The organism is Halomonas sp. KM-1, assembly GCF_000246875.1.
In the GTDB taxonomy this organism is placed as follows: Bacteria; Pseudomonadota; Gammaproteobacteria; order Pseudomonadales; family Halomonadaceae; genus Halomonas; species Halomonas aerodenitrificans.
In genome coordinates this window covers 56,713-170,993 of record NZ_BAEU01000124.1, presented here as the reverse complement: position 1 = coordinate 170,993, position 114,281 = coordinate 56,713, and the positions used below count along the sequence as shown (strand labels likewise).

Here is a 114,281-nt window from a genome sequence, read left to right as displayed (position 1 = left end):
GCCGGCAGTAGGCCAGGCAGGTCTCGGCGTAGGGTGTGCCCGGCTGGGTGATGAAGATGCGCACCGCAATGCCCTCGACGTTCTGCTTTGCCAGCAGCTCGGCAAGGTATTCCTGGGCGCTGTCGGTAATCTGGATGATCTCGCTCATGATGTTCTCGCTGGTCGGACGCGGCAACGGGGCCGGCCATAGGTGACATGCCATCATGGTAAGCAAAAGCAGGCTTCGAGACAATCCCGACTGTTTTGCTCGGTTTTTGAGCAACCCTGCCCTCAAGCCGCTGGTTTTGCTACCATAGCCGGCCGACAAGGCCGCCCCTGCCAAAGAGCACCAGGATCCAAGGGCGGTCACATACCTGGACGTGACTTTGCTGGAGACAGACCCGACCCATGGCCGCCCTTCCCTCTGCACTGACCGCCACTCTCACCGAACGGCTCGGCGAGCGCATCCTCATGCTGGATGGCGGCATGGGTACCATGATACAGAATGCCAAGCTCGAGGAAGCCGACTTCCGCGGTGAGCGATTCGGCGACTGGCCCTCGGAACTCAAGGGCAACAACGACCTGCTGGCACTGACCTGCCCCGATCTCGTCACGCGCCTTCATCGCGCTTATCTCGAGGCCGGCGCCGACATCATCGAGACCAACACCTTCAACAGCACCCGCCTCTCCCAGGCCGATTACGGCATGGAGGCGCTGGTGCCGGAGATCAACCGCGAATCGGCGCGTCTGGCCCGCGAGGCATGCGATGCGGTGGCGGCAGAGACCGGTGTGCCGCGCTACGTGGCCGGGGTGCTGGGGCCGACCTCGCGCACCGCCTCGCTCTCGCCCGACGTCAACGACCCGGCCAAGCGCAACGTCACCTTCGACCAGCTGCGTGACAACTACTACGAGGCGGCCGAAGCGCTGATCGAGGGCGGCGCCGACCTGATCCTGATCGAGACGATCTTCGACACCCTCAACGCCAAGGCGGCTATCTTCGCCCTGGAGGCGCTGTTCGACGACCGCGGCGAGCGGCTGCCGGTGATGATATCCGGCACCATCACCGACGCTTCCGGACGCACCCTCTCCGGTCAGACCACCGAGGCGTTCTGGAACTCGGTGCGCCATGCCCAGCCGCTCTCCATCGGCCTGAACTGTGCGCTGGGCGCCGAGGAGCTGCGCCCCTACCTGGAAGAGCTCTCGACCAAGGCCGACACCTTCGTCTCGGCGCACCCCAACGCCGGGCTGCCCAACGAATTCGGCGAGTACGATCAGACCCCCGAAGAGATGGCGGCCATCGTCGCCGAGTTCGCCTCGAGCGGCCTGGTCAACATCATCGGCGGTTGCTGCGGCTCGACGCCCGAGCACATCGCCGCGATTCATGCCGCCATCCAGGGCATGGCGCCGCGCAAGGTGCCCGAGCGTCCGCGTGCCTGCCGCCTGGCGGGGCTGGAGCCCTTCAACATCGAGAAGGGCTCGCTGTTCGTCAACGTCGGCGAGCGTACCAACGTCACCGGCTCGGCGCGCTTCAAGCGCCTGATCGTCGAAGAGGATTACACCACCGCCCTGGAAGTGGCGCTGGACCAGGTCGAGAACGGCGCCCAGATCATCGACATCAACATGGACGAGGGCATGCTGGAGTCGCAGGAGGCGATGGTGCGCTTCCTCAACCTGATCGCCGGCGAGCCCGACATCGCCCGGGTGCCGATCATGATCGACTCCTCCAAGTGGGAGATCATCGAGGCCGGCCTCAAGTGCGTCCAGGGCAAGGCGGTGGTCAACTCCATCTCGCTCAAGGAGGGCGAGGAAGCCTTCCTCGAGCAGGCCACGCTGTGCCGCCGCTACGGGGCCGCCGTGGTGGTCATGGCCTTCGACGAGACCGGACAGGCCGACACCTTCGCGCGCAAGACCGAGATCTGTCAGCGCGCCTATGAGCTGCTGGTCGAACGGGTCGGCTTCCCGCCGGAAGACATCATCTTCGACCCCAACATCTTCGCCATCGCCACCGGTATCGAGGAGCACGACAACTACGCCGTCGACTTCATCGAGGCGACCCGCTGGATCCGCGAGCACCTGCCCCACGCCATGGTCTCGGGCGGGGTCTCCAACGTTTCGTTCTCCTTCCGCGGCAACGATCCGGTGCGCGAGGCGATTCACTCGGTGTTCCTCTACCACGCCATCCGTGCCGGTCTGACCATGGGCATCGTCAACGCCGGCCAGTTGGCGGTCTACGACGACCTGTCGGCGGAGCTGCGCGAGGCGGTCGAGGATGTGGTGCTCAACCGTCGCAGCGATGGTACCGAACGCCTGGTCGATCTGGCCGATAAGTACAAGGGCGACGGCAGCGGCGCGGCGAAGAAAGAGGACCTGGAGTGGCGCTCCTGGCCGGTGGAGAAGCGTATCGAGCATGCCCTGGTCAAGGGCATCACCGCATTCATCGAAGAGGACACTGAGTTGGCCCGGCAGCGCGCCGCGCGCCCCATCGAAGTGATCGAAGGACCGCTGATGGATGGCATGAACGTGGTCGGCGACCTGTTCGGCGCCGGCAAGATGTTCCTGCCCCAGGTGGTCAAGTCGGCGCGGGTCATGAAGCAGGCGGTGGCCTACCTCATCCCCTTCATCGAGGCGGAGAAGAGCGAAGGCACTCAGGCCAAGGGCAAGATCGTCATGGCCACGGTGAAGGGCGACGTGCACGACATCGGCAAGAACATCGTCGGCGTGGTCCTGCAGTGCAACAACTACGATGTGGTCGACCTGGGCGTGATGGTGCCGGCGGAAAAGATTCTGCAGACGGCCCGCGAGGTCAATGCCGACATCATCGGCCTCTCGGGGCTGATCACGCCCTCGCTGGACGAGATGGTCCACGTGGCCAAGGAGATGAAGCGCCAGGGCTTCAAGCTGCCGCTGCTGATCGGTGGTGCCACCACTTCCAAGGCCCACACCGCGGTGAAGGTCGAACCGCAGTACGACGAACCGGTCATCTACGTGACCGACGCCTCGCGGGCGGTGGGCGTTGCCGGCAAGCTGCTCTCCCCCACGCTCAAGCCCGCCTATGTGGCCGAGATCAAGGCGGAGTACGAGCAGGTGCGCGAGCGTAACGCCAAGCGCCGCCCCAAGGCGGCGGACCTGAGCTACGCCGAGGCCCGCCAGCGCAAGCTGCCCATCGACTGGGACAGCTACACGCCGCCCCGGCCCGCCATCACCGGGCTCGAGGTATTCGACGGCTACGACATCGAGGAGCTGGTCGAGCGCATCGACTGGACACCCTTCTTCATGAGCTGGGAGCTGGCGGGCAAGTACCCGAAAATTCTCGACGACGTAGTGGTCGGCGAAGCCGCCCGCAACCTGTTCGCCGATGCCCAGCAGATGCTGCGCAAGCTGATCGACGGCAAGCACGTCGAGGCGCGCGGGGTGATCGGTCTGTGGCCGGCCAACAGCGTCGACGACGACATCATCGAGGTATATGCGGACGAGTCGCGCAGCGAGGTGATCGCCCGCCTGCACCACATCCGCCAGCAGACCACCAAGAACCGTGATGGCGTCTGCTACAGCCTGGCCGATTTCGTCAGCCCTCGTTACGACGCCGACGGCAACGAGCGCGATCAGCTCGATTGGATCGGCGGCTTTGCCGTGACCACCGGCCACGGCGTGGAAGCGCTGGCCGAACGTTACAAGGCCGCCGGTGACGACTACAGCGCGATCATGGTGCAGGCTCTTACCGATCGTCTGGCCGAGGCCTTTGCCGAGCGCATGCACGAGCGGGTGCGCAAGGAGTTCTGGGGCTACGTGCCCGAGGAGACCCTGGACAACGACGCCCTGATTGCCGAGAAGTACCAGGGCATCCGGCCGGCGCCGGGTTACCCCGCCTGCCCCGACCACACCGAGAAGCGCACCCTGTTCCAGCTGCTCGATGCCACCGAGAACGCTGGCATCGAGCTGACCGAGAACTTCGCCATGTGGCCGGCTGCCGCGGTGTCGGGGTGGTACTTCTCGCATCCCCAGGCCAAGTACTTCTCCACCGGCAAGATCACCCGCGACCAGGTCGAGGCCCTGGCCGAGCGCAAGGGTATGAGCCTGGCGGAGCTGGAGCGCTGGCTCTCGCCGGTACTCTCCTACGATCCGGCCTGAGACGACGACCCCTGATGCCCCGTGCCCCGGCGCGGGGCATTCTCGAACCCAACGATAGAGCATGCTGCCAGATTCGATCCGCCGTCGACGTATCCTGCGCCTAGCCACGCCGATCATCGCCGCGATGCTGACCCAGAGCCTGATCAATCTGATCGATGCGGCGCTGGTCGGCTCGCTCGGCGAGGTACCGTTGGCCGGCGTCGGTATCGGCGGCTATGCCATGTTCCTGGTCACGGCCCTGGTCTTCGGGCTCTCTTCCGGCGTGCAGTCGCAGACGGCCAGGCGCCATGGCGAAGAGGCCTGGCAGCTGCGGGCCAGGCCGCTCAATGCCGGGCTGGCCATCGCCCTGCTCGTCTCGCTGCCGTTGACGCTGCTGTGCCTGTGGCAGGCGCCGCGCCTGATGGCCCTCATCAACCCCGATGCCGCGGTCAATGCCGTCGCGGTCGAGTACTTCCGCTGGCGCGTGCTGTCGCTCGTCGCCGTGGCCATGATCTTCTGCTTCCGAGGCTACTGGAACGGCATCGAGCAGAGCGGCTTCTATCTGCGCATCATGCTGGTGATGCACGCGGTCAACGTGGCGGCCAGCGTGTGCCTGATCTTCGGCTTCCTGGGGCTGCCGGCCATGGGCGCCGCCGGCGCCGGTGCGGGCACCACGCTCTCGCTCTACGTCGGCCTCGCGCTCTGGGCGCTGCTGAGCCTGCGCCACGCCGTGCCCAGCGGCTTTCTCGCGGGCGTGCCCCGCCGCCCGGCGCTGCTGACTACCCTGCGCCTGGCAACGCCCCACTCCTTCCAGCAGCTGTGGTTCGCTGCCGGCTATGCGGTGCTGTTCTGGATCCTGGGGCGCATCGACACGGCCAGCGTCGCCGTTGGCCACGTGCTGGTGAACCTCTCGCTGCTGTTGATCCTGCCCGGCGTGGGGCTGGGCATGGCCGCCATGAGCCTGGTCGGCCAGTCGCTCGGTCGTCAGGCTCATGGCGACGCCCATCGCTGGGGCTGGGACGTGGTACGCCTCGCCTGGCTGTGCCTGGCGGCCCTGGCGTTGCCCATGGCGCTGTTTCCGGAACAGATCCTCGGCCTGTTCCTGCGCGACCCCGAGCTCATTGCCCTCGCCCGTCTGCCGCTGCAGCTCACCGCGGTCATGATCGTGCTGGACGGCGCCGCTCTGGTGCTGGCCCAGGCCCTGCTGGGTGCCGGTGCCAGTCGCACCGTGATGACCACCACGCTCTCACTTCAGTGGCTGGTCTTCCTGCCGCTGGCATGGTGGGTCGGTGTGGTCATGGAGCAAGGGCTGCTGGGCATCTGGTGGGTGCAGCTTGGCTATCGCTGTCTCAACTCGCTATGGTTCGTGACGATCTGGCAGCGGCGGCAGTGGCTGCGGCTGGAGATCTGACAGAGAGGTGATAGAGAGGTGACTTGACCTTTATATGTCTTTACGTATAAAAAATATGAATATTTATTCTTTCAAAGAATATGCCAGGGGCGTTAAGGTGCCCCCTGACGCTCCGCCATTTCCCCTGCAGCAGGACCGGCTGAATGTATCGCTACGACACCCATGATCAGACTCTGGTCAATGAACGCGTCGCTCAGTTTCGCGACCAGATGAACCGCTATCTGGCCGGACGGATCAGCGACGAAGAATTCTTGCCGCTGCGCGTGCAGAACGGCCTCTATGTTCAGCGCTACGCGCCCATGCTGCGTATCGCCATCCCCTACGGCATGCTGGCCTCCTATCAGCTGCGCAAGCTGGGCGATCTGGCACGTGACTACGATCGCGGCTACGGTCACTTCACTACCCGTACCAATCTGCAGCTGAACTGGCCGAAGCTGGAAACCGTGCCCGACATGCTGGCCGAACTGGCCAGCGTGCAGATGCACGGCATCCAGACCAGCGGCAACGATATTCGCAACACCTCCACCGATCAGTTCGCCGGCATCTCCGAGGACGAGGAAGTCGATCCGCGGCCCTGGTGCGAGCTGATTCGTCAGTGGTCGACGTTCCACCCCGAGTTCACCTACCTGCCGCGCAAGTTCAAGATCGCCGTGACCGGTGCCGCCGAGGATCGCGCCGCCATCCAGGTGCACGACGTCGGCCTGCGCCTGTGGCGCGACGACAAAGGCGAGGTGCGGGTCAAGGTACTGGCCGGTGGTGGTCTCGGCCGCACGCCGATGATCGGCGAGGTAGTGCGTGACGACCTGCCCTGGCAGCACCTGCTGACCTATCTCGAGGCGCTGGTTCGCGTCTACAACCAGTTCGGCCGCCGCGACAACAAGTTCAAGGCGCGCATCAAGATCCTGGTCAAGGCGCTGGGCGTCGAGGAATTCCGTCGCCGGGTCGACGCCGAGTGGGCGCATCTCAAGGATGGCCCCCAGACGCTGACCCGCGAAGCCGTCGAGGCGATGCAGTCTCACTTCGTCGACCCGGAGCGCCGCGCCATCGGTGAAGAGGCGATTGCCGAGTTCGAGCGCCTGCGCGGCGAGAATCGCGCCTTTGCGCGTTTCGTCACCAACAACGTGCACGGCCACAAGGTGCCGGGCTACAAGGCCGTCACCCTCTCGCTCAAGCGCAAGAACCATTCTCCGGGCGACCTGACCTGGGAGCAGATGCACCAGGTGGCCGATCTGGCCGACGAGTTCAGCTACGGCGAGATCCGTGTCACCCACGAGCAGAACCTGGTGCTGGCCGACGTGGCGGTGGACCGCCTCGAGGAACTCTGGCATCGCCTGGAAGAGCTGGGCCTGGCCAACCCCACCGTGGGCACCCTGGCCGACCTGATCTGCTGCCCCGGCGGCGATTACTGCGCCCTGGCCAATGCCAAGTCGATCCCGGTGGCTCAGGCGATTCAGGAGCGCTTCGAGGACATCGACTACCTCTATGATCTGGGGCCGCTGGATCTCAACATTTCCGGCTGCATGAATGCCTGCGGTCACCACCACGTGGGCCACATCGGCATTCTCGGCGTCGACAAGAAGGGTGAGGAGTGGTACCAGATCTCCCTCGGCGGAGCCCAGGGCAACGACTCCTCGCTGGGCAAGATTCTCGGCCCCTCGTTCGACCGCGAGAGCGTGCCCGACGTCATCGACAAGGTGCTGCAGGTCTACGTCGGCGAGCGTGCCGAAGGCGAGACCTTCATCGAAACGTATCGCCGTATCGGCCTCAAGCCATTCAAGGAGCGGGTCTATGCCTGATCAGAACGCCACCCAGCGCCCTTTCATCCGTGACGGCAAGCCGGCCGACGACCGCTGGGTGCTGATTCGCGACGCCGAAGCGGAGCTTCCGGCTGCCACTCCTGCCATCGTGCCCCTGGCACGCTGGCAGGCGCTGGAAGGCAGCCGTGAGCTGGCGCCGTGGCTTTCCAGCGACACCGAGCTGACGCCGGAGCTGGCCGAACAGCTGGCAGCCGCCCCGCTGATTGCCATCGACTTCCCCAAGTTCACCGATGGCCGCGGGTACAGCCTGGCGCGCCTGCTGCGCGAGCGCTACGGCTTCGATGGCGAGATTCGCGCCATTGGCGACGTGCTGGTCGATCAGGCCTTCTTCCTCACCCGCTGCGGTTTCAACGCGCTGTCGCTGCGTGAAGATCAGTGGCTGGAAGACGCGCTGAACGCGTTGAACACCTTCAGCCGTGCCTATCAGCCGGCCGTCGACGTGAGCGAGCCGCTGTTCCGCCAGCGTATGCGCGAAGTCGTCAAGCGGGCGGAGCCGGCGCTGGCCTAGCCCCGCGCACGGATCCCCCTAACGCAAAGCCCTATCGCGCCATCCAGAACGAAAGCCGGCTGTGAGCCGGCTTTCGTCGTCGTTGGTAAATGAGAAATCGACCTCGCGATCAGCCGCAGCGCTTCTGCTGACGCTCGCGGTTGTCCGCCCTCGCCCGCTCGCTCTTGCGCAGCATCACCCAGGTCGCTCCCAGGCCGCCGTCGGCCTGCTGGGCGGAAGCGAATGCCTGCACCTCGTCGAACTGCACCAGCCACTTGGCCAGGTAGGAACGCAGCACGTTGGCAGGGCTGTCGATCTCCTGCCCACGGCCATGCACGATCAGCAGCGAGCGTAGATCGTGGGCATAGGCTTCGCGAATGAAGGGCGGCAGCATCCGGCGGCACTCCGCCAGCGGGCGGCGCAGCAGATGCAGGCGCGACTGGGCGGCATAGCCGCCGTGTCGCAGGCGGTCGACCACGCCCTGCTGAATGCCGTCGCGGCGAAAGGCCAGGGGATCGAACGGCGGTACAAGCTCGACGAAATCGTCCGAGAGGAAGTTATTCTCCCCGAGTTCCGCCTGGGCGCTTTCGCGGCGAGCCAGCTGTGCCTCGCTGGGCCGGCTACGACGCTGGCCCGGATCGGCTCGATTGGCGCTCCTGCGCAGTGGCTTCACATCTCCCACCAGTGCCCGGAAGTCCTGATCCTCGTGTGCTGAGTGCGTCATGGGCAACCTCCGCTGTGATCGAGCCTCGACTTGCATCCTAACAGAGCCCACTGGCGGCGGAGAACCGGACAACCGCCCTCTCGGCGTGGCAGGATGTGTTTTCACATGTCATAGGGAGACGACATGCGCCTGCGTCATTACGCTCTCGCCATGCTGTTGGGCCTGCTTGCCCTGGCCGGCTGGCTGTGGCTCACCATGTTGAGTCCTTACACCTACGATCGCCCCGCCCATCTGCCTGAGATCGAGGCCGGCGAGCACGCCGTGTTCGTCTACGGCACGCTGCGCTTTGCCCCAGTGCGCTGGGTGGTCATGGGCCGTGCGGGAGAGACCGAGACGGCCGTACTCGAAGGCTTTCGCCGCGAGCGCCTCGATCTGGTCGAAGCGCCAGACGAGCGGGTGCTGGGAGAGTTGGTGGAGGTCGATGAGGACGAGCTGGAACGGCTGGACCGCTACGAGCGACTGGGCATTCGCTATCAGCGCGTTCCCATGCGCCTTGCGGATGGCCGCATGGCATGGGTCTATCGTCGCCTCGACGAGGCGTCACGACCCCCTTCACAAGCCCGCGAGGCCAATGCAACCGACTGATCGGCGCGGAGATTCCCGAGCATCACGGTTGTGGACGACACGACGCCCCTTCTACAATACGGACCAGCTTTCATGGATCGAGGAGTCTCGCATGGCCATTACGCTCTACCACAATCCCCGCTGCTCCAAGTCGCGACAGGCGCTGGCGTTGCTCGAGGAGCGCGGCGCCGAGGTCAGGGTGCGTCGCTACCTCGACGAGCCGCTCAGCGAAGAGGAGCTGCGTGACCTCATGTCGCGCCTGGACGCCGACGGCGAGGCTCTGGTGCGCACCAAGGAAGCGGAGTGGAAGGAAGTCGAAGATACCGACCTGCAGGATCAGGAGCAGGTGATAAGCGCGCTGGTGCGCTTTCCCAGGCTGTTGGAACGGCCGATTGCCGACGACGGCAAGCGTGCCGTCATCGGCCGCCCGCCCGAAGACGTGCTGGCCCTGCTTCACGCCCGCGATTGACCTTTTCCTCTGCTTCTGGAGCCACGATGCGCGACTCCCTGCCCTATGTGCTGATTCTCTATTATTCCCGCCACGGCGCCACGCGCAGCATGGCCGAACAGCTGGCCGCCGGCGTGGAGTCCTGCTCCGGCATCGAGGCCCGGCTGCGCACCGTGCCGCCGGTTTCGCCCACCTGTGAGGCAGTCGACCCGGAGATTCCCGCCGAGGGTGCCATCTATGCCGAACTGGACGACCTGCGTCATTGCGCCGGCCTGGCGCTGGGCAGCCCGACCCGCTTCGGCAACATGGCCGCGCCGCTCAAGCATTTCATCGACTCGACCAGTGCGCTGTGGCTCAACGGTGCCCTGGTGGACAAGCCGGCCACTGCCTTCACCTCTACCTCAAGCCTGCACGGCGGCCAGGAAACCACGCTGGTCTCCATGCTGCTGCCCTTGCTGCACCACGGCATGGTCTATGCCGGCCTGCCCTACAGCGAGACCGACCTGATGACCACCACCGCGGGCGGCACACCCTACGGGGCCAGCCACGTGGCCGGGCAGCGCAGCGATCAGCCTCTGACGGATGCCGAGCGCCGGCTGGTGCGCGCTCAGGGCAAGCGGCTGGCTCGTTTGGCGCTGGCGCTCGACGGCCTGAGGGAAGGCTCATGAGGCGCTGGGTCGAGGGGCTCGAGGCGCGTCATGGGCTGGACTTTCTCACCGAGCGCAGCCGTCAGGCGGTGCTCGTCAGCTATGTCGTTCTCCTGGCGCTGCTGGCCTGGAGCGGCCTGGCCATGGAAGCCGGCGCCAACCCGCTGACGCCCATCCTGATCCGCGGCCTACCGCTGATCCTGTTCCTGCCTTCGATCGTCGCCAAGCGCCCCCGTGGGCATGTCTGGCTCGCCTTCGTCAGCCTGCTCTACTTCGTTCAGGGGGTCATGGTGGCCACGCTTCCCGGTCAGGGGCTGCTGGGTATCGCCGAAGCACTCGCGGCGCTGGGGCTGTTCACCGGCTGCATGTTCTACGCCCGCTTTCGCAGCCGACAGATGAAAGCGCAGCGCGGTGAGTGACCTTCGCCTATGCTGCTCCGCTGCAGTGAATGGAATCCGTGACGACGGTCAAAGCGCAGGTGTTGTGCTGCTCTCGCACAGCGGCCACCATTGAGAAAAAGGACGAGGAGTACGCCATGACACGCAACATTGCCGATATCCGGCGCGATTACGAGGGCGGCAGGCTCGAGGAAAGCATGGTGCCCGCCGAGCCCATGGTGCTGTTCGACGAGTGGCTGACGCTGGCGCTCGATAGCGAAGGCGAGGACGGCAACGTGATGACCCTGGCCACCGTGGACAGCCAGGGCCTGCCCCATGCGCGCATCGTGCTGTTGAAGGGCTCCGATGAGCGCGGCCTGGTGTTCTACACCAACTATCACAGCCACAAGGGTAGCGAGCTGGCCAACGTGCCGCATGCCGCACTGGTGTTCTGGTGGCCCTCGCTGGGCCGGCAAATTCGCGTCGAGGGCCGGGTGGAACTGGTAGCCGAGCATGAGTCGGATGCCTACTTCAACAGCAGGCCGCGCGCCAGTCAGCTGGGTGCCTGGGTCGCCACCCAGAGCGTGGTGATCCCCGACCGGCACTGGATCGAAGAGCGTCAGCACCGTTTCGAGCAGGCCTACGAGGGTCAGGACATTCCGCGCCCGGTGCACTGGGGCGGTTACCGCGTGGTGCCGGATATGATCGAATTCTGGCAGGGGCAGCCGAGCCGGCTGCACGACCGCATCCGCTACGAGTACCGCGACGAGAGCTGGCGCTCCTTCCGTCTCGCCCCGTGAGCTGACCGCCAGGAAGCCCTGATTTCATGTCACGAGCGAAGATAGGCTGGCCGCCGCCGGCGGCCAGGATATCAAGCGCAGTAATGAATCGGGGTTTCCGCTAGGAAACTGCTGAACAAATAGGCGAGCGGAGTGAAGCGGCTAGGTTCGTTCCCTACGAACCAACGCACTTCCCACATCCCTGTGGGTCGCAAGGCGCACGGAGCACAGTACCGAGCGAAGCGACAAACAGCCGTAGGCTGGCCCCGAAGGGGCGAGAAGCCGCAGGCTTCGAGTCAACCGGAGCATATGGGGTATATGTGAGGATTCCGAGCACCGCGCAACGCAGCGATTTGCCCGCGCAGACATTTGTGCAGCGTTTCCCTAGTCGGGGAGGCTTTCCAGACGCAGCCTCTGCCACTCGCTCTCCGGCTCGTTGAGCCGCAGCACCGCATCCACCACCTGTTCCTCCATGTTGTAACGGCAGCGGAAGCCCAGGTACTTCATCAGGGCTCGCATCGGGTGGTTGTCGACCATTATCTTGCCGATCATCTCCAGCGTGCCGACGCTCTTGCAGTAGCCGATCATCTTGCGCATCAGCAGGCTGCCGAGCCCCTGCCCGGCCATGTCGTCGCGCACGATGATCGAGAACTCGGTGCGAATGTTGTCCGGGTCGTTCCACACCCGGACCACCCCCAGCATCTCCTTGCTGCCGTCCTCCTTCTGATGTTCGGCAATGAACGCCATCTGACGGTCGTAGTTGATGTGCGACAGGATCGACAGGTCGCGCTGGCTGAGATCGGACTTGTTGTGAAAGTAGCGAAAGCGAATGCTCTCCTCGGAGAGCTGACTGTGGAAGCTGGTGATCAGGGGTGCATCCTCGGCGCGAATGGGGCGCACCTCGACCCGCATGCCGTTGTTCAGCGTCACCCATTCCCGCAGCTCTTCCGGGTAAGGCATGATCGCGAAGCGTGCCGGTGAGCCGAGATCGAGGGCGAAATCCACCGCCACCACCCCATCGCGGTTGAGCAGCAGCGGGTTGAGCTCGAGCCCACGCAGTTCGAGCAGGTCCGAGGCCATCTGCGATAGCTTGACCAGTAGCTGGCATAGCCGCTGAAGATCGCGTTCGGGTTCGCTGGAGTGCTCGCGGATCAGGCGCGCGGCATGGGTGCGGCCGACCACGTCCGCCGCCAGCGTCATGTTCAGCGGTGGCAGTGCTACCTGCCGGTCGGCCAGGATGTTGACCTTGTAGCCGCCGATGCCGAACACGATGAGCGGACCGAACACCGGGTCGCGGGTGATGCCGGCGCAGATCTGCATCGACTGCTTGCCCCGCTGCATGGACTGCAGGCAGTACTCGCGAATCTTCACCGGGGGGAATTTCTCGTGCACCTTGTGTCCCAGCCGGGTGAGGCCCTCGGCCACCTGCTGCGGGTCGTCGAGATCCTGCAGCAGTCCCGCCGAGATGCGGTGGGGATGCTTGCGATAGCGAAACGGCCGGCAGTTGCCGTCGTGTACTACCTTGAGCGCCCAAGGCCCTTCGAGATCCCGAGCCGCGGCTGCGGCTTCCTCGGGCGTGTGCACGTAGCGGCTCGAGGCCACGGGGATACCGTAGGCCTCCAGTACCTGGGCGGTTTCGGAGTGAGACAGCATCTCGCGCCCCTCTGATCTGGCCTGTTCGATCAGGGTGCGGCAGCGGGCACGAATGTCGGGCGTGGTGCTGAACGGCAGGCTAGGTGGGGTTTCCTGCAGCAGCGCCTGCACACGCTGGTAGTCGACCATGTGCATGAAGGCCTTGACCGCTTTCTCCGGCGAGACGTAGGTCGGTATGCCCGCCAGGCTGCACTCGTGGCGTGCATAGAGGGCGCCTTCGAGTCCCATCCAACTGGTCAGCAGGTTGCGCTTGAAGCGCTTGCGATTGGCGATCAGCGCCTGGGCAGTGACCTTCGACGGCGCCAGGCGCGTGGGGGCATGCACCACCAGCACCGCATCGACCCCTGGGTCGGCGGCGACGATCTCCAGGGCGTCGACGAAACGCTCCGGCGTGGCGTTGCCGCCCAGATCCACTGGATTCTCGCCGGGTTTGCTCATGTCGAAGTCGCCCTTGCGCAGCGCCGTGCGGGTCTCCTGGCTGAAGCTGGCCAGGGTGCCACCGGCGCTGATCAGCTTGTCGATGGCGAGCATGGCGGGCCCCAGGCCGTTGGAGACGATGGCCAGGCGGTCGCCCTTGAGCGGCCGCATCTGCGACAGCGTCATCAGCGCATCGAACAGCTCGTCGGAGTCGTTGACCCGCACCACCCCGGCGCGCGCCAAGGCGGCATCGAATACCACGTCGCGGTTGGCGATGCCCGGCGTGGGCGGCATGCCGGAAAGGTCGGACTGGGGCGTGCGTCCGCTCTTGATCGCCAGCACCAGGCGATTGCGTGAGGCATCGCGCAGGGCGGTCATGAAGTGCTGCGAGTCCTGGATGCGCTCGAGGTGCAGCAGGATGGCCTGGGTCGGGGCGAACTGGTTGATGTAGTCGATCAGGTCGGGAAGCATGACGTCGACGCTGTCGCCCACCGTGATCAGGTGCGAGAAGCCGATGCCACGCCCTGCCGCCCAATCGATCATGGCGTTGCCGAGCATGCCCGACTGCCCGAGATAGGCGACCTTGCCAGCCTTGACCGGCTGACTGGCATAGGAGGCGTTGATACGGCGACCCGGCACGATCAGCCCCATGCACTCAGGGCCGAGCACACGGATACCCGATTCGCGCGCCGCCGTGAGCATGCGCTCGCGAATCGAGCCCTTGTCCCCTTCGGTTTCGTCCAGATGGGCCCCGCCCGACAGCACCAGCGCCGCCTTGACGCCGATCCGGCCCAGCCGCGATATCACCTTGGGCAGGGTGTCGGCCGGGGTACAGACCACCGCCAGATCCGGGGTTTCGGGCAGCTCGGCGATGCGTGAAACGCAGGGCTGGCCGAAGACCGACTCATAGCCCCTGCGGTTGACCGCCCACAGCGTGCCGGGAAAGCCCGCTTCCTGCAGGTTCCGGATCACGATGCCGCCGATCGAATGAGGCTTTTCCGAAGCGCCGATCACCGCAATGGTGCGAGGTTCGAAGAAGTGGCGCAGGAACCGGGTACTCAAGACGTCGCCTCCACCAGAACGGAAAGATGCTTCCCTGTGTACGACTTATTGACACTGTTGTGCAAGGGCTTGGGCGCATTAAGGTGACTTCAGTCACTCTGGAGTTCATATGATCACGTCGTTCATTTCGCATCCCGACTGCGACCTTCACCATATGGGCCCGGAGCACCCCGAAAGCCCCCTGCGTCTCGAGGCCATTCGCGCCCGCCTCGCCCTCAGCGGCCTGTTGCAGCAGACCATGCAGTCGGAAGCGCGCCCGGCCAGCGAAGAGGAGCTGGCCAGGGTCCATCCGCTGCGCCACCTTCGCGCCCTGGACAAGTGCGTTCCCGAAACGGGCATCGTCACGCTGGACAGCGATACTCTGATGAACCCCGACAGCCTGAGCGCCGCCCGGGTGGCCGCTGGCGCGGTGATCCGCGGGGTCGATCAGGTCTATCGCGGCCAGGCCGACAACGTCTTCTGCGCCGTACGACCGCCCGGCCACCATGCCGAGGCCACCGACGCCATGGGCTTCTGCTTCTATAACAACGTCGCGGTCGGTGCTGCTCATGCGCGTGCTCGCCACGGCGTACGCCGTATCGCGATACTCGATTTCGACGTGCACCAGTGCAACGGCACCATCGACATCTTCAAGGATGATCCCGACATCCTGATCTGCACCAGTTTCCAGTACCCCTTCTATCCCTGGCGCTACCTGCGTAGCGAGTGGCAGAACGTGGTCAACACCCCCCTCGAGGCCGGTACCGAAAGTGCTGCCTTCCGCAAGGCGATCGAGGATGATTGGCTGCCGGCGCTGCATGCCTTCAAGCCCGAGCTGGTACTCGTCTCGGCCGGCTTCGACGCGCATCGCGAAGACCCCCTGGCTGAGCTCTGCCTGGAAGACGAGGACTACTACTGGATCACCCGGCTGGCGCTGGACATCGCCGCGCTGTACGCCGACAACCGCCTGGTCTCGGTGCTCGAGGGCGGCTACGACCTGGATTCTCTGGGGCGTAGCGTAGAGGCGCACGTCAAGGCGCTGCTGGGGCTTCCCTTCGAGCAGTGAGGCGTCGGCGCCAGGCAAACCAGGGGCGTGTTGGTGCGAGGCACGCCGTCCCTTCTGTGGTACGCTTTGAGAAACTCTGTTTCCAATAGTGAACCGATCCATGCCCGCCAATACCGATCAGCAGGCTGCACTGCGCATCGCCTCGGGACGCAAGCCGTTCGTCGAGCCCCTGCGCCTGGGTGAACGACTCAAGGAAATTCGCCTGTCCAACCAGTGGACGCTGGAGGATGTCAGTCAGCGCACGGGGCTGGCCCGCTCCACCCTTTCCAAGATCGAGAACAACCAGATCTCGCCGACGTTCACCGCGGTACAGAAACTCATCAACGGTCTGGGCATCGATCTTCCCCAGCTGCTTACCCCACCCAAGGTGCAGACACGCACCATGGGACGCCGCGACCTGACCCGTCAGGGCGAAGGCGAGCGCCACCCGACCCCCACCTACGAGCACGAGCTGCTCAGCTGCGAGCTGGCCCAGAAGCGCATGATCCCCTTCAAGACCATCGTGCGGGCACGCAGCTTCGAAGAGTTCAGCGAGTGGGTGCGTCACGACGGGGAGGAGTTCCTGATGGTGCTGGAGGGCGAGATTCTCCTCTATACCGAATTCTACGAGCCGCTGCAGCTCTCCCGCGGCGACAGCATCTATTTCGACAGCGACATGGGCCACGCCCTGGTCTCGGTGAGTGAAGAGGATGCCGTAGTGCTGTCGGTCTGCACCCGCGGTGATGCCGTTTGAGCCCACCGGCGCAGCAGTTTTGCTATCCTGAGGCGATTTCAACAGGAGCTAACGTATGCAGCATCTCGACGACGCCACCCGCACTCAGCTCGAGGCCGCCGCTTTCCGCCGCCTGCTCCGGCATCTGGACGCCAACAAGGACGTGCAGAACATCGATCTGATGATTCTCGCCGACTTCTGCCGCAACTGCCTGTCGAAGTGGCTGGTGGCCGCCGCCGACGAACAAGGGGCCGAGCTCGACTACGAAACGGCCCGCGACTACGTCTATGGCATGCCCTACGAGGAGTGGAAGGCCAAGTATCAGCTCAAGGCCACGCCGGAACAGCTGGCCGCCTTCGAAGAGCGCCAGGCCCGCAAGCAGGAGTCGCAGGCATGAGTGAGGCGATGATCCCGCTCAACGTAGCGGTACTGACCATTTCCGATACCCGCGACTTCAACAGCGACCGCAGCGGCGCCCTGCTCGCCGAGCGTTTGACCGAAGCCGGGCACCGGCTGGCCGAGCGCCGCATCGTCATCGATGACGTCTACCGCATCCGCGCGGTGGTATCGGAGTGGATCGCCGATCCCGAAGTCCAGGTGATCCTGACCACCGGGGGCACCGGCTTTACCGGCCGCGACTCCACCCCCGAGGCGGTATCGGTGCTGCTGGACAAGCGTATCGAGGGGTTCGGCGAGCAGTTTCGTCAGCTCTCCTGGCAGGAGGTCGGCAGCTCGACCATCCAGAGCCGCTGTCTCGGTGGCCTGGCCAATGCCACGGTGATCTTCTGCCTGCCAGGCTCCAGCGGGGCTTGTCGCACTGCCTGGGACGGGTTGCTCGCCGAGCAGCTCGACAGCCGCCACAAGCCGTGCAATTTCGCCAATCTGGTCATTCCCGAACGAGGCCAGCATGTCTGAACTGCAATCCGTCGAGGCGGCCCTGGCTGCCCTGCTCGAGGGTGTCGTCGCCGTCGATGCGGAAATCGTCGACTGTGCCCAGGCCAGCCGTCGGGTGCTGGCCGACGAGGTCGTCGCCCGGCTCGACGTGCCCCCGTTTCACAACAGCGCCATGGACGGCTATGCCCTGCACCATGCAGATGCCGGTCAGCGCTTGCCGATCGTCCAGCGGATTGCCGCCGGTGTCTCGCCGCAGCCGCTCATGCGGGGCACCTGCGCGCGCATCTTCACCGGGGCCGAGCTGCCGCAAGGCGCCGACTGCGTGGTGATGCAGGAGCAGGTCGAGGTCGTCGGCGACGCCGCCGACATCCCGGCTCAGGTGCCTGCCGACAATAACGTGCGCCACCGCGGCAGCGACGTGGCAGCCGGTGCGGTGCTGCTCGAGGCCGGCCATCGGCTGGATGCCGCCGCGCTTGGGCATCTGGCCAGCCAGGGCGTGGTCGAGGTGGCGGTGCGGCGACGGCCGCGGGTCGCGCTGCTCAACAGTGGCGACGAGATCGTCGAGCCTGGCCAGCCTTTGGCAGCCGGCCAGATCTACAACACCAATCGGCCCATGTTGAAGGAGCTACTGGAGCGCTTCGGCGCCGAGGTCACCTTCATCGCCTCGATGCCCGACGACGCCGAAGGCACCCGGGCCATGCTGGCGCTGGCCGCGGACCAGGCCGAAGTGGTCGTCACCACCGGTGGCGTCAGCGTCGGTGAGGAAGACCACGTCAAGAACGCCATCGAAGACATCGGCCGGCTCGACCTGTGGCGCCTGGCGCTCAAGCCCGGCAAGCCGCTGGCGCTGGGCCGGCTCGACGCCAGTGACGGGCGTGAGGTTCGCTTCGTCGGCCTGCCCGGCAACCCGGTCTCCAGTTTCGTTGCCGCCTGGCTGTTCCTGCGGCCGCTGATGGGCGCCCTGCTCGCCTGCCCCGCCCTGGCCACGCTGCCCACCCTGAGCGCGCGGGCCGACTTCTCCACCCGTACCGGACCGCGGCGGCACTACATGCGGGTGGCGCTGAACATAACGCAGGGCGAGCTCACCGCGCACGCCTTTCCCGATCAGGGCTCCGGCGTGCTCTCCTCCTGCGTGAAGGCCGATGCGCTGGCGGTGGTGCCGGCCGATGCCCAGATCAACCCAGGCGACAGGCTCGACTGTCTATGGTTGCGGGTCGATTGAGTTCAGGCGCTAGCCCAGGCACCAACTCAGGCGCTAACTCAGGTACTAACTTAAGTACTACAGCGAAAAAACTCTACCGGGGTTGAGCAGATTCTTGGGGTCCCAGGCACGCTTGAGGCTTCGCATGAGTTCGACCTCGGTATCGCTCCGGCTGCGGGCAAGCCAGGCCTTCTTCTCCATGCCGATGCCGTGCTCGGCCGAGACCGATCCTCCCACGTCGAGCAAGGGTGCATATACTGCCTCGTCGCTTGCCAGGTGATCGGCATCCTGGCTCTCGGGCTGTATGAAGAGGTGCAGGTTACCGTCGGCGATGTGGCCGAACTGGATGCAGCGCGCGACGATCCGCTGCCTGACGGCTTCCGCGTAGCCTGCCATCGCCCTGATCGGCAGGCTCACGTCGTAAAGAAAGGTGGTTCGCCCCGCGAGCATGGCCTCGAAGTTTTCCCGGATTTCCCATAAGGCGTGCCGCTCGCTCTCGGATTTTGGAATCACGGCATCGACGATCACGCCAGATTCGAGAGACCGTTCGAGCAACTGTTCGAAATGCAGCGAATCTCTTTCGACATCGGCACCTTCTGCCTGCAGCAGAACATAGAACGGATACTCCCGGCCCAGTGGAGACGGATGCCCACCCGGCTCGGTAGCCGCATGGTAGTAGCTGTTCCACATCACCTCATAAGCGCTGAGTGTGCCAGCCAGGTCTCTCTGCATATCCGTCAGCAGCTGCGTTACCGCCTCGAAGGAGGTCAGGGCGGCGAGAGCCGTATTGCAACTCTTCGGCAAGGGATGAAGACGCACTACCACTCGGGTCACGATCCCCAGCGTACCTTCAGTGCCGATCATTAGGTGCTTGAGATCGTAGCCGGCATTGTTCTTGAGCACTTCGTCCATGCTCGACATCACCGTGCCGTCGGCGAGTACCGCTTCCAGGCCGAGGATCTGGCTGCGCATCATGCCGTAGCGCATCACGCTGATGCCGCCGGCATTGGTCGCGACGTTGCCGCCAATGGTGCAGCTGCCGCGTGCCCCCAGGTCCAGTGCGAACAGACAGTCGTGCTCCCGTGCCGCCTCCTGAAGGGCCTGCAAGGTGACGCCCGCCTGGACCGTCGCACTACCACCGACCGGGTCGATGGACTCGATGGCGTTCATGCGCTCCAGCGAGACGATGACCTCTTCGTTCGAGGCAACCGCGCCTTGTACGCACCCCGTCAGTCCGCCCTGGGTCACGACCGGTTGGTCGTGGCGATGGCAAATCTCGAGCGCCTTGCTGACCTCCCCGGTGGTACGCGGCTTGACCACTGCTAGTGCCTGGGTCGGGGATGCGTCCCAGTAGCTCGTGGCACGCTCGGCGACCCGAGCGCCATGCAACACGGCCTGCTCGCCTAGAGCATCGATCAGAGCTTCAATCACGGGTTTCATTGTATTTAGGCTCCCAGAGTCATTCGAGCAATTAACGTCAGCGCTAACGTCGCATGGATGGCAAAAACCTATATGATAGGTTGTGCCTAACATATGCCAGGTGTTGGAGGGATGCAACCAGACGGGAGCCCAGCGGTGTGGCATCATAATCGCAACACGGCCGACCTGCCCGGCATGACGACAGTCAGAGGATGGCGAATGACAGTGAAGCGCGGAAGCGAAGAGGCTCCCGAGACGATGGTCGATAAAGCGATGCGCAGCATTCTCGATCACATTCATCGACAAGGGTTGATGGCAGGCGATCCGCTGCAGAGCGAGGCCTACTTCATCGAGGCCCTTGGCGTCAGCCGTACCGTAGTGCGTGAAGCGTTCAAATCGCTGGCCGCCATGCGAATCCTCGAGATGAGTGCCGGTCGCCGTACACGCGTGGCAGCATTCGACGACACTGCCATTGCCCTCACCTTGTCTCACGCCCTGCGCACCGAGCAGCTCAATCCTCAACAACTGCTGGATGCGCGACGCGCCATTGAGCTGCGCACCGTGGAATTGGCCGCGGGTCGACGCAGCGAGGCCGAGGCGAGAGAACTGCTCTCCCTGGTCGAGCGGATGCGGACGTCGTATAACGAAGTCGAGGCCATGACCGAGGCCGACATTGCCTTTCATGTTGCGGTGGCGCAGGCGACACGCAATCCTCTGTTTCCGGTACTGGTATCGTCCCTGACCACGGCCATGCATGACACCAACACCATCGTTTGGCGCTATCGCACGTCAAGCACCGCGCGCGAAGAGGTCGTGGCTCTGCATGGAGCCATCGCGCAGGCGATAATGGAACGCGATCCCGATGCGGCTCGCGCGGCCCTCGAGAAGCACTTCGAAGTCGCCTCGCAAGGCCTGATCCTCGCTGGCTTCAATTAGTCGTTGGATGAGTGACCCAAGTCGAGAGCACCGAGATGCCGGAAACCAAGCAGGACATCAAGCGCTTCTTCAAACAGACCCTGAAGCTCAGACATCTGCGTACGATTGCGCTGCTGGCCGAGATGGGACAGGTGAGCCGGGTCGCTCAGGAGTTGAACGTCACTCAGCCTGCCGTTTCCAAGCAAATTGGCGAGATCGAGCGAGCGCTGAAGATTCCCATCGTGCAGCGACAGGGCAATCGCATCGTCTTGACGCCTGTCGGCGAGAGGCTGGCGACTCACGCCAGGGAGATCGTGCAGCAGATCGAACGGGCCGAATTCGATGTCGATGCCGTGCATCGCGGGCTCGGTGGCCGTGTCGTCGTCGGTGTCGTCACCTCGATTGCCCCTACCCTGCTGCCGGAGGCGATACGGTTGTTGAAAATCACCGCTCCGCCTGCCGTCGTCTCGGTCGTGGAGGGCCATTTCAATCAGTTGCTGCCGATGCTGGAAAGCGGCGGGCTGGATTTGTTGATCGCCCGGGTATGGGAGCCTGTGTTCCGCGAGGGTATCGAGCAGGCCACCCTGCTACGCGAACCCGTTCTGCTGGTGGCCGGCGTGCAGCATCCATTGGCCGGGCGCCAGGAGATCGAATGGAAGGATGCGGTCGCCTGGCCATGGATCAGTCCGGCCGCGGGATCGCTGGCACGACAGGCCATCGATGCTTTCCTGGCCAAGTCGGGGCTCGCATTTCCATCCGGTCATGTGGAATCCACATCGCTCCCGCTCAATATCGAGCTCATGCGGATCTCCCCCTTCATCAGTCTCATGCCCCAATGGCTGGCACGGCACCATGCGGGAAAGGGCGACCTGACCATTCTGCCACTACAAATGGAAGGCGTGCTCTCCGAGGCCCGCTGCTACTGGAGGAGGGAGTCGTCCAACGCGACCTCCAATCTCTTTCGCGAGTGTCTGGAGCAGGCCAGCCGCCAGGCGCGTTTCGCTCCTCTGTAACGGTGGCGCGCGAGCTATCGTTTCATGGCATTACCATTTGGTAATGCGCTGCCGGCAAGATTTCATTGGTTTGCCCCCGCTCCGCTGCGTACGCTCGAGTCATGACAAAAAAAAGACTCTCGGCTCAGGTGGGGCGTATTGCATGTCTTCAGATAACCTGACGTCCGCGTCAGCCAGCGAACTGATGCGTTTGATGGGACTGGGAGAGGTGTCTCCCATCGAGCTCCTGGCCTCCTGTATCGAGCGGATCGAACGCCTGAATCCGGCCGTCAATGCCGTCACTGCCACCTGCTACGAACGGGCCCGTGCAGAGGCGCGCGAAGCGGAGCATCGGCTGCGTCGTGGCGACAACGTCGGTCCCCTGCACGGCTTGCCTATCGGCATCAAGGATCTCCAGGAAACGCAGGGCCTGCTCACGACCTATGGCTCTCCCCGCTTTCGGGACCATGTTCCTTCCGCCGACCACCCCTTGGTGGCCTCGCTGCGCCGCGCCGGGGCAATCGTGGTCGGCAAGACCAACGTGCCGGAGATGGGCGCCGGTGCCAATACCCGAAACCCGGTATGGGGGGCCACCGGCAATCCCTTCAATCCCATGCTGAATGCCGGAGGCTCGTCAGGCGGTTCGGCGGTAGCGCTCGCGCTTGACATGCTTCCCCTCTGCACCGGGTCGGACACCGGCGGGTCACTGCGTATTCCGGCCGCACTGTGTGGCATCGTGGGCTTTCGCCCCTCTCCGAATTTGGTCCCGCACGCGACTCGCCCCCTGGGCTGGTCCTCGATATCGTTGCTCGGCCCCATGGCCCGCAACGTTGACGATCTCTGCCTTCTGCTTCGCGCCATGATCGGGTACGACTCTCGCGACCCGCTCTCGACGAGCAACGATTCCGCCCCCTTCGGTACATTCGATCCGCCGCAATTGCGTTCGCTGCGTGTCGGCTACACCGAAGACTTCGGCGTCTGTGCCGTCGATAACGATATCCGCAAGGTGTTTCGCGAGCGCATGGCAGCGATTGCTCCTCTGTTTGGCGAGTGTCGTCCGCTCGATTTCGACTTGGGTGAGGCTGATCAATGCTTCGACGTCGTGCGTGCCGAAAGCTTCGTTGCCGCTTTCCATGACGATTACAGGCGAAACCCGGAACTTCTGGCCCCGGCCGTCAAGGCCAACTACGAGCTCGGCGCATCCATGTCCCTGGCGGACCGGGCTTGGGCGCATGCTGAACAGACACGCATCTTTCGCAGCTTCCAACGAACGTTGGCCGATGTGGATGTGGTGCTTGCCCCGGTAACCCCAGTGACTCCCTTCAGCTGGCAGCAGGCCTATGCCGAGCGCATCGACGGCATTCCGCTCGCCACGTACTATCGCTGGCTGGCACTCACCTATGTGGTCACATTGGCCAACAACCCGGCCCTGTCGATGCCGTGCGGGCTCGACCATGCCGGCATGCCATTCGGCATGCAGGTGATCGGCCAGTTCAGGGGAGACGCCCAATTGCTGCAGGCTGCCCGAGCCATCGAGCAAGCCTTCGAATCGCTACAGGCGACACGGCGTCCGAAGCCGGATCTCGCCAGGCTTTCCGAGCCCACACCGGAGTTGAAGTCCATCGTCACGTCGCCTCCCGGTTCGGACGATGGCCACTCCGCGACGTCGGCATCCGTTCCCGTCTAGGAGTCAGTCATGGCCTACGTCATTGCAGCCTTTATGGTATTCCTCACCACCGGGACAGCGTTTGCCTATCTGATGGGGGCAACCGCGATCCTTGCTTTCATTGCGGCGGGCTATCCCCAGTATCTGGCCATCGTTCCCCAACGTATCTTCTCCCAGTTGGATGTATTCGCCTTCATGGCAATGCCGCTGTTCATCCTCACTGGCGAGCTGATGAACCGCACCGGGGTAACGCGAGCCTTGATCGATCTGGCGATGGCCCTGCTGGGACGTCTCAAGGGTGGGCTGGGACACGTCAACATCATGACCAGTCTCTTTTTCTCGGGTATATCGGGCTCCGCCGTGGCCGATGCAGCGGCGGTGTCGAATACCTTGATCCCTGCCATGCGGGAGCGTGGCTACTCGCCCTATTACGCCGGCGCCATCACGGCGGCCTCCTCCATGATCGGACCGATCATTCCACCCAGCATCATCATGATCATTTATGGCGGGTTGACCGGCACTTCGGTGGCAGCGCTATTCGTTGCCGGCATCCTTCCCGGTCTGCTGCTGGCCTGCATGCTGTTCGGCATGAACGGCTGGCTTGCTCGCCGAGAGAATCACCCTGGTGGAGACACCATCGAAGTACCGCCTCTTCGAGCCAGCTTCCTGAAGGCCGCCCCTGCCCTGGCCATCCCGGTCATCATCCTGGGCAGCATCGTTTTCGGCCTGACCACGCCGACCGAGGGTGCCGCACTGGCAGTCGTGGCTGCCATTCTTGTCGGCAGGCTGCTGGGCGCCATGACGCCCAAGCTCTTCTATGAAGCGGCAGAGGCAACGGCCCGTTTGACGGGCGCGATATTCATCATTCTGTGTGCCATTGCGGTACTGAGCTATCTGGCAGGGCTGCTCGGCTGGCCGCAGTTGCTGTCGGGATGGGTGGAGTCGGCGGGACTCACCGGGACTCGCTATCTCATCCTGCTGATCGGGGTGCTGTTGATTGCCGGGATGTTCATGGACACCCCGGTGGCGCTCACCCTTCTGGTGCCACTGCTCGCACCTACGGCCCTGCTTCAGGGGATAAGTCCGGTACACCTGGGCATCGTGGTGTGTTTCAACCTCTGCATCGGCTTGATAACGCCGCCCCTGGGCAAGTGCCTCATCGTGGTGGCGGCTATCGCCAAGCTCGACTATTGGCGGCTTGCCCTGGCAACCCTGCCGTTCATCGCCGTGCAGATCGTCACCCTGCTGATGATCGCGTTCTTCCCTGAGATCAGTCTGTCACTGCCTCGGATATTCGGCTTCAAAGTGGATTGAAGATAATAACCACAAGAGGAGACATGCCATGAAACTGTTGCAAAAGCTGGCTTTGGCCGGCGCCCTGCTTGCTCTGACCACGACAGCCTGGAGCAGTGAGATCAAGGTTGCCCTCGACAGTCCGCCGGACCTCGAGAAGTCGGGCTCCTACGTCTGGGCGCACCACTTTACCGAAGCGCTCAATGAGCGGGGCCTGAGGGCCAGGGAGTTGCCACGTGACGCCGTCGGCGGCGAGGCGGAAAAGCTCGACCAGATTGCCATGGGGCTGTTGGAAGTATCGCTATCGGATGTGAATTCCGTCGCGCGAATCGACCCCTTCATCTTCGGCGTGCGACTGCCCTATCTCTTCGATGGCGTGGCCCATATGGACCGGGCCTTGGCCGAAGGCGATGTGTTGAATCGCATCAATGACGATATCGCCCATGCCAGCGTTCGATTGCTGGCGATCGTGCCGCTCGGACCGCCCTCGGGCATCATCACGACACGCAAGGCCGTCACCACGCCCGATGACATGTCCGGCCTGAGGATGCGCGCCCTCGACGATGCTCAGATCGCCCTCTACCGGGCCTGGGGGTCCAACGGCACCATCGTCTCCTGGGGGGAAGTCCCGGCTGCCCTGCAGACAGGGATCGTCGATGGCTACATCAATACGCCGCTCGTGCCCATCATGTTCGGACAAACCGACATCGTGGGCCATTTTACCGATGCCAATGTCATGAATGCGCTGCGCGCCGTTCTCGTGTCGGACGACTGGTATCGGGGACTGAGCGATGACGAGAGGGCTATCGTCGATGAGTCCGTCGACGTTGCCAACCAGGCCAATCGTGCCTGGCTGGAGGAGGTCACGCCCAAGGCGCTGGCCGAGCTCGAGGTGGCTGGTGTAGAAGTGCTGACATTGACGGATGCGGCGAGAGAGAGATTCCGTGAACTGTCACAGCCTGTCTATCATGACACGACGCTGACAGCGGAGCAGGTGGAAACCTGGTCGGAGCTGGCCCAACGTACCCGCTGATTTCAGCGGGTAGGCTCCCCGGTACCAGGCTCAAACTGGCACCGGGGCTGGGTAATCGTCGTGTTCCTGACAGGGTGTGCCGAATATGTATCGCTCAATCGTCATTTTCAGTGACTGGCTGGACTGGCTGACACGGCGCCTGGCGGTGTTGTGTCTGACGGCCATGCTGGTGTTCGTGGCCATACAGGTCGTCGCACGTTATGCCTTCAGCGCCCCACCCTCCTGGACCGAGGAGATGGCGCGCTACATGATGGTCTGGAGTGGGCTGCTTGGCGCCACCCTCTCCTTCAAGTCGAAAGACGATCCGGCGCTCTTCAAGGACCCCATGCAAGACAAGGGGAGTCCCTGGTGGCAACTCACGGCACTCGTGCGCGGCACGGCAGTGCTTATTTTTCTGGTGCCGATCATCTATTTCAGCATCTTCGGCCCGGGGATGGATACGACACGCGGATTCATTGCACGACAGGCCCGGCTCAGCGCAGATACGCTCGGGTTTCCGATGTCCTGGGTAGCAATGGCAGTGCCGATCTGCGCCGCGATCATCCTGGTTCATCTGCTGGCGCGAGCCTGCGAGCTGAAAATGGCGGAGTCGACCCGTATGAGCCGAATCAGTGGGCAGGAACCTCGAGGGCCTCGGTGACCGCCGGCCACAGCCGGTCGAAGTCGCGCTGCAGGTTGCCGTAGTCGGCCTCGAGCCAGGGCACCAGGGCAGCCAGCCGATTGGGGCCCGACAGGCGGTTGCCGATCCCCCGCACCGCATCGCAGGTGAAGCTGAAATCGGCGTAGCGGTGCAGCCAGTCCTGGGCGACCAGGGCCGGAATCATCCGCTCCAGACGAGCCGGTGCAGGCCGGTGGCCAAGCACGCGATAGCTGCGCAGCACCAGACGCGACTCCTGAGTCTCGAGCTCGAGTTCACGGGCCACGAAATGATCCCATAGCAGGTCCAGCGCGATGCCGGCATAGCGCCGATACTCGGCAGGCGCGCGCCTGCGCGCCGACAGTACGATCGGGTGAGCGTCGACGAAGGCATCGACCCGGCGATGATGGCGAATCCCCAGCGCCACCTCGGCAGGCCAGCCGGAAAGGTCGCTGCCCTTGACCCCATCGGCGATCAGATTACCGTAGAGAAACTCATCGCTGCCGCCGCGGGCAAGCCAGGCGTGGGCCAGGAAGTTCATGTGGGCCGTCAGAGGCAGTTGGCAGGTTTCGGCAGCCCGGCAAGGCGAGCCGTTACCTTGGCGGGGCTGTCGGGGAACAGGCGCATCAGGTGCAGCGAGCGACCCTTCTCCGGCCCCAGAGCCAGGCCCACCGCCTTGACCAGCGGGCGCATGGCCGGTGAGGCCTGATAGCGGGCATAGAAATCTCGGATCACCTCGATCACCTCCCAGTGCTCCTCGCCGAGATCGCGTCCCTCCTCGGCGGCCAGGGCCTCGGCCACGGCCGGTGTCCAGTCGCTGAGCTCGACGAGGTAGCCTTCCGGGTCCAGGGCGATGCGTCTGTCGCCGACGTTCAGGTAGCGTGCAACTTCGGTGGAAGCCATCAGAACCAGCTCACCGTCTTGTCGGCTTCTTCGGTCAGGGTGACGAAGCCATCCACATCGACGACCTGAACGACGGCGTCGCACTGGCCCTCGAGCCCGCGTGCGTGCAGGTCCTCGCGCAGCGCGAACAGACGCCCCTCAACCTGTTGGAAATGACGTACCTGGGACGTCAGTGCACCCAGCACGCCATCTTCGACCAGCAGCAGGCGGTCCGTGTCGCTCATGGCGGCGAGCGTTTCGCGATACACCAGGCTCGAACTGGGCGGTCGGTTGAGAATATGCAGGATCATGAAGCCTCACAGTGGCATCGAAGCCTATCAGAAAGTCAGGATCTGCTTGTGGCCGGCAAGTAGCTCGGGAATCACTGCGGCGGGGATTCCCGAGGCCGGGAGTTGCAGATCCTGCTGGGTCAGGCCGAAGCTCGCCAGGGCATCCTCGACGAAGTACAGCGACTCGATGTCGTACATGGCCAGCATGTCCAGGGTGGGCGCAGTGCTCTTCTGGCCCAGCGGTCCGGTCTGCTGGTCACGGGCCAGGGCCAGTACGCCATCGCTCTGGAACAGTAGCGTCACCGACTGACCGAAAGCCGCGGCCACCAAGGCCGCATCCAGACCTTCGCGCAGCCAGCTGCTGCCATGTGGTGCGTGGCGCAGGATGACCAGCAGGTCTCCGGTGGCAGGGGCGTGTGACGACATCCGTTCGTTCTCCTCAGGGGGCGAAGGTCACCAGGCGGTCGACGCTCTGCCCCAGGTCGATCAACTGACCGAGCCCCGTCAGTTCGAAGGGGGGCTCGACGCTATGGCCGTGCTTGCCATGGCGGTTGGCCTCGCGCTCGTCGAGCATGCCGCGGCGCAGGGCGGCGGCAATGCACACCTGCAACTGCGTGCCATGTTCGGCATTGAGTGCGCACCAGGCATCGTAGAGGTGCGGTTCGTCCTGAGGCGGTGCGGCCAGGCGGGCGGCGTTGTATACCCCTTCATGATAGAAGAAGACGCACTCCAGGCGGTGGCCGCGGGTCAGCAGCGCCGAGGCAAAGCGCAGCGCGGAATGGGACGCCTGGCTGCTGTAGGGCGCTCCCTGGACGAGTAGAGCGTAGCGCATGGCGGTACCTGTCTGCTCAAACGCGCAGGCCCCGCATCAGCGGGGCCCGGCGATACCCTCGTGATCGGCGATCAGTCGTTGCTCATGATGCCGAGCAGCGCCAGCAGGCTGACGAAGAGGTTGTAGATCGAGACGTACAGCGTGATGGTGGCGAGGATGTAGTTGGTCTCGCCGGCGCGGTGCACGATCTCGCTGGTCTGATAAAGGATGGCGGCCGAGGCGAACAGCACGAAGCCGGCAGATACCATCAGCATCAGGGTGGGGATCTGGAAGATCAGGCCTGCGACCATGGCCAGGATCAGCACGATGGCGCCTGCCATCAGGAAGTTGGCCAGGAAGCTGAAGTCCTTCTTGGACACCAGTGCCACGGCGGAAAGCCCGATGAAGGTCAGACCGGTCATGGCCAGTGCGTTCATGATCAGCGCGGCGCCGTTGGGCAGGGCCAGGTAGGCACTGAGAATCGGGCCGAGGGTAAAGCCCATGAAGCCGGTGAAGGCGAAGGTGGCCAGCAGGCCGGTAGCCGAGTTGGCGGTCTTGTGGACCAGGAACATCAAGCCGTATGCGCCGATGAAGAACACGAAGATGTTCATCCGCTCGACGCCCATGGCCATGGCGGCACCCGCTGTGACGGCGGAGAACAGCAGAGTCATCGCCAGCAGCGCGTAGGTGTTGCGAAGAACCTTGTTGGCGCTGACGGCCTGGGACGAGTGCTGGGCCACATGTGTGTCGTGATAGGCCATTGATCGAGAGCTCCCTGTAGTTGATCTTGGTTGATCTCAGCAGTGGACCAAGGATGCCGTCGGTTGGTTCCCGACGCAAGTCCTTAGTTCTACAACGCTCAACGCATCTTCATCGCGAGTATAGTTCTTCATACAGCGCAGCGGCCACCCGCCGGGTGTTTTCGCACAGTTCCGGTTCTTGCGCTATCTGCCTGCGGTCGAGCCAGCGAATTTCACTGGCATCGTCGCCGGCGACCGCCTCTCCGCCGAGCCACCGGCAGCTCACCACGACGATCACGTAGTGGTACAGCAAGCGTCTCTGGGCATCATGCTGGATCTCCTCGACGGCTGTCATAACACGCTCCGCCTCGGCCTCGACCCCGGTTTCCTCGCGCAGTTCGCGCACGGCAGCCTCGAACATCGACTCACCCGGTTCCACGCGGCCGCCCGGCAGTGCCAGCCGATTGGCGTTGGGCGGCTTGGTACGTCGCACTACCAATACCCTGCCCTGCTCGATCGCCGCCGCTGCGACGGCGACGATGGGGCCAGTTTGTGTTTCGCGCGGGGCTGACATGACGACTCCTCGACGCTAACGCAGCGATGCTCTTGACCTTATGAGCATAACTGGTAATATTCGCCCCCGTGAGCCGGAGGGATGGCAGAGCGGTTGAATGCACCGGTCTTGAAAACCGGCAAAGGTGAAAGCCTTTCCAGGGTTCGAATCCCTGTCCCTCCGCCACCTAGTCTTTAGAATCAAGCGCCTGCGGGCGCTTTTTTCGTTTGCCCATCATACGACCCAACATCATGCAGTGAGCATGCCGCCTATCTTCGCCCAGTGAGTCGGCCACCAAGTCGCGGACTCCAGCTCGATGTGCTGGCGAAGCCGAATTCGGACGCTCGCCACCTCTATTGCGGTGCAATATGAGGTGTTAGAATAATGGCGTTTTTCATCCCTCCCCTACTACTCCATCCAGGAACTCAATCCATGCCTATCGGCTTTTGTTCCCTCGCCAGACTCCGGGGCCTCTCCCGGTGGTCAGGCATCGCTATGCTCGCTCTTCTCGCTATGTCCTTCAGCCCGGCCGCGCTTGCCGTCACCGGGAGTATCCCGATGACCGGCTCGATGGTCGGTTTCCTGGCAGTCCTGATCTTCGTGCTGGCCTACTCCCTGGTCATGGCCGAAGAGAAGCTGCACATGCGCAAGTCGAAGCCGGTGCTGGTTGCCGCCGGCTTGATCTGGACGATGATCGGCTGGGTTTATGTGCAGGCCGGCATGCCCGACCAGGCCGAGCACGCCTTCCGCGAAACCCTGCTCGAGTTCACCGAGCTCATGCTCTTCCTGCTGGTGGCGATGACCTACATCAACGCCATGGACGAGCGCCGCGTCTTCGATGCCCTGCGCTCATGGATGGTGCGCAAGGGCTTCAGCTACCGGCAGCTCTTCTGGCTGACGGGCGTGCTGGCCTTCGTGATCTCGCCCATCGCCGACAACCTGACCACGGCCATGCTGATGTGTGCGGTGGTGACCAAAGTGGCCGAGGGCGACAAGCGCTTCATCAACCTGTGCTGCATCAACATCGTGGTGGCCGCCAACGCCGGCGGCGCGTTCAGCCCGTTCGGCGACATCACCACGCTGATGGTATGGCAGGCCGGCATCGTGCAGTTCTATGAGTTCTTCACGCTGCTGATTCCTTCCATCGTCAATTTCCTCATTCCCGCGGTGGTGATGAGCTTCTTCATCAACAACCGCAAACCGGAAGGCGTGTACGAGGACGTCTGGCTCAAGCGCGGTGCGCGTCGCATCATCGCCCTGTTCCTGCTCACCGTGGCCACGGCGGTCGCCTGTCACACCCTGCTCCACTTGCCGCCCGTGCTGGGCATGATGACGGGCCTTGGATACCTGCAGTTCTTCGGCTATTACCTGCGCCGCAGCCTGCCGCGCTCGCTGGAGCGCAAGCGTGCTCGCTACACCGCCCGTGGCGATGAGCGCAAATTGGCGCAGTTGGGCAGCGTGGTGCCCTTCGACGTGTTCAATCGCGTGGCACGGGCCGAGTGGGATACTCTGCTGTTCTTCTACGGCGTCGTGATGTGCGTGGGAGGCCTGGGCTTCATGGGTTATCTGGGCCTGCTTTCCGAGGCGCTCTACCTGGGCTGGAACCCGACCTGGGCCAACATCGTGCTGGGGCTGGTCTCGGCGGTGGTCGACAACATTCCCGTGATGTTTGCCGTGTTGACCATGCAGCCTGACATGTCCCATGGGCAGTGGCTGCTGATCACCCTGACGGCCGGTGTGGGTGGCAGCGTGCTGTCGATCGGCTCCGCTGCGGGTGTCGCACTCATGGGCCAGGCGCGTGGCAACTATACCTTCATGGGCCACTTGCGCTGGGCGCCGGTGATCCTGTTGGGCTATGTGGCCAGCATCGCGGTTCACCTATGGCTCAATGCGGCCAGCTTTGCCATCGGCTGAGTAGTCGCTGGTAAGACGCAAGACGGGGCAGCTTGGCTGCCCCGTCTCGTATCTGTCGCTGTCATAGAGAAATGAGTGTCAGAAGATGAGCATCAGCAGGCCGATGACCACCAGCAGGCCAATGAGAAAGATGATCCCGGCGGTACTTGCCAGAAATTTGAGCATGTGACGTCTCCTTGTCGATGCCGATTGTGGTTACGAGAAGATAGAAGCCGCCTTCCAGTGCTGCAAGCGAAGCGGTCATGGCTTGGGGGTCAATAGAGGCGCAAGCCGACCCGGGTTACCCGATTGCCGTCCATCTCGCTGACCACCCAGTGAATGCCGTGCCAGTCGACGTCGTCACCCACGACGGGATGGCCGCCCACCCGCAAGGACACGAACTCGGCCAAGGTCATCTCACTCTCTCCGGGGCTCAGGGTCAGGCCGTAAACGCTGGCGATATCCCGCATCAAGGCATCGCCATCGAAGGTGAAAGTGCCGAAGAAGGCACGCTCCCGCTTCAACTTGGCATCGCCGCTGAACAGCCGGTTGAGCGCCGGCAGATCCTCGCTGCGCCCGATGACGCAAATCACGTCGCCAAGCTTCAGGCGCGTGCTGCCCTTGGGGTGCAGCATGGCGTGTTGGCGAAACAGTGCGGAAATCACCGCGCCCGAGGGAAAGCGCAACAGGCGAATGGGGACGTCGTCGAGATCCTGATTGTCCACCTTGTAGACGAACATCTCGTAATCGTTTTCCGGCAGGATACCGAGCGGGCCGCGATTGTTGGGGGTCACGCCAACGGGCACCTCCACCTTGGTCCAGCGTGCCATCAGGGGTAGCGTGCCGCCCTGAATCAGCAGCGAGAGCAGAACCACGGCAAAGGCGACGTTGAAATAGAGCGCGGAATTCTCCACCCCGCCGATCACCGGGAAAATGGCCAATACGATGGGGACCGCTCCTCTCAGGCCGACCCAGGAGATGAAGCCGATTTCCCGCCAGCGGAAGCGAAAGAACGGCTTGACCGTCACCAGTACCGCCAGCGGGCGGGCGATGAAGATCAGCACCAGCGCCACCAGGGCAGCCGGCAAGGCGAACTCGAGCAGCCCCGATGGGCTGACCAACAGACCCAGGATCAGGAACAGCCCGATCTGGCTCAACCAGGCCAGGCCATCATGCACGGGCAGAATGAAGTTGAGATGGCGCCCCGGCTGGTTGCCGATCATCAACCCGGTGAGATAGATCGCCAGGAAGCCGCTGCCGCCGAGGAAGCTGGTGGCACCGAAAACGCAGAACCCAAGCCCCAGTGCCAGCAGTGAGTAGAGCCCAGGGGCGAGATCCAGCCAGCGCAGCAGTTTGGCGCTCAGCCAGCCGCCGCCCACCCCGATCACCAGGGCCAGGCCGAACTGCAGCGCCATGAACGTTGCCGTCGAACCCAGCCCGCGGATGTCGCCTACCAGTAGTTCGACGAGCAGCACGGTCAGGAAGATGGCCATGGGATCGTTGGTGCCGGACTCGATCTCGAGCGTTGCGCTGACGCGCTCATTGAGATGCACGCCGCGACCGCTGAGCATCGAGAAAACCGCCGCGGCATCGGTGGAACCGACGATGGCGCCGACCAGTAGGCCCTGGACGAGCGTCAGGTCGAAGATCCACATGGCGAACAGGCCGACGATGGCGCTGGTAACGAAAACGCCGAGCGTGGCGAGGGAGAGCGCCGGTCGAAAACCGACACGGAACGTCTTGAGGCGGGTGCGCAGCCCGCCATCGAGAAGGATCATGGCCAGCGCGAGGTGACCGATCAGGAAAGCCAATGAATAATCGTCGAACTGAATTCCCAGAATACCGTCTTCGCCAGCCAGCATACCCAGCCCGAGGAAGATCAGCAGCAGCGGCAAGCCCACCATCGAAGAGATACGGCTGGCCACGACGCTCAAAGCGATGAGAAAGCCGGATAACAGAAACAGCGTATTGATGGTGTCCATGCATGACCTCGAGCCGGAATGGCTCCATTATGCCATGCCGCCCATACTCTCGCAGGGCGGTCTCAGCTAGCCATGCCTGTCATGACAACGATAAACTGGTCGCTTACTGAAGATTACACATGCTTTGGAGCGCCATGGCCAAGCCTGATCGCAGCACCATGATTCGCATCCTGGCAGTGGCGTTGACGACTGCCCTGCTGTTGCTGCCGCTGTTGCTGCAAGCCGAGCCGGTTGCGGAAGAGGCTGATCCGCTACCCGTACCGCCGCTGGAACTCGATACCGAGGTCACGGTGTTCCCCCCCTTGGTGACCGGCGAGGCCATGGCACCGGATGGCGCCGTGCCGCTGGTCGAGGCGCCCCCCGTCGTCGAGGGTGCCGGGGTCATCGGGCACCTTCTGCCAGAGGCACCAGGCGCGCTCGACGAGCACGAGGCAAGCTCGAGCGAGCCCGCGCCGGACGTGCCAACGGTGGTCACTGCCCCGGCCGATCCGATTGTACCGCCACCCACCACCCAACTGAGCGTGACGCTGGACTGGTACCTCAATCCCCAGCACGCCACCCTGCTGATAGCACGTGAAAAAGGTATGTTCCTGCGTCGCGGACTGGACGTGGCGCTGGTGGTGCCGGCCGATCCCAACGTACCCGCCAAGCTGTTGGCTGCAGGACGAACCGACCTTGCGTTGGGGCGCCAGACCCAGCTGCATCTGCTGGTCGATAGCGGCATGCCGCTGGTGCGTATCGCCACCCTGATAGCGGCCCCCGTCTCGGGGCTGATGCTGCGTGCCAATGCCGATTCGGAGAAACAGGACTTGGCCGTGGAAGGCATGCGCATCGGCTATACCGATGCCGATGGTCGCGATGCCATGCTGCAGAGCGTGCTGAGCGAACTGCTGGGAACGGCCAACGGACTGGATCTGGTAGAGTTGAAGGACACCAACTACGGCATGCTCGATGCCATGCGCGCCCAGGACGTCGACGGCATGATGATGCACCATCGCTACCTGCTGCCGCGCCAACTGGCCGACGAAGGCATATTGACCCACACCCTGCCGATCGAGGAGTTCGGCCTGCCACTGCATGATGGATTGATCCTGATGGCCAACCGCGATCAGCTCAATGGCAAGCGCGATGCACTGCGCCGCTTCGTCTCGGCACTGGAGGAAGCGACGCTGTGGATCGTCAACCATCCCCGGGAGGCGTGGGAGTTACTGGAAAAGGCCGAACCCGCCCTGGCCGACCCGATCAATCGGGAAGCCTGGGCTGGCATCGCCCCGCGCTTCTCGCTGCAACCGGCGGCCGTGGACAAGGGGCGCTATCTGCGCCTCGAGCAGTACCTGCTGGAGGCCGGCATCATCGAGGTGCCAACACCCCTGGAGCGGCTCGCGATAGACCTGGGTACGGCCACTCCCTAGCCGATGCGTATGGTGGAAATCAGGCTGACAAGGCTGAGAGAAAAGCGTTGACCTTGGCCTGAAAGGCTTCGGGCTGCTCGGCATGCAACCAGTGGCCGGCGTCCTGCAGGGTCACCACTTCGGCCATCGGCAATACCTCACGCAGCGCCGGCAGCGCCGAATCCGGGACATAGTGCGAACGGCCTCCACGCAGCACCAGCACCGGCCCATCGAAAGCGCCCTCACCGGCAGGCGCCTGCATGATCTCCTCGTAGCCTGTCTCGATCTGGTCGAGCCCCACTCGCAATGCCAGCATGCCCTCGGCATCGCGCTCCAGGTTGGTGGCGAGAAACAGGCGCGTGGCACGTTCTTCGACATGTTCGGCCAGTAGTGCATCCGCCTCGCGTCGGTTTTCCGGCCTGCCGCGCTGCAGATTGCGCAGGCCGGCAAAGACCGCGTCGTGGCCATGGCCGTACTTCTGCGGTGCGATGTCGGCCACGATCAGCGACGCCACTCGCTGTGGCGTCATGCGGGCCAGACTGATGACCACCTTGCCACCCATGGAATGCCCCAGCAGATGTGCCCGGTCGATTCCCAGGCGATCCATCAGAGCCAGCAGATCCTCGGCCATTTCGCCATAGCTCATGCCATCGGCGTGGGGCGAGCGACCGTGATTGCGCAGGTCGACCGCGATTACCCGGCGCTGCTCCTGCCACTGCTTGACGTGGGAGCGCCAGTTGTCGGCGCTGCCCAGCAGGCCGTGGACGACGATGAGCGGGGTACCCTCTCCACCGCTATCCTGGAAATTGAGTTCGACGGTCATCCTTCCTCCCTTACATGAGCGTGTGGGCCCGGGCATTTTGGTCTGAGCATCGTTCAGAGCCGCTGCGGTGCCAGATCCTGCTGCCCGGTGATTTGCACCAGCCTGCGGCTCAGCGAGCTCAGCAACACGCCATAGAGCGGCAGGAAGAACAACAGGCTGATGCCCAGCTTGATGACATAGTCCACGGTGGCGATCTCGACCCAGTTGGCTGCCATGAAGGGATCAGGGCTGCGATAGAAGGCCATGGCAAAGAACGCGGCGGTATCGGCGAGATTGCCCAGCACGGTGGAAACGGCCGGGGCGACCCACCAGGCTCGCAGGCTGCGCAAGCGATCGAAGACCTGTACGTCGAGCAGTTGGCCGAGCACGTAGGCGGCAAAGCTTGCCAAGGCGATGCGCGCCACGAAGAGGTTCCACTCGCCCAGCGCTTCCAGGCCGGCGAAGCTGCCACGGGGGAAGACGACCGAGACGACGTAGGAGATCAGCAGCGCAGGCAGCATCACGCGCATGATGATGGCGCGGGCCGGCTCCTTGCCGAACAGCCTCACGGTGAGGTCGGTGGCGAGAAAGATGAAGGGAAAGCTGAACGCCCCCCAGGTGGTATGGAAGCCGAACAGCGTGAACGGCAGCTGGACGAGGTAATTGCTGGCGGCAATGACCAGGATGTGAAACGACACCAGCAGCAGTAGGCAGCGTCGCTGCTGCGCTTCGGACAGGACGAACATGAGTGAATCCTTTTTGGACGGCCGCCGCGGCGGCCAAGTCGATGACGAGGGGTGAGGGAACCCTCGCCGGTACCCGTATCGTCGGGTGCCGGAATGAGGCAGGGATTATACGTGGCCCGCTGTCACTGGCCAATGCCTGTCCGAAGACAGGAGGAGACAAAGTGAAAATGGAGCGCTGAGCCGCCGGGTGGCGGCTCAGCGCTCGGCGCTCAGACCTGGCGTGCCTCGTTCGCCGAGCCCACGTCACGCGCCTTCATGGCTTCGTGCACGTCCTGCAGGCTTGCCGGATCGTCGATGGTCGAGGGAACGCCGTACTCCTTGCCATCGGCGATGTTGCGCAACAGTTTGCGCAGTATCTTGCCCGAGCGGGTCTTGGGCAGGCGGTTGACCACCAACACCTGCTTGAAGCAGGCGATCGGACCGATCTTCTCCCGCACCAGCGCGATCAGCTCGTTTTCCAGGGTGACCTCGTCGCCATCGAAACCGTCCTTGGGGATGACCAGGCCGACCGGTATCTGCCCCTTCAGGGCATCGTGAATGCCGATCACTGCGCATTCGGCCACGGCCCGGTGGGCGCCGACCACCTCTTCCATCTCGCCGGTGGAGAGCCTGTGTCCGGCCACGTTGATGACGTCGTCGGTGCGGCCCATGATGAAGAGGTAACCCTCTTCGTCGAAGTAGCCGCCGTCGCCGGTCAGGTAATAGCCGGGGAAGGCGGCCATGTAGGCACTGTGGAACCGCTGAGGATCGCCCCATACGCCGACCAGACAGCCCGGCGGCATGGGCTGCTTGATGACCACGCTGCCCTGTTCCATCGGCGCGGCCTGCTCCCCTTCCCGGTTGAGGATTTGCACGTTGAAGCCGGGCACCGGCACAGTGGCGCTGCCGGCCTTGGTCGGCATCGGTTCGAGCCCCTGCAGATTGGCTGCTATCGGCCAGCCGGTCTCGGTCTGCCACCAGTGGTCGATGACCGGCACGTCGAGCAGGTCGTCCAGCCAGTGGAACGTCGGCGGATCGAGGCGCTCACCCGCCAGATAGAGCGCCTTGAGGCAGGAGATATCGTACTGCTGCAGCAGGATGCCGTCAGGGTCCTCTTTCTTGATGGCGCGGAAGGCCGTCGGCGCAGTGAAGAAGCTCTTGACCCGATACTGGCTGATCAGCCGCCAGAAGGCGCCGGCGTCAGGCGTCTTGACGGGCTTTCCTTCGTAGACCACGGTGGTGCAGCCACGCAGCAGCGGGGCATAGACGATATAGGAGTGGCCCACTACCCAGCCCACGTCCGAGGCCGAGAAGAATACGTCGCCAGGGGCCACGTCGTAGATGGTTTCCATCGAGTAATGCAGTGCTACGGCGTATCCCGCCGTGTCGCGTACCACGCCCTTGGGCTTGCCGGTCGTCCCGGAAGTGTAGAGAACGTAAAGAGGATCGCTCCCCTTCACCGGCACACAGTCGGCCGGCTCGGCGTTCTCGAGCAGCTCGGCCCAATCAAGATCGCGCGGACCGAGTTCGGCCAACTGCTGCTGACGCTGCAGGTAGATGCAAGCATCGGGCTTGTGCTCGCTCAGCTCGATCGCTGCAGCGATGTTCGGCTGATAGGCAATGACCCGGTCGATTTCGACGCCGCAGGAGGCCGCCACCACGACCTTGGGCTTGGCGTCGTCGATGCGAACGGCGAGCTCGTGAGGGGCGAAACCGCCGAATACCACCGAGTGCACGGCGCCCAAGCGCGCGCAGGCGTACATCGCCACCAGCGCCTCCGGCACCATCGGCATGTAGATGACGACGCGATCGCCTTTCTCCACCCCGAGCCCCTTGAGCGCGCCGGCGAACAGTGCCACCTCGTCGCGCATCTCGCGGTAGGTCAGCGTGCGTTTCCCCCCGGTGACGGGCGAGTCCCAATAGATGGCCGGCTGGTCGCCTCGCCCCTGGTCGACATGATGATCCAGGGCGGCGTGGCACAGGTTCAGTTCGCCGTCCGTGTACCAGCGAGCGTGCCCCTGCTCGTCGTAATCGAGGACGGTCTTGGGTGACGTGAACCAAGGGATCCGGCGCGCTTGGTCGGCCCAGAAGGATTGCGGCTGTTCGATCGAGCGTTGGTATTCGTTTTTGTAGGCTGGCATGGGCATCTGTCCGACATCGAAGAGAACTTGATTGTTGACACTTTAGAGATTTTCTTCGGTTTTTCCTTCATACCATCGGCTAATATCGAGAAAAAAGCCGGCACATTGTCGTCAGGCACCACCGGGTTGTTGACAATGAGAAGCAAAAGAGAGGAGCAGCAAGGAGGAAATAGCGACTTTGGTTGATTCTCCGTTTGACAGGGAGGATGTCACTATCAATGATGACTAAATCAGCAATGCCATGACCAAGATTGGGCGCTGCCGAACAGCAACGGCTGTGACATGTCGTTTGCGCTGTCTTGTCCCGGACCGAGGTAGATGCCTGAAGCCGCCAAGCCCTGAGTCAAGCCACTGTGGCTCGGGCAATATGGGGAGAACATCATGAGCACCTCGCACAGCGCTGCAAGCCGGCTTCTTCAAGCTGGCAACCCGGCCATCGACAACGCCACTGCCCTGCTGAAGGCACTGGCCAACGACAATCGCTTACGTATCCTGTGTCTGCTGGACGGTGCCGAGCTTTCGGTGACCGAACTCAACCAGCGGCTTTCGCTGAGCCAATCCGCCCTCTCGCAGCACTTGGCGATCCTGCGTCGTGAAGGGCTCGTGTCGACGCGCCGGGCATCGCAGACCATCTACTACTCGCTGCAGGGCGAACAGGCGCGTCGCATGATCGACGCCCTGGTGCGTTTGCAGGAGGCGTGAGCGGCTGCGACGCCGCACTCAGCGTTTTTCCCAGCGGCTGGCGTCGAGGCGCTCGAGCACACGCATGATGGCTCCCTCGACGGCCTTGCTGGTTGCCATTCCCAGCCGTTCGCCCATCGGGTGGCGGGTCTCGAGACGAACGCCAATGATGCGTGCCTCTTCCATACGCGATACCAGATAAGCCTCACTGGTACCGAGCACATCGATCAACCCCTTGTCCAGGGCGTCCCGCCCGTACCACACCTCGCCCGTGGCCACTGCTTCGATATCGAGATCGGGGCGCCGTTCGGCCACGTGACGCTTGAACAGAGCGTGAATGTTGTCGAGATCGGACTGGAACTTTTCACGCCCCTCTTCGGTGTTCTCACCGAAGACGGTCAGCGTCCGCTTGTACTCACCGGCCGTGAGCAATTCGACATCGACGTCGTGGCGTTTCAGCAGGCGATGAACGTTGGGCAACTGGGCGACGACGCCGATCGAGCCCAGCACGGCAAACGGTGCGGCACGCAGCTGGTCGGCGGCACATGCCATGAGGTAGCCGCCGCTGGCAGCAACCTTGTCCACGCAGACGGTGGTCTTCAGCCCGGCCTCGCGCAGGCGATCCATCTGGGCGGCGGCGAGCCCGTAGGAGTGCACCAGGCCACCGGCGGACTCGAGACGCACGACGACCTCGTCTCCCGTTTCGGCCGCGGCGATCACGCTGGAGATCTCCTCGGCGAAGCGCCCCACGCCCGAGGCCTTGATGTCACCGCGGAAATCCAGCACCCAGACCGTGTGGCGCGGCTCGGACGGCGACTTGCGGCTGCGGGAACGGCTCTTGTCGTCGCGCCGAAAGGCCTTGACCAGGCGCTTGCGCGCACTGGGCTCGGTGGCGGCCAGGGTCAGGCGTCGCCGGCGATACTCCAGCCGGTCGTTCAACTCCTCGATTTTCAGCCGTGTGCGCTCGCGGCCCTCGCCCTTGATCCGGGCAATGACCACCACCGCCACGACGACCAGCAGCGTGAGTACCGACATCTGTACGATGAAGCGCCCGATATCCATCAGCCATTCATTCACGTTGCCACTCCCTCCGTTGGTTGATTGCCAATCGTGACCTCGACCGAGGACATTGACAACGGACTTGATTGAAACAATCGTTTGAAATAACCTTTGACAAACAGGTTCTCAAGTCCCCGGCTCAATACCCATAGGAAATACCATGTCCATCTCGACCCTCGATAAACTGCAAGAGCGCTTCGATCCCCAGGCCGCCAAGGGCATGGACGATGTCTTCCAGTTCCACTTCAGCGACAACGGCAGCCATTATCTGGTCGTCAAGGATGGCACCCTGGCAATCGAGGAGGGCGAGCATGACGACCCTTCCGTCTCGCTCTCCATGAGCACCGATACCCTGAAAGGCATCATGACTGGAGACGTCAATGGCATGACGGCCTTCATGACAGGCAAGCTCAAGGCCACCGGTAACGTGATGCTGGCCACCAAGCTCACCAGCCTGTTCCCTAATCGCTGATCGACCCGCGTGGACACAGCGTCGAAGGGCCGCCAACAGGCGGCCCTTTTCTTTACTGCATGCCACCGCCTGTCATTTACGCGCGACCCCGCCCGCGACCTCGGCCAGGTGGGTTTCGATCAGCGCCCGGGATATGGAGTATGTCGGCGGAAGTTGGGGCAGCCGGCCGGGCGTGAACCAGGCGGCGTCGGCGATCTCGATGCCGTCGATACGAATGCGCCGGCTGGCGGCTTCGGCGAAGAAGCCCAGCATCAGGGCGTGGGGAAAGGGCCAAGCCTGGCTGCGGTAGTAGCGTATGCGCCCTACGCTGACGCCCACCTCCTCGTGCACCTCGCGGTGAACCGCCTCCTCGGCCGATTCGCCCGGCTCGATGAAGCCGGCCAGCGTGGAGTAGCGTCCCGGCGGAAAGCGCGGACTGCGAGCCAACAGCATGGCTTCGCCATGAGTGACAAGGGTGATGATGCAGGGCGAGATGCGCGGATAGTTGCGATGCCCGCACTGCGCGCAGTGCATGGCGAATTCGGCATCGAGCCGCGCCGAGGGCGCTCCGCAGCGCCCGCAGAAGCGATGATCGCGTATCCAGGCTGCCACCTGCAGCGCGGTGGAGATCAGCGGAAACCAGGATTCCGGAAGACGTGCAAGCCACTGTCGTCCATCGGGCCAACTCTCGTCGGCATGCTCTTCCACCGACAGCGCGATCGGCTCGTCATGCCAGAAGGCCAGCGGCTGCACACTCTGGGGCCAGGGTTGTTCCGGCTGCAGCGGGCTACCATCCGGGCCGATGGCAATGCGTCCATCGGCCACTCGAATCAGGCGGCCGTGGCTACAGCCGAGCGGTAGCTCACGGCGCAGCATCGCTGGCCTCGTGCGTCTGGCCTAGCAGCGCGTCCCAGTGACAGCTGCCCGATGCCTGACGAATCTGCTCGAGCTTGGCACGGTGGGCAGCCAGTTCCTCGGCGCCGGGCTGCACCACGCGCAGAGTGCCGGCAGGCAAGGCAAGGCGCCTGATGGACAGGCCGCTGGCCATGGCGTCGCTACTGCTGCTCTCCTCCGCATCCAGCGACAGCGCCGTCTGACCACCGGTCATGGCCAGATAGACTTCGGCCAGGATCTCTGCATCGAGCAAGGCGCCGTGCAGCACACGATGACCGTTGTCGATCTCGTAGCGTTTGCACAAGGCATCCAGGTTGTTGCGCTGGCCGGGGTGGCGCTCGCGTGCCAGTTTCAGCGTATCCAGGATTCGACAGTGCTCGGCCACCGGCCCCAGGCGTGGCTCACCGCGAGCCGACAGAAGCAGGTTGAACTCGTGGTCGATGAAGCCGACGTCGAACGCGGCGTTGTGGATCACAAGTTCGGCACCGCGCACGAATGCCCAGAACTCATCGGCGACCGCGGAAAAGACCGGTTTGTCCTCGAGAAACTCGTTGGTGATGCCGTGCACCCCGATGGCCTCGGCCTCGACCTCGCGCTCGGGATTGATGTACTGATGGTAGGTGCGTCCCGTGAATCGGCGGTTCACGAGCTCGAGGGCACCGATCTCGATCAGGCGGTGGCCTTCCCGGGGGTCGATACCGGTGGTTTCGGTATCCAGCACGATCTGACGCATGGCTAGGACTCAGGTTGAGTGATGGTGGGCTTGGAGCTGGTCCGGTGGGCATCGATGGCGGCGTTGGCCAGCGCATCGGCGCGCTCGTTGCCGGGATGGCCGCTGTGCCCCTTGACCCAATGCCAATGAATCCGATGGCGCCGAGTCTCCTCGAGCAGCTCGCGCCAAAGCTCCGCATTCTTGACGGGTTGACGATTGGCCGTCTTCCAATTGCGCTTCATCCAGCCGTGGATCCATTCGGTGATGCCGAGCCGCAGGTATTCGGAGTCGGTCCAGAGCTCCACCTCGCAGGGGCGCTTGAGCGTGCGCAACGCCATGATGGCGGCCATCAACTCCATGCGATTGTTGGTGGTGTTCGCCTCGAAGCCATTGAGGGTCTTCTCGTGACTGCCGCTTTCCAGTACGGCCCCCCACCCCCCCGGGCCCGGGTTACCGCGGCAGGCACCATCGGTGTGTATCGTCACGCTGGGGAGGGGCTGATCGCGCTCACTGTCACTCAACTTCGGTGGTCCTTCTACTTGGTTCCGGCGCGGTACTTCCGACACGCGTCGCATGACCCAGGGCTCCGCCGCCCAGGCTGCTCTGAATGCGCAGCTTGGGTCGCTGACTCTGAACGAGGCGCGCTCGGCGTCTGGCACGAATGATGTAGCTATCGCCCAGCGGCACGTTATGCCGCCGCCCGAGAGTTTCGAGCGTGGCATTGTTAGGTAGGCTGCCAGGAAGATGAAAGCCGCAATAGTCTACCCGCTCGATGCGAAAGTCGACAAACGCCAGCCAGTCTCCGAGCTTTGCCGGGGTTCTCCAGTGACCACGCCAGGGCAAGCGGTTACGCCGCCTGGGCGAGAGCCGTGCCAGGCCGGTAATGCCCAGCGGCATCCAGCCCAGTACGATCAGACAGCCATCGTCCGCCGTGACCCGAGCTGCTTCCTGCAGTAGCCGGTGCGGTTCTTCCACGAGTTCGAGCAAGTGGTGCACGATGACCAGATGCAGACATTCATCCGGCAGAGGGAGCGCGTCCAGCGGACAGACCAGGCTCGACGCAGACTCGGAGAGCTCGGCGGTGGGAGCCCAGCGAATGTTATGGCGGATGGGTGACATGTCGGTCAGCGAAGGCCCCATTCCCAGTTCAAGACTGTGGCCGCCGTGCAGGCTTTCACATACGGGACCCAGGCAGGCCCGTTCGGCACGCCAATGCGCCTGTCCGTTCTCGCTGGACCAGTAGCGATGCCCCTCTCGATACAGCTGAGCCAAGGTGGCCGCTCCGTGCGGATTTGACATTTCCGACCATTACCTCCATGATCACCGGTTTTGCAGGCAATTTTTGGCTAATTGGCCGCTATTTCGTCGCCATGTTTCGCATGCTGGCGACCCCAAGTGACGCCGGACGCAATGGGAAACACCGGCGAGCTGCATTCATTTCGGTTGACAATTCGGTTGACGACGCAACAAGGACAGACCGCCTATGCTGAGCGTGACACCGATTCCCGCTTTTAGCGACAACTATATCTGGCTACTGCGCCAGGATACGAGCCCGGAAGCCTGTGTCGTGGATCCAGGCGATGCGGCGCCGGTCATCCAGACGCTGGAGCAGGAAGGCCTCGCCCTCGGCACCATTCTCGTCACCCATCATCATCACGACCACACGGGTGGCCTGCCGGAGCTCATCGAACGCTATTCACCCGAGGTCATCGGCCCCGACAACCCGGCTATCTCGGGCCTGACGCAGCGAGTCGGTCAAGGCGACTCCTGCCGCGTCATGGGACGTCGCTTCGACGTCCACGAGGTGCCCGGCCATACCCTCGATCATATCGCCTTCTTCACGGCTGGCATCCCCCCACTGCTGTTCTGCGGCGACACGCTGTTTGCGGGGGGCTGCGGCCGGCTGTTCGAAGGCAGCCCGGAGCAGATGTACCGCTCTCTACAGACCCTGGCCGCGCTGCCGGACGACACTCTGGTTTTCGCGGCTCACGAGTACACCCTGGCCAACCTGAAATTTGCTCAGGCGGCGGACCCGCACAACCGGGACGTTGCCGATGCCCTGGCGGAAACTCGGCGTGCCCGCGAGCACGACCGCCCCACTCTGCCCAGCCAGATTGCACGCGAGAAGCGCATCAATCCCTTCTTGCGCTGTGCAGACCCGGACGTACGCGCCACCGCTTCTCAGCATGGCAATACCGAAACCGACCAGAGCACCTTCGCGACCCTGCGTGCCTGGAAAGACGGTTTCTGACATCGATTTTAAAGACACGTTTTCAAGACACGGCTTTTCAAGAATCGACGAATCCCATGGGCAACGCGACGACGAATGCCCAGAAGGAGAACGCATGACTTATCGAACGACGAGGCAGTGGACGCTGGCACTTGCCGGGGGTATCGCCATGATTGGCGCGCTGTCGGCGACCAGCCCGGCGCTGTTGGCATCACCTCATCCGGGCGCCTCACCTGCCTTGCCCACTCACCATTTCTGGGACGACCTGAATCTCGAGGCCATGCCGGGAGATGCCTGGGAGCGGTTGCGCGACAATCTGGCGTGGCAGGATCGTCGCCATGACGCCCGGGTGCAGCACTGGATCGAGCATTACCGCGCCAACCCCCACAACGTGGTCGAGATCATCGAGCGCGCCCGCCCCTGGATGGCCTGGATCACCGAGCAGGTGGAACTGCGCGGGCTGCCCGGCGAAGTGAGCCTGATCCCCTTCGTCGAAAGCTCCTACGACCCCCATGCCCGCAGCAACCGGGGCGCAGCCGGGCTCTGGCAGTTCATGCCCGGGACCGCCGATGCCCTGGGGCTGCGCCGGCATGGCGGCTACGATGGGCGTCTCGATGTGGTTGCTGCCACTCACGCCGCGCTGGACTACATCGAGCTGCAGGCCGAGCAGTGGTATGAAGGCGACATCGAGCTTTCGCTGGCGGCGTACAACGCCGGCGCCGGTACGGTCAACCGCGCGCGGCATGGCGCTCAAGCTCGCGGCGAAGCCGGTGATTACTGGCAGTTGCAGTTGCCCAACGAAACCATGCAATACCTGCCCAAGCTGAACGCCATCGCAGCGATCATCGAAGATCCCGATGCCTATGGTGTCGCCCTGCCCGAGATCGACGATGCGCCTGCCTTTGCCAAGGTGCCGGTCAATCGGCCCATCGAGCTTTCCCAACTGGCCAGGGCGACTGGCGTTGCCGCCTCGGAACTCACCTCGCTCAATCCCGGCCTTACCAACGGTAGCGCCAACCCGTCCACGGTCGAGGTGGTGCTGGTGCCGGTCGAACAGGAAGAGCTGATACTGGCCGAGCTGAGCGCTCCGGCACCGCAAACAGCACCAGCGCCGGCTGGCGACAGCCAATATCTGGTGCAACGAGGCGACAGTCTCTCTGCCATTGCGGCTCGTCATAGCATCAGCGTGGCCGAGCTACGCCAGCATAACGGCCTGCGTGGCGACACCATTCAGGTGGGCCAGACGCTCGAGATTCCTCATCGCAGCCTGGCCGCACGGTAAAATAGGCAGCAACGCAGCACAAACCGAGGTTTACAAGCGACGGGTGGCCTGACACCTTATGGCGGTAATGCTCGATTTTCCGGGATAGCCCCTACCAAGGATGTCTTAGATGCGGTTCGTCTTGCGCTCCACGCTGTGCTGCTGCCTGTTGATCGGCGGGTGGGCCTCTCCGCTCGCGGCCGGTGCCGATACCGTTCCTACCGTCCACGGCCTGGCTCTCTACGATGAGCCTGCCCTGCCCGAAGATTTCAGCCACTTTCCCTATGTGGAGCCCGATGCTCCCAAGGGTGGCACCATGACGCAGGCGGCGGTAGGCAGCAGCTTCGATTCGACCAACCCTTTCATCATCCGCGGCACGCCGGCCATCGGCATCGGCCAGATCTACGATACGCTGCTCACCGAGAACGCCGACGAGCCGTTCAGCGTCTACGGCTTGCTGGCCGAAGGCATACGGCTCGATCCGGAGCGCTACTGGATCGAGTTCGACCTGCGCCCTGAGGCCCGCTTTCACGACGGCGAGCCGGTAACGGCCGAAGACGTGGTGTTCAGCTTCAACCTGCTGATCGAGGAGGGCAATCCGTTCTATCGCGGCTATTACGCCGACGTCGAACGGGTCGTGGCGCTGGATCCTCATATCGTGCGCTTCGAGTTCTCCACCAACCACTCGCGTGAACTGCCGCTGATCGTCGGTCAACTGCCAATCCTGCCCAAGCACTACTGGGAAGAACGCGACTTCAGCGCTCCGACGCTGGCACGCCATCCCGGTTCAGGACCGTACCGAATCGCCAGCGTCGAGCCCGGTCGGCGCATCGTCTATCGGCGCGACGACGACTACTGGGGGCGCGACCTGCCGGTCAACGTCGGCCGGCACAACATCGACCGCCTGATCTACGACTACTACCGCGATCGCGACATCGCTTGGGAAGCCTTCAAGGCGGGTGTGATGGACTACCGCATCGACGCCCGCGCGGCCACCTGGGCCATCGGCTACGATTTTCCCGCCTATCGCGACGGCCTGGTCAAGCGCATCACCGTGCCGGACGGTCAGCCTTCGCGCATGCAGTCGTTCGTGTTCAACCTGCGCCGCGACAAGTTCCAGGATCCCCGCGTTCGTGAGGCGCTGAACCTGACCTTCGACTTCCCCTGGCTCAACGCCAACCTGTTCTACGACTCCTATCACCCCACCGAGAGCTATTTCCAGAACTCCGAGATGGCCGCCGAGGGCTTGCCGAGCGAAGCGGAGCTCGAACTGCTCGAACCCCATCGCGATGAACTCCCCGCGCGTGTATTCGACAGTCCGGTACCCATCGATCATCCCGAGGATCTTCGCGAACGCCTGCGGCTTGCCTACGATCTGCTGCTCGAAGCCGGCTACGAGGTACGGGACGGCAGATTGGTCGATGAGCGTGGACGCCCTCTCACCGTCGAGGTGATGCTGTTCGACAGCGGCATGGAGCGCGTGGTGCAGCCGATGCTGCGCAACATGTCGCGCCTTGGCGTGCAGGGCCGGCTGCGCATCGTGGACATCAACCAGTTCCTCAACCGTCTGCGCAGCTTCGATTTCGACATCGTCGTCGGCCAGTTCCCGCAGTCGAACAACCCCGGCAACGAGCAGCGCGAATACTGGACCAGCGAGTTCGCCCACTCGCCCCAGAGCCGCAACCTGATGGGGCTCGAGAGCCCGGCGGTGGACGAGCTGGTGGAACGCATCATTCGCGCCGACAGCCGGGAGGAGCTCAACACCGCCACGCGTGCGCTGGACCGGGTACTACTGTGGAGTTTCATCACCGTTCCCCAGTACCATTCCGGCGAAACCCGCATAGCGGTATGGGACAAGTTCGGCTATCCGGAGCCGTTTCCCAAGTATGGCTTGGACCTCTCGGCCTGGTGGGTGGACACCGCCCGCGAAGCCGAGTTGAACCGCCGTCTGCGACGCAGATAGGCAGTCACCGTTTGCTACCCAAGCTTCTACGAGGATGATCTATCGTGAGTCGCTACATCCTGCGCCGCCTGCTGCTGATGATCCCGACCCTGATCGGCATCATGCTGCTCAACTTCATCATCGTGCAGGCCGCCCCGGGCGGGCCCATCGACCAGATGCTGGCCCGCTTCGAGGGCATGGACGCCATGGCCAGTACCCGTCTGGATGCCGGCGGCGGCGACGTGGTGGTACAGGATGAGTCGCGCGGCGCTCGCGGCGTCGATCCGCGCTTCATCGAGCAGCTCGAGCAGCAGTTCGGCTTCGACCAGCCGGCTCACATCCGCTTCCTGACCATGATGCGCGACTACGCCACCTTCGACTTCGGCAACAGTTTTTTCCGCGATAGGCCAGTGGTGGAGTTGATGATCGAACGCCTGCCGGTGTCGATCTCGCTGGGCCTGTGGACCACGCTGCTGGTTTATCTGATCTCGATCCCGCTGGGGATACGCAAGGCGCTGCATCACGGCTCACGCTTCGACGTCTGGACCTCGGGGCTGGTGATCGTCGGCTATGCCATTCCCGGCTTCCTGTTCGCCATTCTGCTGATCGTGCTGTTCGCCGGAGGCAGCTACTGGGACCTGTTTCCGCTGCGCGGATTGACCTCGCCGGACTTCGAGGAGCTCTCCACCTGGGGCAAGATCAAGGATTACTTCTGGCACATCACCCTGCCGGTCACGGCCATGACCATCGGCAGTTTCGCCACCCTGACCATGCTGACCAAGAACAGCTTCCTGGACGAGATCCACAAGCAATACGTGCTGACGGCGCGAGCCAAGGGCGCCAGTGACCGGCGTACGCTGTATGGCCACGTGTTCCGCAATGCCATGCTGATCATCATCGCCGGCCTGCCCGGGGCGCTGGTCACGATCTTCTTCACCGGATCGCTGCTGATCGAGGTGATCTTCTCCCTCGAAGGGCTTGGCCTGCTCGGTTTCGAGGCGGTGATGCAGCGCGACTACCCGGTAATCTTCGGCACCCTGTTCCTGTATACCCTGATCGGTCTGATTCTGAAGCTGATCTCCGATCTCACCTATGTCTGGGTGGACCCGCGCATAGATTTCGAGACCCGGGAGTCCTGAGACGATGCCCATTGCCTTCACCTCCAAGCTCTCCCCCATTGCGCGCCGTCGTATCGATGTCTTTCGCAGCAACCGGCGTGCCCGGATCTCGCTGTGGATCTTCCTCGCCCTGTTCGTGGTGAGTCTGGCGGCGGAGCTGATCGCTAATGACAAGCCCATCGTCATGCAGTACGACGGGCAGTGGTACGTGCCGCTGCTGGTGGACTATCCCGAAACCGAGTTCGGTGGTTTCCTGCCTACCCGGGCGGACTATCACGACCCGTTCATCCAGCAGCAGATCGAGGAGAACGGCTGGGCGCTCTGGCCGCTGATTCCTTTCTCCTACCAGACGCTGGACATGCAGATGATGCGGCCTTCACCATCGCCGCCCGACGCCCGCCACTGGCTGGGCACCGACGATCAGGGGCGCGATGTGCTGGCCCGGGTCATCTACGGCTTTCGCCTGTCGGTCTTCTTCGCTTTGGTGCTTACCGCCGGCTCGCTGGTGATGGGGGTGATCATCGGCGGCATACAGGGCTACTTCGGCGGCAAGACCGACCTGATCGGCCAGCGGCTCACAGAGATATGGTCGGGGCTGCCGGTGCTGTTCCTGCTGATCATTCTGGCCAGCCTGGTACAGCCCGGCTTCTGGTGGCTGCTGGGTATCATGCTGTTGTTCTCCTGGCTCGGCCTGGTGGACGTGGTGCGCGCCGAATTCCTCCGCGCGCGCAACCTGGAGTACGTCCGCGCGGCCAAGGCGATGGGCCTGCCGTCGAGGCTGATCATGTGGCGTCATGTACTGCCCAATGCCATGGTCGCCACGCTGACCTTCATTCCGTTCCTGTTCACCGGCGCTATCACCACCCTGACGGCTCTCGACTTCCTCGGCTTCGGCCTGCCGCCAGGCTCGCCCTCCCTGGGCGAACTGGTGGCCCAGGGCAAGAACAATCTGCATGCTCCGTGGCTGGGCATCACCGCCTTCGTCAGTCTGTCGCTGATGCTCTCGCTGCTGGTTTTCATCGGCGAGGGGCTGCGAGATGCCTTCGATCCTCGCCATATTCAGCACGCACCCAGCGCCACCCCGTTGACCAGGACTCAGCCCAATGCCTGATTCGCAGCCCTTGCTTCGCCTCGACAAGCTGTCGATTGCCTTCGGCGACAAGCCGGTACTCCAGGAGCTCTCGCTGGAGGTTCATCGTGGTGAAACCCTGGCACTGGTCGGCGAGTCCGGCTCCGGCAAGTCGGTCTCAGCGCTCGGTGCCATGAACCTGCTGCCGGACAACGCCCAGGTCAGCGGCGGTCGCTGGCTGGGCGAGACGGATCTTGCCGCGTTGAAGAAGCGCCAATGGCAGTCGCTGCTGGGTAGACGGGTGGGCTTCGTGTTCCAGGAGCCGATGACCTCGCTCAATCCGCTGCACACCATCGCCAAGCAGATCGGCGAGACCCTGCGCTTGCATCAGGGGCTGTCAGGCCGCGCGGCACGTGAGCGCAGCCGCAAGTTGCTCGAGCAGGTCAAGCTGCCGCGGCCCGATGAGCTGCTCGACGCCTGGCCGCACCAGCTCTCCGGCGGCCAGCGTCAGCGCGTGATGATCGCCATGGCCATCGCCAACGATCCTGAACTGCTGATTGCCGACGAGCCTACCACGGCACTCGACGTGACCGTGCAGCAGGACATCCTCGCCCTGCTTGCCGAGCTGCGCGAGCGACATGGCATGGGCATGCTCTTCATCACCCACGACCTCAATCTGGTGCGGCGCCATGCCGATCGCGTCTGCGTGCTCTACAACGGCCAGGAGCAGGAAACCGGCCCGGTCGACGACGTCTTCTCCTCGCCCCGCAGCGCCTACACCCGTACCCTGCTGGATGCGGAGCCGACGGGACGCCCCGCCCCGGTCACCTCGACGGCCCGCCTGCTCGAAGCACGTGGCGTCTCGGTCAGCTTTCAGCGCTCCAAGCGCTTGTTCGCCAAGCGCCCGCCCGCTTTCGAGGCGGTGAAGCCGATCGACCTGCACCTGGCCCCCGGTGAAACCTTGGGCATCGTCGGCGAATCCGGTTCCGGCAAGACCACGTTGGCCATGGCCCTGCTGCGCCTGGTGGAGTCGCGCGGGGAGATCGAACTCGATGGAGAACGGTTGGACCGACTGACCGGCAATGCCCTGCGCAAGCGGCGCCGCCGTATCCAGGTCGTGTTTCAGGACCCCTATGGCTCGCTGTCGCCGCGCATGCCCGTCTCGGACATCATCAGCGAGGGGCTGCGTTTCCATTATCCCGAGCTTTCCGAAGAGGAAGTCGCCGCGCGGGTGACGGCCGCCATCAAGGAGGTCGGGCTGCCGAGTGATTGTGCCGCGCGCTATCCCCACGAGTTCTCGGGTGGTCAACGCCAGCGCATTGCCGTGGCCAGGGCGCTGATTCTGGAACCCGCGCTGGTCGTTCTCGACGAGCCCACGTCGGCCCTCGACCGCACGGTACAGAAGCAGCTCGTGGAGCTGTTACGTGACCTGCAGGCTCGGCGTGGTTTGAGCTTCTTGTTCATCAGCCACGACCTCGCGGTGGTTCGTGCCATGGCGCATCGCGTTCTGGTACTCAAGGACGGTGAGCTGGTGGAACAGGGGGAATGTCTGCCGCTGTTGGCTGAACCTACCAGCGCTTACACTCGGGCCTTGGTCAAGGCTGCGGGCTTGTCTGCTTATGATTGATGTTTCCGACTTTTCGTATACGGAAGAAAACCATAAAAGATAACGGTATAAAACTAGCAGCTAGAACATCACCACGCGATTTCAACGCACACCGTGACATAATGTGAATCCTACTGACCGGGAACGTCACTCATGCGCCGCCTTGCCCCGCTACTGTGGCCCTGCCTAACGTTGTCACTGGTACTGCTTCTGTGGCCAGCCATTGCCATTGCCTCGGCACCGGCGCTGGATCTTGACGAGGGCTGGGAGTATCGCTGGGGCGACTCACCTTATCTGGCAGACGGCACGCCAGCGTGGCTGGTCGAAACCTCAACGGAAGGCGCCTGGCAAAGCATCGACTTCCCTTCCAACCCGCCGGAACGAGATGGTCAACGTCATGCCTGGTTCAGGGTCAGCCTGCCGGCAGGCGAATGGCGCGATCCGGTGCTTTACGTCTACAGCATCGATCTCATTGCCCAGGCCTTCCTGGACGACGTATTGATCTACCAGCATGGCAGCTTCGACGAGCGCGGCGAGGGGCCGTTCGTAGGCTGGCCGTGGCACATGATCAGCCTTCCGGAAGATTTCGCCGGCCGCCAGCTATCCTTCCGGGTCTATTCCAACTACACCGATATCGGCCTGTGGGGCGAAGTCCGTCTGATGGATCGCCCCGACCTGTTCGCCATGATACTCCAGCGCTCGGCGACCGATCTGGCCGTCAGCGCTTTCTGCCTGCTGCTTGCTCTGCTCGCCGCCGGCTTCGCCCTGGTGCAGCAGCGACGCCGAAACTACCTGGGCATTGCGCTGTTCTCCTTCGCCTCCGGCATCATGATCCTGGCCGAAACCCAGGCCAGCCAGTTCCTGCTGGCCAAACCGCTGGCGTGGGACTATATGGCCGCGGGTGGCTACTATGCCCTGCCGGTGGGAATCGGGCTGCTACTGGAAACCTGGTTCTGCGGTCGGCACAAACGCTGGATTCGCTACCTTTGGCAATTCCACCTGGCTTACTGGTTGCTGGCTATCGGCCTGGCCCTTGCTGGTATCGTCAATCTGTCCAGCACCTTTCCCGTGTTCGACGCCTTGCTGGCCATCAGTCTGCCGCTGCTGTTCGCCCTGCTCATCGGCAGTCTCAAGCGGCTTGGTGGGGAGCAGCGCCTGATCATCGCCGCCTACGGCGTGTTCGGCTTGCTGCTGTTGTTGGACATGTCGGTCGCTCATGGCCTGCTGGCCTGGCAGCGCATTCCGGTCAGCCTTGGTGCGCTCCTGTTCAGTCTCGTCATCGTGGCCATTTCGCTGCGCCACTACGCCCGTACCCAGCGCGAACTGGTCGTGCTCAACCAACGGCTGGAAAAGGAAGTGGCGGAGCGTACCAAGGAGCTGCAACAACTGGTCGAACGCTTCCGCATCTTCTCTTACCAGGACCCTCTGACCGGGCTCAAGAACCGCCGCTACTTCAATGAGATCTTTGCCCGCGAGGCCGCCATTGCCAAACGCGGCGCGCCCCTGACCTTGGCCATGCTCGATATCGACCATTTCAAGCTCTTCAACGACCTGCACGGTCATGAAGCCGGGGATTGCGTGCTGATTACCACGGCACGGCTGATCGGTGAGCATTTCCGCGAGGCGGATGTCGTCTGCCGCCTTGGCGGTGAGGAGTTCGTCATTCTCATGCCCTCGACGTCCGAAGGACAGGCCAGAGAGGCCATCGAGCGCCTGCTCGATACGGTCCGCAGGCACCGTTTCGAGCATGGCGACAGCGCTCTCGGCAGCGTCGGTCTGTCCTGCGGGATCGCCAGCTATCCGACCCATACCGACGATCCCTGCGCCCTGCTCCAACTGGCTGATACGGCCCTCTATCATGCCAAACGCAGCGGACGCGATCGCTGCGAGACGTATGCATCCGCCATCACTTGATCAGTCGAAGGATTCCACTTCGTCAGCAGTCAGTTCGCGCCACTCTCCCTGGCCTAGCGAGCCCAACGTCAGCGCCCCAACGCTCTCCCGGTGCAGTGCGGTGACGTGATTCCCGATGGCAGCGAACATGCGCTTGACCTGATGGTAGCGCCCTTCGTACAGCGTCAGCTCGGCTTCATGGTCGCTGCGCATGACGAGATCCGCCGGTAGTGTCGGCTTCTCCTCCCCATCGAGCAGAAGACCTTCCTCGAAGCGCGCGATGGCTACCTTTAGCCCATCCCCCACCAGCGGTTCGGCCAGGGTGGCACGATACACCTTGGCGCAGCGCCGTCGCGGCGATGTGACACGATGCGCCCACTGACCATCGTCCGTCAGCAGCACGAGTCCGGTCGTGTCGACGTCGAGTCGCCCTACCGTCTGCAGTCGTTCGGCCTTGGGCAGCTCGATCAGATCCACAGCGCGTGGATAGAGCCCGCGCCGCGCGCTGCACTCCACGTCGGTGGGCTTGTGCAACATCACATAGCGCAATCCAACCAGCGCAAGGGGCTTGCCGTCCCACTCCACCCTGTCATCCTCGCCCACCTTCGTCGCGGCCTGCTTTACCACGGCGCCGTTCAGGGTGACTTCACCACGGTGCAGCGCCTTCTTGGCCAGGCTTCGAGTCAGCTCGGTAGTTTCCGCGAGAAATCGATCCAGACGCATCAGAACCCGACCCCATCGGCCAGCGTGAAGTGGTCGGCATCGCGCCAGGCGGGAAACTTCTCGCGGAAGGCCTCGAGATCGGCATGCGAGAGCGTGGCGGTCTTGATGAAGGTGGTGCCGTGAGGCTCATCGATGAGCGCCTCGCCCTTGAAGTCCACCAGCATCGAGTCGCCGGCGTACTGCATGCCGTTGGCATCCTCGCCGACCCGGTTGACCCCGATGACCGGACACAGATTCTCGATGGCGCGGGCCTGCAGCAGGATTCGCCACGGGTGCCGCCGTGGCGCCGGCCAGTTGGCCACGCACAGCAGCGCATCGTATTCGAAATGCTCGCCGGGCTCGGGGCTCTGACGCAGCCACACCGGGAAGCGCAGGTCGTAGCAGACGCTGAGCAGGATGCGAAACCCCTTGAGCGTGACGATGACCCTGTCGTGCCCCATGGAGTACCGCTCATGCTCGCCGGCCATGCGGAACAGATGCCGTTTGTCGTAGGTGACAAGACTGCCGTCCGGCCGTGCCCAAACCAGGCGGTTGTAGTACTGGCCGTCCTCGACGATCGCCACGCTGCCGGTGACGACGCAGTTGCGCTTGCGGGCCTGCTCGCTCAACCAGGCCACGGCGCGACTTTCGGCCATGGATTCGGCCATTTCCCGGGAGTTCATGGTGAAACCGGTCGAGAACATCTCCGGCAGCACGATGAGATCGGTCTCTTCGCCGCCGAGTTCACCCAGCAGTTCGTCGAGCAGGCGGCAGTTTGCATCGGGGTCCTCCCAGCGCAGGTCGCACTGCACCAGGGTGGTACGCAAATCGCTCATGTTGGTTCCCTTGCTGTGTGTCTTGCCCAAGAATGGTTACTTGCTTTCAGCCTACCCCAGGCGTCGCCGTGCGTCAGCCCGGATGCCGTTTCGCATGCGGCTGCATAAGAGCATGGTGATCAATACCGTAGCCTGCTAAGTTTAAGCCTTTCCACGCTACAGCTTTCCAAACCACAGCTTTCCACACTACTAGAGAGTCGAAAATGTCAGTGTTGCCCCTCACGGATCGCGAAGCCGCCAGAGGTGTCGGCTTCGGCCTGCTCGCCTATGTCATGTGGGGCTGCTTTCCTCTTTTCTTCGCCCTGTTCGAGGGCGTTCCTGCTTTTGAAGTGCTGATCCATCGCATCATCTGGTCTTGCCTGTTCCTGGTCGGGCTGGTGACGCTGCTAAAGCGTTGGGGGCCGATTCGCCGGGCATTGGCGGAGCCACGCCGCCTGGGCCGGGTGCTTGGCTGCGCCGTGCTCATCGCCATCAACTGGGGACTGTACATCTATGCCGTCGAGACCCGCCAAGTGTTTCAGGCCAGTCTCGGCTACTTTCTCACGCCGCTGGTCAACGTGGCGCTGGGTCTGCTGGTACTGCGCGAGGCCATGGCGGGACTGCAGCGCATCGCGGTGCTGCTGGCGGGCACGGCCATCGTCATCCAGCTCCTGCTGCTGGGTGAGCTGCCATGGATCAGCCTGACACTGGCGTTGACATTCGGCACCTACGGCCTGCTGCGCAAGCAGGTCCCGTTGGACGGGCTGTCCGGGCTTTTCGTCGAAACCCTGCTGCTGCTCCCATTGGGGCTGATGGCCCTGGCCTGGCTCAGTACCGCCGAACTCTCTCACTTCATGGACGGGCCACGGCTCACGCTGTTGTTGATCGCCAGCGGCGTAATTACCGCCCTCCCTCTGCTGGCCTTCGCCGGCGCGGCGCGACGCCTGCGCCTCGCTACGTTGGGCTTCTTGATGTACCTGAACCCCACCATTCAGTTCTTCATCGCCCTGCTGGTGTTCCGCGAGCCTCTGTCGATGGTGCAGTTGGGCACCTTCGGGCTGATCTGGGCCAGCCTGGCCCTCTACTCATGGTCGGCCTGGAACGACAGGTCCCGCTCTCCACTCGCTCCGGCCGGCGCACCGCAGCAAAGCAAAAGCGAGAGGCTTTGACTCCATGTCGGCGCTGCGAGGAGGTGGCCGGCCGCACATCGTCCTGATCGGTGCCGGCCATGCCCACCTCTATCTGATGCGGCATCGCCGTCGGTTGGCCGCTGCAGACATGACCATCGTCGATCCTGGCGCCTTCTGGTATTCAGGCATGGCCGCCGGCGTACTCGGCGGCACGCATGCCCCCGCCGAGGTTCGCATCGATCCAGTCCGGCTTGCCCGCCGGTATGGGCTCGAAAGTATTCGCGGTCGTCTCTCGGGACTGGATCGGAGCGAGCACAAGGCTCAGCTGACGGATGGCCGCACGCTCGACTATGACCTGATTTCCCTCAATCTGGGCTCTAGCGCCCCAACGCTCACTGCCCTCTCCGAGGGCCCCAGAGTTTGGGCGGTCAAGCCCATCGCACAACTCATCGCTCTTCGCCATCAGCTGACAAGCGCCTACGAGCGGGGAGAGCACCCTGCGCTGGTGGTGGTGGGCGGAGGCGCCAGCGGCGTGGAGCTGGCCTGCAACCTGCATTCCCTAGCGGTCAGGTACGCGGCGCCCGCCGCCATTACCCTGGTTTCCAGCTCGCGCAAGCTGATTCCAACGGCGCCATCCGGTGCACGACGTTGGCTCGCAGGCTATCTGCGCCGCATCGGCGTGGAGGTGCGAGTTGGAATGCGTGCCGTCTCGCACCACCGGGGCGGCCTGCTGATTGCAGAGGAGGGCGTGACCAGGGGCCAGGACGCCATGCGCCTGCTGGAGTGCGATCACGTCATTCATGCCGGCGGCCTGGCCCCGCCGGGCGCGCTTGGCGGTCTGGGATTGACGCTTGGCAGCAGGGGCTTGGCCGTGCACGACACCCTGCAGAGCGTGGACGACCCGGACGTGTTCGCTGCCGGCGACTGTGCCGCCCTGGTGGAATACGTCTTGCCCCGGCTGGGGGTCTACGGCGTGCGTCAGGCCCCGGTACTGCTGGCGAATCTCGAGGCCCGGCTTCACGGCCGACCATTGCAGCGTTACCGACCCCAGGCCCAGGCGCTGACCATCCTCAATCTAGGGCACGACCAGGGCTTGGCCATCCGTGGCCGGCTGTGGTGGGCCGGCCGCAGCAGCCTGCTCTGGAAGCACTGGCTGGACGAGCGCTTCATGGCCCGCCACCGACATTGAACGTTACCTCGCTCCGAGCCGGCCGGGTCAGGCAACTTCCGGCTTGTAGCCTACACGGAAGCCACCCCAGTGTTTGCCTTCGACGTAGATCGGCACGGAGAGGTCGTGCATGACTTCGCCGGTATCGCGCTTGTAGGTTTGCAGCAGTAGCGTCTGTTCATGGCTACCGCAACGCTGACCCGTCGCATCCTCGTAGATGCGCCGATTGCGGCAGAACTTGAGATCGTGCTCGTAGTCGCCGGTCGGCGGCTGACTGACGCTGTGGTTGTGCGTGGGTATGTAGCCGCGACGATCGATGCCGATGGCGTAGGCAACGCCCAGGCGCTCGAGCAGCGGTTCTTGGATGGGTGGGAAGTGCTCGTCGGTGTAATCGACGAATCCGGTTACGTACTGCTGCGGGTTGGTGCCGGGAATGGGGGTATAGGTCGCGTGGAACAGGGTGTGTTCGTCGAGGTCGCCCTTCTTGATGGCGGATTCGAGCAGCTTGCCGAGCTTGACCGCCGTTTCCCGCGCCGCCTCGAACACCTGCTGATGGCGCCCTTCCAGACGCTGCTGTGCCAGCGCCGCGTCGACCCCCTCGGCGCCCGCCATGAGCGCCCGGGCCTGGCTGGCCAACCCATGCATGTCGCGGTTGCCCTGCTCGGCATCTTCCTGCAGCGTGCCCAGGGTCCCGGCCACGCGCTGCGAGTGCTTGTTGGTATCCTCCATCGCCACGGCAATGGAACGAATCTCGCCCTCGACCTGATCGAAGTGCCCGGTCATTTCGGTGAGCTGCTCGCCCACCTTACTCATCTCCTTGGCCCGGTCTCCCACCCGCTGCATCAGGTGGCCGATGGTATCGACCACTCGATGACTGCTGTCGCCGATGTCACCCACCAGGGCCTCGACGTTGCGGGTCGCGTCCGCCGTGCGGCCGGCAAGTTGACGGACCTCGCCGGCAACCACAGCGAATCCGCGACCATGCTCACCGGCCCGGGCGGCTTCGATGGAAGCATTGAGAGACAACAGATTGGTCTGCTCGGCGATCTCTTCGATCAGGGACGTGACATGGCGCACGCTGTCGGCTTTCTGACTCAGCACGTTGAGCAGTTCCAGGGCTTCCTCGGAACGCTCGGCGAGGGCCTGCATCTCTTCGATGACCTGGCTCAGCGACTCGCGGCTGACGTGGCTGGCATCCCGCGAACGGCTGGCCAGTGTGGCCACGTTGGCGGCACTGGCAGCCACCTGCTCGATGGCCGACGTGATGGCCGCCATGCTCGATGAGGCTTCCCGGACCGTCTGCTCCTGGCGCTCGAGCCGGTGGTCCATGCGGTCGGCATGGTGGGACACTTCGGCCGAGGCGATGGCCGTGGCGCTGGCCTGGCGGATCAGGCCATGGGCCATGCGGCGCAGCGAGAGGTAGTCACGGGTAAACGGCAGCCAGGTGTGGAAATGCCCCTCGGCAAGCGTATTGGCATCAGCCCTATAGACTGCCGCCATGCCGCTCAGAGCCCATACGGCCCCTGACACCAAACCGAACCCAAGACCGGCATAGGCATGCCAACCTGAACCGTTCAAGTACACAAGGAAGAATCCACCGGCCAGTGTAGCTGCGGCCAATAGAAGCAACAGGGTCCGCATGGTGTCAGATCTCTTTGTTATTGGAGAGGTCGTTCGAGATTAACGCCATGTAAGCAGTATGCGCATCACCACTTTGGCCTGACATACCAAAGCACGACTCAAGTCGCTGACCCTGCGGCCGATGACCTGGAAATTGGACTGTGCAACGAGCCGATATGAAGCGGGCCGCCCGCGCAAGGCGGCCCGTGCCATCAGCGCTGGCTGGCAGCCAGCGCCTGCTCCAGGTCGGCGATGATGTCGTCGACGTGCTCGATACCGATGGAGAGCCGCACCATGTCCGGCGTCACCCCGGCCGCGGCCAGCTCCTCATCGCTCAATTGCCGATGGGTGGTCGACGCCGGGATCGACGAGCAGGTCTTGGCATCGCCGATGTTGACCAGGCGCAGGATCATGCCCAGTGCATCGTAGAAGCGTGCCCCCGCTTCGCGCCCGCCCTGGATGCCGAAGCTCAGGATGCCCGAAGCCCTACCGTCCATGTAACGCTGAGCCAGCTCGTGATCCTTGTGGCCGGGCAAGCCGGCATACTGCACCCAGGTCACCGCATCGTGCGCTTCCAGATACTCGGCCACTTTGAGCGCATTGTCGCAGATACGCTCGATGCGCAGCGCAAGGGTCTCCAGCCCCTGCAGCAGGTTCCAGGCCGCCTGGGCCGAGAGCGCGGCCCCCATGTTGCGCAGCGGCACGACCCGGGCCCGGGCGATGAAGGCGGCCTCACCGACGTCGCGGGTGTAGCACACACCGTGGTAGGAGACGTCCGGCTCGTTGAGCAGCGGGAAACGCTGCGCATGCTCGGCCCAGGGAAACTTGCCTGAATCGACGATGACGCCGCCCACCGTGGTGCCGTGACCGCCGATATACTTGGTGGCCGAGTGAATCACGATGTCGGCGCCATGCTCGATGGGCCGCCACAGGAAAGGTGTCGGCACGGTGTTGTCGACGATCACCGGCACGCCGTGTCGATGGGCGACCTCAGCCAGCCTGGCCATGTCGACCACGCTGCCGGACGGGTTGCCGACACTCTCGCAGAACACCGCCTTGGTGCGCGCATCGATCAGCGACTCGATCCCGGCGATGTCGTCCTTGTCGGCAAAACGCACCTCGATCCCCTGGCGCGGCAGGGTATGGGCGAACAGGTTGTAGGTGCCGCCATAGAGCTCGCTGATGGAGACGATGTTGTCGCCCGCTTCGGCGATGGTCTGAATCGCATAGGTGATCGCCGCCATGCCGGAAGCCACGGCCAGGCCGGCGATGCCGCCTTCCAGTGCGGCAACGCGCTGCTCCAGCACCGCGCAGGTGGGATTCATGATGCGCGAGTAGATGTTGCCCTCGACCTTGAGGTCGAACAGGTCGGCGGCGTGCTGGGCGCTGTCGAAGGAGAACGAGGTCGTCTGATGGATCGGCACCGCCACGGCGTGCTGGTCGTCGGGAGCGTAACCGTGATGTAGGGCGATGGTTTCGGGCTTCATGGCGTGTCCTGTTGTCGCTATCGTTTTTTGGTATTACTGAATACGTTGTTTCACCTGATGCTAACCAAGACTCAACCCCACCACCAATATCGTTTAGTCTGGTTAGCCCATTCCCCTGACGACCAAGAGACGGGATGCTCAGACGCTACCTGCCGATCCTGACATGGCTCCCCCACTACAACCGCCGCCTGGGCGGCGCCGACCTGCTGGCGGGCCTGATCGTCACCGTCATGGTCATACCCCAGTCGCTGGCCTACGCCGTACTGGCGGGACTGCCGGCGGTAGTGGGCCTCTATGCCAGTCTGCTGCCGGCGCTGGCCTACGTCGTGCTGGGTACTAGCCGCACCCTGGCCGTGGGGCCGGTGGCCATCGTCGCGCTGATGACCGGAGCGGCGCTGTCCGGTGTCGCCACGCCAGGCACGCCCGAGTATCTGCAGGCGGCCCTGATCCTCTCTCTTCTGTCTGGCCTCATGCTGTTGCTCATGGGGCTGCTGCGCATGGGTTTCGTGGCCAACTTTCTCAGCCATCCCGTCATCGCCGGCTTTCTCGCCGCCTCGGGTCTGCTCATCGCCGCCAGCCAGATCGGCCATCTGCTCGGCGTGAAGCTTACCGCTCGCGACCTGCTGCCACGACTGGTCGAACTCGTCCGCGGCCTGCCTGCCATTCATCTGCCGACTCTGGCCATCGGCGCAGGCAGCCTGCTGTTCCTGCTGCTGCTGCGCCAATACGGTCGCTCCACGCTGCGCGGCCTTGGTCTCTCCCGCCCGCTGGCCGATCTGATCACCCGCTCGGGCCCCGTCTTCGCCGTGATCGTGACGACGCTCGTGACCTGGCAATTCGAACTCGATGCCATCGGGGTCGCCGTGATCGGCGACATTCCCCAGGGTTTGCCGCCGTTGAGCATACCGGGCTTCGATATCTCACTGTGGCAGGCGCTGCTGGTTCCTGCCCTGCTGATCAGCGTGGTGGGCTTCGTCGAATCGGTTTCCATGGGGCAGATGCTGGCCGCCCGACGCCGCGAGCGCATCTCGCCCAATCAGGAGCTGGTCGGGCTGGGCGGGGCCAACCTCGCCGCTGCCTTCACCTCGGGAATGCCGGTCAGCGGCGGCCTGACGCGAACGGTGATCAATTACGACGCCGGCGCCCAGACGCCGCTGGCAGGCATGTTCGCGGCCCTCGGCATCGGCGCCGTGACGCTGTTTCTCACGCCGGCCCTGGCCTACCTGCCCATCGCCACCCTGGCGGCGACGATCACGGTCTCGATCCTGACCTTGATCGACATTCCCCTGATCCGTCAGACCTGGCGCTATTCGCGCAGCGACTTCTTCGCCATGGCGGTAACCATCCTGCTGACCCTGGTGGAGGGCGTCGAGACCGGAATCATCAGCGGGGTCGCCATCTCGATCGGCCTGTTTCTCTACCGCACCAGCCGCCCTCACAGCGCCTTGGTCGGTCGTATTCCCGGCACCGAGCATTTCCGCAACGTCGAGCGTCACGAGACCGAGACCGCCAGCCACGTGGCGCTGCTGCGCATCGACGAAAGCCTCTATTTCGCCAATGCGCGCTACCTGGAAGACACCGTCTACGACCTGGTGGCCACTCGCCCGGAGCTCGAGCACGTGGTGCTGATCTGCTCGGCCGTCAACCTGATCGATGCCTCGGCGCTGGAGAGCCTCGATGCCATCAACGCCCGGCTCAAGGACTCCCGCGTCACCCTGCACCTGGCCGAAGTGAAAGGCCCGGTCATGGATCGCCTCAAGTGCAGCGATTTTCTCGACGACATGACGGGGCGGGTCTTCCTCAGCACGTTCGCCGCCTGGCGCGAACTCTCACGTCCCTCGCAGTAAACCAGACGCCCGGAGATCGCTCCTCCGGGCATTGAACCTTGGTCTAATACCCTCTTCTCCTGGCGCCATTCGATCGCTGCCAACTCGTTAATTCAACGGCCTTTTGGAAGTCATCCACAGGGCGGTTCCGCGTGGCGGAAGCTCGCCGGCACGCGACGCTCGCGCATTCGTTGACACCGCCCAGGCGTCTTTCTAGTATCGGTTTCAGTTTCGGAATCAAATACCGCATAGCAAAACAACAATCATCCATCCTACAGGAGTCTCCTATGCGTCAGCTGTCCCGCTCACTCGTCCTTGCGGCACTTCCGCTCTCGTTGCCCGCTGCTACGGTGGCCCAGGCCGGCGAGGTCGAACTCCCCCGCACCATGGCCTGGACCGCCTATGGCACCAACTCCAGCGGCTATGCCCAGGCCGTGGCCATCGGCAACATGCTGCAGAATCACTACGGCACCTCGGTACGCATTCTGCCCGGCGACAATGACGTCTCACGCATGACCCCGCTCAAGCAGGGGCGTGTCGATCTGTGCGCCTGCGGCATCGCCAGCTACTACGGCGCCGAAGGCGTCATGATGTTCGCCAACCGCGACTGGGGTCCCCAGCCGATCCGGGTGATCACCACCTCCACCGCCTCGTTCGGTCTCTCGCTGGCCGTTGCCGGCGACCTCGGTGTCGAGACTCCGGCCGACCTGGCCGGCAAGCGTATCGCCTACATCCGCGGTGACGACGCCTTGAACAAGGGCACCGAAGCCTATCTGGCTTTCGGCGGCCTGACCTGGGATGACGTCGAGCGCATCGACTTCCCCGGTTACGCCCGCTCCTTCGACGGCATCATCGCCGGCAACGTGGACGCCTCCTTCACCACCACCGTCACACCGCCGGCGCAGCAGCTCGCCAGTAGCCCGCGCGGCATCAGTTGGCCGGTGCTCGATCCCGACGACGCCGAGGGCTGGGAGCGCATGATGGCGGTGGCGCCCTATTTCCGCCCCCATGAGGTCACCGCCGGAGCCGGCAACGTTAGCGCCGACAACCCGGTGCCCAGCGCCAGCTACCCTTATCCGATCGTGGTGGCCAATCAGGATCTCGATGACAACGTCGCCTACGGCCTGATCAAGGCGCTGCAGGACAACTACGACGACTACAAGGATGCCGCCCCCGGTGCCGTTGGGTACGCCTTCGAATACCAGGATCTGCAGTGGGTCGTGCCGTTCCACGATGCGGTAGTGGCGTACTACGAGGAGATCGGTGTCTGGACCGATGAGATGCAGGCGCATCAGGAGGCGCTGGTGGAACGCCAGGAGCTGCTGCTCGCCACCTGGAACGACTTCCTCGGCGACGCCCCCGACGACGAAGAGGAGTTCGAGGCGGCCTGGATGCAGGCTCGCGCCGAAGCGCTGCGCGAGGCCGGCCTCGACCCGGTCTTCGAGTGAGCCGGGGCCTCAGCCCGATCTCGGGGCGGCCCTGCCGCCCCTTTCCCGATTCACGGACGCCGCCATGACCACACCTAACGCCCCTAACGAATCGACGCGCCAGCTGAAGGAGAAGGTCACCCACATCCGCACGCTGCCGGTCGCGCTGCGCTGGATTCCCGGCGCGGTGACCGTGGTACTGATGGCGATGACGCTGGACTACCTGTTCAATCTCGGCTGGCTGCGCTTCGTCACCGGGCTGGAAACCCAGTTCTACTATGCCGTGGTGGCACTGCTGCTACCGCTGGTCTATCTGCTGTGGCCGATCACGCCGGCGCTGCAGCAGCGTCCGATTCCCTGGTACGACTACGCGCTGAGTCTGGCCACGCTGATCGTCGGCGGCTACTTCGTCTACCACGCCGAACCGATTCTCGAACGCGGCTGGGCGTTCGCCGCGCCGGATACCGCCATCATGGCCAGCTACGCCTGGTGGCTGTTGATCGTCGAAGCGGCCCGGCGCGCCGGTGGCTGGCCCATCGCCGTGATCGTGGCCGCCTTCTCGCTCTACCCGCTGGTAGCCGACATCGTGCCGGGGCCCATCCAGGCGTTCCCCTCCACCCTGGAGGAGACCGCCATGTACCACACCATGAGCACCGAGAGCATCATGGGCGTACCGCTGCAGGCCTTCGCCGGTCTGGTGATCGGCTTTCTCGTGTTCGGCGTGGTACTGCAGAAAAGCGGCGGCGGCAAGTTCTTCATCGACCTGGCCTTCTCCCTGCTGGGGCACGTGCGCGGCGGGCCGGCCAAGGTCTCGATCTTCTCCAGCGGTCTGATGGGCTCGATGAGCGGCAGCGTGATCAGCAACGTGCTGACCACCGGCGTGCTGTCGATTCCCGCCATGCGCCGCATCGGCATGGGGCGCTCGTTCTCCGGGGGCGTGGAAGCCTGCGCCTCCACCGGCGGGGTACTGATGCCGCCGGTAATGGGCGCCACTGCCTTCGTCATGGCGATGTTCCTCGACGTGCCCTATTCCGCCGTGGCGCTGGCCGCCGTCATCCCCTCGATTCTCTATTTCCTCGGTCTGTTCATCCAGATCGACGCCTACGCCGCGCGTCACGACATCAAGGGACTGCCGGCCGTCGAGTTGCCTTCACTGGTACAGACCCTCAAGCAGGGCTGGTACTTCATCTTCGTCTTCGCCCTGCTGGTGTGGATGCTGCTGGTGATGCAGCGTGAGGCGGTAGCACCCTTCTACGCTACCGCACTGCTACTGGTGCTCAACCAGTTCTCGCGCCGCAACCGCTGGGGCTGGCGCGAACTGGGCGAGGCGCTCTCCTCGGCGGCCAAGCTGTTCGCCGAGCTGATCGCCATTCTCGCCGGTGTCGGCATGCTGGTGGGTGCGCTGTCGATGACCGGGCTCTCCGGCACCATCGCCAACGACTTCATTCATATCGCCGGCGGCAGCGTACCGCTGCTGTTGATCATGGGGGCATTGACCAGCTTCGTGCTGGGCATCGGCATGACGGTTACCGCGGCCTATATCTTCCTCGCCGTGGCCCTGGCCCCGGCGCTGATCCAGGGCGGCGGCCTCGACCCCATGGCAGTGCACATGTTCATCCTCTACTGGGGCATGCTCAGCTTCATCACCCCGCCGGTGGCGCTCGGTGCCTTTGCCGCCGCCACCGTGGCCGGCGCGCGGCCCATGGCTACCGGGCTGCAGGCCATGCGTCTGGGCAGCGTGATCTACTTCATTCCCTTCCTGTTCGTGCTCAATCCGGCGTTGATCATGCAGGGCGAGCCGCTGCAGATAGGCCTGGTCTTCGTCCAGGCGCTGATCGGCATCGTGCTGTTCGCCTCCGCCATGCAGGGTTATCTGATCGGTGTCGGCCGGCTCGGTATCGGCGCCGTGAGCGAAATCGTCTCTCGCGGCCTGGTGCTGATGGCCGGCCTGCTGTTCGCCCTACCCGGTGGCGGCATGGTACCGCTCAGCCAGCTCGAGCTGTTCGCCTACGCCCTCGCCGCCCTGGTGCCTGCCGTACTGCTGGCGCGCTGGAGCCGGCGCCAGGCACGGCCACGGCCACGGCCACGGGCAACGACGCTGACCCATCCTATCGATCGATGAGCTACCGTATGCGTTATTCGCCCAACCCAACTGACTCGACCAACTCAACTAACCCAAGCCCAGCCAATGGGAGCCACGCACCATGACGACTCCGGTCAGCTACCAGCGCCATGACGACATCGGCGTGATCGCCATCGACAACCCGCCGGTCAACGCCCTGGGCCAAGCCGTTCGCCAGGGCCTGATGGATGCCGTCATGCGGGGCAGCGAAGATAGCGAGGCCCGGGTGCTGGTACTCGTCGCGCGCGGCCGTACCTTCATTGCCGGCGCCGACATTCGCGAGTTCGGCAAGCCGCCCCAGGCGCCGATTCTGCCGGAGGTGATCGCTACCTTCGAAGCCAGCGGCAAACCCATCGTTGCCGTACTGCACGGCACCGCGCTGGGAGGCGGCCTCGAGGTGGCGCTGGGCTGTCAGCTGCGCATAGCCTTGCCCGGCACCAAGGTGGGCCTGCCCGAGGTCAAGCTGGGGTTGCTGCCCGGCGCCGGTGGCACCCAGCGGCTTCCACGCCTGACCGGCGTCGAGGCGGCCCTCGATCTGATCACCAGCGGTCGCTTTGCCGATGCCGAAGAGGCACTTGCCCTGGGCATCGTCGACGCCGTGGTGGACGCTGACGACCCGCTCGAGGTGGGCCTGGCGGTAGCGCGTGATGTTCTGGCCGGCAAACTTACGCCACGGGTCACCGGTGAGTTGCCGCCCCCCTCTGCCGATCCGGCGGCCATCGAGCGCTACCGGACCCAGCTGAAAAGCGAGGTGCCGGAGCTCTACTCCCCCTTCCGCTGCGTCGAAGCGATTGCCTTGAGTAGTGAAGGCAGTCTGGTCGATGGCCTGCGCCGCGAGCGTGAGCTGTTCTTCGCCTGCATGGACTCGCCTCAGCGTGCCGGGCTGATCCACGCCTTCTTCGCCGCACGCGCACCGCACAAGGTGCCCGACGCCGGCGAGGCAGCAGCACTGACCCGCCTCGCCCTGCTCGGTACGCACCCGCTGTTCGAGCGCCTGCGCAGCAAGGCCGAGCGAGCCGGCATCGAACTCACGGCGGCCCCGGATGCCAATACCCAGGCCTGCCTGGTCACCCCTGGCGCCGACTCGGCTTGCCCCGAGGCTTGCTTGAAGATCGCTGTGCTGACTCCCGAGGCAGCACAGGAGCTCGATACCGCGGCCGCCGATCTGGCCCTGGTCCTGGCCGATAGCAGCATGGCGGAACTGGTCGCCCTGCACGCCGACGCCGAGCAGCAGCAGGCCGTGGCGAATGCACTCAAGGCGCTGCGCCTGCCCGTGGTGGTCAGCCGTCAGGGCAGCCTACTGGCGTCACTGGCCAAGGCGGCAGGTGACGATGCCGCCAATCCCCGGGCGGCCATGGAAGCCGCGAGCCTGATGCTGGCCGAGCGCGACTGGGCCTATCGCGAAAGCGATATCGACCTGCTCGCCATCGAGGCGCTCGGCTACCCTCGCCACCTGGGCGGCCCCCACCGTCAGGCCAGCCAGGCCGTTGGCGGGGAGCGTGTCTCATGAACCTCGACTTCACCCCAGAGGAGCAGGCATTTCGCTGCGAACTACGGGACTTTCTGGCAGTGATAACCCATCAGCGGCGCCTGTTCGGCCTTGTTCATGCCATGCCCTCCCGACCGACCATGTCGCGCAGTCGTCCCTTGAGGATCTTGCCGCTGGCGGTGGCCGGCAGCGACTCCATCAGGATCAGACGCGTGGGCCGCTTGTAAGGCGCCAGCCGCGGGGCGATGAACTCGCGCAGCTCGGCTTCGCTGAGCGTGGCACCGGGCTCGCACTGGACGAAGGCGACCACCTCCTCGTCACCTTCCACCTGGCGCCCTACCACGGCCGACAGGGTGACGTCCGGATGTTCGTTGATCACCGCCTCCACGTCGGGAGGATATATGTTGAAGCCGGAGCGGATGATCAACTCCTTGCTGCGACCGACGATGTAGAGCTGGCCATCCTCGTCGAGCCGGGCGATGTCACCGGTGTTGAGCCAGCCATCCTCGGTGAGGCAGGCCCGAGTGGCCGTGGGTTGTCGGAAGTAGCCTTTCATCACGTTGGGGCCGCGTACCCACAGCTCACCCGCACCGGCGTAATCGGGCTCGTCCTCGCCGCTCTCACCCAGCGGCACGAGGCGGTACTCCAGCAGCGGCAGCACCCGCCCCACGGTATTGCTGTCGAAGCGATCCTCGATGCGGGTCTGGCTAATGGTCGGGCTCGCCTCGGTGAGCCCGTAGCCGTTGTGCAGCGTGAGGCCGAACAGCGCCTGGACGCGCCCCTTGAGGTCGCCGTCGAGGGGCGAACCGCCGGCGGAGATATAGCGCAGCGCGGGGGCCACCAGCGCTCGTTCTTCGCGACGCAGAAACTCGAGCGTACGGGCGAACATCGCCGGTACGCCCTGCAGAACGGTGATGCGCTCATGCTCCAATGCCGCCAGCATGGCGGGAGCATCGAAGCGTGGCACGCTGTAGAGGCAGGCGCCGTTGTAGAGCGAACCCATGCACACCGATGACAGGCCGAACACGTGGGACATCGGTAGTACGCCGTAGACCCGTTCGCCCTGGCACAAGTGACGCATGCCCCCCGAGAGCGAGGCGATATAGAGGATGCCACCGTGGGTCAGCATCACCCCCTTGGGCGTGCCGGTGGTGCCCGAGGTGTAGATCATCGCCGCCACCTGATTGGCGCCGGCCTCGACCGGCTCCGGCTCGACTTCTGCCAGCGGTGATATTCTCAAGCGTCCCAGAGATGGGGATGCGTGGACGGCAGCGCCGTGACGTTCACCGTGGGCCTCGGCGTCCGGCGAGGCTTCGCTGGTGTAGAACACCCGTCGCGGCTGGCAGTTGTCGCGGATCGCATCGACCTCCCGGGCCGAGAGGCGCGAGTTGACGATGGCCACCCAGGCGTCTCGCTCGCTGGCTGCCAGCAGCAGCGTGACCAGCGCCCGTCCGTTCTCGCTCACGGCCATGATGCGGTCACCCGGGCGAATGCTCAGCGAGTCGAGCCAGTCGGCGGCGGCACGAATCTCACGGCCCAGCTCGGCGTAGCTCCAGCGAATCTCGCCATCGACCAGCGCCGGCTCGGCGCCCAGGCGCTCGGCGTTCTCCAGCACCCGGGTACTGATTCGCTCAGGAAGTTCGGCTACCAGCTCGCTCGCCATGCGGCCGAAGATGAGTTCGTCGGGCGCCTGGCGGGACAGCGAAGCCATCAGCTCACCTCCCGCACCATGTTGCGCGCGATCACCACCTGCTGGATCTGGGTCGTACCCTCGTAGATACGGAACAAACGCACGTCGCGATAGAAGCGCTCCACCGCGTATTCGGCCATGTAGCCGGCGCCACCATGCACCTGCACCGCCCGGTCGGCCACGCGGCCGACCATCTCGGCACAGAACAGCTTGCAGCAGGAAGCCAGCGTCGAGACGTTCTCACCGGCATCCTTGCGCCGCGCGGCGTCGAGCACCATGGCGCGGCCGGCGTAGGCTTCGGTCTTGCTGTCGGCGAGCATCGCCTGCACCAGTTGGTGCTCGGCCAGCGGCACGCCGAACTGCTTGCGTTCGATGGCGTAGTTGAGCGACTCCTCGACCAGCCGCTCAGCCACGCCCACGCACACCGCCGAGATGTGCAGGCGGCCGCGGTCGAGCACTTTCATGGCAGTCTTGAAACCCTTTCCTTCTACGCCGCCGATGATGTTCGCGGCCGACACCCGGCAATCCTCGAAGATGATGTCGCAGGTATGGGCGCCCTTCTGACCCATCTTGTTGTCCGCCGGGCCGCGCTTCAGCCCCGGGGTGTCGCCATCGACGATGAAGGCGGTGATGCCGCCGGCGCCCTTGTTGTTCGGATCGGTACGCGCCATGACGGTGAACACATCGGCCTCGGGGCCGTTGGTGATGAAACGCTTGGTGCCGTTGAGCACGTAGTGATCGCCATCGCGGACCGCGGTGGTGCGCAGGCTGGCAGCGTCCGAGCCGGCGTCGGGTTCGGTGAGGCAGAAGGAGCTCAGCAGCTCGCCGGTGGCCAGGCGCGGCACGTATCTGGCCTTCTGCTCCGGGGTTCCGTCGATCAGGATGCCCTGGGCGCCGATGCCGTTGTTGGTACCGAAGACCGAGCGAAAGGCCGGCGAGGTCTTGCCGATCTCCATTGCTACCAGCGCCTCCTCCTCCATGGTCAGCCCCAGGCCGCCGTACTCCTCCGGAATCGACAGACCGAACAGCCCCATCTCCTTCATCTCCTCGAGCAGCTCCGCCGGCACGGCGTCCTCCTCAGCCAGCCGAGCTTCGTTGGGGATCAGGCGCTCGCGTACGAAGCGGGAAATGGTATCGATGAGCTGATCGAGCAGTTCGGGGTCGCGAATCATGACGTGTCCTCACGCAGGAAAAGGCGGCTGATCGGGACGAGACACTCTTGAAACTAGTGAGCGTATCTGTCCTTATTTCTCTAAGAAGATTCCGCTAGGCAGAATAAAAGACCGCATTTGATTGTCAGGTAATGTGGCATAGCCTAGGATGGCAGTCAATATAACGAAATTTCGTTCCGCAAAGCGGAACAGAAATACCCAGAGGAGCTCTCCATGTCGAACTCAACAGCGACCCCGCCCTTCAAGACGCTGGGTATCGTCGGGACCGGTGCCATGGGCCGCGGTATCGCTCAGATCGCCGCCCAGGCCGGATTGACCGTGATGCTTCACGACCTGCGCGAAGGTGCCGTAACCGAGGCGCGGGAATTCGTTGGTGGTATGTGGCAACGCGCCGTACAGAAGCAGCGCCTGAGCGAAGCAGAAGCCGAGCGCTGTCGTGCCAACCTGAAGGAAGCCGTCACTCTTGGCGATCTTGCCGGGTGCGATATGGTCATCGAAGCCATCGTCGAGAAGCTCGAAGCCAAACAGGCGATGTTCGAGCAGCTCGAGGAGATTCTCGACGACCAGGCGGTACTCGCCACCAATACCTCGTCGCTTTCAGTGACGGCGATTGCCTCCACCTGTCGTCGTCCGCAGCGCGTGATCGGCTTTCACTTCTTCAACCCGGTACCGTTGATGAAGATCGTCGAGGTGATTCCGGGGCTGCGCACCGCAAGCGACGTCACCGACCGGGTCGAAGCACTGGGCCAGGCCATGGGTCACTTCACTGCGCGTACTACCGACACCCCGGGCTTCCTGGTCAACCACGCCGGGCGTGCTTTCGGCACCGAAGCGCTGCGTATTCTCGGCGAGCGTGTCGCCGATCATGTCACCATCGACCGCATCCTGGTCGATCAGGGCGGCTTCCGCATGGGGCCCTTCGCCCTGCTCGATCTCACCGGGCTCGACGTTTCCCATGCGGTAATGGAGTCGATCTACCAGCAGTACTACGAGGAGCCGCGCTTTCGCCCCTCACCGCTCACTCGTCAGCGCCTCACGGCTGGCCTGCTCGGACGCAAGACGGGCGAAGGCTTCTACCGCTATGTGGAAGGCAAGACCCAGGTGCCCGACGAGACGCCGCCGCCCCCGGCCGAACCGCGCCCGGTCTGGATCGGCGCAGAGGATGACGGGGCCCGCCGCCAGCTCACCGAACTGGTACGCGTTGCGGGTTGGTCAGTAGAGAGCGGTGAGGCGCCCTCGGCCGAGGCGCTCTGCCTGGTCGCGCCGCTGGGTGAGGATGCCACCGCCTGTGCCCTGCGATTGGGGCTGCCCGCTGGGCGCTGCGTGGCCGTGGACCTGCTGGCCGGCCTCGAACGACGCCGCAGCCTGATGACCACGCCGGCCACCCAGGCGGACTATCGCGATGCCGCGATGGCCCTGCTGGGCCACGACGGCACGCCGGTCAGCGTGCTCGACGACAGCCATGGCTTCGTGCTGCAGCGGGTGGTGGCCTGCATCGTCAACGTCGGCTGCGAGATCGCCCAGCAGGGCGTGGCCGCGCCGAACACCATCGACCGCGCCGTGGAGCTGGGGCTGGGCTATCCCCACGGGCCGCTAGCCATGGGCGACCACTACGGCAGCCGTCGGATCCTCACCATTCTCGACAACATGCTGGCCGCCACCGGCGATCCCCGCTATCGCGCCAGCCCCTGGCTGCGCCGCCGTGCGACCCTCGACATGCCGCTGACAGCCGCCTAATGCCCCAAGGAGCCACCATGCAAGACGCTTATATCTATGACGGGCTGCGTACACCTTTCGGCCGCCACGGCGGTAGCCTGGCTGCGGTGCGTCCCGACGACCTGCTGGGGCATGTGCTGAAGGCGCTGGTCGAGCGCAACGGCTTTGCAGCCGGCGCCTACGAAGAAGTGCTGGCAGGCTGCACCAACCAGGCCGGCGAGGACTCGCGCAACGTGGCCCGTCACGCGGGGCTACTGGCCGGCCTGCCGGTCGAGGTGGCGGCCCAGACGCTCAATCGCCTGTGCGGCAGCGGCCTGGCTGCGGTGATCGATGCCGCCCGGGCGACCCGACTCGGCGAGGGCGAGCTGTTCCTGGCCGGTGGCGTGGAGTCGATGTCGCGGGCGCCTTACGTGCTGGGCAAGGCGGAGTCGCCCTTCGCCCGCAACCAGCCGCTGTACGACACCGTGATCGGTTCACGCTTCCCCAACCCCTGGCTGGCCCGCGAGTACGGCAGCCACAGCATGCCCGAGACCGCCGACAACGTGGCTCACGACCTGGGCATCGGCCGCGAGGCGAGCGATCTCTTCGCCGCCCGCTCCCAGGCGCGCTACGCCGAAGCCCTGGCCCGCGGCTTCTATGACGACGAGTTGCTGGCCGTCGAGGTGCCCCAGGGGCGCAAGCAGCCGCCACTGACAGTGAACCGCGACGAGCACCCACGCCCGGGTACCAACGTCGACAAGCTGGCCCGGCTCGGCTCACTGTTCGAAGGCGGCGCGGTCACTGCCGGCAACGCCTCCGGTCTCAACGACGGCGCCGCGGCGCTGATCGTCGGCAGTCTGACCGCCGGCGAGCGGGCGGGCATGGCTCCGCGGGCACGTATCGTGGCCAGCGCCGTGGCCGGGGTACCTCCTCGGGTGATGGGGCTGGGGCCGGTACCGGCCAGCCGCAAGGCGCTGGAACGTGCCGGCCTGACCCTCGCGCAGATGGACGTGATAGAGATCAACGAGGCCTTCGCCGTGCAGGTGCTGGGATGCGCCCAGCAGCTCGGACTCGACCCCGACGACAGCCGGCTCAATGCCAACGGCGGGGCCATTGCCATCGGTCACCCGCTGGGAGCTTCCGGGGCTCGCCTGGTCCTCACCGCCCTGCGTCAGCTCGAAGACGGCGGTGGCCGCTACGCGCTGGTCACCATGTGCATCGGCGTCGGGCAAGGCATCGCCTGCATCATCGAAAGAATGAACGGCTGATCGTCACACCGCCCCGGGCCGGCGCCTCCAACGCACCCGCCCGGAGCATTATGCGATACTCCGCCAAACGATTTCGCGACAGGGAACCGCCATGAACAAGCCCGCCCCGCTGGAAGACGACGCCCCATCGACCAAGGACCGCAACTTCGTCACTGCCCTGGCCCGCGGTCTCGAACTGCTGCGCGCCTTTGCCCCCGGTGAGGAATATCTCGGCAATGCCGAACTTTCCAGTCGTACCGGAATTCCCCGGCCCACGGTGTCGCGGCTGACCTATACGCTGACCCAGCTCGGTTATCTACGCCACAACACGCGGCTGGAGAAATACCGCCTGGGGCCCGGCATCCTGGCCCTGGGCTACCGCTTCCTGGCCAGTCAGGGCATCCGCGAGATCGCCCGCCCCTTCATGCAGCAGTTCGCCGAGGCCACCGACTGCAACGTCAGCCTGGGAGCGGCCGACAAGACCGAGATGGTGTATATCGAGAGCTGCCACGGCAGCGGCCCGCTGATCGTGCGGCTCGACGTCGGTTCGCGCTTGCCGATGGCGACCACCGCCATCGGGCGCGCCTGGCTCTGCGGTCTTTCCGAGTCCCGTCGTGAAGCGGTCATGGCAGACCTGGCCAGGGCCCACGGCGCCGACTGGCCAGCGCTGGAAAAGGGCATCAGGCGCAGCCAGGAGGACTACGCCCGCTACGGCTTCTGTCTCTCCGAAGGCGACTGGCAGTCGCAGATCAGTGCCGTTGCCACTCCTCTGGTGCTCGAGGATGGTGCCGAGGTGATGGCAATCAACTGCGGCGGAGCCGCCCATCGGCTGAGTCATTCGATCATGATCGACAACCTGGGGCCGCGGCTGAAGGAAGTGGCACGCCGCATTCTCGGCGAGCTCGAGCACGGCACCGGCTGACCCAGCGCGAACTCGCGCCAGGCAAGCCCGGGCCGCTGTCGCCCAACGGCGTATGACGATATAGTGATGGTGAAATTATCTATGAAAGCGCTGAAGAAATTGGCGAGCGAGATGTAGCGCACGGAGCACAGGAAACGGAGCCTATGGGGTATAGGTGAGGATTCCGCGCAACGCAGCGATACGCTCGCGCAGGCATTTATGCAGTGTTTCTAAGCCACCATTTCAGGGAGAGAAGCACCACTCACCATGCCCGACACCGCTTCCCGTCCCGGCATGCTGGAACAGCAGGCCCACCGCCTCAGCGCCGTGGGCGACTGGACCCTGCCGCACTATGCCAGGCTCAGGGACGCCGTGGCGCGGGTTCATGAGGCCGACTCGGTCGACCTGACCAAGCTCGGCGAGCTGGATACCTCAGGCGCTTCGCTGCTGGTCGACCTGCTGGGCCCCGACGCCGTGCTGGAGGTCGCTCAGTGGGCACCCGGCCTGCCCCCGGAGCGCCAGGCACTGCTCGAGGCAGTGGCCGAAGCCTCCCGCACCAGCCCGGTGCCACCGCCTGCGCCCCGGCCTGCCCCATTGGCGGCCTTGGCCAGCCTGGGGCAGATAGTCGAGCAGCTCGCCCGCCAGCAGCTTCAGTTGATCGCTTTCATCGGCCTGACCCTGAGCACGCTGCTGACCACGCTACTCACCCCCTGGCGCTGGCGTCTCACCTCGCTGGTGGCGCACGTACAGCAAACCGGACTCAACGCCATCCCCATCGTCGCCCTGCTCACCTTTCTGGTGGGCGCAGTGGTGGCTTTTCTGGGCGCCACGGTACTGCGCGACTTCGGTGCCACCATCTACACGGTGAACCTGGTCGCTTATGCCTTTCTGCGAGAATTCGGCGTGCTGCTCGCCGCCATCCTGCTGGCCGGCCGTACCGCCAGCGCCTTCACCGCCCAGATCGGTTCGATGAAGGCCAACGAAGAGCTCGACGCTCTGCGCGCCCAGGGGCTCGACCCCATGGAGTTGCTGGTGCTGCCTCGGGTACTCGCCATGACCATCAGCCTGCCGATCCTGACCCTGATCGGCATGCTCTGTGGCATGTTCGGCGGCGCGCTGGTGTGTGCCATGGCGCTCGACATCTCCTTTGCCCAATTCCTCGCCATCGTGCAGCGCGACATTCCCCTGGGTCACTTCCTAGTGGGAATCGCCAAGGCACCGCTGTTCGCCTTCGTGATCGCCGTGATCGGCTGTCTGGAAGGGTTCAAGGCCGAGGCCAGCGCCCAGTCGGTGGGCGAGCACACCACCTCGAGCGTGGTGCAATCGATCTTCATGGTGATCCTGCTCGATGCCCTGGCCGCGCTGTTCTTCATGGAGATGGGCTGGTGATGCGCGGTTCGGAACCCATCGTCGAGATTCGCGGCCTGGTCAACCGCTTCGGCCGGCATGTAGTGCACGACGGCCTCGATCTGGACATACGGCGCGGCGAGATACTTGGCGTGGTGGGTGGCTCCGGCACCGGCAAGTCGGTACTGCTGCGCAGCATCGTCGGCCTCAAGCGACCCGATGGCGGCTCCATCCGTGTCTTCGGCGAGGAGCTGCAGCGTCTGCCTTCCAGCCGCCGTGCCAGCATCGAACGTCGCTTTGGTGTGCTGTTCCAGCGCGGCGCCCTGTTCTCCTCGCTCAACCTTCAGGAGAACGTCGCCCTGCCGCTGATCGAGCATGCCGGCCTGTCGCGCGTTGATGCCGAACGCCTGGCGCGGGTCAAGCTGGCCCTGGCAGGGCTGCCTGCCGATGCTGCCCGACTCGACCCCGCGGCGCTCTCCGGCGGCATGATCAAGCGCGCCGCACTGGCTCGCGCTCTGGCCCTCGATCCGGAAGTGCTGTTCCTCGACGAGCCCACCGCTGGCCTCGACCCTATCGGCGCCGCCGCCTTCGACCGCCTGCTGGTGACCCTGCGCGATGCCCTGGGCTTCAGCGTCTTTCTGGTCACCCACGATCTCGATACGCTGTACTCGAGCTGCGACCGGGTCGCCGTCATCGCCCAAAAGCGCGTGCTGGTGGCCGATACACTGTCGGTGGTGGAAGCCACCGACGATCCCTGGATACGCGATTATTTTCACGGTCCGCGAGGCCGCGCGGCAAACAAGGCGGCGCAGCAATCCACATTACCAGAGGGGGAACGACGCTGATGGAAACCCGCGCGCACCATGTCGTGATCGGCCTGTTCGTCGTGCTGACAATCGTCGGCGGCGTGCTGTTCGCCCTGTGGCTCAACCAGAGTACTCGCGCCCAGGCTTTTACCCATTACGAAGTGCTGTTCAACCATGGTGTCAGCGGCCTGTCGGAGGGCAACGCCGTGGAATACAGCGGCGTCAGGGTCGGTGACGTCGTGGAACTGCGCCTCGACCCGGCTGACCCGCGCAACGTCATGGCCCTCATTCGCGTCGAGAGCCAGGTGCCGATTCGCCAGGACACCCGGGCGCGCCTGGCGCTGGCCAACATTACCGGCAGCATGTCGATCCAACTGCACGGCGGCACGCCCGAGAGCCCGCTGCTGATCGCCCGCGGCGAAAGGCCGGCGCGTATCGTTGCCGATCAATCGCCGCTGGGCGCCCTGCTCAGCGACAGCGAAGAGCTGCTGGGCAACGTCAATCGCGTGCTGTCACGGCTGGAGGCGGTGCTGTCAGAAGACAATGTGGAAAGCGTGGAGCGAATCCTGGCCAACCTCGAGCGTACCACCTCCCAGCTTGCCGCCATCGGCGACGCCCCGGTTCGGCTCGCCGAGAGCATGGAGGAGGTCTCTCGGGAAGCCGCCCGCGCCCTGGCCGAATTCCGCTCCCTGGCCAGCCGCACCGGCGGCATGATGCAGGGTCAGGCCGAAGGCATCCTGATCGATACCCGCCAACTCACGGCCAGCCTGTCCCGCACGGCCCAGAGTCTCGAGGAGCTGTTAGCCGACAACCAGGGGGCGCTCGAAAGCGGCATACGCGGCGTGCAGGGCCTGGGGCCGGCCACCATCGAGCTACGCAACACTCTCTCCTCTCTCAACCGCATCGTACGCCGCCTGGAGGAGAATCCTCGTAACTTCCTGCTGGGACGCGACCGCGTCGAGGAGTTCAGCCCATGAGGTATCGCCCGCGTTTGTCCTGGCTCGTCTGGTTGGCAGCGGCTCTGGCGCTCGGCGGCTGCCAATTCGTGCCGGAACGCACGCCGGTCGCCTTCTACGATCTGCCGGCCCAGCCACTGACAAACTCGCCTTCCTCGGCCGCCCCGGTGGACGCCACCCTGCGCCTGGCCACGCCGCGCGCCACCGGGCTGCTCGATGGCACACGGATCCTCGTCGTGCCGCAGCCCAACCGCCCTCAGGTCTATGCCGGCGCACGCTGGGCCGATACCATGCCGCTATTGCTGCGCGATCGGCTGCTCGACGCCTTTCATGACGATGGCCGCCTGCCCGGTGTGGTGCACGAGGACAGCGGCGCCACCGCCGACGTGGAGCTGCACAGCGACTTGCGCAGCTTTCACAGCGAGTACCGCAGCGGTCATCCCGAAGCGGTCATTCGCCTCGACGTAAGGTTGATCGATGCCCGCACGCAACACCTGCTGGCCAGCCAGCGTTTTCTCCATTACCAGCGGGCCGACAGCGAATCCATCGACCATGTTGTCGATGCCTTCGGCACGGCCGCGGACCGCTTGGCTCAGGAGCTCGTCGACTGGAGCGTGATGCAAATGCGTGAGCGCTGACCCGCATGAAGAAAGCCGTCGCATGAAATGTAGACACTTGGTATGAATGTCGCGTGGTTACCGCCAACGGTGGCCTTTGGTTATCATGGGCGAAAAAGCAAGGAAACAGCGACAATGACGATGGATAGCTCGCCACGCCAGAACCTCGGGATCAGCGCCTACAGCTGGCTCAAACGCGACATCACACGAGGCGTCTTCCAGCCCGGCGAAAAGCTGCTGATGAGCCGGCTCAAGGAGCGCTATCAGTTGGGTATCGGTCCCCTGCGCGAAGCGCTGTCGCAGCTGGTCGCCGAGCGCTTGGTGGTCGCAATCAGCCAACGCGGCTACCGGGTCGCGCCCATGTCGCTGGCCGAGCTCGCCGACATCTACGATGCTCGTGCCCAGTTGGAAGGGTTGATTCTGACTCTGGCCATCGAGCGCGGCGACGACGCCTGGGAGGCGGACATCCTGGCCAAGGCGCACACGCTGGCCAAGGTCATGGAAGTCAACAGCCCCGACGAAATGTTGGACGTATGGGATGCACGACACAAGGCATTCCACACCGCCATCGCCAGCGGCTGCCGTTCGCCGCATCTGCTGCAGGTGCGCGAGAGCCTGTTCGACCAGGTGGAGCGCTACCGCCATCTGTGGCTGCAGGAAACGGTCTTCTCGGAGCAGGCGCTGGAGCGCAAGCGTCAGGAGCACGCCGCCCTGGTCGAGGTGATCCTGGCCCGCGAGGCCACGCGCGCCGCCGAGATGATGCGCGAACACCTGATGACCCCGGTACCCATCATCACCCAGGTCATGGCCCGACGGGGCCTGGCCTGATACCGGCTCGGTCATTGCCCTGTCATGTCGTTGCGCGAGAATCGCAGGTGACAGGCCGCCGCCGGCGGTTTATGTTAAGGACATACCATCCAAGCACGGCCGGACCCAGCCTCGGCTGCCAAGGCCCGATGGAGCGCACCATGCCTCACCTTCTGCGGTTCTCACGTGACATCGAACTTCGCCTGGAGCGACTCTCCCAGAACACCGGCCAGAGCAAGGGAGCCTTGATCGAACGCTGCCTGGCCGTGGGCATGCACGACATGGAATCCCAACTGCTGCTGGAAGAAGCCATCAGCGCTCCTTCCGGCGCCGCCAGACCCTCTCTCGATCAGCTGCTGCGCGAAAGCGGCCTGGGTGCCTGATTTCCACTGGCCCTTCTCCGCTCAGCGGAAGGCCGCCAGACAGCGACGATGCGTGTGCAGCGCATGCTCGCGAGCGGTGGCCACCAGCCTGACTTCTTGTCCCGGCAAGCACTGGGCCAGCCGCGCCGCGGCAAGCGGCGTCAGCGCACCGAGACGCGGATATCCACCAATGGTCTGACGATCGTTGAGCAGCACGATCGGCTGGCCGTCGGGCGGCACCTGTACCGCGCCCAGCGGTATGCCCTCGGAAATCATGCCGCCCAGTTGGCAATGCAGTTTCGGCCCCACCAACCTGACCCCCATACGATCGGCACGATCGTCGACCCGCCAGGGCAGATTGAAGGCCTGAGAGAGGCTGGCACCGCTGAAATGGCCGATCTGGGCGCCGGGTACCAGCGCCAGCCAGTTTCCCGAAAGCACCATGTTGATTGTCGGGTCGAACGGCAGCCGACGGCCGGTGACGGCACGGCCGTTCCACGCCAGCTTGTCGCCGACCTGCAGCGTACGCCCATCGCCGTGCAGCCCGCCCAGTTGCTCCCGGGGCGTGGCGCTGCGACTTCCCAGCACCAGAGGGGCTTCGAGACCGCCGGGCACGGCCAGGTAGGCCCGCAAACCATTGCGCGGCTGACGGAAGACCAGGCGTTGGCCGGCCCGTATGGTGAACGTGGCGCCAGGCTTCAGGGCACGGTCATCGAGGTGGGTATCGAGATCGGCCCCCATCAGCGCCAGCGTCGAGTCCGCCACCGCTTCCAGCTCGAGACCGCCACCGATGACGATTTCCAGCGCTGCGGCATCCAGCGCATTGCCCAACAGCCAGTTGGCCCAGCGGAACGAGAACCAATCGGCAGCCCCGCCCTGAGTGACCCCCAGATGGCGCACCCCGAAGCGACCATCGTCCACCAGCAGTGCCAGCGGACCGGCCTGTACGACACGTAACGCACCTTGGCTGACGGAACTCATGACGCGCTCTCCAGCGCTGTCGTATCGCCGCCCTGCTGCACGAACTCCTCGCGACTGATGGACTTGAAGCGGACCCGGTCACCCGGCCTCAGCAGGGGCTCGCCGCGACGGGCGTGTTCGAAGAGCGGGAAAGCGGTACGCCCGAGAATGTTCCATCCGCCGGGCGAGGTCAGCGGGTAGATCGCAGTCTGGCGATCGGCAATACCTACACTGCCCGCGGTCACTCGGCGTCTGGGCGTTTTCAGCCGCGGCGTGGCCAGCGCCTCTTCCACCAGCCCCATGAAGCTGTAACCGGGGGCGAAGCCCAGGGCAAAGACGTAGTAGTCACGACCGCAGTGGCGGCGTACCACCTCGTCCACCGCGATGCCGGCTCGTTCGGCCACCCGGGGGAGCTCAGGTCCGACGCTGAGGTCGTACCAGACCGGCACTTCATGACACTGGCCCAGCTCGGCGTCGGCCGGCTCCAGGCGTTCGAGCACGCGCCGAATTCGCCCGATGGCCTCGTCATGGGATACCCGCAGTGCATCGTAGTGCAGCATGAGCGTGGTGTAGGAGGGTACCAGGTCGATGAGCTCGGCGCCGAAGGCATCGCGCAGGGCGCGATCGGCCGCCACGATCCAGCCCATGTTGGCCTCGTCGATGGTGTCGAACAGACGCACCATGAGCACGTCCATGGCCGTCAACTCGATCTGCACGGACATCGTCACGCCCGTTCCAGCTCGTGGAAGGCCTCGCGTATCGCTCGAACGGCGGCTACCGACTCAGGATTGTCGCCATGCACGCAGAGCGTATCGCAAGGCAGCTGCAGAGGCGTACCGTCGATGGCCGCCAACGGCTCGCCACGAGCCAGGCGCACGGCCTGGGCAACGATGGTTGCCTGGTCATGGTGCACCGCCCCCGGCAAACGGCGTGAGACGAGATGCCCGCCGGCATCGTAGGCGCGATCGGCAAAGGTCTCGAACCAGATGGCGATGCCCATCTCCGCCGCCAGCTGGCGGCTCGGCTCCGGGTCGGCGGTTGCCATCAGCATCAGCGGCAGGCTCGGATCGTAGCTGGTCACGGCGCGCATCACGGCCCTCAGCAGCTCGGGGTCCCGTGCCATGTCGTTGTACAGCGCACCGTGCGGCTTGACGTAGCGAACGGCCGTTCCCTCCGCCTGACAGATGCCGGCCAGCGCGCCGATCTGATACAGCACCAGATCCTCGACTTCGGCGGGGGAACAGGCCATGGAGCGACGACCGAAACCCATCAGATCGGGATAGGCGGGATGGGCGCCGACCTTGACGCCATGCTCCACCGCCAGGCGCACCGCATGGCGCATCACATGAGGATCGGAGGCATGGAAACCGCAGGCGATATTGGCACAGTCCACGTAAGGCATGACCTCGCCATCCAGCCCCAGCGTGTAGTTGCCGAAGCTCTCGCCCATGTCGCAATTGAGTAATGGCAAAGTCTTTTCAGACACTTTAGTCACCTAGCTCATCGATAGGAGGCGGCTCTACCTGTGAATGTTAATACGCTCAGGGTAGTTCGAGAGGTAGCTCGAGACGTTGATAATGAGTGTAGGCGCTGAGAATCGTTGCCCGCTGCGCTTCATGCGCTAGCGTAAATGCATCGCCATACACCGTCTCATCGGGGTATTCAGTGATCAACATCAAAGGCGTCAACTGGGCATTATCCTGAATCAGCAGATAAGGAATGGCGTGCAGAATGGAAAAATCGAATTCGCCCGCATGCGCTTCGAAAGCTGCAACTTGGCGCCGATTGAGCGCGACCAGCTCAGGGATGTTCGCCAAGTCCTGGATGACCTCCTCGAGTAGCCGCCGCGCCTGTTGCTGCCAACCCTCACGGTAGCGGACGATCAGGAAGAAACCCTTTGGGATCGTCCACATCTCGAAGCCACGCGGAATGTAGCCGGTCAACGGGCGAGTCCACTCATGAGCTGGATAACCATGCAGATTCACATGTAGCCCGGCACTGCTGCACTCGATGGCCCGCTCGCGAATGGCGTGCTCAAAACCGCCGCCGAGCGGCTGCGCCTGCAGGTCGTTACCGAACGCGGTATAACGTGCGGCATGGTGCATATGGCTAGGTTGTTCAGCGGCCAGACGCTGGCGAAGATGGTAGCCGTCTGGATTCTCCAACGGGGAGATGACGAAGTGAGCATGCGCGTGCTTGTCCAGTTCAGCGGCTGCCCGCAGAGCCCCCACGATGCCCGAGGTTTCGTTAGCATGCTGAGCAGCACTGATTAGCACGGCTCTGTCGCTTCCGGGACGATACCGCGCCAATACTTGCCGCCCGCTACGGCTGTGGGAGCACAGGGTCCGCTGTCCCAGCGCTTTGATCAGAGTGTTGATCTGGGATTCGCTCAGTGGTCGATCGGCCTTGTCCAGCGGCACATCGGGAGGTATTGGCAGCTCCGATATGTGCAGGCTCTGCAGTGTAACGATGACACTGGGTTCGGCACCCAGACGCGTCAGGACCTCCGGCACGATCTGCCCAGGCTGGATCGAGCGGTCGCCCAACGGCAGACCGGCACGATGCTGGAAGTATTCCAACAACGAGAAGTAAAGGTCCTCGTGCAACCCCTCCGCCAAGCTGATGTGCTCTCCACCGTACGCCAGAGTCGTATCCTGACAAGGCAGAACGACCCGCAGGTTCAGCTCCTCAAAAAGAAGTGCCTCGACCGGCCACTCGCTCCCCATGACCACTTCCATGGCAGACTTGAATAATTGTTCGTAGTCGGTGCACAGCGGCTCGTCGCGCCGCTCGCCTGCCTCGGAGCACCAGTTTACCCAGCCGCAAGGCGACAGTTGCAGAATATCGACGTGATCACGATGTAACCGGTTGGGTGCTGCAACGCTATGCTTTTCCACGGTGCCGTCGGTGCTAATCAGTTGCACTTCATAGGCGTAACAGGTCGTGGCTGCTTCGACTGCAACGGGTTCCCAGGTTAGTGTCACCCCAGCACCCAGCAGACCGGCCAGCGGGTAGGCTTCCAGCAGAAAGCGGCGCGGCGACAGCGTCGGTGACGGATAACGTACCACCACCGCCGCCAGTGGCTGGTCACCGACATCCTCAAGAAAAAAATGTACTAGCGGCTTGTAAGCGCTACGGAAATGCGCGCGGACACCATGACGGGCCAATTCACGTTCGGCCTCCCGACGAGAGGCCAAGTCGTCGAACACCCATACTTCGAGCAAGCCATCGCGGGCCATGGGGCCGCCATACTCGGCCACCAGGGCGTCGACGCTACGCTGGAAGGTTTGTTCGAGCAGGATCTTCCTCACAGCGAGGTCCTCCCGGTTGGATCGAGGGCATCGCGCAGCCAGTCGCCCAGCAGGTTGAGTCCCAGCACGGTCAACAGAATCGCCAGCCCGGGGAAGACGCTGACCCACCACGCCGTCTGCAAATAGGTACGGCCTTCAGCCAGCATGCCGCCCCAGCTCGGAACTGACGGGTCGACACCCAGGCCGAGGAAAGTCAGGCTACTCTCCAGCAGAATGTTGTTGGCCACGTTGAGTGTCATCAGCACGATCACGGGGCCGATGAGGTTCGGCAGCAGATGCTGGAACAGGATGCGCACATCGCGCACCCCAATGGCCTTGGCCGACAAAATGAACTCACGGTCCTTGAGCGACAGCACGGACCCCCGCACCAGGCGCGCATACTGCACCCATTGAGAGATGATCAAAAGGATGATCATGTTTGTCAGGCCACCACCTATCACCGCAATGAAAGTGATCGCCAGCAAGATGAAGGGCAACGCCAGTTGCACGTCGGCAAACCGCATTACCACCATGTCGATGATGCCGCCGTAGTAGCCTGAAACTAGCCCCATGACGATGCCTATCACCACCGCCCCCACCGCGGAATAAACCCCAACCTTGAGGGATATCTCGCCGCCGATGATCACCCTTGCCAGCAAGTCGCGCCCCAGGGGGTCAGTACCCAGCGGATAGGCCGGCTCGGTCATGGGCGGTACCAGGCGCATGGCGAGATTGATACCGCTTCCCCCACTGGGGAACAGCCAATCGGAGAACAGGATGGCTGAAGTGATGCCCCCCACCAGCAGAATGCCCAGGATGAACTCGAAATTCTTGAAACGGCGTATTGACGGAGAATTGAGAGACAGCATAGCACTAATCCTTGCGCACCCTGGGATCGACCAACCCGTAGGCGATGTCCACCAGAAGATTGATGGTGATGATCAGCAATGAGAGCACGGTGATCACGCCTTGTAGCACCGGGTAGTCGCGCGCTGCTACGGCCTCGAAGGCCAACGTACCGAGCCCCGGCCAGTTGAAGACTCGTTCCACGACCACGATGCCTCCCAACAGGCCGCCGAATTGCAGGCCAAAGTAGGTGATCAACGGAATTGAACAGTTGCGTAAAGCATGTTTATAGAGCACTACCGAATTGGAGAGCCCTTTGGCTCTGGCTACCATGACGTATTGAGAGCGCAAGGTATCAAGCATGGTGGTTCTCACTAGCCTGACGTTGGTGGCAGTCAGAATGATGCCCATGGTGGCCGCGGGCATGATGAAGCTGGTCCAGCCCTCCATGCCGCTGGGCGGCAGCAGGTTGAAGGTGATGGAAAGCAGCAGAACCAACATGATGGCCAACCAGAAATTAGGAAAGGAAAGCCCTATTAGCGATAACACCCGGATCAACTGGTCCGGCCAACGGCCGCGAGATACTGCCGCCTTGATGCCCAGAGGAATGGAGATCACGATGGAGATGAACAGCGAAGCGAATGCCAGGGCAAGAGTTGCCGGCAGGGCGCGCCCGATGAGATGACTGACCTGGGTCCCACCCATGAAACTGCGGCCGAAATCCCCCACCAGCAAGCCTCGCAGGAAATCCAGATACTGAGCGATAAATGGCTGGTTGAGCCCCAGCGCTTCGCGAATACGTGCGAGGTCGGCCTCAGTGATACTCCCCGCGCCTTGGGCCAGCATGATGGCCGGGTCACCGGTCAGACGGATGGCGAAGGATACGATCAAGGTGACCGCCAGGACCACAAAGACGGCCTGGAGTAAGCGATAGAACAGGAACTTTGCCACAATTGGCTCCCTTGGGCGATAGCCAGCTGCCGCCCTGAGGAACGGCAGCCAGCCAAGGTCTTACTCCGAGACGCTGACGTTGGTCAGGCGCAGACGATTATCGGGAGCAGGTTCGAAACCCTGGACCCGGTCACTGACACCGTAGAGAGCGTTGAGGCTATACAGCGGCATCTCCAGCGCCCTCTCCTGTGTGTAACGAGCGATCTCCTGAAGCATGGCCTCACGTTCGCCGCGATCGGTGATACCGCGTTGAGCGTTGAGCATGCGGTCGAGCTCTTCGTCGCTATCGTAAGGATTCCAGCGCTCACCGGTGTGGTACATCAAGTAGGCGGTATTATCGTAATCGAAGGTCCAGCCGCCCCACTTCTGCTGGAACATTTCCCCGGTGCGCCCCGCGGGAATGATGTCGTTTAGTAATACGTTGGTTTCGTAGGACTGGATCGATGCGTTGATACCCACACCCTGTAGATAGGCCGCCACGACCTGGGCGACTTCGCCAAAGGTGGCATCGTTGCCGCGCACGTCTATCTGTACGTTGGCCCCCGGCTCGACGCCTGCTTCATCGAGTAACTGACGCGCGCGCTCGGGGTCGTGAGGGTACGGCTCCAGCTCGGGATCGTGACCGAATGATTGGGAACCCTGGAAGCTGGCGATGACCTCCCCTTCGCCGGAAAGGATGGAATCGATGATGGCTTGGCGATCCACCGCCATTATCATGGCTTGGCGCACTTTCTCATCGGCAGTGATGCCTGACTGAGTGTTGAAACGAATCGCCTCTACCGTGGGCGAAGGTACGCTCACGACGCGGATGCCGTCATAATTGTTGATGGTGTCTATCATGCCGATGGGAATCGTTGGCGGGATGACAATATCGACACGCCCCGACTGTAGCTCGGCAACGGCTGTGGAGGGCTCGGAAATAAAGCGATAGGTGACGCTATCAAGTTTGGGTGCGCCTCCCCAATGCTCGGCAAACGCCTCAAGGCGAACGTTCTCACGTGGGCTATAGCCGACCATTCTGAATGGCCCAGTACCTACCGGGTTGGAGTTAAAATGCTCGCCACCGTGTTCCTGGATATAGCCTGGGGGTACGATCATGGCTCCATATCCAGCCAGCTTGGTCAGCAGTACGGGGTCGGGCTCGCTCAGATGGAAATCAACCGTGTACTCGTCGATGAGCTCGACGCTCTCGATCGCCGTATAGTTGGAGCGCTGAGGGCCGCGCGCCCCCTCCTCTCCCAAGAGTCGCTCGAAGGTGAACTTGACTGCCTCGGCATTGAAGGGTTCGCCGTTATGGAAGGTCACGCCTTCGCGTAACTCGAAACGAATGCGCGTGCCGTCATCCAGCTCTTCCCAATGAGTCGCCAGACCGGGTACCAGCTCCAAATCCGGCCCACGATAGGTAAGCCCATCGAACACGTTGGTTGCGAGCGAAGCCCAATTCACCAGAAACGTATCGATAGGATCCCAGCTGCCGGGGTCCTGAGGACTGGCGATCGTCAGCGATCCGGCCTGGGACATGGCAGAGGCTGACAGGGCCGAGGCCGCTACCAGCCCCTTGACCAGTGTTTTCTTGTTTTTCATCTTACCTGTCTCCTGCACGCTATTGTTCACAGCGACTGAGCACTGTGGTTGTGGTTCGTCTCGTGAGAGACGAAATGGCCAGGGTGGACTTCGATCAGCGGATATATATTCGGTTCGTCACCCACCTTCCTGATAGGGCTGAGGATTTCTCCCTCTAGCAGCATATGTTCACGGCGATGTGACGGGTCGGCAACTGGCACGGCTGCTAGGAGCTTACGGGTATAGGCGTGCTGAGGGGCATCGAACACGCGCTGCCTGGGTCCCATCTCGACGATCTGGCCCAGATGCAACACCGCCACACGGTGACTCATCTTTTCGACCACTGCCATATCGTGACTAATGAAGAGGTAGGCCAGCCCTTCCTCCCGCTGCAGTGTCATCATCAAATGGATGATCTGAGCCTGAATCGAAACGTCCAGCGCCGACAGGGCCTCATCGGCAATAATCAGTTTGGGACGAGATGCCAGCGCCCTGGCGATGCAAATACGCTGACGCTGGCCGCCGGAAAATTCATGTGGATAACGCTCTGCATGTTCGGGCCTTAGCCCCACTCGTTCAAGCAGTTCTCTGACACGGCGCTGAACATTGCCCCTGCCCTTGAGCAAGCCATGGGTATGGATAGGCTCAGCAATCGAGAAACCAACTGTCTTTCGCGGGTCGAGTGAGGCAAAAGGGTCCTGAAAGATGTACTGCACTTCCTGGCGTAGTCGCATCTTCTCAATACGGCTCATCTGCGACACTAGCTGGCCGGAAAAGAAGATGTCGCCGCTGGTATTTTCCTGAAGCAGTTGAATGGTACGACCGATGGTCGACTTCCCCGATCCCGACTCACCGACAAGTGCAAGCGTCTCTCCGGGATAAATCTCCAGACTGACATTCTCAACGGCATGCACACGATGGCTGACACCACCGAAAAAACCCTTATGGATATCGAAGCGTGTAACGAGATTGTTTATCCGCACGATCGGGGAAGCGTTCTGCTGAACGGTATCCTGTTCCATGGACTCGCCCAAACTGCAGGTTGCGCGACCATCGAAGACGATCAAGGGGTCGATACGAGGCAAGCTCTGGCCCTGCATGCTGCCAAGCTTGGGTACTGCCGAGAGCAGTGCCTTGGTATAGGGCTCCCTGGGGGCGGCGAAGATCTCCTCTACCGGGGCCTCCTCGACCTTTTCCCCCTCCCTCATAACGACCACATGATCGGCGATTTCAGCAACGACGCCCATGTCGTGAGTAATGAAAATCACCGCCATGCCCAGTTCCTTCTGGAGGTCACGGATGATTGCCAGGATCTGGGCCTGAATCGTCACATCCAGTGCCGTAGTCGGCTCGTCTGCCACCAGAATTCTCGGCTTGCAGGCCAGGGCCATGGCGATCATCACACGCTGGCGCATCCCCCCGGAGAGCTGATGGGGATAGCGTTTGAGCAAGGACTCGGCGTCGGCCAAACGCACCAGCTCCAACAGTCGTATGGCCTCCTGTCGCGCGGAAGCACGATCATGACGTTCGTGCAGTATCAGCACCTCGGCAATCTGATCGCCTATGGTGTAGACCGGGTTCAGCGAGGTCATCGGCTCCTGAAAGATCATCGAGATCTCTTTGCCCCGAATGCGACGCATCTCACGATCGGTGAGCCGGGTCAGGTCGAGATAGGTATTGGTATCTGGACGTTGAAAGCGGATGCTGCCCTTAGTGATCAAGGCATTCTGATATTCGACCAAGCGCATGATGGCCAACGAGGTGACGGACTTGCCGGAGCCGGACTCCCCAACGATCGCGAGCGTCTCCCCTGCCTGGAGATCGAAGGAGAGATTCTTGACGACCTCGTTGCGGCCAAAGGCCACAGAGAGGAACTCGACGCTTAGTAGAGGAGAGGAGATCACAGGCACTATACCTATATTTTTTGTGTAATTTACAAAGAAAATATATTCATACTATGATCGTGTCAACCATCCTCGTTCGCCCTACCCCAGGTGCCGACTTAGGAATGGCTGAAGAGCAGCAACCCCACGCCGCGCATGACCACGAGCCCATGAGGCAGGCCTGCGCAGCCTTACCGTTAACACAACGGCAGTCCATCGATGACAAACTCAAAGGCAACTCCCCCATACGCTCGCGACCCTATCGTCTCCTCGGAGCACCTTTCTCATAGCGCTCAGGAGCTATCGGAACTCGAATTCGGACTGATCATTTCAGGTCACGCCTTTCACCGCTGGATGGTGCGTTGCATGGCAGCAACCGGTTACTCTGAGTTGAACTCACTGGATACCCTGGTTCTGCACAGCGTAAACCACCGAGAGCGTGCCAAGCGCCAGTCCGACATCTGCCTTGTGCTCAATGTCGAAGACACTCACACGGTCACTTATGCACTAAAGAAGTTAGCTAAGCTGAATTTGGTCAAGGGAGAAAAACAGGGCAAGGAGACATTCTTCCGTACCACAAACGAGGGACGAGAAGCCTGTAGTCGCTATGCTGAGATACGCGAGGCATGCCTCGTCGACTCATTGTCATCAATGGGTATCGAGCGCATGGAGATGAGCAGGTTAGCAGGTATGCTCCGCGCTATGTCGGGGCTGTATGACCAGGCAGCGCGCGCCGCAGCTTCACTATGATAGTGAAGCTGCGGTTCCGCTAGCTGAATGCAAGCAATGCATAACCTACTCTGAGACTTGGAGGTTTCGAAATGTCTGTTAAAGATCCCTTCCATCTGGCCGTACAGGTACGTGATATCGACGAGGCACGTCGCTTCTACGGCGACTTCCTCGGCTGCCCCGAAGGCCGCTCATCCGCGAGCTGGGTCGACTTCGATCTCTACGGGCATCAGTTCGTTTGCCACCTCAACCCCGCCTTGAAAGACGCCGGGGTTTCCAGCCACAAGAACCCGGTGGACGGACATGGCGTTCCGGTTCCCCATTTCGGCGTGGTGCTGGAGATGGATGCCTGGGAAGCCCTGGCGCAGAAATTGCGCGAGCACGGCGTGGCATTCGAGATCGAACCCTATATCCGCTTCAAGGGCGAGCCGGGGGAACAGGCCACCATGTTCTTCTACGATCCCTCCGGCAATGCCCTGGAGTTCAAGGCGTTCAAGAATCGCGAAGAACAGCTGTTCAAGAAGTCCTGAGCCGGATTCGCAGATGCTCGATTTCAAGGAGCTGGAAGCGTTCGTCTGGGCGGTGAGGCTGGGCTCCTTCCGCAAGGCGGCCATGCGCCTGCACCTGACCCAACCCTCGATCTCGGAGCGCATCTCGCGCCTCGAGAGCAGCGTGGGAGAGGTGCTGCTGGAGCGCTCGGCCAGGCCGATCCAGCCCACAGCGCTCGGCCAGGCCGATCCAGCCCACCATGCGCGGACGCGAGTTCTTCGTCCACGCCGAGCGTCTTCTGCAGCAGCGTGACGCGGCGCTGCAGCTGTTCGAGGATGAGGAGAACTATTCCGCCCCACTGCGCCTCGGCGCCATCGAGACCATTGCCCACAGCTGGCTGCCCGACTTCATGCGCTGCCTGACCCTGCGCTATCCGCAGTTGACCATCGAGCTGAGCGTCGATTACTCGCCGGCGCTCAACCGCCGCCTGGCGAAGAACGATCTGGACATTCTGCTGGCGATGAATGGCTACCTGGAGCCGGAGCGCATCGACCAGCTGCCGCTGAGTCCTTACGAGATGGGCATGTTCGTCTCACCCGACCATGTCGAGACGATCGCGGTACAGGGTAGCGAGTGGCTTGGCTGCCTGCCCTTCATCTCCTTCGGCAAACGAGCTAGACCCTATGAGGAGCTGGTAGTGTACCTGGATCGCCAGGGCGTGGCGGAGCCCCGTATCCACAGCGTGAGCACGCTGATGACCATCGTGCGCATGACCACGGAAGGGCTCGGCATCGGCGCGCTCCCCGTCGCCACCGTGCTCGACGAATGGCGCCAGGGTCAGCTCTATCGGATCGAGCTGCCGCAGCCCCTGCCGGACATGCATTACGACGTGATCTGGCGCATCGGCAGCCATCCCCGGTTCTGCCGCAGCGTGGGGCTGCTGGCACAGCAATGCGCCAAGCGCTATGCAGAGTCACGCATGACCGACATGACGACAAGCGATTTCTCCGGCCGCTGGGTGAGGCCGAAGCGTCCCGAAACTCACCCATAGGCGCTCTGACGCCACCCACACAACTCCAACTAGAGAGACCAAAATGAACAAGATCCTGTCCCGCTCCGTGCTGATCGCCGCTGCCTGCGGCCTCTACGACCGCCAGTGCCGCCCAGTGGACCATGGCCACCCCCTACGGCGATGCCAGCTTCCATACCAAGAACGTGAAGCAGTTCGCCGAGGACGTGGCGGAAGCCACCGGTGGCGAACTGACCATCAACGTCCACAGCGGCGGCTCGCTGGTGGCCCACGGTGAGATCAAGCCTTCAGTACGCCGCGGCACCATCGAGGCCGGCGAGATCTTTCTCTCCACCCTCTCCAACGAGGACCCCATCTTCGAGGTCGATACCCTGCCGGGGGTGGCCGGAAGCTACGAGGAAGCCTACGAACTGTGGCAGGCCACCAAGCCGCTGATCACCGAACTGTTCGCCAATCAGGGCATGATGCCGCTCTACGCCGTATCCTGGCCGGCCCAGGGCATCTATACCGACTTCGAACTCAACGATGCCGAGCAGTTCGAGGGTCTGCGGGTCCGTGCCCCCAACATCAACACCCAGCGCTTCGTCGACTACCTGGGCGGCAACCCCACCGAAACCGAGGAGTCGGACATTCCCACGGCCTTCAGCACCGGCCGGGTGGACGCCATGATCACTTCGAGCTCCACCAGCAACTCGATGACCGCCTGGGATTACGTCTCCCACTACACCGACGCCAACCTGTGGCTGCCGAAGAACATCGTGTTCATCAATCAGCGCGCCTTCGACCGCCTGGACGAAGCCACTCAGGAAGCGCTGCTCGAAGCGGCGGCACGGGCCGAGGAGCGCGGCTGGCAGATGAGCCGTGACGACAATCAGGCCAGCCTCGAAACACTGCAGCAGAACGGCATCACCGTCTCCAAGCCGAACGAGGAGGTCGCGGCCGCCCTGCAGGCAGCCGGCGACCAGCTCTTCTCGGCTTGGGAGAGCCGTGCCGGTGAGCAGGCGAAGCAGGTACTCGAGGAGTATCAGCAGCAGCGCCAGGATTGAGCCCGATCCCAGGCGTGGCGGCTTGCCGCCACGCCGCCTTCAAGCTCGCCTCGAGGTTAGCGTCATGACCTTCAAGTTCAATACTCTCTACCGCCTGGGTGCCCTGGGTGCGGCCGCCTGCATGGTGACCATCTGTGCCCTGATCGCGCTGCAGGTCTCGTTTCGCCTGATCGATGCCCTGCTCGTGCTGATCGGCATGCGGCGACTGGGGCTCAGCATCACCGGCGTCTCGGAGATCGCCTCCTATCTGCTGGTGGGGGCGACCTTCCTGGGCCTCGCCTACACCTTCGTACATCACGCTCACATCCGCGTCACGCTGCTGATTTCACGGCTGCCATCGGCCATCAGAGCCTGGTTCGAGGTCTTCTGTCTGCTGGTCGCGCTGGCCATCAGCCTGCTGCTCGGCTACGGCCTGGTGGAGCTCGCGCGGGAGAGCAGAATGTTCAATGACGTCTCCTCCGGCTTCCTGTCGATTCCGCTGTGGATTCCCCAGACGGTACTGGCCACCGGCGTGGCGCTGCTCTGCCTGGCCCTGGCAGAGGCACTGGTGACGACCCTGCGTATCGCCATTCGCGAACCTAGCCGCTTCCGCGAGGCGACGGCCACCGACGACAGTGACATTCACTGAGCCGCACTCAACCACACGGAGACACGTCACGTGCTGATACTCAGCCTGGCTTCGATAATGACGCTGGCCGTCCTGCTCGGCAGCGGGGTGTGGATCGCCTTTGCCCTGATCGGCACCGCCTGGGTTGCGTTGGCCTTCTTCAGTCCCTTCGCACCGGGGCCGATTCTAGCCTCCGATTTCTGGGGCGCCAGCTACGGCTGGGACCTGACCGCCCTGCCGATGTTCATCTGGATGGGTGAGATCCTGTTTCGCTCCGGCCTCGCCGACAACATGTTCCGCGGCCTCTCCCCCTGGCTCAACCGCATGCCCGGCCGACTGCTGCACACCAACATCATCGGCAGCGGCATGTTCGCCGCCGTCTGCGGCTCCTCGGCGGCCACTTGCGCCACGGTGGGCAAGATGACCCTGCCGGAGCTGGAGCGCCGCGGCTACGACAGCAACATGGCCATCGGCACCCTGGCCAGCGCCTCGACGCTGGGGCTGCTGATTCCCCCCTCCATCGTGCTGATCGTCTATGGCGTGGTCACCGAGCAGTCGATCTCGCGACTTTTCATGGCCGGTATCGGCCCGGGCCTGATGATCCTCGCCCTGTTCATGACCTACCTGATCATATGGTCACTGGTGAGCGGCAATCGCAAGGGGCTCACCGGCGCCGACGAGTCGTCCATGCCGCTGGGCCAGAAGCTGCGTCAGACCCTTGAGCTACTGCCCATCCTGCTGCTGATCGGTGGCATCATAGTGTCGATCTACGGCGGACTCGCCTCTCCCACCGAGGCCGCAGCCGTCGGCGTAGTGCTGTCGATGGTCATCGCGCGCTGGAACGGCAGCTTCAACATCAGGATCTTCAGCGACTCGCTGTTCGCCGCCATTCGCACCGCCTGCATGATCGCCTTCATCATCGCCGGCGCCTCGTTCCTGACCTCGGCCATGGGCTTCACCCAGGTGCCGATGCAGTTGGCGCGCACCATCGGCGAAATGGGCCTTTCACCGACCATGCTGTTGGTGGCGCTGACGCTGCTGCTGCTGGTGATGGGCTGCTTCCTCGACGGCATCTCGCTGATCCTGCTGGTGACCGCCATTATCATGCCGCTGGTGAGCGCAGCCGGTTTCGATCTGATCTGGTTCGGCATCTACCTGGTGATCGTGGTGGAAATGTCGCAGATCACACCGCCGGTGGGCTTCAACCTGTTCGTGATCCAGGGCCTCACGGGCAAGGACATCCTCACCATCACCAAGGCCACGCTGCCGTTCTTCCTGCTGATGATGCTGTCCATCGCCCTGATGCACCTGTTCCCGGAGATCGCCCTCTACCTGCCCCAGAGCATGAGCCGCTAGGCGGTTCAGCTGAAAAGGCGCCCGGGCATCAGCCTCGGGCGCCTTCCTCCCTCGGATTGCGCGGATAGTAGCGCTCCGGCTGCCGCTCCACGTGGGCGAAGAATCGCGTGTCCTTGTAGGGCATCTTCATGAAGCCCGACACCCCCAGCCCCTCGATCAGCCCCACCGCATCGAGAATGTCTTCGAGACGTTCGCGAAACTCCGCCTCGCGGGATGGATCGAGCAGGCGGTAGTAGCTGTGGATCTTGAGATGCTGCGGCAGCGCTTCGAAGATGATCATACCGGTGTGGTGGATGTCGTTGAGCGCTTCCAACGAGGTGATGATCGGTTCCGGCAGCACCAGAAACTCCTCGGGATCGGGCCCATCCTCGAAGTAGCTATGCAGTCGGCTGCGGTCCTCCAGCTCGGGCACGGCGCTGACCTCGTAGCGCAGCTGCATGCCGGGCTCGATGACGAAAGGATGCGACGGGCTCGCGCGGTCGAGGTGCAGGGTATCGCGGGCGTTGAACAGGCAGCTCTTGAAGATGCCCTGGCGGTAGATGGCACGAGCCAGATTGACCATGTTGTTCACCGCCGCCACGAAGGCCGGCTTGAGCGAGGAGTCGTGCAGGTTGAGCGAGGTATCGATGTAGACGCCATCGGCTTCCCAGCGCACAGCCAGCCCGCCCACCACCGGATACTTGCCCAGCCGGCTCACCGCGGCGAGAAAGGCCTTTTCGGTCTCGCCCATGCCCTGCATGAAGTTCTTGTAGTAACGGTCGAGCTGGACGTCGTTGACGTCGTTGAGCGTTTCCGCCCCGCCCTCCTCGCGCAGGAACGCCTTGCGCGAGCTGTAGACCACGGTGTCGATCTCCCGTGTCATGGGCCGCACCCAAGTCGGCACCAGCGGCGCTTCGGGCGCCCCGGGCAGGTCGATCATCACCACCCGGGCCAGGCGCGGCATTTCGCGGATGAAGTGATCGCCCGCGCGCAGACGCACCCGTGGGTCGGGGTCGAGCATGCCATCGAGCATGCGGGCGAACTCCATGGGCAGCCCCAGCGAGGTCGCGGGAATGGCGCGATGGCCGAAGCGACAAGACTGCGCCGAGGCCAGCGCATAGAGGGTGCCGGCCGTGCCCTGCTCGTCGAAGCGCGGCGACGACAGCGCGCCGTTGAGCTGCTCTTCGCCGATGAAGTAGACGTCGCCCAGCCGCGCGTTGGTCTGCTGCAGGTTGTCCGACATCAGCTCCATGACGTTGGCCGCCACGAACTGCTGGTTGGCATCGAGCTGGGCGAACACCGACGAGCCCCAATCGATCAGCGCGACCTCCTCACGGCGGGCATCGAAGACCAGGTTGGAGGGCTTGATGTCGCCGTGCACGAGGGGGCGCCCCGCCGGGCCGGTTTCACGCCGCAGGCTGCGCAGGATATCGGCGAGCTGATCGGCAATGCGCACCACCAGGCGCGGCGAAAGACGCCCTTCGCGCAGCGACACCTCCTCCAGGTTGAGCCCGGGAGCGCGCTGCATCACCAGGATCGACTGGTTGCGCACGCGCTGAAAGGCGATCAGCCGAGGTACCCGGGGATGATCGACCTGCTCCAGCATGAACGCCTCCTCCTCGAGGCGATCCTGCACCTGCTGGGGCAGGTTGACCCGGGTGAACTTGAACACGTACTCCTCGCCGTGGGCCGTGATACCGGCGAAGACGAAGCCGTAGGCGCCCTTGCCGATCAGCGCGATGTCACGGTAGCCCAGCTGTTCGAGCTGGGCCTGACATAGCGCTACCCACGCCTTGAGCTTGCGCGCATCGTCGTGGCTGAGCAGATAGATCGACTGCTCTTCCGGGATGTAGAACTGCTGCAGCGCTGCCTGAGACATGGGTGTCCGCCTGTGCTGGGAGCCGTCACCGGATGATCCATTCCGAGACGGCTCGCGTCCGGCTAGCCGAGATGCAGCAGCATGGTTTCCGGGCTTTCCAGGTAGCCCCTCCAGGCATTGCAGAAGCGCGCGATGGTGCCGCCGTCGATCACCCGGTGGTCCCCCGCCCAGGTGACGGTCATGATCGCCCGTTTCACCACCTCGCCGCGCTCATCGAAACGCGGCAGCCACTGGCTCTTGCCGATGGCGACGATGGCCAGCTCCGGCACGTTGATGATCGGTGCCGCGTAGGTGCCGCCGAAGGCGCCGATGTTGGAGATGCTGATGGTACCGCCCTTGAGATCCTCCTGGGCCACGCGCCCTTCCCGGGCCGCGGCGGTCAGCCGCTGGATCTCGCGGGCCACTTCGAGCACGCTGCGCTGCTCCACTTGCTTGACGTTGGGCACGATCAGCCCCGCCTTGCTGTCCACCGCCATGCCCACGTTCACTTCCGGCAGGTAGTGGATCTCGGTGACCTCGGGGTTGAGCCGGGCATTGAGGATCGGCTCCTCACGCACCGCCAGCGCCAGCGCCTTCATGAAGAAAGGCATCAGCGTCAGGCGCACCTGCTGCGACTCGGCCACGGGCTTGAGCCGCTCACGCAGGGCCAGCAGTTCGGTGACGTCGATCTCCTCGCCGTAGTGGAAATGCGGAACGGTGCTGGCCGACTCGACCATACGCCGCGCCATCACCGCGCGCACGCCGCGAATCGGCTCGACGCGAACCTCGCCGGCGTCATACCGTGACGGTTGAGCGCCAGACGCCGTTTCGGTCTGCGGAGCGTGGCCGGCCGATCGAGCGGCAGGCGCCTCGCCCTGCTGCTGCGGGCCCTGCTGTTGAGAGCTCTGCTGTTGAGAACCCTGCTCGAGAAAGCGCAGCACGTCTTCCTTCAACACGCGGCCGTCCTTGCCCGAACCGGCAACGGCTTCGAGATCCAGGCCGTGTTCGCGTACCAGACGTCGTACCGCGGGGCTCGCCGGAATGCGCCCGTAGGGGCCGCGACCGCCGCTCGCCACCGGAGCCACCCTATTCTGCGACACCTGGCTCTGCGCCGCCTGGGGCGCGGTGGGCGACGACTGGCTGACGTCGGGTCTCGCTTCGCCCGGCTCGGCATGCGCCGGTACGTAGGCGTACAGCGGCGCATGCACCTTGGCGATATCGCCCTTGGCCACGTGGAGCTTGGTCACCGTGCCGGCTTCGGGAGCGGTGATCTCCACCAGCGCCTTGTCGGTCATCACGTCGACCAGCGGCTGATCCTCGGCGATCTCCTCGCCCTCGCTCACTCGCCACTCCACCACTTCGCACTCGACGATACCCTCGCCGATGTCGGGCAGAATGAAATCCTTGGCGGCGACACTGGCAGCGCCGGCATGTGCAGCGGAAGGTGCGGTGGAAAGTGCAGGCGGTGGCGCTTCCGCCGCCGGGCTTGCCACTTCGTCCTCTTCCCGTGCGGCAGGTCGCGGCGGTGTCTCGAACTCCACTTCCCCCGTGGCCTCATAGGCGAACAGCGGAGCGTGCACCTTGGCGATGTCGCCCTTGGCCACGTACAGCCGGGTCACGCGACCCGCCTCGGGAGCGGTGATCTCGACCAGCGCCTTGTCGGTCATTACCTCGACCACCGGCTGGTCCTCGGCGATCTCGTCGCCCTCGTTCACCCGCCATTCGACCACTTCGCACTCCACGATACCTTCGCCGATATCGGGCAGCATGAAATCGCTCATCGTTCTCTCCTGTCCTGATATCGGGCGTCAGAACGCCACGGATGCCTTGATCGCTTCGAAGATCTTGAGGTGATCGGGCAGGTACTCCTTCTCCAGCGTCAGCGGGAAAGGCGTGTCCAGGCCCGTCACCCGTTCGATGGGCGACTCCAGGTACAGGAAGCAGCGCTCCTGGATGGTGGCGGCGATCTCGCCGGCAAAGCCACCGGTGCGCGGTGCCTCGTGGGTAATCACCAGCCGGCCGGTCTTGAGCACCGACTCCACCACGGTGTCCTCGTCCCAGGGCAGGATGCTGCGCAGGTCGATCACCTCGCAGGAGATGCCCTCCTTCTCGGCCAGCTCCACGGCGCGGTCGATCACCTCCATCTGCGCGCCCCAGCCAAGCACGGTGATGTCGCTGCCCTCCTTGGTCACTTCGGCCTCGCCGATGGGCAGTTGGTAATCCTCCTCTGGTACCTCGCCCACCGCGGCACGGTAGAGACGCTTGGGTTCGAAGAAGATCACCGGGTCCGGGTCGCGAATGGCCGAGAGCAGCAGCCCCTTGGCCTGGTAGGGATTGCGCGGCACCACGATCTTCAGACCGGGGGTGTGGGCGAAGTAGGCTTCCGGCGACTGCGAATGGTAGAGACCGCCGGAAATGCCGCCGCCGTATGGCGTGCGGATGGTCAGGCCGCCGACGTTGAACAGGTCGCCCGAGCGGAAGCGGAACTTGGCGGTCTCGTTGACGATCTGGTCGAAGGCCGGAAAGATGTAGTCGGCGAACTGGATCTCGGCCACCGGCACCGAGCCCTGGGCCGCCAGGCCGTTGGCGAAGCCGATGATGCCCTGCTCCACCAGCGGCGTGTTGAAGCAGCGGGCGCGGCCGTATTTCTCCTGCAGGTTACTGGTGGCGCGGAAGACCCCGCCGAATACGCCTACGTCCTCGCCGAAGCAGAGCACCTTCTCGTCTTCGGCCATGGCGATGTCCAGCGCGTTGTTGATCGCCTGAAGCATGTTCATTCTGGGCATCTCAGGCTCCTCCCTGCGCGTCGCCGGTTTTGTGGTCGCCACCCGGCCTGACGTCAGGATCGAGCGAGCGGGCGCCCTTGGGGTAGGCATCGGGGTGCTTGCGGATGTGGGTCTTGAGGGCGTCGAGCTGACGCTGCAGCGCCGGCGTGACGTCGGCGTAGACGTCGGTCACCAGGCTCTCCAGCGGCGGCGGCGGACGCTTCTCGGCGCGCTTCATGGTTTCGAGCACCTCGCGGCGCAGGCTCTCCTGAAGCTCCTTTTCCTCCTCCTCGCTCCACCAGCCGCAGTCGATCAACCAGCGCTGCATGCGCAGGATGGGATCCTTCTCGCGCCAGGCCTCCTCCTCCTTGCGTGAACGGTAGCCCGAAGGGTCATCGGATGAGGAGTGAGCCGCCAGGCGATAGGTCATGGCCTCGATCAGCACCGGCTGGTTCTGCTCCACGGCGATCTTGCGCGCCTCCTGGGTGGCGCGGTACACCGCCAGCACGTCGTTGCCGTCGACACGAATCACGTGCATGCGGTAGCCGAAGGCCCGCGGCGCGATACCGTCGGCGGCAAACTGCTCGCTGGCCGGCGTCGAGATGGCGTAGCCGTTGTTACGGCAGAAGAAGATCACCGGCACCTTGTGCACCGAGGCCATGTTCAGCGCGGCGTGGAAATCCCCCTCCGAGGCCGCTCCTTCGCCAAAGAAAGTGATCGTGCAGTGGCCCTCGCCGGCCAGCTTCTGACCGTAGGCGTAGCCGGTGGCCTGAGGAATCTGGGTGGCCAGCGGCGACGAGATCGTCATGTAGTGCAGCTTGCGTGAGCCGTAGTGGATCGGCATCTGCCGGCCCTTGCCGTAGTCGAGCTCGTTGCCGAACAGCTGGTTCATGAACTCGTCGTAGCTGAAACCGCGATAGACCAATGCGCCCTGCTCGCGGTACTGGGCCATGATCATGTCGGCATCGTCGAGCGCTGCGGTGGCGCCGATTACCGCCGCCTCCTCTCCGGTGCACTGCATGTAGAAGGAGAGCCGGCCCTGGCGCTGCGCCGCCATCATGCGCTCGTCGAGCACGCGGGTGACGAGCATGGCGCGATAGATCTTGAGCGCCTTCTCCCGCTCCAGCTGCGGCGCCTCGGCGCCTTCGCACAGGGAGCCGTCCTGTTGCAGCAGTCGAAAGGTGGGGATGTGGAATTCGTCGCCGGTCATGAAGCTCGGCGTGTGGACATCGTATGTTGTTGTCATCTTCCTGGTCCTTGGGTAATGGCAGGAGGAGTGCCGCCCCTCGTGAGGGCAGTGTTGACTCTAATGTAGCCGTCTGCCAGAGGGTCTCTCCAGCAGATCGCCAACGCTGGAAAAGTTGACGTTAACGTAAGATGAATCTAAACGCACCTATTTTGCTATACAAGCCCCCTCTCTACGACGAATGCACTATCGCAATAACCCGTCATAGCCGAACACTCCGTGAGTACGCCGGCGGCCAAGATATCGGCCTGAGCGCAGAGGCCCGTGCCTAACGTGTATCAGCTGCTCTCTAGGCACGCCGCTGCAAACGCTCGAACAGACTGTCCACGGCCAGCGCCAACAGACCGATCAGCACCGCCCCCTGGACGATGTAAGCGGTATTGCCGTTGACGATGCCGGAGATGATCGGGTCGCCCAGATTGCTCGCCCCCACGGTGGTGCCCAGAGCGGCGGTGGCGATATTGATGGTTACCGAGGTACGGATACCGGCGAGAATGAAGGGCGCGGCCAACGGTAGCTCCACCTGGCGCAGCACCTGCCACGGAGTCATGCCCATAGCGCGGGCCGCTTCATGCACCTGCGGGTCGACGCTGTCGATTCCGGCCAGGGTGTTGCGCACGATGGGTAGCAACCCATACAGCAGCAGCGCAACGATGATGGGTAGCGTGCCGAAACCCAGCGCAGGCACCGCGAGCGCCAGGACGGCCACGGGGGGAAAGGTCTGGCCGATGGAGGCAAGCTGTGACACCAGCGGCAGGAAGTCCCTGCCGAACTCACGGGTGACAGCCACGGCGGCGGCGACCCCAACGATCACCGCCAGCAACGAGGCGATGCCCACCACCAGCACGTGCTGTCCCAGCAGGGTGAGAAAATCGGCGCGGCGATAGATCACCTGACGCAGGTCGGGCTCGATCAGACGAAACAGCCACTCGAGCTGCCCCATGCCCAGGGTCAGCACCAGCAGCACGGTCAGCCACACGATGGGCGACAACCACCGCTGCAGAGCCGGGACCTGCGTCGCCATCGACGTAGCCGACCTCATGGCACCTTGGCTCCGAGCAGGCGGCGCAGCGACAGCTCACCGATGGGAATGTCCTCTTCATCGACCACCGTCAGCCGATCGACCCGGTGCCAGAGCATGACCGACAGCGCCTGGCTCAATGAAGCGCCGTAGGGAATCCGCTCGCTGGCCAGCAGCCGCGGCCCCAGCGGCAACATGTGTTCGCTGACCTGGATCAGCGCCGCCTCCTTCAGGCCGCGGTCCATGCCGCCCAGCAGCGACTCGACGAAGGGATTGGCCGGCTCGCGCAGCAGATCGACGGGTGAGCCCTGCTGCACTATCCGTCCCTGGTGCATCACCACCAGCCTGTCGGCCAGCGCCAGCGCCTCGTCCATGTCGTGGGTGACGAAGACCACCGTCTTGTGCAGGCGCGCCTGCAGCTCGCGCATCTCGCCCTGCAGAGTGGCCCGGGTGATGGGGTCCAGGGCGCCGAAGGGCTCGTCCATCAGCAGGATGTCCGGATCGGCGGCCAGGGCACGGGCCACGCCGACACGCTGCGCCTGGCCGCCGGAGAGCTGACGGGGGTACTTGTCGGCGAACTCCGCCACGGGCAGGCCCAGCAGCTGCATCAGCTCTTCCACCCGTTCGCGCACCTTGCTCTTGGGCCACTTCAGCAGGCGCGGCACCAGGCCGATGTTGCGCGCCACCGTCCAGTGAGGAAACAGCCCGGTACTCTGGATGACGTAGCCGATGCGACGGCGCAGAGCGACCTCGTCGAAAGCGCGGACCGGCTGGCCATCCAGATGAATCTCGCCGCCGTCGTGTTCGATCAACCGGTTGATCATGCGCAGGGTGGTCGACTTGCCGCAGCCCGAGGTACCCACCAGCGCACACAGCTCACCCCGCTCGACACGCAGCGAGATGCCGTCCACGGCGGTCTCGTCGCCGAAGCGCTTGGTCACGTCGAACAACTCGATCATGCGGCCCCTCCCGGGCGAAGACGTTCACTCAAGGCGCCGAGCAAGGCATCGGCGATCAGCGCCAGGCCAATGATGGGCAAGGCGCCGAGCAATACCATGTCCATGGCCGCCTGCCCCAACCCCTGGAAAATGAAGGTGCCGAGCCCGCCGGCACCGATCAGCGCCGCCACCGCCGTCAGGCCGATGGCCTGGACGGTAGTGATGCGTATGCCCTCCAGCACCACCGGCAGCGCCAACGGCAGGCGCACCTGCAGGAACACCTGACCCTGGGCCATGCCCATGCCGCGGGCGGACTCGATCACCGCCGGATCGACCTCTTCGAGGGCGACGAAGATGTTGCGCACCATCGGCAGCAGGCTATAGCCCAGCAGCGCCAGAAAGGCCGGCGCCCAGCCGATACCACTGACACCCAGCCCGCCCAGCCAATCGATACGCGAGCCGAGCCAGGCAAGCGGGGCCAGCAGCAGGCCGAACAGCGCCAGACTGGGGATGGTCTGGAGAAAATTGAGCACGCCGAAGCCGACACGGCGCACGCCGGTGTGACGGCGCATGGCCAGCACCAATAGAGACGCCATCACCAGGCTGGCCCCCACCGCCGCCCCGACCAGCACGAGGTGGATTCGAACGGCGCTGGCGAACTGGTCGCTGCGGGCGTGGTATTCACGCAGCAGTGCCAGCGGTTCCAGCCACAGCGAGAGCGCCAGCCACCAGCCGAGCAGCATCGGTACCAGCAGCATCCAGCCCAGCGCCCGCGACATGCCGAGCCGGGTGCGCAGCTCGATCAGCACCAGCAGCAACAGAAAGATCAACAGCCACAGCGCACTGCCGATGCCCACGCGCGCCTGGGGCATCTCCGGGTCCACCAGCACCGCCGTTGCCGCCGAGAGCCACAGCGGCAGCAGCGCCAACAGGGCCATCACCACGCCCAGAGAGAGCGTCAGCCCCTTGCGGTGCGGCCGCCAGGCCAGCACCACCACGGCGAGCATGGGCACGGCCATCAGCAACGCCGGCCAGCCCCCCATGACCTCCAGCGCGGCGTAGGGAGTGCCCGGCACGATCCGGTTGGGCGCGACGCTGACGGCATCCAGCGTCAGCCAGGCCACTGTCGCGGCCAGCATCAGGCTCGCCAGAACCCAGTTGGGAGATTGTCTGGCCTCGTCCACGCCTCAGTCCTGCAGCTCGGCCAGATACTCCTCGGCGACCTGGCGCGGGTCGAGCCCCTCCACCGCCACCTTGGCATTGAGCTCCTGCAGAGTTTCCAGATCGAGTGACTCGAACAACGGCTCGAGCAGCTCGGCGATCTGCGGATAGGCATCGAGCAGTTCCTCCCGCACCACCGGCGCCGGCTGATACACCGGCTGAACGCCGAGCGTATCCTCCAGTACCACCAGGTCGAGCGCGTTGAGCCCACCGTCGGTGCCGTAGGTCATGGCGGCATTCACCCCGCTGGTCTGCTGGGCGGCGGCACGCATGGTGGCGGCGGTGTTGCCGCCGGAGAGCACCAGCAGTTGATCGCTGCTCAGCTCGAAGCCATAAGCCTGCTGAAACGCCGGCAGCGCCTGTTCGGACTCGACGAATTCGGCGCTGGCGGCGAACTTGAACTCACCGCCGCCGTCGAGATACTCGGCCAGATCCTCGAGCGTCTCGAGGCCGTGCTCCCGGGCCAGATCGCCGCGCACGCTCATGGCCCAGGTATTGTTGGCCTGGGCCGGCGTCAGCCACACCAGACCGTTCTCGGCGTCGCGTTCGCGCACCGTCTCGAAGGCGCTCCCGGCATCGTGCCAGACATCGCTGTCGGTCATGTCGAAGAAGAAGGCCCCGTTGCCGGTGTACTCGGGGTAGAGGTCGATCTCACCGTTCAACAACGCCTGGCGGACGATGCTGGTGGCCCCGAGCTGCAGCCTGTCCTCAGTGGGGACGCCGCCCTGCTCCAGGCGCTGAATGATCAGCTGCCCCAGCACCGAGCCTTCGGTATCGATCTTGGAAGATACCGTGACTGGATCACCGGCATGTACGCCAGCGGCGAAGAGCAGGGAGCCGGCCGTCACGGCCGCCACAGACAAGTAGCGTTTCATGATCATCACCATCCTATGGGTATGTCGGTAGAGTATAAGGCGTGTACAGTTTGACTGTCAGACCCGTTCTCAACGCGGAGCTCCCTATGGATGCCGACGGTACCGCCCTACTCGCCCGTTGCCATCACCCTCTGGTACGCGATCTGGCCTGGATCGTCCTGGCGCCAGACCTGATCGCCATGCCCTGGCCCGGACGTCCAACCCGCGCCGACTTCGGCCTCGAACAGGATGAGCGTCTGTGGGCCTACCTCGACGAGCTGGAGGCCAACCCCGAGGGGCTGGAGCGCCGGGCAGGCAGTACCGTCGACGGCCGCATGGGGCACTATCACGAGCGCCTGTGGCAATTCCTGCTCGACACCGCACCGGGCACTCGCCTGCTCGCCAGCAACCTTAGGATTCACCAGGGCAAACGCACCCTGGGCGAGCTCGACCTGCTCTATCGCCGCCGCCACGACCCCACTTTCATCCACCTCGAAGTGGCCATCAAGTTCTACCTGGGCCTGCCGCAAGGGCCCGGGCCGAGCGACGATCAGGCGCGCTGGATCGGCCCCGGCGGCGCCGACAGCCTGGCCACCAAGCGGGAGCATCTGGACCGCCATCAATTGCGCCTGACCGAGCACGCCGAAGCCCGCCTGGCCATCCAGCAGCATACCCAGCCTCGCGACGTCGGCCCCGCGCAGGCAGAGACGATCAGACGCCAACTGGCGATGCCCGGAGTGCTGTTCTACCCCTGGCAGCGGTCGCTGCCGGCACCGCACGAGGCAACGGCCGAACACCTGCGCGGAGAGTGGCTCCACTGGCGCGACTGGCCGCGGCTGCGCGACGGCCTGAGGGGAGACACCCGCGCCGCCTGGCTGGTCAAGCCGCACTGGCTGGCTCTGCCGCGAGATGAAGCCTTTCTGCCGTTGCGCGACGTCGAGGCGCGCCTGGCGCAGCACTTCTCACGGCCCGCCTCGCCGATGCAGATTGCGCTGATGGAACCGGCGCCCCCGGCGCTGAAGCACCGCCGGCTCTTCGTCGTGGACGACAGCTGGCCACTGCAGATACCGCTGCCGCCCTACCCGCGCACGCCTCTCTGAAACGACAACGCCCGGCCAAGGGCCGGGCGCTAGGTACCGCAGGTGAGAGGCCCGCTACTCGTCGGGCCGCTCGAAGACCCAGCTCGTTCCCTCGCGGGAATCCTTGAGCACGATGCCGAGTGTGGCGAGCTCGTCGCGGATGCCGTCGGCGGCGGCGAAGTCCCTCGCTTTCTTCGCTTCCGCACGGGCAACGATCTTCGCCTCGATCTCGCTTTCACTCAACGGCAGCTCACCCGCGCCACCCTTGAGGAAGGCCTCGGGCTGCTGCTGCAGCAGACCAAGCACACCGCCCAGGCGTTTGAGTTCATGGGCAAGGCCGGGAGCAAGCTTCGTTGCCTCCTTCTTGGCCCGGTTCAGTTCGCGGGCCAAGTCGAAGAGCACCGATAACGCCTCGGCGGTATTGAAGTCGTCGTCCATGGCGACGATGAAGCGGTCTTCGAAGTCACCATAAACAGCTTTGGCGAGCGCACGCTCCTTCTGAATGGTTTTCTCATCTTTTCCACCCACCCCAACGCCATCCAAGGCATTGTAGAACCGCTCCAGGGACTTGCGGGCATCCGCCAGCGACTCCGGGGCGTAGTTGATCGGGCTGCGGTAGTGGCTGGCCACCAGCAGGTAGCGCACCACTTCCGGGTCGTGGACCTCGAGCACCTCGCGGATGGTGAAGAAATTGCCCAGCGACTTGGACATCTTCTCCTGATTCACCCGCACCGCCCCGGCGTGCATCCAGGTGTTCACGTAAGGCTTGCCGGTGGCGGCCTCGCTCTGGGCGATCTCGTTCTCGTGGTGCGGGAAGGTCAGGTCCGGGCCGCCGCCGTGGATGTCGAAGGTATCCCCCAGGCAGCAGGTAGACATCGCCGAGCACTCGATGTGCCAGCCGGGCCGCCCCTCGCCCCAGGGCGAAGGCCAGCTCGCCTCGCCCGGCTTGGCGGCCTTCCACAGCACGAAGTCGAGGGGGTCCTCCTTGTGCTCGTCGACATCGACCCGGGCGCCAGCGCGCATCTCATCGAGATTGCGGTTGTTGAGCTTGCCGTAGCCCTCGAACTTGCGCACCCGGTAGTAGACGTCTCCGTTGGCGGCCGGGTAGCCGTAGCCCTTGTCGATGAGGGTCTCGACCATGGCGATGATCTCGCTCACGTGGCCGGTGGCCCGTGGCTCGCGGTCCGGTCGCAGCACGCCGAGGCGCGCCTCGTCCTCGTGCATGGCGGCGATCATGCGCTCGGTGAGTGAGGCGATGGTCTCGCCGTTCTCGTCGGCCCGCTTGAGGATCTTGTCGTCGATGTCGGTGATGTTGCGCACGTAGGTGACGTCGAAGTCGCGCCAGCGCAGATAGCGTGTGACCACGTCGAACGCCACCATCACCCGGGCGTGGCCCAGGTGGCAGTAGTCGTACACGGTCATGCCGCAGACGTACATCCGCACCTTGCCCGGCTCGATCGGGGTGAATGGCTCCTTGCGGCGGGTCAGCGTGTTGTAGATCTGCATGTCAGCCCTTCTTCTGTATCTTTGCCCAACTGTCCTTCAGCCCGACGGTGCGGTTGAACACCAGCTTGCCGTCGCGACAGGCGTGACGATCGGCACAGAAGTAGCCCACCCGCTCGAACTGATAACGCGACTCGGGAGCGGCATCGGCCAGGCTCGGCTCGCCCATGGCCTGACAGACCTGCAACGACTCGGGGTTGAGATGCTCGAGGAAGTCGGCGTCCTTGTCCTTGTCGGGCTGCTCGACCAGGAACAGGTTGTCGTAGAGACGCACCTCCATCGGTACCGCATGGCTGGCGCTGACCCAGTGGATCACGCCCTTGACCTTGCGCCCTTCGGGGTTCTTGCCCAGGGTGTCGAAATCAACCGAGCAGCGCAGCTCCACGATCTCGTCGCTGGCGTCCTTCACCACCTCGTCGCAGCGGATCACGTAGGAGTTGCGCAGACGCACCTCCTGGCCCGGCGCCAGACGGAAGAACTTCTTCGGCGGCTCCTCCATGAAGTCGTCCTGGTCGATGTAGAGCTCGCGGGTGAAAGGCACACGGCGCAGCGCCATGTCCTCACGGGCCGGATGGCCCGGGACCTCGTAGACCTCCTCGTGGGACTCCGGCACGTTGGTCAACACCACCTTGAGCGGGTTCAGCACGCACATGGCGCGCGGGGCGTTGTCCTCCAGATCCGAGCGGATGGCATGGTAGAGCATGGCAATGTCGACCAGGCCGCCGTCGGCGCGGGTCACGCCGATCATCTCGCAGAACTTGCGGATCGACGCCGGGGTGTAGCCGCGCCGACGCATACCGGAGATGGTCGGCATGCGCGGGTCGTCCCAGCCGTCGACGATGCCCTCGTCCACCAGCAACTTGAGCTTGCGCTTGGAGGTGAGGGTGTAGTTCATGTTGAGCCGCGCGAACTCGATCTGGCGCGGCTTGCACGGCACCGGCAGGTTGTCGAGGAACCACTCGTAGAGCGGGCGGTGGTCTTCGAACTCGAGGGTGCAGATGGAGTGCGTCACCCCCTCGATGGCATCCGTCTGACCATGGGCGAAATCGTAGGAGGGGTAGATCTTCCAGGTATCGCCGGTCTGGTGGTGATGGGCGTGACGAATGCGGTAGAGAATCGGGTCGCGCAGGTTGATGTTGGGCGAGGCCATGTCGATCTTGGCCCGCAGCACCTTCTCGCCCTCGTTGAACTCGCCGGCCCGCATGCGCTCGAGCAGGTCGAGGTTCTCCTCGACGCTGCGCTCGCGCCAGGGGCTCGGACGGCCCGGCGCGGTCAGCGTGCCGCGGTATTCGCGGATCTCGTCGGGCGAGAGGTCGTCCACGTAGGCCTTGTCCTCGCGAATCAGATGCTGCGCCCAGGCGTAAAGCTGATCGAAGCAATCGGAGGCGTAGCGCACCGCACCCGCCCACTCGAAACCGAGCCAGCTGACGTCCTCCTTGATGGCGTCGATGTAGGCTTGCTCTTCCTTGGCCGGGTTGGTGTCGTCGAAGCGCAGATGACAGTCCCCACCGAACTGCTCGGCCAGGCCGAAGTTGAGACAGATGGACTTGGCGTGCCCCACGTGCAGGAAACCGTTGGGCTCCGGCGGGAAGCGGGTGACGACCTTGTCGGCACGACCTGCCTCGATCTCGTCGCGGATCTGGTTGCGGATGAAATTCGGCGCACTGGCGTTTTCGGTGGTCATGTTGTTGCGGCAAACCTCTGGTTGGATCGCGAGTCTGGGTGGGGCCCCGAATGTCGATGAACCCGACACGCTTCGCGCATCGATGCAAAACGGCTATTATAACGCCACGCCCATGCACGGCGCCAAGGCGCGCTCCCATCGTACAGGAAACTTCGATGATCATTCTCGAGACCAGCTTCGGCGACATCGCCATCACCCTGAATCACGAACAGGCGCCCAAGACCGCAGCCAATTTCGAGCAGTACGTGCGCGACGGCCACTACGACGGCACCTTGTTTCATCGCGTCATCCCCGGCTTCATGATTCAGGGTGGCGGCTTCGATCAGGACTTCAATCAGAAGCCGACCCGCGACCCGATCGAAAACGAAGCCGACAACGGGCTGAAGAACCTGACCGGCACCCTGGCCATGGCCCGCACCCAGGACCCCCACTCCGCCACCGCCCAGTTCTTCATCAACGTGGCCGACAACGACTTCCTCAACCACAGCGGCAAATCGCTGCAGGGCTGGGGCTACTGCGTATTCGGCGAAGTTGTGGACGGCATGGACGTGGTCGAGCGCATCACCGCCGTGAACACCACCCGCCGCGGCATGCATGCCGACGTGCCCGCCGAAGACGTGACCATCGAGCGCGCCTACGTCAAGGACGAAGCAGACGCCAGCTGAGCCGCAGCCAACCACGGGATAGCTCATGAGTTCCACCCTGCTGATCTCCGACCTGCATCTGCACCCCGTTGCGCCCGAGGTCACCGAGGGCTTCCTCGGCTGGCTCGAGCGCAGAGCCCGTGGCGTCGATGCACTCTACATCCTGGGTGACTTCTTCGAGGCCTGGATCGGCGACGATCTGCTCGATCACGCCGACCAGGATCCCAGCGGCACCGGCAAGCTGGCCCTGCGTGTGGCCGCCGCCCTGCGCCGCCTGAGCGACGAAGGCACCCAGATCTACCTGATGCACGGCAACCGCGACTTCCTGCTCGGCCACCGCTTCGCTTCCGCCTGCGGTGCCAAGCTGGTCACCGATCCGGCCGTGCTGCGCTTCGCCGACGAGCCGGTATTGCTGATGCACGGCGACAGCCTGTGCACTCGCGACGAGGCCTACATGACCTTTCGCGAACAGGCCCGCAACCAGGCCTGGCAGGAGCAGGTACTGGCCATGCCGCTGGCCGACCGCCTGCAGCTGGCCGCCGCTCTGCGTCAGCAGTCCGGCGAAGCGACCTCGAACAAGGCCGAGGACATCATGGACGTCACCCCGGAGGAAGTCGTGCGCACCATGCGCGATTACGGCGTGACGACCCTGATCCACGGCCACACCCACCGCCCCGCCGTGCACGAACTCGAGGTGGGCGACCTCCCGGCCCGCCGCATCGTGCTGGGCGACTGGCAGCCCGGCAAAGGCTGGGAAATCGAAATCGGCCCCGATGGCGACCCCACCCTGCGGGAAATCGCCCTCTGAAGCCAGCTCAAGGCAGCGCATCGACCTTTTCGCCCCTGACACGACAGGCGTGAATAGCGGCGAGAAGGTCATCTGCCGGCGGCATCACTGCCGCCTCGCCGATAAGCTCCAGGCGCGAGTCCTGACGCCAGGCACTGACAGTCAGGCTCGCCGCCCCCTCGCCCCGGTTGTAGAGCCGCCACCCCGCATCGGTATGCAGCACTCCCTTCACGCGCAGCCCGGACGGCAAGCGATCCAGCACCAGGGTCAGACGGTCGAGATCGAACACCTCGGTGGGACTCCAGCGCCACCCCTGCGTGTGGTAGCCCAAGGCCTGGCCGCGCGCCGCCACCGGCCGGCCCGGCTGAGGCGCCTGCGTAACGAACTCGTCCAGTACCAGCATCCGAGCGCCAGGATCGCGCAGCGCCGCATGTCGATTGCTCACGCCCCCAGCCGCCGGTGTGTGGCGGCCGCTTTCCATCAGCACGTTCACATCCAGCTCGCCATGGGCAGCGTGCGCCACCCACTTCTTGGGCGGCCAGAGCTGCTCCACGAAGGCCTCGGCAGCAGCAACCGCCTGCGGTCCGGCGCGGTCGGTCATGGTCAAAGCAACGGCGTCGGCCATGGCCAACTGGTCGTTGAAGGTGTCGTGCTCGCGCACGCGGGGATCCTCGAGCCGGGCCGGATCGAGCAGCGCCACGATGTCCTGTACCACCAACACCTCGGCAAAGGCATCGCTGCGCAGCGTGTCGAGCAGACCGGCGGGATGCCCGAGCCCCGAGGGCTCGATGAGCAGTCGATCGGGTCGATGACGGTGCAGCAGGTTGACCAGCGTGGCCTGCAGCACGAAAGCCAGCTGGCAGCACATGCAGCCGCCGGGAAGCCCTTTCACGATCACATCGTCCCGCGACTCGAACATCGTCTGATCGATGCCGACCTGGCCGAACTCGTTGATCAGTACCGCCCAACGCTCGTTTGCCGGCTTCTGCTCGATCAGACGCCGTATCAGCGTGCTCTTGCCGCTGCCCAGAAAGCCGGTGAAGAGATGTACGGGTATCGATCTTAGCGGCGTCGCAGCCATGAGCGCTCCTGCAAAACCAATTGTTATAGAGTAACACAAAGGCCGGCCATAGCAGCAAGCTTAACTAAAGAGAAGATAACGGTATAAACCTGAATGGAGAATAAGGGGGCGGTGCCCCCTTATCGGTACTGCATGGCAGGCTGTCGCATTTAGCGACGAGTGATCTCGGATGTCTCCCGCAGATGACTGCGCAGGCCCTGCACGGCCGCTTGAGCGCGCAGCTGCTCGGCCATTCGCGCCACGAAGGCATCGACCTGCTCGTCCGGCTCACCGGTGGCCACCTCGTCAAGCGCGATCAGGACCACCCTCTCCCCATCGCTGGTGTGGCCGAACACGGCCTCGCCCGCCTCGGGATGCGGCAACCGGAAGGCAGCCTGGAGCACGGAGCGCGGCACATTGTCCCGCTGGCGTGTGACCCCTTCGACCTGCTGCCAGTCAATATCCAGCTCCTCTCCGGCACGCAGCCGCTCTACCTGCTGACGCGCCACGTCGAGCAGCATCTCACGCTGCTTGATGCGGGTCACGGATGCCGCCACGCGCTCGCGCACCTCCTCGAGGGGCAGCACGGTGGCCTCACGATGCTCGGCGACCCGCAGCACCATGCGGCGATCGTTGTCGAGCTCGATGACTTCGCTGTTGAAGCCCTCGACCAGCACATCCTCGCTGAACGCTTCGCTCATCACGCCCGGCTCGGAGAGTATGCCCTCGCCGCCTTCACGCGACACCCAGTCGCTCTCGTGCAGTTCGAGCCCCAGCCCATCGGCCACGCTGGCCAGGTCATCGGCGGCGAAGCTCTCATCGATCAAGGACTGAACACGGCGGTTGAAGTCGCTGGTTACCTGGCCGAGGGCCATTTCACGGGCAATATCGTCGCGCATCTCCTCGAAGGACGGTTGATCCAGCCCCGTGACCTTGATCAGATGCAGGCCGCTGCTGGTCTCCACGATGCCGGAGACCTGCCCGGGAGCGAGCGAGAAGGCGGCGTCGTCGAAGTCATCGCCGAAGAAGCCGCGACTGATCACGCCGAGATCGCCACCCTGCTCGGCGGAGGCAGGATCGTCGGAGTACTCGAGCGCCAGGGCCTCGAAGTCATCGCCCTCGGCCAGCCGCTCACGAACGGCTTCCAGTCGCTCCACGGCTTCTTCACGGGTGCGTTCGCCATCGTGCGTGGCCATGATGTGGGAAACTCTCCGATCGGCGTCGCGACCGCGATTCTGCCACTCCTGACGCAGCGCCTCCTCGTCCACCTCGACCTCGCCGGCCATCTCCTGACGATCGACGATCACGTACTCCAGACGCACCTGTTCCGGCCGCTGGTAGTTCTCGCGATGCTCCTCGTAATAGGCGAGCAGCTCCTCCTCGCTGACCTCCACCGGCTCGTCGAGCGCTTCGGCACCCAGCGCATGGTAGCGAAAGCTGCGCACCTGAGCCTGCAGCGCCGCCAGAGTCTCACGCTCGCTGTCGAGCACGAAGTCGCTTACCGCCAGACCCTGCTGCAATTGCTGACGCTTGAGGTCGACGCGCAATGCGGCACGAAAGGAGGACGGCGTGAAGCCGGCACTGGCCAGTCGATTGCGGAACAGGTCGGTATCGAAGCGGCCGTTCTGGTCTTGGAACTCGGGCAAGGTCACGATGACCTGATCGAGCTGCTCATCGGAGAGATGAAGGCCACCCTCCTCAGCAAAAGCCAGCAGCAGGCGCTCGCCAATCATCTCGTCGAGCACCTGGCCACGCAGGGCGCGCTCCTGCTCAGGCGGCACCTGACCTGAGCGAATGGCACGCTGCACCTCCTGCTCCAGCTCCTGGCGGGTAATGGACTGGCCATTGACCTTGGCGACTTCATCGCCGCCACCACCGAACAGCCCCACCAGGGACTCGACACCGAACAGCGCCATGGTAACGACCACGGCACCCACGATGATCTTGGCACCCCAACTTCTGGAGCGGTCACGAATACTTTGCAGCATGCAGGCCTCGGTAACTGATTGTTGGCTGGCAGTGGGGCCATATTATACGGCGACCAGGCCTCGCGGACCATGGCTGCACCGCCCGGCTCGTCATCGATGTGGAAGCCGCTTCCGACAACGACGCCAAATAAGACGTATCCGCCAAAAAATAAGGCGCACCGCCGAAGCGGTGCGCCTGATGGTTTGCTTCCGACGCTGAATAGCCCGCTACCGGACTGGCGGAGCAAACAATCCGTTGTCTCAGTTGACGGAGTCTTTCAGTGCCTTGCCAGCCTTGAAGGACGGCACCTTGGCTGCACTGATCTCGATCGGCTGGCCGGTCTGCGGGTTGCGGCCGGTACGGGCGGCACGCTCCTTCACCGAGAAAGTACCAAACCCGACGAGTGAAACGCTATCCCCTTTCTTGAGGCTCTCGGTAACGGTATCGACCATGGCATCCAGTGCACGAGACGCAGCGGCCTTGGGAATATCGGCAGACGCGGCGATGGCTTCGATCAGCTCGGATTTGTTCACACTTCACCCCTTGACGGTTTCAGTAAATGGCTCTAATCGGCGTGCCTTTCGCCCGGCAACACGATCACAGCACGGCTGGCAGTTTATAGCAATGCTGTAAAAGAGGTGTCAAGCAACTGCGGCGCCAAACCGCGCCATTGCGAGCTTTTCTTCCCGAAATGGCACGGCAATTATCGTTAATGTGTACTGATCATCGTTGAAGAAGAAGCCGAATCATCCGTTCGGGATTCTTCCCCGTTGGTATCGGGACTTGCAACCAACGCCGACGCCAGCACCTCATCGATCCAACGGACTGGCCGGATATCCAGCGCGTCCTTGATGTTATCCGGAACCTCCTTGAGGTCACGGCGGTTCTCTTCCGGAATTAGCACGATCTTTATACCACCGCGCCGTGCCGCCAGCAATTTCTCCTTCAACCCGCCGATCGGCATCACCTCACCACGCAGATTCACCTCGCCGGTCATGGCCAGGTCGCAGCGAATGGGGCGCCCGGTATAGGCAGAGACCATGGCAGTCACCATGGCGATGCCGGCACTGGGACCGTCCTTGGGTGTAGCACCTTCCGGCACATGAATGTGCAGGTCTTCCTTCTCGAAACGCTCGGGCTCGATGCCCAGCGACTCGGCGCGAGCACGCACCACGGTATGCGCCGCGCTAACGGACTCCTTCATCACGTCGCCCAGCGAGCCGGTCTTGTTGATGCGCCCCTTGCCGGGCGTGACCACCGACTCGATGTTCAGCAGCTCCCCGCCAACCGACGTCCAGGCCAAGCCGGTCACGCGACCCACCTGATCCTCCTTGTCGGCCAGACCGTAGCTGTAACGACGCACCCCGGCATATTTCTCTATGTCGGCTGCGGCGAGTAACACCGGCGCCTGGGCCCCCTTGCCTTCGTATTCGAGCCGTTCGCGAAGCACCTTGCGGCACACCTTGGCGATCTGGCGCTCAAGCTCGCGCACGCCCGCTTCGCGAGTGTAGTAACGAATCAGCTCCAGCAGCGACTCATCGGAGAAGGCGAGTTCGTCCTCCTTGAAGCCGGTGGCCCGGAGCTGCTTCGGCACTAGGTAGCGCCGGGCAATGGCGAGCTTCTCGTCCTCGGTGTAGCCCGGCAGGCGAATCACTTCCATGCGGTCGAGCAGCGGGCCGGGAATGTTCATCGAGTTGGCGGTACAGATGAACATCACTTCCGAGAGATCGTAATCGAGCTCCAGGTAGTGATCGTTGAACTTGTCGTTCTGCTCCGGATCGAGCACTTCCAGCAGCGCCGAGGCGGGGTCGCCGCGGTGATCCATGCCGAGCTTGTCGACCTCGTCGAGCAGGAACAGGGGGTTCTTGACTCCGGCCTTGCTCATGCGCTGGATCAGCTTGCCGGGCAGCGAACCGATATAGGTGCGGCGATGGCCGCGAATCTCTGATTCGTCACGCACGCCGCCGAGCGCCAGGCGCACGTACTTGCGGTTGGTGGCTCGTGCGATCGACTGGCCGAGCGAGGTCTTGCCCACCCCGGGCGGCCCCACCAGGCACAGCACGGGCCCCTTGAGCTTCTTGACGCGCTTCTGCACGGCCAGGTACTCGAGGATGCGCTCCTTGACCTCGTCGA

105 protein-coding genes and 1 tRNA gene (2 of these 106 only partly in view) are annotated in these 114,281 nt (G+C 63.9%); 57 read left to right on the top strand and 49 right to left on the bottom strand.

Annotated features, from left to right (window positions below; translation table 11 throughout):
- Positions 1–148: the beginning of a Fe-S biogenesis protein NfuA gene (gene nfuA, locus B8115_RS14735; protein WP_010628583.1), read on the bottom strand. The gene continues 443 nt to the left of window position 1, outside the view; the window shows 148 of its 591 coding nt (coding positions 1–148); it begins with the start codon at positions 146–148; its stop codon lies beyond the left edge, outside the window.
- Positions 149–387: 239 nt separating this feature from the next.
- Here nfuA and metH point away from each other — a divergent pair, with 239 nt between their 5' ends.
- The 4 genes from metH to B8115_RS14715 all read left to right on the top strand — a co-directional run bounded on the left by metH (position 388) and on the right by B8115_RS14715 (position 7,822).
- Complete coding sequence (gene metH / locus B8115_RS14730) at positions 388–4,107, top strand: methionine synthase (protein WP_010628582.1); 3,720 nt, start codon at positions 388–390, stop codon at positions 4,105–4,107.
- Positions 4,108–4,168: 61 nt separating this feature from the next.
- Positions 4,169–5,497 carry an MATE family efflux transporter gene (locus tag B8115_RS14725; protein WP_010628581.1) on the top strand — a complete coding sequence of 443 codons (1,329 nt, stop codon included), beginning with the start codon at positions 4,169–4,171 and terminating at the stop codon, positions 5,495–5,497.
- 143 nt (positions 5,498–5,640) lie between these two features.
- A complete protein-coding gene (locus B8115_RS14720) occupies positions 5,641–7,293 on the top strand; it encodes a nitrite/sulfite reductase (protein WP_010628580.1) in 1,653 nt (550 codons plus the stop codon).
- Entirely contained in the window at positions 7,286–7,822 is a 537-nt protein-coding gene (locus tag B8115_RS14715) for a DUF934 domain-containing protein (RefSeq protein ID WP_010628579.1), read from the top strand. Before B8115_RS14720 ends, B8115_RS14715 begins: the two co-directional genes overlap by 8 nt.
- Before the next feature lie 109 nt (positions 7,823–7,931).
- Here B8115_RS14715 and smrA read toward each other — a convergent pair whose 3' ends face one another.
- Positions 7,932–8,525, bottom strand: a complete 594-nt coding sequence (smrA, locus tag B8115_RS14710; RefSeq protein ID WP_010628578.1) for a DNA endonuclease SmrA — start codon at positions 8,523–8,525, stop codon at positions 7,932–7,934.
- A gap of 123 nt (positions 8,526–8,648) precedes the next feature.
- Here smrA and B8115_RS14705 point away from each other — a divergent pair, with 123 nt between their 5' ends.
- From B8115_RS14705 to pdxH, 5 genes are all read left to right on the top strand, one after another.
- Positions 8,649–9,110 carry a gamma-glutamylcyclotransferase family protein gene (locus B8115_RS14705; RefSeq protein WP_010628577.1) on the top strand — a complete coding sequence of 154 codons (462 nt, stop codon included), beginning with the start codon at positions 8,649–8,651 and terminating at the stop codon, positions 9,108–9,110.
- A gap of 91 nt (positions 9,111–9,201) precedes the next feature.
- Positions 9,202–9,558, top strand: coding sequence for an arsenate reductase (glutaredoxin) (arsC, locus tag B8115_RS14700; protein WP_010628576.1), 357 nt, complete (start codon positions 9,202–9,204; stop codon positions 9,556–9,558).
- A 26-nt stretch (positions 9,559–9,584) separates the two neighbouring features.
- Positions 9,585–10,205, top strand: a complete 621-nt coding sequence (gene wrbA / locus B8115_RS14695) for an NAD(P)H:quinone oxidoreductase (protein ID WP_010628575.1) — start codon at positions 9,585–9,587, stop codon at positions 10,203–10,205.
- Entirely contained in the window at positions 10,202–10,603 is a 402-nt protein-coding gene (locus B8115_RS14690; RefSeq protein WP_010628574.1) for a DUF2069 domain-containing protein, read from the top strand. Before wrbA ends, B8115_RS14690 begins: the two co-directional genes overlap by 4 nt.
- A 116-nt stretch (positions 10,604–10,719) precedes the next feature.
- Positions 10,720–11,361: a pyridoxamine 5'-phosphate oxidase gene (gene pdxH / locus B8115_RS14685; protein ID WP_010628573.1), complete on the top strand. Its 642-nt coding sequence runs from the start codon at positions 10,720–10,722 to the stop codon at positions 11,359–11,361.
- A 363-nt stretch (positions 11,362–11,724) separates the two neighbouring features.
- Here the strand turns inward: pdxH and B8115_RS14680 are convergent, their stop codons facing one another.
- A complete protein-coding gene (locus B8115_RS14680; protein WP_010628572.1) occupies positions 11,725–14,472 on the bottom strand; it encodes a bifunctional acetate--CoA ligase family protein/GNAT family N-acetyltransferase in 2,748 nt (915 codons plus the stop codon).
- A gap of 109 nt (positions 14,473–14,581) precedes the next feature.
- Here B8115_RS14680 and B8115_RS14675 point away from each other — a divergent pair, with 109 nt between their 5' ends.
- The 5 genes from B8115_RS14675 to glp all read left to right on the top strand — a co-directional run bounded on the left by B8115_RS14675 (position 14,582) and on the right by glp (position 18,345).
- Positions 14,582–15,517 carry a histone deacetylase family protein gene (locus tag B8115_RS14675; RefSeq protein ID WP_010628571.1) on the top strand — a complete coding sequence of 312 codons (936 nt, stop codon included), beginning with the start codon at positions 14,582–14,584 and terminating at the stop codon, positions 15,515–15,517.
- A gap of 100 nt (positions 15,518–15,617) precedes the next feature.
- Complete coding sequence (locus B8115_RS14670; protein WP_010628570.1) at positions 15,618–16,250, top strand: helix-turn-helix domain-containing protein; 633 nt, start codon at positions 15,618–15,620, stop codon at positions 16,248–16,250.
- Between the two features lie 55 nt (positions 16,251–16,305).
- Positions 16,306–16,626 carry a DUF1244 domain-containing protein gene (locus B8115_RS14665; protein ID WP_010628569.1) on the top strand — a complete coding sequence of 107 codons (321 nt, stop codon included), beginning with the start codon at positions 16,306–16,308 and terminating at the stop codon, positions 16,624–16,626.
- Entirely contained in the window at positions 16,623–17,144 is a 522-nt protein-coding gene (gene moaB, locus B8115_RS14660) for a molybdenum cofactor biosynthesis protein B (protein ID WP_010628568.1), read from the top strand. The genes B8115_RS14665 and moaB overlap by 4 nt, the downstream gene beginning before the upstream one ends.
- Positions 17,137–18,345: a gephyrin-like molybdotransferase Glp gene (gene glp / locus B8115_RS14655; RefSeq protein ID WP_010628567.1), complete on the top strand. Its 1,209-nt coding sequence runs from the start codon at positions 17,137–17,139 to the stop codon at positions 18,343–18,345. Before moaB ends, glp begins: the two co-directional genes overlap by 8 nt.
- Before the next feature lie 57 nt (positions 18,346–18,402).
- On the opposite strand, the gene B8115_RS14650 is transcribed toward glp, so the two are convergent.
- Complete coding sequence (locus tag B8115_RS14650; RefSeq protein WP_010628566.1) at positions 18,403–19,764, bottom strand: FAD-binding oxidoreductase; 1,362 nt, start codon at positions 19,762–19,764, stop codon at positions 18,403–18,405.
- 198 nt (positions 19,765–19,962) lie between these two features.
- Between B8115_RS14650 and B8115_RS14645 the strand changes: the two genes are divergently transcribed.
- The 6 genes from B8115_RS14645 (at position 19,963) to B8115_RS14620 (ending at position 26,282) form a co-directional block, all read left to right on the top strand.
- Positions 19,963–20,679 carry a FadR/GntR family transcriptional regulator gene (locus B8115_RS14645; RefSeq protein WP_010628565.1) on the top strand — a complete coding sequence of 239 codons (717 nt, stop codon included), beginning with the start codon at positions 19,963–19,965 and terminating at the stop codon, positions 20,677–20,679.
- Positions 20,680–20,714: 35 nt separating this feature from the next.
- Positions 20,715–21,671, top strand: coding sequence for a LysR family transcriptional regulator (locus tag B8115_RS14640; protein ID WP_010628564.1), 957 nt, complete (start codon positions 20,715–20,717; stop codon positions 21,669–21,671).
- A gap of 142 nt (positions 21,672–21,813) precedes the next feature.
- The gene (locus tag B8115_RS14635; RefSeq protein ID WP_026038140.1) at positions 21,814–23,337 is read left to right on the top strand and encodes an amidase; all 1,524 of its coding nucleotides are present in this window, start codon (positions 21,814–21,816) and stop codon (positions 23,335–23,337) included.
- A gap of 9 nt (positions 23,338–23,346) precedes the next feature.
- A complete protein-coding gene (locus tag B8115_RS14630; protein WP_010628562.1) occupies positions 23,347–24,630 on the top strand; it encodes a TRAP transporter large permease in 1,284 nt (427 codons plus the stop codon).
- 28 nt (positions 24,631–24,658) lie between these two features.
- Entirely contained in the window at positions 24,659–25,642 is a 984-nt protein-coding gene (locus B8115_RS14625; RefSeq protein ID WP_010628561.1) for a TRAP transporter substrate-binding protein, read from the top strand.
- Between the two features lie 85 nt (positions 25,643–25,727).
- Positions 25,728–26,282, top strand: a complete 555-nt coding sequence (locus tag B8115_RS14620; protein WP_010628560.1) for a TRAP transporter small permease — start codon at positions 25,728–25,730, stop codon at positions 26,280–26,282.
- Here B8115_RS14620 and B8115_RS14615 read toward each other — a convergent pair.
- From B8115_RS14615 to B8115_RS14585, 7 genes are all read right to left on the bottom strand, one after another.
- Positions 26,251–26,820, bottom strand: a complete 570-nt coding sequence (locus B8115_RS14615) for an ACP phosphodiesterase (RefSeq protein WP_010628559.1) — start codon at positions 26,818–26,820, stop codon at positions 26,251–26,253. The two genes, B8115_RS14620 and B8115_RS14615, sit on opposite strands and share 32 nt — an antisense overlap.
- Positions 26,821–26,828: 8 nt before the next feature.
- Complete coding sequence (locus B8115_RS14610) at positions 26,829–27,182, bottom strand: TusE/DsrC/DsvC family sulfur relay protein (protein WP_010628558.1); 354 nt, start codon at positions 27,180–27,182, stop codon at positions 26,829–26,831.
- On the bottom strand, positions 27,182–27,472 hold the full coding sequence (gene tusB, locus B8115_RS14605; protein WP_010628557.1) for a sulfurtransferase complex subunit TusB: 291 nt from the start codon (positions 27,470–27,472) through the stop codon (positions 27,182–27,184). The genes B8115_RS14610 and tusB overlap by 1 nt, the downstream gene beginning before the upstream one ends.
- A 27-nt stretch (positions 27,473–27,499) precedes the next feature.
- Positions 27,500–27,877 carry a sulfurtransferase complex subunit TusC gene (gene tusC / locus B8115_RS14600; protein WP_010628556.1) on the bottom strand — a complete coding sequence of 126 codons (378 nt, stop codon included), beginning with the start codon at positions 27,875–27,877 and terminating at the stop codon, positions 27,500–27,502.
- Positions 27,878–27,890: 13 nt separating this feature from the next.
- A complete protein-coding gene (tusD, locus tag B8115_RS14595; RefSeq protein WP_010628555.1) occupies positions 27,891–28,283 on the bottom strand; it encodes a sulfurtransferase complex subunit TusD in 393 nt (130 codons plus the stop codon).
- 71 nt (positions 28,284–28,354) lie between these two features.
- Positions 28,355–29,023, bottom strand: a complete 669-nt coding sequence (locus B8115_RS14590; RefSeq protein WP_010628554.1) for a Bax inhibitor-1/YccA family protein — start codon at positions 29,021–29,023, stop codon at positions 28,355–28,357.
- 109 nt (positions 29,024–29,132) lie between these two features.
- A complete protein-coding gene (locus B8115_RS14585) occupies positions 29,133–29,576 on the bottom strand; it encodes an NUDIX hydrolase (RefSeq protein ID WP_010628553.1) in 444 nt (147 codons plus the stop codon).
- Between the two features lie 75 nt (positions 29,577–29,651).
- Here B8115_RS14585 and B8115_RS14580 point away from each other — a divergent pair.
- Together B8115_RS14580 and nhaD are read left to right on the top strand one after the other, a co-directional pair.
- Positions 29,652–29,741: transfer RNA gene (locus tag B8115_RS14580), tRNA-Ser, on the top strand.
- A gap of 327 nt (positions 29,742–30,068) precedes the next feature.
- On the top strand, positions 30,069–31,469 hold the full coding sequence (gene nhaD / locus B8115_RS14575; protein WP_370542921.1) for a sodium:proton antiporter NhaD: 1,401 nt from the start codon (positions 30,069–30,071) through the stop codon (positions 31,467–31,469).
- A gap of 61 nt (positions 31,470–31,530) precedes the next feature.
- Here nhaD and B8115_RS23355 read toward each other — a convergent pair whose 3' ends face one another.
- Both B8115_RS23355 and B8115_RS14570 read right to left on the bottom strand, forming a co-directional pair.
- Positions 31,531–31,713 carry a hypothetical protein gene (locus B8115_RS23355; RefSeq protein WP_141638609.1) on the bottom strand — a complete coding sequence of 61 codons (183 nt, stop codon included), beginning with the start codon at positions 31,711–31,713 and terminating at the stop codon, positions 31,531–31,533.
- A 10-nt stretch (positions 31,714–31,723) separates the two neighbouring features.
- A complete protein-coding gene (locus B8115_RS14570; protein ID WP_010628551.1) occupies positions 31,724–33,430 on the bottom strand; it encodes a potassium/proton antiporter in 1,707 nt (568 codons plus the stop codon).
- A 134-nt stretch (positions 33,431–33,564) separates the two neighbouring features.
- Between B8115_RS14570 and B8115_RS14565 the strand changes: the two genes are divergently transcribed.
- Positions 33,565–34,842, top strand: coding sequence for an ABC transporter substrate-binding protein (locus tag B8115_RS14565; RefSeq protein ID WP_010628550.1), 1,278 nt, complete (start codon positions 33,565–33,567; stop codon positions 34,840–34,842).
- Between the two features lie 19 nt (positions 34,843–34,861).
- Here B8115_RS14565 and B8115_RS14560 read toward each other — a convergent pair whose 3' ends face one another.
- From B8115_RS14560 to B8115_RS14550, 3 genes are all read right to left on the bottom strand, one after another.
- A complete protein-coding gene (locus B8115_RS14560) occupies positions 34,862–35,644 on the bottom strand; it encodes an alpha/beta fold hydrolase (RefSeq protein ID WP_010628549.1) in 783 nt (260 codons plus the stop codon).
- A 53-nt stretch (positions 35,645–35,697) separates the two neighbouring features.
- Positions 35,698–36,369: a 7-cyano-7-deazaguanine/7-aminomethyl-7-deazaguanine transporter gene (locus B8115_RS14555; RefSeq protein ID WP_010628548.1), complete on the bottom strand. Its 672-nt coding sequence runs from the start codon at positions 36,367–36,369 to the stop codon at positions 35,698–35,700.
- A gap of 209 nt (positions 36,370–36,578) precedes the next feature.
- Positions 36,579–38,489, bottom strand: coding sequence for a propionyl-CoA synthetase (locus B8115_RS14550; protein ID WP_026038138.1), 1,911 nt, complete (start codon positions 38,487–38,489; stop codon positions 36,579–36,581).
- A gap of 381 nt (positions 38,490–38,870) precedes the next feature.
- On the opposite strand from B8115_RS14550, the gene B8115_RS14545 reads away from it, so the two are divergent.
- Positions 38,871–39,191, top strand: coding sequence for a helix-turn-helix transcriptional regulator (locus B8115_RS14545; RefSeq protein WP_010628546.1), 321 nt, complete (start codon positions 38,871–38,873; stop codon positions 39,189–39,191).
- A gap of 18 nt (positions 39,192–39,209) precedes the next feature.
- On the opposite strand, the gene sohB is transcribed toward B8115_RS14545, so the two are convergent.
- Entirely contained in the window at positions 39,210–40,247 is a 1,038-nt protein-coding gene (gene sohB / locus B8115_RS14540; protein WP_010628545.1) for a protease SohB, read from the bottom strand.
- A gap of 142 nt (positions 40,248–40,389) precedes the next feature.
- Between sohB and B8115_RS14535 the strand changes: the two genes are divergently transcribed.
- Entirely contained in the window at positions 40,390–40,701 is a 312-nt protein-coding gene (locus tag B8115_RS14535; protein WP_010628544.1) for an SCP2 sterol-binding domain-containing protein, read from the top strand.
- A gap of 72 nt (positions 40,702–40,773) precedes the next feature.
- Here the strand turns inward: B8115_RS14535 and nudC are convergent, their stop codons facing one another.
- Genes nudC through B8115_RS14515 form a run of 4 tightly spaced genes read right to left on the bottom strand, consistent with a single transcriptional unit; the run spans position 40,774 to position 43,558 of the window.
- Positions 40,774–41,556: an NAD(+) diphosphatase gene (gene nudC, locus B8115_RS14530; protein ID WP_010628543.1), complete on the bottom strand. Its 783-nt coding sequence runs from the start codon at positions 41,554–41,556 to the stop codon at positions 40,774–40,776.
- Complete coding sequence (dnaQ, locus tag B8115_RS14525; protein ID WP_010628542.1) at positions 41,543–42,307, bottom strand: DNA polymerase III subunit epsilon; 765 nt, start codon at positions 42,305–42,307, stop codon at positions 41,543–41,545. Before dnaQ ends, nudC begins: the two co-directional genes overlap by 14 nt.
- A gap of 2 nt (positions 42,308–42,309) precedes the next feature.
- Positions 42,310–42,807 carry a ribonuclease HI gene (gene rnhA, locus B8115_RS14520; RefSeq protein WP_010628541.1) on the bottom strand — a complete coding sequence of 166 codons (498 nt, stop codon included), beginning with the start codon at positions 42,805–42,807 and terminating at the stop codon, positions 42,310–42,312.
- Entirely contained in the window at positions 42,800–43,558 is a 759-nt protein-coding gene (locus B8115_RS14515) for a class I SAM-dependent methyltransferase (protein ID WP_238539226.1), read from the bottom strand. Before B8115_RS14515 ends, rnhA begins: the two co-directional genes overlap by 8 nt.
- Positions 43,559–43,769: 211 nt before the next feature.
- Between B8115_RS14515 and gloB the strand changes: the two genes are divergently transcribed.
- The 7 genes from gloB (at position 43,770) to B8115_RS14480 (ending at position 53,426) form a co-directional block, all read left to right on the top strand.
- Positions 43,770–44,537, top strand: a complete 768-nt coding sequence (gloB, locus tag B8115_RS14510; RefSeq protein ID WP_010628539.1) for a hydroxyacylglutathione hydrolase — start codon at positions 43,770–43,772, stop codon at positions 44,535–44,537.
- A 94-nt stretch (positions 44,538–44,631) separates the two neighbouring features.
- The gene (locus tag B8115_RS14505) at positions 44,632–45,798 is read left to right on the top strand and encodes a transglycosylase SLT domain-containing protein (protein ID WP_010628538.1); all 1,167 of its coding nucleotides are present in this window, start codon (positions 44,632–44,634) and stop codon (positions 45,796–45,798) included.
- A 109-nt stretch (positions 45,799–45,907) separates the two neighbouring features.
- Positions 45,908–47,740, top strand: a complete 1,833-nt coding sequence (locus B8115_RS14500) for an extracellular solute-binding protein (protein WP_010628537.1) — start codon at positions 45,908–45,910, stop codon at positions 47,738–47,740.
- A 44-nt stretch (positions 47,741–47,784) separates the two neighbouring features.
- Positions 47,785–48,858: a microcin C ABC transporter permease YejB gene (locus tag B8115_RS14495; RefSeq protein WP_010628536.1), complete on the top strand. Its 1,074-nt coding sequence runs from the start codon at positions 47,785–47,787 to the stop codon at positions 48,856–48,858.
- A 4-nt stretch (positions 48,859–48,862) separates the two neighbouring features.
- On the top strand, positions 48,863–49,948 hold the full coding sequence (locus tag B8115_RS14490) for an ABC transporter permease (RefSeq protein WP_010628535.1): 1,086 nt from the start codon (positions 48,863–48,865) through the stop codon (positions 49,946–49,948).
- The gene (locus tag B8115_RS14485; protein ID WP_010628534.1) at positions 49,941–51,533 is read left to right on the top strand and encodes an ABC transporter ATP-binding protein; all 1,593 of its coding nucleotides are present in this window, start codon (positions 49,941–49,943) and stop codon (positions 51,531–51,533) included. The genes B8115_RS14490 and B8115_RS14485 overlap by 8 nt, the downstream gene beginning before the upstream one ends.
- A 132-nt stretch (positions 51,534–51,665) precedes the next feature.
- Positions 51,666–53,426: a GGDEF domain-containing protein gene (locus tag B8115_RS14480; RefSeq protein WP_010628533.1), complete on the top strand. Its 1,761-nt coding sequence runs from the start codon at positions 51,666–51,668 to the stop codon at positions 53,424–53,426.
- Here B8115_RS14480 and B8115_RS14475 read toward each other — a convergent pair whose 3' ends face one another.
- Both B8115_RS14475 and B8115_RS14470 read right to left on the bottom strand, forming a co-directional pair.
- Positions 53,427–54,128 (bottom strand): pseudouridine synthase, encoded by a 702-nt coding sequence (locus B8115_RS14475; protein WP_010628532.1) that lies wholly within the window; start codon positions 54,126–54,128, stop codon positions 53,427–53,429.
- The gene (locus tag B8115_RS14470) at positions 54,128–54,943 is read right to left on the bottom strand and encodes an amidohydrolase (protein WP_010628531.1); all 816 of its coding nucleotides are present in this window, start codon (positions 54,941–54,943) and stop codon (positions 54,128–54,130) included. The genes B8115_RS14475 and B8115_RS14470 overlap by 1 nt, the downstream gene beginning before the upstream one ends.
- A 203-nt stretch (positions 54,944–55,146) precedes the next feature.
- Here B8115_RS14470 and rarD point away from each other — a divergent pair, with 203 nt between their 5' ends.
- Positions 55,147–56,091, top strand: coding sequence for an EamA family transporter RarD (gene rarD / locus B8115_RS14465; RefSeq protein WP_010628530.1), 945 nt, complete (start codon positions 55,147–55,149; stop codon positions 56,089–56,091).
- A 4-nt stretch (positions 56,092–56,095) separates the two neighbouring features.
- Complete coding sequence (locus tag B8115_RS14460) at positions 56,096–57,241, top strand: FAD-dependent oxidoreductase (RefSeq protein ID WP_010628529.1); 1,146 nt, start codon at positions 56,096–56,098, stop codon at positions 57,239–57,241.
- 27 nt (positions 57,242–57,268) lie between these two features.
- Here B8115_RS14460 and B8115_RS14455 read toward each other — a convergent pair whose 3' ends face one another.
- Both B8115_RS14455 and B8115_RS14450 read right to left on the bottom strand, forming a co-directional pair.
- Complete coding sequence (locus B8115_RS14455) at positions 57,269–58,720, bottom strand: methyl-accepting chemotaxis protein (RefSeq protein WP_010628528.1); 1,452 nt, start codon at positions 58,718–58,720, stop codon at positions 57,269–57,271.
- A 332-nt stretch (positions 58,721–59,052) separates the two neighbouring features.
- On the bottom strand, positions 59,053–60,327 hold the full coding sequence (locus B8115_RS14450) for an O-acetylhomoserine aminocarboxypropyltransferase/cysteine synthase family protein (RefSeq protein WP_010628527.1): 1,275 nt from the start codon (positions 60,325–60,327) through the stop codon (positions 59,053–59,055).
- Between the two features lie 134 nt (positions 60,328–60,461).
- Here B8115_RS14450 and B8115_RS14445 point away from each other — a divergent pair, with 134 nt between their 5' ends.
- From B8115_RS14445 to B8115_RS14430, 4 genes are all read left to right on the top strand, one after another.
- Complete coding sequence (locus tag B8115_RS14445) at positions 60,462–62,174, top strand: SulP family inorganic anion transporter (protein ID WP_010628526.1); 1,713 nt, start codon at positions 60,462–60,464, stop codon at positions 62,172–62,174.
- Positions 62,175–62,440: 266 nt separating this feature from the next.
- A complete protein-coding gene (locus B8115_RS14440) occupies positions 62,441–63,601 on the top strand; it encodes a TAXI family TRAP transporter solute-binding subunit (protein ID WP_010628525.1) in 1,161 nt (386 codons plus the stop codon).
- Between the two features lie 64 nt (positions 63,602–63,665).
- On the top strand, positions 63,666–65,702 hold the full coding sequence (locus B8115_RS14435) for a TRAP transporter fused permease subunit (RefSeq protein WP_010628524.1): 2,037 nt from the start codon (positions 63,666–63,668) through the stop codon (positions 65,700–65,702).
- An 82-nt stretch (positions 65,703–65,784) separates the two neighbouring features.
- Positions 65,785–67,212 (top strand): enoyl-CoA hydratase/isomerase family protein, encoded by a 1,428-nt coding sequence (locus tag B8115_RS14430; protein WP_010628523.1) that lies wholly within the window; start codon positions 65,785–65,787, stop codon positions 67,210–67,212.
- Positions 67,213–67,306: 94 nt separating this feature from the next.
- On the opposite strand, the gene B8115_RS14425 is transcribed toward B8115_RS14430, so the two are convergent.
- Both B8115_RS14425 and B8115_RS14420 read right to left on the bottom strand, forming a co-directional pair.
- Entirely contained in the window at positions 67,307–68,902 is a 1,596-nt protein-coding gene (locus B8115_RS14425) for a class I adenylate-forming enzyme family protein (RefSeq protein WP_010628522.1), read from the bottom strand.
- Positions 68,902–70,053, bottom strand: a complete 1,152-nt coding sequence (locus B8115_RS14420) for an acyl-CoA dehydrogenase family protein (RefSeq protein WP_010628521.1) — start codon at positions 70,051–70,053, stop codon at positions 68,902–68,904. Before B8115_RS14420 ends, B8115_RS14425 begins: the two co-directional genes overlap by 1 nt.
- 213 nt (positions 70,054–70,266) lie before the next feature.
- Between B8115_RS14420 and B8115_RS14415 the strand changes: the two genes are divergently transcribed.
- The 9 genes from B8115_RS14415 (at position 70,267) to B8115_RS14375 (ending at position 78,812) form a co-directional block, all read left to right on the top strand.
- On the top strand, positions 70,267–71,790 hold the full coding sequence (locus B8115_RS14415) for a 3-hydroxyacyl-CoA dehydrogenase (protein ID WP_010628520.1): 1,524 nt from the start codon (positions 70,267–70,269) through the stop codon (positions 71,788–71,790).
- A 17-nt stretch (positions 71,791–71,807) separates the two neighbouring features.
- Complete coding sequence (locus B8115_RS14410; RefSeq protein WP_010628519.1) at positions 71,808–73,016, top strand: 3-oxoadipyl-CoA thiolase; 1,209 nt, start codon at positions 71,808–71,810, stop codon at positions 73,014–73,016.
- A 91-nt stretch (positions 73,017–73,107) separates the two neighbouring features.
- Entirely contained in the window at positions 73,108–73,917 is an 810-nt protein-coding gene (locus tag B8115_RS14405) for an IclR family transcriptional regulator (protein WP_010628518.1), read from the top strand.
- A 246-nt stretch (positions 73,918–74,163) separates the two neighbouring features.
- Entirely contained in the window at positions 74,164–75,285 is a 1,122-nt protein-coding gene (locus B8115_RS14400) for an MlaE family lipid ABC transporter permease subunit (RefSeq protein WP_010628517.1), read from the top strand.
- Positions 75,285–76,088, top strand: a complete 804-nt coding sequence (locus B8115_RS14395) for an ABC transporter ATP-binding protein (protein WP_010628516.1) — start codon at positions 75,285–75,287, stop codon at positions 76,086–76,088. Before B8115_RS14400 ends, B8115_RS14395 begins: the two co-directional genes overlap by 1 nt.
- A complete protein-coding gene (locus B8115_RS14390; RefSeq protein WP_010628515.1) occupies positions 76,088–77,026 on the top strand; it encodes an MlaD family protein in 939 nt (312 codons plus the stop codon). Before B8115_RS14395 ends, B8115_RS14390 begins: the two co-directional genes overlap by 1 nt.
- On the top strand, positions 77,023–77,643 hold the full coding sequence (locus B8115_RS14385; protein ID WP_010628514.1) for an ABC-type transport auxiliary lipoprotein family protein: 621 nt from the start codon (positions 77,023–77,025) through the stop codon (positions 77,641–77,643). The genes B8115_RS14390 and B8115_RS14385 overlap by 4 nt, the downstream gene beginning before the upstream one ends.
- A 120-nt stretch (positions 77,644–77,763) precedes the next feature.
- Positions 77,764–78,450, top strand: coding sequence for a DNA-binding transcriptional regulator CsiR (gene csiR, locus B8115_RS14380; protein ID WP_026038136.1), 687 nt, complete (start codon positions 77,764–77,766; stop codon positions 78,448–78,450).
- A gap of 140 nt (positions 78,451–78,590) precedes the next feature.
- Positions 78,591–78,812 carry a hypothetical protein gene (locus B8115_RS14375; RefSeq protein ID WP_010628512.1) on the top strand — a complete coding sequence of 74 codons (222 nt, stop codon included), beginning with the start codon at positions 78,591–78,593 and terminating at the stop codon, positions 78,810–78,812.
- A 21-nt stretch (positions 78,813–78,833) separates the two neighbouring features.
- On the opposite strand, the gene B8115_RS14370 is transcribed toward B8115_RS14375, so the two are convergent.
- The 8 genes from B8115_RS14370 to B8115_RS14335 are packed head-to-tail and all read right to left on the bottom strand — an operon-like array spanning position 78,834 to position 88,305.
- Positions 78,834–79,772, bottom strand: a complete 939-nt coding sequence (locus tag B8115_RS14370) for a biotin-dependent carboxyltransferase family protein (RefSeq protein WP_010628511.1) — start codon at positions 79,770–79,772, stop codon at positions 78,834–78,836.
- Positions 79,769–80,473, bottom strand: coding sequence for a 5-oxoprolinase subunit PxpB (gene pxpB, locus B8115_RS14365; RefSeq protein ID WP_010628510.1), 705 nt, complete (start codon positions 80,471–80,473; stop codon positions 79,769–79,771). Before pxpB ends, B8115_RS14370 begins: the two co-directional genes overlap by 4 nt.
- Positions 80,474–80,475: 2 nt before the next feature.
- On the bottom strand, positions 80,476–81,237 hold the full coding sequence (locus B8115_RS14360; RefSeq protein WP_274517423.1) for a 5-oxoprolinase subunit PxpA: 762 nt from the start codon (positions 81,235–81,237) through the stop codon (positions 80,476–80,478).
- A gap of 55 nt (positions 81,238–81,292) precedes the next feature.
- A complete protein-coding gene (locus B8115_RS14355) occupies positions 81,293–83,062 on the bottom strand; it encodes a hypothetical protein (protein ID WP_010628508.1) in 1,770 nt (589 codons plus the stop codon).
- Complete coding sequence (locus tag B8115_RS14350) at positions 83,059–83,910, bottom strand: ABC transporter permease (protein ID WP_010628507.1); 852 nt, start codon at positions 83,908–83,910, stop codon at positions 83,059–83,061. The genes B8115_RS14355 and B8115_RS14350 overlap by 4 nt, the downstream gene beginning before the upstream one ends.
- A 4-nt stretch (positions 83,911–83,914) precedes the next feature.
- Positions 83,915–84,838, bottom strand: coding sequence for an ABC transporter permease (locus tag B8115_RS14345; RefSeq protein WP_010628506.1), 924 nt, complete (start codon positions 84,836–84,838; stop codon positions 83,915–83,917).
- A gap of 60 nt (positions 84,839–84,898) precedes the next feature.
- On the bottom strand, positions 84,899–86,422 hold the full coding sequence (locus B8115_RS14340) for an ABC transporter substrate-binding protein (protein ID WP_010628505.1): 1,524 nt from the start codon (positions 86,420–86,422) through the stop codon (positions 84,899–84,901).
- 26 nt (positions 86,423–86,448) lie between these two features.
- Complete coding sequence (locus tag B8115_RS14335; protein ID WP_010628504.1) at positions 86,449–88,305, bottom strand: ABC transporter ATP-binding protein; 1,857 nt, start codon at positions 88,303–88,305, stop codon at positions 86,449–86,451.
- A gap of 345 nt (positions 88,306–88,650) precedes the next feature.
- On the opposite strand from B8115_RS14335, the gene B8115_RS14330 reads away from it, so the two are divergent.
- The 7 genes from B8115_RS14330 to B8115_RS14305 all read left to right on the top strand — a co-directional run bounded on the left by B8115_RS14330 (position 88,651) and on the right by B8115_RS14305 (position 93,541).
- Positions 88,651–89,034, top strand: coding sequence for a winged helix DNA-binding protein (locus B8115_RS14330; protein ID WP_010628503.1), 384 nt, complete (start codon positions 88,651–88,653; stop codon positions 89,032–89,034).
- Positions 89,035–89,105: 71 nt separating this feature from the next.
- Positions 89,106–89,543, top strand: coding sequence for a VOC family protein (locus tag B8115_RS14325; RefSeq protein WP_010628502.1), 438 nt, complete (start codon positions 89,106–89,108; stop codon positions 89,541–89,543).
- A 13-nt stretch (positions 89,544–89,556) separates the two neighbouring features.
- Positions 89,557–89,814 (top strand): LysR family transcriptional regulator, encoded by a 258-nt coding sequence (locus B8115_RS24155; RefSeq protein WP_010628501.1) that lies wholly within the window; start codon positions 89,557–89,559, stop codon positions 89,812–89,814.
- Complete coding sequence (locus tag B8115_RS14320; RefSeq protein WP_010628500.1) at positions 89,762–90,553, top strand: LysR substrate-binding domain-containing protein; 792 nt, start codon at positions 89,762–89,764, stop codon at positions 90,551–90,553. The genes B8115_RS24155 and B8115_RS14320 overlap by 53 nt, the downstream gene beginning before the upstream one ends.
- Positions 90,554–90,675: 122 nt before the next feature.
- A complete protein-coding gene (locus B8115_RS14315) occupies positions 90,676–91,578 on the top strand; it encodes a TRAP transporter substrate-binding protein (RefSeq protein ID WP_010628499.1) in 903 nt (300 codons plus the stop codon).
- Between the two features lie 64 nt (positions 91,579–91,642).
- Positions 91,643–92,206, top strand: coding sequence for a TRAP transporter small permease (locus tag B8115_RS14310; RefSeq protein WP_010628498.1), 564 nt, complete (start codon positions 91,643–91,645; stop codon positions 92,204–92,206).
- 30 nt (positions 92,207–92,236) lie between these two features.
- Positions 92,237–93,541 carry a TRAP transporter large permease gene (locus B8115_RS14305; RefSeq protein ID WP_010628497.1) on the top strand — a complete coding sequence of 435 codons (1,305 nt, stop codon included), beginning with the start codon at positions 92,237–92,239 and terminating at the stop codon, positions 93,539–93,541.
- A 28-nt stretch (positions 93,542–93,569) separates the two neighbouring features.
- Here the strand turns inward: B8115_RS14305 and B8115_RS14300 are convergent, their stop codons facing one another.
- The 8 genes from B8115_RS14300 to B8115_RS14265 all read right to left on the bottom strand — a co-directional run bounded on the left by B8115_RS14300 (position 93,570) and on the right by B8115_RS14265 (position 103,450).
- On the bottom strand, positions 93,570–95,399 hold the full coding sequence (locus B8115_RS14300; RefSeq protein ID WP_010628496.1) for a protein kinase: 1,830 nt from the start codon (positions 95,397–95,399) through the stop codon (positions 93,570–93,572).
- A 62-nt stretch (positions 95,400–95,461) separates the two neighbouring features.
- Positions 95,462–97,159, bottom strand: a complete 1,698-nt coding sequence (locus B8115_RS14295; protein WP_010628495.1) for a dihydrolipoyllysine-residue acetyltransferase — start codon at positions 97,157–97,159, stop codon at positions 95,462–95,464.
- Positions 97,160–97,186: 27 nt separating this feature from the next.
- Positions 97,187–98,164, bottom strand: a complete 978-nt coding sequence (locus B8115_RS14290) for an alpha-ketoacid dehydrogenase subunit beta (RefSeq protein ID WP_010628494.1) — start codon at positions 98,162–98,164, stop codon at positions 97,187–97,189.
- Position 98,165: 1 nt separating this feature from the next.
- Positions 98,166–99,389 carry a thiamine pyrophosphate-dependent dehydrogenase E1 component subunit alpha gene (locus tag B8115_RS14285; protein WP_026038133.1) on the bottom strand — a complete coding sequence of 408 codons (1,224 nt, stop codon included), beginning with the start codon at positions 99,387–99,389 and terminating at the stop codon, positions 98,166–98,168.
- Positions 99,390–99,678: 289 nt separating this feature from the next.
- The gene (locus B8115_RS14280; RefSeq protein WP_010628492.1) at positions 99,679–100,413 is read right to left on the bottom strand and encodes an ABC transporter permease; all 735 of its coding nucleotides are present in this window, start codon (positions 100,411–100,413) and stop codon (positions 99,679–99,681) included.
- A gap of 14 nt (positions 100,414–100,427) precedes the next feature.
- A complete protein-coding gene (locus B8115_RS14275; RefSeq protein WP_010628491.1) occupies positions 100,428–101,369 on the bottom strand; it encodes an ABC transporter ATP-binding protein in 942 nt (313 codons plus the stop codon).
- Positions 101,366–102,532 carry an ABC transporter permease gene (locus B8115_RS14270; protein WP_010628490.1) on the bottom strand — a complete coding sequence of 389 codons (1,167 nt, stop codon included), beginning with the start codon at positions 102,530–102,532 and terminating at the stop codon, positions 101,366–101,368. Before B8115_RS14270 ends, B8115_RS14275 begins: the two co-directional genes overlap by 4 nt.
- Before the next feature lie 3 nt (positions 102,533–102,535).
- Positions 102,536–103,450 (bottom strand): ABC transporter substrate-binding protein, encoded by a 915-nt coding sequence (locus B8115_RS14265; protein WP_010628489.1) that lies wholly within the window; start codon positions 103,448–103,450, stop codon positions 102,536–102,538.
- 80 nt (positions 103,451–103,530) lie between these two features.
- On the opposite strand from B8115_RS14265, the gene B8115_RS14260 reads away from it, so the two are divergent.
- Positions 103,531–104,523 carry a DUF1853 family protein gene (locus tag B8115_RS14260; protein WP_010628488.1) on the top strand — a complete coding sequence of 331 codons (993 nt, stop codon included), beginning with the start codon at positions 103,531–103,533 and terminating at the stop codon, positions 104,521–104,523.
- 54 nt (positions 104,524–104,577) lie between these two features.
- On the opposite strand, the gene cysS is transcribed toward B8115_RS14260, so the two are convergent.
- Together cysS and B8115_RS14250 are read right to left on the bottom strand one after the other, a co-directional pair.
- Entirely contained in the window at positions 104,578–106,008 is a 1,431-nt protein-coding gene (cysS, locus tag B8115_RS14255) for a cysteine--tRNA ligase (RefSeq protein WP_010628487.1), read from the bottom strand.
- Between the two features lies 1 nt (position 106,009).
- Positions 106,010–107,689, bottom strand: coding sequence for a glutamine--tRNA ligase/YqeY domain fusion protein (locus tag B8115_RS14250; RefSeq protein ID WP_010628486.1), 1,680 nt, complete (start codon positions 107,687–107,689; stop codon positions 106,010–106,012).
- A gap of 155 nt (positions 107,690–107,844) precedes the next feature.
- Between B8115_RS14250 and B8115_RS14245 the strand changes: the two genes are divergently transcribed.
- Both B8115_RS14245 and B8115_RS14240 read left to right on the top strand, forming a co-directional pair.
- A complete protein-coding gene (locus tag B8115_RS14245; RefSeq protein WP_010628485.1) occupies positions 107,845–108,354 on the top strand; it encodes a peptidylprolyl isomerase in 510 nt (169 codons plus the stop codon).
- A 25-nt stretch (positions 108,355–108,379) separates the two neighbouring features.
- Positions 108,380–109,141: a UDP-2,3-diacylglucosamine diphosphatase gene (locus B8115_RS14240; RefSeq protein ID WP_010628484.1), complete on the top strand. Its 762-nt coding sequence runs from the start codon at positions 108,380–108,382 to the stop codon at positions 109,139–109,141.
- A 7-nt stretch (positions 109,142–109,148) separates the two neighbouring features.
- Here the strand turns inward: B8115_RS14240 and B8115_RS14235 are convergent, their stop codons facing one another.
- The 4 genes from B8115_RS14235 to lon form a co-directional block, all read right to left on the bottom strand.
- A complete protein-coding gene (locus tag B8115_RS14235; protein ID WP_010628483.1) occupies positions 109,149–110,201 on the bottom strand; it encodes a GTP-binding protein in 1,053 nt (350 codons plus the stop codon).
- Between the two features lie 149 nt (positions 110,202–110,350).
- Entirely contained in the window at positions 110,351–112,168 is a 1,818-nt protein-coding gene (locus B8115_RS14230; protein WP_010628482.1) for a SurA N-terminal domain-containing protein, read from the bottom strand.
- 240 nt (positions 112,169–112,408) lie between these two features.
- Positions 112,409–112,681 (bottom strand): nucleoid-associated protein HU-beta, encoded by a 273-nt coding sequence (hupB, locus tag B8115_RS14225; RefSeq protein ID WP_010628481.1) that lies wholly within the window; start codon positions 112,679–112,681, stop codon positions 112,409–112,411.
- A 176-nt stretch (positions 112,682–112,857) separates the two neighbouring features.
- A protein-coding gene (gene lon, locus B8115_RS14220; protein ID WP_010628480.1) for an endopeptidase La crosses the window boundary here: on the bottom strand, positions 112,858–114,281 show its 3' portion. Its footprint extends 982 nt past the window's final position; the window shows 1,424 of its 2,406 coding nt (coding positions 983–2,406); its start codon lies off the right edge, out of view; its stop codon occupies positions 112,858–112,860.

Bases quoted from the DNA above. Each gene is read 5' to 3' on its own strand.
- B8115_RS14625 (WP_010628561.1), top strand. From the start codon at position 24,659: ATGAAACTGTTGCAAAAGCTGGCTTTGGCCGGCGCCCTGCTTGCTCTG.
- B8115_RS24155 (WP_010628501.1), top strand. From the start codon at position 89,557: ATGCTCGATTTCAAGGAGCTGGAAGCGTTCGTCTGGGCGGTGAGGCTG.
- B8115_RS14560 (WP_010628549.1), bottom strand. From the start codon at position 35,644: ATGACCGTCGAACTCAATTTCCAGGATAGCGGTGGAGAGGGTACCCCG.
- B8115_RS14440 (WP_010628525.1), top strand. From the start codon at position 62,441: ATGCGTCAGCTGTCCCGCTCACTCGTCCTTGCGGCACTTCCGCTCTCG.
- B8115_RS14565 (WP_010628550.1), top strand. From the start codon at position 33,565: ATGGCCAAGCCTGATCGCAGCACCATGATTCGCATCCTGGCAGTGGCG.
- B8115_RS14670 (WP_010628570.1), top strand. From the start codon at position 15,618: ATGCCCGCCAATACCGATCAGCAGGCTGCACTGCGCATCGCCTCGGGA.
- B8115_RS14375 (WP_010628512.1), top strand. From the start codon at position 78,591: ATGCCTCACCTTCTGCGGTTCTCACGTGACATCGAACTTCGCCTGGAG.
- B8115_RS14615 (WP_010628559.1), bottom strand. From the start codon at position 26,820: ATGAACTTCCTGGCCCACGCCTGGCTTGCCCGCGGCGGCAGCGATGAG.
- moaB (WP_010628568.1), top strand. From the start codon at position 16,623: ATGAGTGAGGCGATGATCCCGCTCAACGTAGCGGTACTGACCATTTCC.
- B8115_RS14640 (WP_010628564.1), top strand. From the start codon at position 20,715: ATGCCGGAAACCAAGCAGGACATCAAGCGCTTCTTCAAACAGACCCTG.
- B8115_RS14330 (WP_010628503.1), top strand. From the start codon at position 88,651: ATGGCAGCAACCGGTTACTCTGAGTTGAACTCACTGGATACCCTGGTT.
- smrA (WP_010628578.1), bottom strand. From the start codon at position 8,525: ATGACGCACTCAGCACACGAGGATCAGGACTTCCGGGCACTGGTGGGA.
- B8115_RS14415 (WP_010628520.1), top strand. From the start codon at position 70,267: ATGTCGAACTCAACAGCGACCCCGCCCTTCAAGACGCTGGGTATCGTC.
- B8115_RS14635 (WP_026038140.1), top strand. From the start codon at position 21,814: ATGTCTTCAGATAACCTGACGTCCGCGTCAGCCAGCGAACTGATGCGT.
- B8115_RS14720 (WP_010628580.1), top strand. From the start codon at position 5,641: ATGTATCGCTACGACACCCATGATCAGACTCTGGTCAATGAACGCGTC.
- B8115_RS14265 (WP_010628489.1), bottom strand. From the start codon at position 103,450: ATGATCATGAAACGCTACTTGTCTGTGGCGGCCGTGACGGCCGGCTCC.
- B8115_RS14645 (WP_010628565.1), top strand. From the start codon at position 19,963: ATGACAGTGAAGCGCGGAAGCGAAGAGGCTCCCGAGACGATGGTCGAT.
- B8115_RS14505 (WP_010628538.1), top strand. From the start codon at position 44,632: ATGACTTATCGAACGACGAGGCAGTGGACGCTGGCACTTGCCGGGGGT.
- rarD (WP_010628530.1), top strand. From the start codon at position 55,147: ATGTCAGTGTTGCCCCTCACGGATCGCGAAGCCGCCAGAGGTGTCGGC.
- tusD (WP_010628555.1), bottom strand. From the start codon at position 28,283: ATGCGCTACGCTCTACTCGTCCAGGGAGCGCCCTACAGCAGCCAGGCG.
- B8115_RS14420 (WP_010628521.1), bottom strand. From the start codon at position 70,053: ATGATTCGCGACCCCGAACTGCTCGATCAGCTCATCGATACCATTTCC.
- B8115_RS14570 (WP_010628551.1), bottom strand. From the start codon at position 33,430: ATGGACACCATCAATACGCTGTTTCTGTTATCCGGCTTTCTCATCGCT.
- B8115_RS14585 (WP_010628553.1), bottom strand. From the start codon at position 29,576: ATGTCAGCCCCGCGCGAAACACAAACTGGCCCCATCGTCGCCGTCGCA.
- B8115_RS14590 (WP_010628554.1), bottom strand. From the start codon at position 29,023: ATGGCCTATCACGACACACATGTGGCCCAGCACTCGTCCCAGGCCGTC.
- B8115_RS14485 (WP_010628534.1), top strand. From the start codon at position 49,941: ATGCCTGATTCGCAGCCCTTGCTTCGCCTCGACAAGCTGTCGATTGCC.
- B8115_RS14690 (WP_010628574.1), top strand. From the start codon at position 10,202: ATGAGGCGCTGGGTCGAGGGGCTCGAGGCGCGTCATGGGCTGGACTTT.
- csiR (WP_026038136.1), top strand. From the start codon at position 77,764: ATGGATAGCTCGCCACGCCAGAACCTCGGGATCAGCGCCTACAGCTGG.
- B8115_RS14310 (WP_010628498.1), top strand. From the start codon at position 91,643: ATGACCTTCAAGTTCAATACTCTCTACCGCCTGGGTGCCCTGGGTGCG.
- cysS (WP_010628487.1), bottom strand. From the start codon at position 106,008: ATGCAGATCTACAACACGCTGACCCGCCGCAAGGAGCCATTCACCCCG.
- B8115_RS14280 (WP_010628492.1), bottom strand. From the start codon at position 100,413: ATGGCGACGCAGGTCCCGGCTCTGCAGCGGTGGTTGTCGCCCATCGTG.
- gloB (WP_010628539.1), top strand. From the start codon at position 43,770: ATGCTGAGCGTGACACCGATTCCCGCTTTTAGCGACAACTATATCTGG.
- B8115_RS14250 (WP_010628486.1), bottom strand. From the start codon at position 107,689: ATGACCACCGAAAACGCCAGTGCGCCGAATTTCATCCGCAACCAGATC.
- metH (WP_010628582.1), top strand. From the start codon at position 388: ATGGCCGCCCTTCCCTCTGCACTGACCGCCACTCTCACCGAACGGCTC.
- B8115_RS14550 (WP_026038138.1), bottom strand. From the start codon at position 38,489: ATGCCAGCCTACAAAAACGAATACCAACGCTCGATCGAACAGCCGCAA.
- B8115_RS14455 (WP_010628528.1), bottom strand. From the start codon at position 58,720: ATGGCGGCAGTCTATAGGGCTGATGCCAATACGCTTGCCGAGGGGCAT.
- glp (WP_010628567.1), top strand. From the start codon at position 17,137: ATGTCTGAACTGCAATCCGTCGAGGCGGCCCTGGCTGCCCTGCTCGAG.
- B8115_RS14320 (WP_010628500.1), top strand. From the start codon at position 89,762: ATGCGCGGACGCGAGTTCTTCGTCCACGCCGAGCGTCTTCTGCAGCAG.
- B8115_RS14715 (WP_010628579.1), top strand. From the start codon at position 7,286: ATGCCTGATCAGAACGCCACCCAGCGCCCTTTCATCCGTGACGGCAAG.
- wrbA (WP_010628575.1), top strand. From the start codon at position 9,585: ATGCGCGACTCCCTGCCCTATGTGCTGATTCTCTATTATTCCCGCCAC.
- B8115_RS14235 (WP_010628483.1), bottom strand. From the start codon at position 110,201: ATGGCTGCGACGCCGCTAAGATCGATACCCGTACATCTCTTCACCGGC.
- B8115_RS14535 (WP_010628544.1), top strand. From the start codon at position 40,390: ATGTCCATCTCGACCCTCGATAAACTGCAAGAGCGCTTCGATCCCCAG.
- B8115_RS14460 (WP_010628529.1), top strand. From the start codon at position 56,096: ATGTCGGCGCTGCGAGGAGGTGGCCGGCCGCACATCGTCCTGATCGGT.
- B8115_RS14410 (WP_010628519.1), top strand. From the start codon at position 71,808: ATGCAAGACGCTTATATCTATGACGGGCTGCGTACACCTTTCGGCCGC.
- B8115_RS14430 (WP_010628523.1), top strand. From the start codon at position 65,785: ATGACGACTCCGGTCAGCTACCAGCGCCATGACGACATCGGCGTGATC.
- B8115_RS14435 (WP_010628524.1), top strand. From the start codon at position 63,666: ATGACCACACCTAACGCCCCTAACGAATCGACGCGCCAGCTGAAGGAG.
- B8115_RS14400 (WP_010628517.1), top strand. From the start codon at position 74,164: ATGCCCGACACCGCTTCCCGTCCCGGCATGCTGGAACAGCAGGCCCAC.
- B8115_RS14230 (WP_010628482.1), bottom strand. From the start codon at position 112,168: ATGCTGCAAAGTATTCGTGACCGCTCCAGAAGTTGGGGTGCCAAGATC.
- B8115_RS14370 (WP_010628511.1), bottom strand. From the start codon at position 79,772: ATGAGTTCCGTCAGCCAAGGTGCGTTACGTGTCGTACAGGCCGGTCCG.
- B8115_RS14490 (WP_010628535.1), top strand. From the start codon at position 48,863: ATGCCCATTGCCTTCACCTCCAAGCTCTCCCCCATTGCGCGCCGTCGT.
- B8115_RS14315 (WP_010628499.1), top strand. From the start codon at position 90,676: ATGGCCACCCCCTACGGCGATGCCAGCTTCCATACCAAGAACGTGAAG.
- B8115_RS14340 (WP_010628505.1), bottom strand. From the start codon at position 86,422: ATGAAAAACAAGAAAACACTGGTCAAGGGGCTGGTAGCGGCCTCGGCC.
- B8115_RS14395 (WP_010628516.1), top strand. From the start codon at position 75,285: ATGCGCGGTTCGGAACCCATCGTCGAGATTCGCGGCCTGGTCAACCGC.
- B8115_RS14290 (WP_010628494.1), bottom strand. From the start codon at position 98,164: ATGCCCAGAATGAACATGCTTCAGGCGATCAACAACGCGCTGGACATC.
- B8115_RS14545 (WP_010628546.1), top strand. From the start codon at position 38,871: ATGAGCACCTCGCACAGCGCTGCAAGCCGGCTTCTTCAAGCTGGCAAC.
- B8115_RS14500 (WP_010628537.1), top strand. From the start codon at position 45,908: ATGCGGTTCGTCTTGCGCTCCACGCTGTGCTGCTGCCTGTTGATCGGC.
- arsC (WP_010628576.1), top strand. From the start codon at position 9,202: ATGGCCATTACGCTCTACCACAATCCCCGCTGCTCCAAGTCGCGACAG.
- B8115_RS14275 (WP_010628491.1), bottom strand. From the start codon at position 101,369: ATGATCGAGTTGTTCGACGTGACCAAGCGCTTCGGCGACGAGACCGCC.
- B8115_RS14665 (WP_010628569.1), top strand. From the start codon at position 16,306: ATGCAGCATCTCGACGACGCCACCCGCACTCAGCTCGAGGCCGCCGCT.
- nhaD (WP_370542921.1), top strand. From the start codon at position 30,069: ATGTCCTTCAGCCCGGCCGCGCTTGCCGTCACCGGGAGTATCCCGATG.
- B8115_RS14350 (WP_010628507.1), bottom strand. From the start codon at position 83,910: ATGCTGTCTCTCAATTCTCCGTCAATACGCCGTTTCAAGAATTTCGAG.
- B8115_RS14425 (WP_010628522.1), bottom strand. From the start codon at position 68,902: ATGGCTTCGCTGTCCCGCCAGGCGCCCGACGAACTCATCTTCGGCCGC.
- B8115_RS14300 (WP_010628496.1), bottom strand. From the start codon at position 95,399: ATGTCTCAGGCAGCGCTGCAGCAGTTCTACATCCCGGAAGAGCAGTCG.
- B8115_RS14630 (WP_010628562.1), top strand. From the start codon at position 23,347: ATGGCCTACGTCATTGCAGCCTTTATGGTATTCCTCACCACCGGGACA.
- dnaQ (WP_010628542.1), bottom strand. From the start codon at position 42,307: ATGCGTCAGATCGTGCTGGATACCGAAACCACCGGTATCGACCCCCGG.
- B8115_RS14325 (WP_010628502.1), top strand. From the start codon at position 89,106: ATGTCTGTTAAAGATCCCTTCCATCTGGCCGTACAGGTACGTGATATC.
- B8115_RS14470 (WP_010628531.1), bottom strand. From the start codon at position 54,943: ATGAGCGATTTGCGTACCACCCTGGTGCAGTGCGACCTGCGCTGGGAG.
- B8115_RS14260 (WP_010628488.1), top strand. From the start codon at position 103,531: ATGGATGCCGACGGTACCGCCCTACTCGCCCGTTGCCATCACCCTCTG.
- B8115_RS14480 (WP_010628533.1), top strand. From the start codon at position 51,666: ATGCGCCGCCTTGCCCCGCTACTGTGGCCCTGCCTAACGTTGTCACTG.
- B8115_RS14385 (WP_010628514.1), top strand. From the start codon at position 77,023: ATGAGGTATCGCCCGCGTTTGTCCTGGCTCGTCTGGTTGGCAGCGGCT.
- tusC (WP_010628556.1), bottom strand. From the start codon at position 27,877: ATGTCGTCACACGCCCCTGCCACCGGAGACCTGCTGGTCATCCTGCGC.
- tusB (WP_010628557.1), bottom strand. From the start codon at position 27,472: ATGATCCTGCATATTCTCAACCGACCGCCCAGTTCGAGCCTGGTGTAT.
- B8115_RS14445 (WP_010628526.1), top strand. From the start codon at position 60,462: ATGCTCAGACGCTACCTGCCGATCCTGACATGGCTCCCCCACTACAAC.
- B8115_RS14240 (WP_010628484.1), top strand. From the start codon at position 108,380: ATGAGTTCCACCCTGCTGATCTCCGACCTGCATCTGCACCCCGTTGCG.
- B8115_RS14620 (WP_010628560.1), top strand. From the start codon at position 25,728: ATGTATCGCTCAATCGTCATTTTCAGTGACTGGCTGGACTGGCTGACA.
- B8115_RS14405 (WP_010628518.1), top strand. From the start codon at position 73,108: ATGAACAAGCCCGCCCCGCTGGAAGACGACGCCCCATCGACCAAGGAC.
- B8115_RS14610 (WP_010628558.1), bottom strand. From the start codon at position 27,182: ATGGCTTCCACCGAAGTTGCACGCTACCTGAACGTCGGCGACAGACGC.
- B8115_RS14295 (WP_010628495.1), bottom strand. From the start codon at position 97,159: ATGAGCGATTTCATGCTGCCCGATATCGGCGAAGGTATCGTGGAGTGC.
- B8115_RS14650 (WP_010628566.1), bottom strand. From the start codon at position 19,764: ATGAAACCCGTGATTGAAGCTCTGATCGATGCTCTAGGCGAGCAGGCC.
- B8115_RS14285 (WP_026038133.1), bottom strand. From the start codon at position 99,389: ATGACAACAACATACGATGTCCACACGCCGAGCTTCATGACCGGCGAC.
- nudC (WP_010628543.1), bottom strand. From the start codon at position 41,556: ATGCTGCGCCGTGAGCTACCGCTCGGCTGTAGCCACGGCCGCCTGATT.
- B8115_RS14725 (WP_010628581.1), top strand. From the start codon at position 4,169: ATGCTGCCAGATTCGATCCGCCGTCGACGTATCCTGCGCCTAGCCACG.
- B8115_RS23355 (WP_141638609.1), bottom strand. From the start codon at position 31,713: ATGACCGCTTCGCTTGCAGCACTGGAAGGCGGCTTCTATCTTCTCGTA.
- B8115_RS14675 (WP_010628571.1), top strand. From the start codon at position 14,582: ATGATCACGTCGTTCATTTCGCATCCCGACTGCGACCTTCACCATATG.
- B8115_RS14390 (WP_010628515.1), top strand. From the start codon at position 76,088: ATGGAAACCCGCGCGCACCATGTCGTGATCGGCCTGTTCGTCGTGCTG.
- B8115_RS14245 (WP_010628485.1), top strand. From the start codon at position 107,845: ATGATCATTCTCGAGACCAGCTTCGGCGACATCGCCATCACCCTGAAT.
- B8115_RS14705 (WP_010628577.1), top strand. From the start codon at position 8,649: ATGCGCCTGCGTCATTACGCTCTCGCCATGCTGTTGGGCCTGCTTGCC.
- pxpB (WP_010628510.1), bottom strand. From the start codon at position 80,473: ATGTCCGTGCAGATCGAGTTGACGGCCATGGACGTGCTCATGGTGCGT.
- B8115_RS14450 (WP_010628527.1), bottom strand. From the start codon at position 60,327: ATGAAGCCCGAAACCATCGCCCTACATCACGGTTACGCTCCCGACGAC.
- B8115_RS14555 (WP_010628548.1), bottom strand. From the start codon at position 36,369: ATGTTCGTCCTGTCCGAAGCGCAGCAGCGACGCTGCCTACTGCTGCTG.
- B8115_RS14475 (WP_010628532.1), bottom strand. From the start codon at position 54,128: ATGCGTCTGGATCGATTTCTCGCGGAAACTACCGAGCTGACTCGAAGC.
- pdxH (WP_010628573.1), top strand. From the start codon at position 10,720: ATGACACGCAACATTGCCGATATCCGGCGCGATTACGAGGGCGGCAGG.